Consider the following 114,464-nt stretch of genomic DNA (forward strand, 5'->3'; position numbering starts at 1 on the left):
GCGGAAATGATCGAGCCGGGCGAGCGCGAGGTCGGCGCCGTCCTTGGGCAGGGGCTTTTGCGCCGCCCCGGGCTTGAGGATTTCGCCCAAGCGGAGCCCCGCCGCGCGACCGAACACGACGAGGTCGATCAGGCTGTTCGATCCCAGGCGGTTGGCGCCGTGGACCGAGACGCACGCCGCCTCGCCGACCGCAAACAGGCCGGGGACGACATGGTCGGGATCGCCATCCTTCAGGGTGACGACTTCGCCATGATAATTGGTCGGGATTCCGCCCATGTTATAATGCACGGTCGGGGTCACCGGGATCGGCTGGCGCGTCAGGTCGACGCCAGCGAAAATCTTCGCGGTCTCGGTGATTCCGGGCAGGCGCTCGGCGAGGATCTTGGGATCGATATGGTCGAGGTGGAGGTAGATATGATCCTTATGATCACCCACCCCGCGGCCTTCGCGGATCTCCATCGCCATCGATCGTGACACGACGTCGCGGCTGGCGAGATCCTTGGCCGATGGGGCATAGCGCTCCATGAACCGCTCGCCCTCGGAATTGGTGATGTAGCCACCCTCCCCGCGCGCGCCCTCGGTGATCAACACGCCCGCACCGTAGATTCCGGTCGGGTGGAACTGGACGAACTCCATATCCTGCAGCGGCAGCCCGGCGCGGAGCACCATCGCATTGCCGTCGCCGGTGCAGGTGTGCGCGCTGGTGGCGGAGAAATAGGTCCGCCCGTAGCCGCCGGTGGCGAGTACCACCGATTGCGCGGTGAAGCGGTGACTCGAGCCATCGTCGAGGTTCATCGCGACGAGGCCGCGGCAGACCCCGTCCTCCATGATCAGGTCGAGCGCGAAATATTCGATGAAGAAGTCGGCGTCATACTTCAGGCTCTGCTGATACAATGTGTGGAGCATCGCATGGCCGGTGCGATCGGCGGCGGCGCAGGTGCGCTGCGCCGGCGGGCCTTCGCCCATGTCCTGGGTCATCCCGCCAAACGCGCGCTGGTAGATCTTGCCTTCATCGGTGCGGCTGAACGGCAGACCGGCATGTTCGAGCTCGTACACTGCAGCGGGCGCTTCGCGGCACAGATATTCGATCGCGTCCTGGTCGCCGAGCCAGTCGCTGCCCTTGACCGTGTCGAACATATGCCAGGTCCAGTGATCGGGCCCCATATTGCCGAGGCTGGCGGCGATCCCGCCCTGCGCCGCCACCGTATGGCTGCGGGTGGGAAACACCTTGGTGATGCAGGCGGTCTTAAGCCCCTTTTCCGCCGCGCCCATCGTCGCGCGGAGGCCGGCGCCACCGGCACCGACGACAACGACATCATACACATGGTCGATAATCTTGTAGGCGGTCATTTACGCGGCTCCGAAAGCGATCTTGGCAAGACTGAAGAGAGCGAGCGACCCGCCGCCGACACCGGCGAAGGTCAAGATGCCGTGAAGCAGCGCGCGACTACTTTCGTCATGGACATAATCGTCAACCACGGTTTTGAGGCCATCGACCGCGTGGATGAAAAACGTGACCACCAGCAATGCCATCGGCACTGCGCCGCTCGCGCCTTGCAGCCATTCGACCAAGGTCGCCCGGTCGAGCGACGGCAATAGCAGCAGCGACACGATCAGCCACAGCCCAAGCAGCAACGATGCCGCGCTGGTCAGCTGCACGCGCAGCCAATGTTCGCCGCCATGCTGCGCCGATCCGGTGCCGCGCACCTGCCCCAGTGGGGTCGAACTAGTGCCGCCGCTCATGCCCAAATCCCCAATGCGATGGCCCAGGTGAGGGCGGTGAGGAACGCCGATCCGGCGATGGTCAGCCAGGCGAACAAGCCGTTGACCCGCGCCTCGAACCCGACGCCGCTGTCGAGCACGAGATGGCGGATGCCCGACAGCAAATGCTGCCAGAACGCCCAGGTCAGGCCGACCAGGACAATCAGCCCGACCGGGCTGGTCGCGAGCGCAGTGAACTTGGCATAAGCGGTCGCGCTGATCGAAATCGCCCATAGCCACCAGGTCAGCAGCGCCAGCCCGGCCACCGACAGTGCGCCGCCGGTCAGCCGGTGAAGGATCGAGACGAGCATCCCCGGCCCCCATTTCCAGATCGTCAGATGCGGCGACAGCGGCCGGTCGGGATTGCGGGTCATGGGGCCTCATTGCGAAGGGAGTATGATCGTCTCCGCCCCCCTAGGCAGCATCGGGCGATCTCGCAAGTCGAACACAGGGACTAACCGGCTCTTAACCATTGCCGGGGCATAGCCAGTTCAAGGCAATTGTTAAGCGAATGGGAATAGCAAGAATGGCTAATGTGGTCGGCGCAGGTTCAGGCAGCGAATATGATCTGTCACGGGGCCTCGCGCTCTATGATCCCGAAGGCGATCTGGCGTCTCGAGCGCAAGACTTGTGGACCCGGCTCGAGCCCGAATCGATCGACATGGCGCGTGAGTTCTGGCGACGTTACGCCCGCTCGCCCGAGCTCAGCGTGCCATTCGACCATGGCCAGCTGGACGAATTCTCGGCCAAGCTGCGCCTCTACATCGAGATGAAGTTTGCGCGCATCGATCATCCCGAATGGGCCCGCAAGACGCGAACCTATGTCGAGCGCTCGTTCGCGGCGGGCCTGACATTGTCGACCCTGCTCGCCGGACTGTCGGCCGAAACCGAGGCCGCCTTTGTCATCCTTCGCCGCCAGGTGACCGACGAAGCCGAACTGGTGCGCTTTGCCCGCACCTTGTCCGAAGTCCAGTCGGTCGAAGTCGATTGCTTCATCCATCATGCCATCGCTCTGGCCCGGGGCGAGGGCGAAAAAGTCCACTCGCGCCGCGCCAATGATTTCAACGGCAAGGTGCTCGGGCTGGTCCAGAATTGCACCCAGGAAAGCGACGGCCTGCGCTCGCAGGCGTCCGCCACCAGCGCCTCGGCGCGCGGGATGCTGGGCAAGACCAGCGAAGTTGCCGCCGCCGCCGAACAATCCGCCACCGCGATGCGCGAAGCCGCGCAGACCGCCGCGGGCCTGATCCGCGCGATCGAGGATGCCCGGTCCGAAGTCGAGGTTGCAGCCGGTGTCGCAACCCGTGCCGGTGGCCAGGCCGAACAAGCGGTCAAGGTCAGCAAGGCCTTGTCAGGCCATGTCGAGGCGATCGAATCGATTCTCGGGCTGATCCGCGACATTGCCGGGCAAACCAATCTCCTCGCGCTCAACGCCACCATCGAGGCCGCGCGCGCCGGCGATGCCGGGCGCGGGTTCGCGGTCGTTGCGCAGGAAGTCAAAAGCCTTGCCAGCCAGACTGCTCGCGCGACCGACGACATCACCGCCAAGATAACCGCTATCCAGCAGGCGACCCGCCAGACGGTCGAAAGCAATGCGTCGATCCAGACCACGGTCGAGGAAGTCCAGTCGAGCGCCGACCGCATCCGCCAGGCGATGGAATTGCAGGCCCAGACGGTGACGATGATCACCGCCGCGGTCGACGAAACCGCGCTTGCCGCCGATTCGATGAGCTCGACCATCGCCGCGATCCGCACCGACACCGAAAATGTCGCCAAGGACATCGATAATGTCGAGCAGGGCTTCGACCGCTTCTCGACCCAGATTGAGGCATTCCGCGCCACCACCAGCGCGTTCGTTTCGACCTTCGCGGCCTGAGCCTCTTTGCCCCCGCTGGCCGAACGGCTAGGCGGGAGTGATGAACATCCTCCTTACTGGCGCGAGCCGCGGAATCGGCGAGGCGACGCTTGCTGCTCTTGAACAGGCGGGCCACCGCGTGGTCGGCCAATCAACCGCCGGAAGCGACACCTTGCTCGCGGCCGATTTCACTGACCCCGACGCCCCGCGCCGCCTGTGGGAACAAGCCTTCGAGCGACTCGACGGGCGAGTCGACGTGCTAATCAACAATGCTGGGATATTTGAAGGCATCGCCGACAATGCCGGTGACGAGGAGTGGCATGCGGCGTGGGCCAAGACCCTGACCGTCAATTTGCAAGCCAGCGCCGATCTGTGCCGCCACGCGATCGCGCACTTCCGTTCATCAGACACACCAGGCGGGCGGATCGTCAATGTCGCCAGCCGTGCCGCCTATCGCGGCGATTCGCCGATGCACTGGCATTATGCGGCGTCGAAGGCGGGCATGATCGCAATGACCAAGAGCATCGCCAGGGGATATGCGGCTGAGCGGATTTACACCTATGCGGTGTGCCCCGGCTTCACCGCAACCGGGATGGTCGAGGACTATATCGCCAGCCGCGGCGGCGACAAATTGCTCGCCGACATTCCGCTCGGCCGCCCCGCCAGCCCGCAAGAAATCGCCGAGACCGTCCGCTGGCTCGCCACCGACGCCCCGCCATCGGCAACCGGCGCGGTGATCGACGTCAACGGGGCCAGCTATGTTCGTTGAGCTTGCCTTCGCGATGCAAAGCATCTCGATCCCGCTTGGCCGGACGCCGCGCCATAACGAGCCAGACCGCGCGCCGATTGCCCAGGCCGGCCCCGCCTGGTCGGCCGCCTGCGGGACGTCGACTGACTGGAACCAGCCCGCGCCGCCGGTGCGGATCCATGCCAACACCTATCTCGTCGGCACCTGCGGCATCTCATCGATCCTGATCACCGGCAGCAAGGGTCATGTGCTGATCGACGGTGGCACCGAGCAGGGCGCCGACCTGATCGCCGAGAACATTGCAGCGCTTGGCCTGCGGGTGAAAGACATCCGCTTCATCCTGATCAGCCACGAGCATAACGACCATGTCGGGGGCGTGGCGCGATTGCAGCAATTGTCCGGCGCGACCGTCGTGGCGTCGGCGGCAGCCAAGGCAATACTCGAAAGCGGCCAGCCCTCGCGCGACGACCCGCAATATGGCTCGACGAAGAGTTTTCCACCGGTGCGGGTCGAGCGCGTCGTCGCCAACGGCCAGGCGCTCCTGCTTGGCGACCTCTATCTCACGCCGATGGCCACGCCGGGCCACACGCCAGGTGCAACCAGCTGGCGGTGGGAAGCATGCGCCGGCGCAGTGTGCCGGACCATCGTCTATGCCGACAGCCTGACCCCGATCAGCAGCGACAATTACCGTTTCTCGGCGCACCCGGCCTATCTCGCCGCCTATCGCACCAGTTTGGCGAGGATCGGCGCAAGCCGCTGCGAAATATTGCTGACCCCTCACCCGTCGGCAAGCAAGATGAAGGAGCGGATGGCGGGTGAAGTGGCGCTGTTCGACGAGCGGGGATGTAAGGTTTATGCCGCAAGGCTCGGCACCATGCTCGACGAGCGCCTCGCCAAGGAGGTTCCGCAATGAGCTGGCGGGTCACGCTTCACTGCACCCGTGCCGAGGCGGAAGCGGTGCCCGATAGCGACCATTTGTTCCAGTTCAGCGATTCGCCGCCAGTGCTGGTCGCCGACGAGCCCGATCCCCACGCCCCCGACGATTGGCGAATTCACGCTTATTTCGCCGACCAGCCGACAACGCAGGAACTGGTGCTGCTCGGGCGGATGACGGCCAACGCCCAGCCCGAGGTCGAACATCTCGGCGAAGATGATTGGGTGACGATGAGCCAGGCCGGGCTCGATCCGATTCGCGCCGGGCGGTTCTTCGTCCACACCCCGAGCCATTTGCCCGACGACCACGCGATCAATTTTGAAATCGACGCCGGGCTGGCGTTCGGCACCGGCCAGCATGATACGACCGCCGGCTGCCTCGCCGCGCTCGACCGGCTAGAAGTCGCGGGGAGGAGCTTCACCAACATCGCCGACATTGGCACCGGCACCGGACTGCTCGCCTTCGCAGCGCTGGCATTGTGGCCGCAAGCGAAAGCGATCGCGACCGATATCGACCCGATCGCGATCGACGTCACCGCCGACAATGCACGGATCAATCAGGTCGCGATCGGCCACGCTGCGGGCGAGATATTGCTCGCCGTCGCCGACGGAATGAGCCACGAAATGCTGGTCGCGCGTGCGCCGTTCGACCTGCTGATCGCCAATATCCTTGCCGGGCCATTGGTCGAGCTTGCCCCTTCGTTCGCCGAAGCGGTCACACCCGGCGCCATGGTCGTTCTGGCCGGGTTGCTCGATAGCCAGGCCGATGCGGTGGTCGCGGCCTATGAAGCCGAAGGAATGACCGTCATCGAGCGCAATCCCGGCGAATGGTGCGTGCTGATGATGCAGGCCTCGTCATAAACCGGATCGCCGTGCAGCGCATCGTGGAACCGCCCCACGGCAAGCGCGTTCGTTACGCAACAAAAACCAAAACCAACAGGGAGTGACCACATGTCCGACAATAATGACCCCGTCGTCGAACGGACCACGATCGTCGAAACCGGCAATGGTGGCGGCGGCGGCGGAATCCTCGCGGTGGTCCTGCTGATCATCGTTATCCTCGTCCTGCTGTTCGTGTTCCGTGACCAGCTCGGCTTCGGCGGCAGCAGCAAGACTGACATTAACATTCCCGACAAGATTGAAGTCAACGTCAATTAAGCGCGTGGCGGGCGGGTGCTCCGGCCCCCGCCCGCAGCCGTTTGAAATCTGCGCCGCACCGTCGTAACGGTGCGCGGATGAGCCACCCATTTGACCTCCAGCGGATCCACCACACCGCTTATCGCTGCAAGGACGCCAAGGCGACCGTCGACTGGTATCAGACCATGCTCGGCATGCACTACACCAACGCCTTTGCCGAAGATCATGTGCCGTCGACCGGTGCCTATGATCCTTACATGCACGTCTTTCTCGATTGCGGCGGCGGCAATTTCATCGCGTTCTTCGAATTGCCCAACCAGCCCGAGATGGCACGCGACCCCAATACCCCCGAATGGGTCCAGCACATCGCGTTCGAAGTTGCCGATCTCGACACGTTGCTGGCGGCGAAAGCGCATCTCGAGGCGCACGGCGTCGACGTGCTCGGGCCGACATATCACGGCATTTTCCGCTCAATCTATTTCTTCGACCCCAGCGGTCATCGTTTGGAACTCGCCTGCAACATTGGCACACCTGATCAATATGCCGAGCTTGAGCGGGTTGCCCCGCTGATGCTCGCCGAGTGGAACCAAACCAAGAAAGCCCCGCAGCACGCGCAGTGGCTCCACGTCGATCCGGGATCGCTCGCCGAATGAAACTCGCATCGTTGAAATCGGGCCGCGACGGGCGGCTGGTCGTGGTGTCGGACGACCTCGCTTATTATGCCGATGCGGGGCACATCGTCGCCACACTTCAGGGCGCCCTCGATGATTGGGAGCGGCACGAGTCGGCATTGCGCAACCTCGCCACCGACCTTGAGCATGGCACCATCCCGCGCGAGCGGTTCCACGAACGGGAGGCGGCGGCGCCATTGCCGCGCGCCTATCAGTGGGCTGACGGCTCGGCCTATGTGAACCACGTCGCGCTTGTGCGGCAGGCACGCGGCGCGGAAATGCCCGAGACATTCTGGCACGATCCACTGATGTATCAGGGTGGATCGGACGGATTTCTGGGGCCGCGCGATAATATCCCGCTGGCCGACGAGGCGTGGGGCTGCGACCTCGAAGCGGAAGTGGTGGTCGTAACCGGCGATGTTCCGCAGGGTGTGTCGGCGGCCGATGCGCTGAACTATATTCGGCTGGTCGGACTGACCAACGACGTCAGTCTGCGCAACCTCATTCCCGGCGAGCTGGCCAAGGGATTTGGTTTCTTCCACTCCAAGCCGGCGTCGAGCTTCTCGCCAGTGCTTGTTACCCCCGATGGACTCGGGAGCCGTTGGGCAGGCGGCAAGCTACGCGGTGCGCTTGAGGTCGAATTGAACGGCCAGCCGTTCGGCCGCGCCGATGCGGGCGAGGACATGACGTTCGACTTCGGCACGTTGATCGCGCACGCTGCCAAGAGCCGCAGCCTTGGCGCGGGGACAATCATCGGCTCAGGCACGGTGTCCAACCGCGACATCGACGGCGGGCCCGGCAAACCGGTCGCGGCGGGCGGGCTCGGGTACAGCTGCATCGCCGAAGTACGCATGGTCGAAACGATCCTGGACGGCGCGCCGGCGACTGGGTTCCTCAAGGCGGGCGACCGCGTTGCGATCACTATGCGCGACGACAAACATCACCCGATTTTCGGCACCATCGACCAGCAGGTCGTCGCCGCTTAAAGCAGCCCCCGGCTATCGCCCATTAACCGCGTCAGGCCATGCAACGCGGCGAGATTGGGTGCGGCGACCCCGACCCTTGCCGCAATTTCCAGCGGCGCAGCGAGTAAGGCGTCGAGCTCGATCGGGCGACCCAACTCGACATCTTGTAGCATCGACGTCTTGAACGCCCCCAGGGTCGCAGTGATCATCAGCCGATCCTCGCCGCTCTCGCTGATCGGACAGCCGATCGCCGCACCAATCTGAGCCGCCTCAGCCATGCAGCGCAGCATGAAGTCGCGCGTTTCGCCATTGGCGAGGATCCGGTCGGCGGTGGCCAGCGTCAGCGCCGAGATGGGGTTGGCGGTCATATTGCCCCATAATTTGTACCAGATGGCGCGGCGGATATCGGGCACCGCTTCCCCCGCCAGTCCAGCCTCACGGAATAGATCGCCAAGCGCGGATGCCCGCTCGCTCATCACACCGCTAGGCTCGCCGACCAACACGGAGTCGAGCATCGCCACCTCGATCCGCGCCGGGTTCGGGCGGCGGCAAGCGGCATGGACGACGCAGCCGATCACTTGGTCAATCGGCAAGTCCGCCGCGATCGCCCCGGTCGGGTCGACACTGATCAATGGCGCGCCATCGACGTACCACCACGGCACGCCGTTCATCATCGGCACGATCAATGTTTCCGCCCCGATCAATGGCCTTGCCGCCTGCGCCGCGTCTGCCAGTCCAGGTCCTTTGACCGCGATGATCAAGATGTCTTGCGGCCCTAGCGATGCGGCGTCGGTCGCAATATCGGGATGCGCGACCTGTTCCTTGCCGCGCTCGACGACGGTAATGCCGCCTGCAAGCGCCGTTGCGGTCGGGTGTCGCGCCAGCACCGAAACTTCATGGCCCGCAAGGGCAAGCCGCGCCGCGACCCACCCGCCAATCGCCCCGGCGCCAAGGATCGTGAGCTTCATTCGACTGCTGGCCATTGGTCGCTTTGGGCCAGTGCGGCGCGAATATCCACGCCATCAGCATCCAGCGCGGCGGGCGACCGCGAGACTGCGCTTGGCGTCCGGTCGAACCGCGGGGCGGGCATTGGCTGGAGTGACCCGTCGCGGACCGCCAACAACTCGCGCTCGCGATTGGCGGGATGATCGGCCGCTTCGTCGAGCGTCAGCACGGCGGTGACGCAGGCATCGAGCTGATCGAATATTGCCACCCAATCATTGCGATTGCGCGTGGCGATCAAGGCGGCGATTTGCGCAATTCGCTCGGGCCACAGGCTGCGATCGAACTGCCGATCGAAATCGCCCGGCGACAGGCCGAGCCCGGTAATAAACGCCGCATGGAATTGCGGCTCGATCGCCCCGACCGCGAGATAGCCACCGTCGGCGGTTTCGTAGCAGCGGTAAAAATAGGCCGCACCGTCGAGCAGGTTCTCCGATCGTTGGTCCTGCCAGAACCCCATCTTGCGCCAGCCATGTACTTGCGCGGTGAGCAAGGCAGCCCCGTCGATCATTGCCGCATCGACCACTTGGCCCCGCCCGCTCGACTGGCGTTCGACCAACGCGGCGAGAATTCCGGCCACGACAAAGGTTGCACCGCCGCCAAAATCGGCCACGAAATTGATCGGCGGGACGGGCGGCGAACTGGCATCGCCGATCAGCCCGAGCGCGCCCGATTGGGCCATGTAATTAATGTCGTGGCCGACCGTTTGCGACAGTGCGCCCGACTGGCCCCAACCGGTCATTCGCGCGTAAACCAGCGCTGGATTGACGGCCTGCAATACATCGGGGCCAAAGCCGAGCCGCTCCATCACGCCGGGTCGGAATCCTTCGAGCACGACATCGGCCGCCGCGCACAGTCGCATCGCGATTTCGACCGAGGCGGGATCCTTGAGGTCGAGCGCGATCGAGCGGCGCGAGCGATTAAGGATGTCGAGCGTCGGCGACCCGGCCGACACCGTGGGGCCGCCGGGACGATCGATGCGGATGAGATCGGCGCCCATATCGGCTAGCATCATCGCCGCGAACGGAACCGGTCCGATGCCAGCGAATTCGACGATCCTGATCGTGCTGAGCGGCCCCGACCGCATGATGATATCCCCCGTTCGGTGTCAGTCACCCAGCCATATCAGCTGCAAGAAATAATGCATTGTTTCCGGGTATCGTCCGCTTGCCTGACGACCACTTCGCTGACCATCGGCGTACAAAAGCACCTTGGTGAGAAAATCACCTGATCGAGATGTTGTCATCCAAATCACGGATAAATAGCTATAATTTCAATATTTCATGCTCGCCCGCGCCTATTGTGCAGCGCAACAATTTATGGTCATTTTATCCCGTCGAGACAAGCCGCCCGACACGAGGCGCTTCTGAGACAGGGGGAGGGTTCACCGCACATACGGGGAACTTTCAATGGGCTTAAAACGACATTTCGCGATCATCGCCATTTTTGCCTCAGCCGCACTGGCGCGCCCGGCATCGGCTGCCGACCTCGGGTCAGGGTTCAGCGTCACCGGGGGCGCAACCTTGATTACCGATTACCGCTTCCGCGGCATTTCTCAGACCAACAAGCGCTTCGCCGTGCAGGGAACCGTATCGCTCAATCACGCATCCGGTTTTTACGGGACCGTTTGGGCATCAGCGATCGATGATTATGTCGCTTACGGCTCCGACGCGGAGTTCGACTTGGTCGGCGGTTATCGCAAGACGTTCGGCGCGACGACGGTCGATGTCGGCGTGCTTTATTATTACTATCCCGGATCAGGCGGCGCCAATTCCGATTTCGTCGAACCCTATGCGTCGATCGCGCAAGTCATTGGCCCCGTCACCGCCAAGCTGACCGCCAATTATGCGCCCCGGCAAAAGACATTATCGGTCGGCTCTGGCAAGGAAGACAGCCTGTATCTGGCGGGCGATTTGTCAGCTTCCATCCCCAAGACTCCGATCGGCCTCACCGCACATCTTGGGCATAGCTACGGCCCAAGCTACCTGACGATCGGCAAGGGCTATACCGACTGGAGCATCGGCGCGACCGCGACGGTCAAGCAAATCGTCTTCGGCATGTCCTATGTCGACACCAACAAATCCCTGTTCAGCCCATCCGGTCGCAACATCAGCAACGGCGGCGTCGTCGCATCCGTCGGCGTTACATTTTGACTGGCAGGGGAGTGTTGGAATGAAACTCGTCATCGCGATCATCAAACCGTTCAAGCTCGACGAGGTGCGAGAGGCACTGTCGACGATCGACGTCCAGGGCATGACGGTGTCCGAGGTCAAGGGCTTTGGCCGCCAGAAAGGTCATTCGGAAATCTATCGCGGAGCCGAATATGCGGTCAGTTTCGTGCCCAAGCTAAAGCTCGAGATTGCGGTCAGCCACGATTTGGTTGAGCGCGTCGTCGAAACCATTGAGGCCCGCGCCAGAACCGGCACCATCGGCGACGGCAAAGTCTTCGTCATCGACCTTGAACAAGCACTTCGGATCCGCACGGGGGACGCCAATGACTCAGCGCTTTGACATGGATTGCGGAAAACTCATCTGGATCGGCCGACTGGCGGTAATTGCCGCGGTCGGTCTGTGCGCCGCCCCCGCCTGGGCGCAGGACGCGGCTGCCGCTGCACCGCCGGTGCCCGACAAAGGCGACACCGCCTGGATGCTGACCTCTGCAGCGCTGGTGCTGATGATGTCGGTTCCGGGGCTCGCCTTATTCTACGGCGGGCTGGTGCGATCGAAGAACATGCTGTCGGTGCTGATGCAGGTGTTCATGATCGTTGCGGTCGCGGCCATCATCTGGGTCGGTTGGGGCTACAGCCTGGCGTTTACCGGGGGCAGTCCGTACGTCGGCGGCCTGTCGAAAGCATTTTTGTCCGGGGTCACGACCAGCTCGTTGGCGGCGACGTTCTCGAACGGCGTCTACATCCACGAATATACCTTCATCGCGTTCCAGATGACCTTCGTCTGCATCACCCCGGCGCTGATCGTCGGCGCCTTTGCCGAGCGGATACGCTTTCTGCCGCTGATGTTGTTCATCATCCTGTGGCTGACGATCGTCTATTTCCCGGTCGCGCATATGGTCTGGTATTGGGCTGGCCCCGATTTCCTGCCCAACCAGCCGGGCGACTTCGGCTTGCTCTATGGTTGGGGAACGCTCGATTTCGCGGGCGGTACCGTGGTCCATATCAATGCCGGCATTGCCGGGCTGATCGGCTGCCTCGTGATCGGCAAGCGCATCGGCTACAAGTCTGAGCCGTTGCCACCGCATTCGCTGGTGATGACGATGATCGGCGCATCCCTGCTGTGGGTCGGCTGGTTCGGGTTCAACGCCGGGTCCAACCTCGAAGCCAATGGCGTGACCGCACTCGCCTTCATGAACACCTTTGTCGCAACGGCGGCAGCGGCGGTGGCGTGGGCAATGATCGAGCAGATCGTGCACAAGCGGGCGTCGATGCTTGGCGCGGTCACTGGCGCGGTGGTCGGGCTGGTCGCGATTACCCCTGCATCGGGGTTTGCGGCACCGGGGACGTCGATGGTCCTCGGCGCGGTCGCGTCCTGCGTCTGCTACCTGTTCGTGACCAAGGTCAAGAATCGCTTCGGCTATGACGACACGCTCGACGTGTTCGGGGTGCATTGCGTCGGCGGGATCGTCGGCGCGCTCGGCACCGCGATTGTCGCCGCGCCATCGCTCGGCGGCCAGGGCTGGTTCGATTACACCGTCAATCCGGCGGTTCCGGGCGCCTATGACATGGCCGGACAACTGCTCACGCAGGCCAAGGCGGTCGGGGTGACCCTGCTATGGTCGGGCGGCGTGTCGGCCTTGCTGTTCGTGGCGATCGACAAGTTGATCGGGCTTCGGCCGAGCGCCGATGTCGAGCGCGAAGGCCTCGACATCAACGAACATGGCGAACGCGCCTATACGTTGTGACGCGTGCGGCGGGCTGGCCTAACGGTCAGCCCGCTTGCAAATCAGGCGATGGCCATCAGATGCTGGTGGACTGCGGCGGCGCAGTCGCGGCCCTCGCGGATCGCCCACACCACCAGCGACTGCCCGCGCCGCATGTCGCCACAAGCATAGATTTCGGGGCGGCTGGTGGCATAGGATCGCATATCGATCGAGACGTTCGCCTGGGCGAGGATGCCATCCGCCGGGACGCCGACGAATCCCATGGCTAGCAACACCAGGTCGGCGGGGATCGATCGCATCTTGCCATCCTGCTCACAGGTCAGCGACGTCACCCGGCCAAGCTCGCCCTCCGCGCACAGGGTCTTGGCCGAGAAAAGCCGCTCGACACCCTCTTCCTGCGACGTCGATGTCCGCAGCCGCAGCGGCCAATGCGGCCATGTCAGTGACTTATTCTCCGCCAGCGGTGGCTCGGGCATGATTTCCAATTGGGTCACCGATGCCGCGCCCTGGCGATGCGCGGTGCCAATGCAATCCGATCCCGTGTCACCGCCGCCGATCACGACGACATGCTTGCCCATAGCATCGATCGGCTCGACATCCACCGCCAGTCCCGCAATGCGCCGGTTTTGCTGGGTCAGATAATCCATCGCGAAGTAAATATTGCCCGCCTCGCGCCCGGGCACGTCAAGATCGCGCGGCCATTCCGCCCCGCCGGCGAGCACCATCACGTCATAATCGTCGAGTATGCGGTCGACTGTTACGTTGACCCCAATCTCCATCCCGGTGCGGAAGATTACGCCTTCCGCCTCCATCTGGACGACCCGCCGGTCGACCAGGGCGCGGTCCATCTTGAAGTCGGGGATGCCGTAGCGCAGCAGCCCGCCAATCCGGTCGGCTTTCTCGAACACTGTCGGCGCATGGCCCATCCGCGCCAGTTGCTGTGCGCAGGCCAGCCCCGCCGGGCCCGATCCGACCACCGCGATCCGTCGCCCGGTGCCGCGCCGCGCGACCTTGGGCACGATCCATCCCTCGTCCCAGCCGCGATCAACGATGGCGCATTCGATCGTCTTGATCGTCACCGGCTCGTCGGTCAGCGCCAGCGTGCACGCCTCCTCGCACGGGGCGGGACAGACGCGGCCGGTGAATTCCGGAAAATTGTTGGTGCGGTGCAGTCGCTCGCACGCCGCTTGCCACTGCGCGTCGCTGACCAGTGCATTCCAGTCGGGGATCAAATTTCCAACCGGGCACGCCGAATGGCAGAATGGCACCCCGCAATCCATGCAGCGCGTGGCCTGCTGCGCGACGTCGGGCGCGGGCATCGGCTGGATATATTCGTCCCAGTCGGCGACCCGCTCGGCGACCGGGCGCGCGCTTCGGTCGTGGCGCGGGATGGTCAGGAAGCCGGTCGGGTCGGTCATGCCGCAAGCCCTCGCTCGGGTGCCGCTGCACGATCGAGCGCGGCGCGATATTCGTTGGGCATGACGAGCACGAACTCGCTTAGCGACTGGTCCCAATCGGCGAGCAAGGCAGCCGCCCGCCTGCTCCCCGTCAGCGTCGCATGGCGCTCCACCAGCCCGCGCAATTGTGCCGCATCCTCAACCGCGCCGATGCTCACCGACGAATGGTTGCACTTGCCCGCGAACAGCCCCTCCGGATCATGTATAAGCGCCACCCCGCCCGACATTCCGGCGGCGAAATTGCGCCCGACCTTGCCCAGCACGACTACCGTCCCGCCGGTCATATACTCGCAGCCGTGATCGCCGATCCCCTCGACCACCGCGGTCGCGCCCGAATTGCGGACGGCGAAGCGCTCGCCCGCTTGTCCGGCGAAAAACGCCTCGCCGCTGGTCGCGCCATATAGGCAGGTGTTGCCGACGATGATGTTGGTGGCAGCCTCGCGCGGGCAGTCGGCGGGGGGTCGGACAATAATCCGCCCGCCGCACATTCCCTTGCCGACATAATCATTGGCGTCGCCGACGACATCGAGGGTGATCCCGCCGATCAGGAACGCGCCGAGGCTCTGCCCCGCTGATCCGGTCAGGCAGACGTCCAGGCTCCGGTCGGGCAGGCGTTCGCGCTCCATCCGCCGCACCAATTCGCCCGATACCCCGGCCCCGACCGAACGGTCGTCGTTGCCGACGCCAAGCTCGATCCGCGCGGGGAGCGGCCCGCCCAGCGCATCGATCAGCGCCGCGTCAATCCGCATCGACGACGCCTCGCCCGGTTGCTCCGACCCCGATCCGGCGAAACGCTCCGGCCGGTGGAGCAGGCGCGACAGGTCGATCCCGCCCGCCTTCCAATGTCCCTCGGTCGCAGCCGAGGCGCTGAGCAGATCGGCGCGCCCGACCGCCTCGCCAAGCGTCCGGAGCCCGAGCGACGCGAGCAACTCTCGCACTTCCTCGGCGACGAAGAACAGATAATTGATCACGTGCTCGGGCGTCCCCGTGAACCGCCCGCGCAGCACCGGGTCCTGCGTCGCAATCCCCACCGGGCAGGTGTTGAGGTGGCATTTGCGCATCATGATGCACCCCGCGACGATCAGCGGTGCGGTGGCAAAACCAAACTCGTCGGCGCCGAGCAGCGCCGCAATCATCACGTCGCGTCCGGTGCGCAATCCGCCGTCGGCTTGGACCGTCATCCGGTCGCGCAGGCCGTTGAGCAGCAAGGTCTGCTGGACCTCGGCCAGGCCAATCTCCCACGGCAGCCCGGCGTGGGTCAGCGACGTCAGCGGCGACGCCCCGGTGCCGCCTTCATAGCCCGAGATGGTGAGGTGATTGGCACGGCACTTAGCGACCCCCGCGGCGATCGTCCCGACCCCGACCGCCGACACCAGTTTGACCGAGATCCGCGCCGCCGGATTGACCCCGCGTAAATCGTGAATCAGCTGCGCGAGGTCCTCGATCGAGTAAATGTCATGGTGCGGCGGCGGCGAGATTAGCCCGACGCCGGGGGTCGAATGGCGCACCGCCGCGATTGCCGCGTCGACCTTGTGCCCCGGCAATTGCCCGCCTTCGCCCGGCTTGGCCCCTTGCGCCATCTTGATCTGGATCTCGTCGGCATTGACCAGATAATCGGTGGTCACGCCGAACCGTCCGGAGGCGACCTGCTTGATCGCCGATCGCTCGCTGTCGCCATTGGCAAGCGGGGTGAAGCGCGCCTGCTCCTCGCCGCCTTCGCCAGTGTTCGACCGCCCGCCGATGCGGTTCATCGCCTTGGCCAATGTGGTATGCGCCTCGCGGCTGATCGACCCGAAGCTCATCGCCCCGGTTGAAAAGCGCCGCACGATCGACGCTGCATCCTCGACCTCGTCGATCGGCACTGGCGGCCCCGCGTGGCCCAGGTCCAACAGCGAGCGGATGGCCAGTAGGCGCTGGTTGGTCGCGTCAATCTCGGCGGCGAAGGCGCGATATTTGTCGGGGTTCGATCCGCGCACCGAATGCTGCAAATTGGCGATGCTGGTCAGCGTCCAGCCATGTTCCTCGCCGCCCTCGCGAAGCGCGTACATCCCGCCCAAGTCGAGCCGGTCGGCGGCGCAGGCGGCATCGTGCCGCCGCATGCATTCCTCCGCCAGTTCGGCAATTCCCAGCCCGCCAAGCACCGCGTGCGTGCCGGTGAAAAAGCGGTCGATCAGCGGATCGGCGAGCCCGATGGCGTCGAAAATCTGCGCCCCGCAATAGGATTGGAAGGTCGAGATGCCCATCTTCGACATCACCTTGAGCATGCCCTTGCCAAGCGCCTTGACGAACCGCGCCTCGCCCGCGCCGCCGGGGTCGGCGAGCGCGATCGTATCGAGCGCAAGCCACGGGTTGATCGCCTCCGCGCCATAGCCGGCGAGCACGCACATGTGGTGCACTTCGCGTGCCTCGCCGGTCTCGACTACCAGCCCGGCCTGCATCCGCAGCCCTTGGCGGATCAATTGGTGGTGGATCGCCCCGGTTGCCAGCGCAGCGGGGATCGGCACCCGCTCGGGCGATGCCGCGCGGTCGGAAATGATGATCAGGTTGGAATCGGCCAGCACCGCCTCGGTCGCTTCCCAGCACAGACGCTGAAGCGCGGCCTCAAACCCTTCCCTGCCCCCCGAGCGCGCGAAGGTCGCGTCGAGCGTGACCGTGCTGAACGCCCCGTCGAGGCTATCGTGGATCGACCGGATCTTTTCGAGATCGGCATTGCCGAGGATCGGCTGTGACACTTCTAGCCGTTTGTGAGTCCCCGCATCAGCTCCCAGCAGATTGGGGCGCGGGCCGATCATCGACACCAATGACATCACCAGGGATTCACGGATCGGGTCGATCGGCGGGTTGGTCACTTGGGCGAAATTCTGCTTGAAATAATCGTACAGCAATCGCGGCCGCCGCGACAATATGGCGAGCGGCGTATCGGTCCCCATCGACCCGACCGGATCCTCGCCCCCGCGCGCCATCGGTCCGAGGAAGAATTTGAGATCTTCGTCGGTGAAACCGAACAATCGTTGGGCTTCGGCGAGCTCGGTCGGGGTCGGCACTTTGACCGGATTGGCACCGTCGGGCAATTTGTCGAGCGTGAACTGCGTATCGCGCAGCCAGTCACCATACGGCTCGGCCTCGGCCAGCGTCGCCTTGACCTCGTCATCCTCGATCAGGCGGCCCTGCTCAAGATCGATCAGCAGCATCCGACCCGGCTCAAGCCGGCATTTGCGAACGATCCGGCTATCCTCGATCGGCAGCACCCCGCACTCCGACGCCATGATGATCCGCCCGTCGTCGGTGATGACATAGCGCGCGGGCCGCAGCCCGTTGCGATCGAGCGTCGCACCAATCTGGCGCCCGTCGGTGAACGCCACGGCGGCCGGCCCGTCCCATGGCTCCATCAATGCGGCATGATATTCGTAGAACGCGCGCCGCTTGGGCTCCATCGCGACATCGCCGGCCCACGCCTCGGGGATGAGCATCATCATCGCATGCGCCAGCGATCGCCCGCCCGCGACGAGTAATTCCAGCGCATTGTCGAGGCACGCCGTATCCGATTGATGCTCGGGAATGATTGGCCACATCTTGTCGAGGTCGGCGCCGATCAGCGGCGATTCGAGCGTCCGCCGTCGCGCATTCATCCAGTTGACGTTGCCACGCAGCGTGTTGATCTCGCCATTATGCGCCAGCAGCCGATAGGGGTGAGCCAGCCGCCATGACGGGAACGTGTTGGTCGAGAACCGCTGGTGGACCAGGATCAGCGCGGTGTGCGTCAGCGGGTCTAACAGGTCAGCATAGAATTCGCCCAGCTGGGCCGGCTGCAACATGCCTTTATAGACCAATGTCCGGCTCGACATGGAGGCGATGTAAAATTCGCCCAGCCCCGGCAGCTTGTGGTCTGCTGCAAGCACCGTGAGTGGATTGAGCGTCTGCTTGCGAATGGTCAGCAACTTGCGTTCGAACGTCGCCTGGTCGGACGCCTTGTCACCGCGGCCGATGATGGCGTGGGACAGGGTCGGGATCGATTCGCGCGCCCGCTCGCCGAGAATGTCGGGATTGATCGGCACCTCGCGCCAGCCGAGCAGTTTCTGCTCCTCGAGCAGGACGAACCGCTCGAACCGCGCCTTGGCGAAATCGCGCGCTGCCGGATCGCGCGGCAGGAAGCAGGTTGCCACCGCATAGTCACCAGCCGGGGGCAAAGCGACGTCGTTGGCGACGCTCCATGCGCGGAACAGTGCGTCGGGAATCTGGATAAGGCAGCCCGAACCGTCGCCAATCTCGGGATCTGCCGCAACGCCGCCACGATGCGCCATGCTTGCCAAGACATGCAGCCCATCGGCAATCAGTTCGTGCGTCCGCTTGCCCTTGATATTGGCGACGAAGCCCATCCCGCAGCTGTCACGCTCATGGCGCGGGTCATACAGCCCCTGACCGTGCGGAAGGTCACTCATGGCAGCCGACTTGGCCAGTCGGCGCAACGGCCCACCATGCCATTGCCGCGGCCAGCACCAATCGCCCACTGAAATCAGTGCGGCGAAGTGCCGATCGCGGCTCGTGACCCATTTGCACCTAGCTCCATGCTGCAGCGCAACATCTTCCGCGAGTTTGGCCTGTGTCAAGCCGGACTAGGCAGGACACCAACGTAACGCCGTGAAATATTCACGGCGAACGCTCGCGACGTGGAGCGGTCGTCCCAAGCTGAGCCTTTATTTGCGCCGAATCGGGCATATGGTGCCGCCTACAGGACTCGAACCTGTGACCCCCGCATTACGAATGCGATGCTCTACCAGCTGAGCTAAGGCGGCCCGCGATGGGCGAAAAAGCCCCTATCAGCGAGGTTGGCGCTGGGCAAGCGCTGCGCACATCACGCCGTTTGAATGAACATGCTTAAGACTTTCTTCAGCGCTCGGTGGCAGATTAGCATTGATTTGGACCAATCAGGGCCGTGGCATGGACAGTTATTCCGAGCATCCGAGCGAATATGACGTGTCATCGGCCGTGGCCGTGACGGCCGGCGATGACGTGACGGAGGCGATCGGTGCCGACGAGCGCCGGATGCATGTTCGCGCTTACAATTATTGGGTGTCACTGCTCGACGGGCGCGATTATCCGTCGATCGAGGACCTCGATCCCGGCAGCGTCGTCGATTTCGCGCCACACAGCGTACTGCTCGACTTTACCGCCGGGCGCGACGACCCGGCAACGCCCTATGTCGGTGCCGCGATCCGCGCTGAATGCGGCCTTCCGGCAGACATGAAGGATATCGGCCAGGTCCCGAGTCGCTCTTTGCTGTCGCGCCTGACCGACCATTATCTGCAGATTATCGCCAATCGCGCGCCGATCGGGTTCGAAGCCGAATTCGTCAATCAGCGCGGCCAGTCGATCTGCTATCGCGGAATATTGATGCCGTTCAGCTCGGACGGTGACACGATCGACTTCATTTACGGGGTGATCAACTGGAAGGATGCCGGCGACAGTGTTGCTGCCGATGCGCCGATCACTGCGGCCCTCGCACCGGTCGAGGCCGAGCGTCAGCCAGTCGCCGCCCCCGGTGAGCCTCCGGCCCATTTGACGTGGGAAGACGGTCCGCTAGCCGACCCGATCATCGCCCCGGAACCGATCATGTCGGCCGAGCCGCTCATCGCCGCCGAGCCACTCGACCTGGTCGAACCCATTCCCACGCCCGATGCCGAGGCCGGTCTCGCCGATCATCTGTCTGCTGCGCGCGAAAGTGCGGAAGTGTGCAAGGACGCCGATGGCCGAAGCCGCGTTGCGCTCTATCGCGCGCTGGCAATGGCCTATGATTTCTCGGTCGCCGCCAAGCGGGTGCCGGGCGAATATGCCGACATCCTCGACGATGCAGGGGTCAAGGCCCAGGCCCGCGCCCCCATGACCCCGGTGGTCAAGCTCGTGTTCGGCGCAGACTATGACAAGGCCCGACTGACCGAGTTCGCCGCTGCGCTAAGCTATGCCGAGCGGCGCAAGGTCGACTTTGGCGGGTTCATGCCATTTCTCGACAATCAGGCCGGTGGATTGAAGGCCCTGGTCGCAGCCGAGCGCGCCGAACGTCGCCCGGCGGACAAACCCGACGACAAGGGCGAAACCGCCCGCGCGGCGCTCCGCGAGACGCTCCCGGTCAACCTCGGTCGGCTTCCCGCGAACCAGGAATTCACTCTCGTGATCCTTCGCCGAAGCCCCGAAGGTGTTCACCAGACGGTGGCGGTGATCGACGATCCGGCGATGCTCGAACGCGCCATTCGCCGCACCGCGCCCTGAACTTCGCCGTTCGCGCGCCTTGTCGCGGGCGACGGCTGGGGTCTATAGCCCGCGCCCAATGACCCTTAGCGAGACGGTTGAACCCATGGCGGCCTCCCCGGACGCGGACGATCGCATCGTCGGCCTGTTGCGCAACGCGCTCAATTCCAATGCCCTACCGGGCGAACTCGACGGCTTTTCCGACGCCGAACAAGATGAAGCGGCGGCATTCGTCGCGGGCGTCGCGGCCAGGCGCAAGCCGGGCGACGTCGCGATCCAGCTTACCTCGAGCGGGGGCGAGGCCGGGCACCGCCGGATGCATCTTGCAGTCGTCAATGACGACATGCCGTTCCTGGTCGATTCGATCGCCAGTGCGATTGGCGCGCGCGGGATTGCGATCCATCGCCTGCTCCACCCGATCGTCAAGGCGAGCCGCGATTCGAAAGGCAATTTGACTGCGCTTGGCGAAGGCGACCTGGAATCGATCATCTACATGGATCTCGACCGGGCCGACGCCCGGACCCGATCCGCGTTGCGGGCCGAATTGACGCAGGTGCTGGCCGACGTCCGCGCCGCCGTCGCCGACTGGAAGTCGATGCAGCAACGCATGCGCAACGACGCCGAAACGCTTGGCGATGCCGAGGGCGCGGACTTGTTGCGCTGGTTCGCCGATGGAGCGATGACCCTGCTCGGCTTTGAAGTCGAGCGCCCCGGCGGCGAAGGAACCGACGGGCTAGGCCTGTTCCGCTTTCCGGGCGAGCCGACCGATGAGGGCGGTTGTGAAGAGGCCATTCGTTATTTCGAGAATGGTGGCCAAGTGCCGTTGATGGCCAAGGCTGATCGCAAGTCGTCGATCCACCGCCGGGTCCCGCTCGATTTGGTCGCGGTGCCGATCCGGGAGAATGGCAAGATCACTGCAGTCGGGGTTCATGTCGGGCTGTGGACCAGCGAGGCATTGTCCGCCCCGGTCGAGCAGATTCCGTTGCTTCGGCGGATCCTCAAGGACCTCGACGCAAGCTATGGCTACACCCCGCGCAGCCACAGCGGCAAGGCGCTCCGCCACGCGCTGTCGGCGCTGCCGCACGATCTGATCCTCAATCTCGACCAGGACAGCGTCCGCAAGCTGGTGCTCGCGGCGATGACGCTGGCCGACCGACCGCAGCCGATCATGGTGCTCGTCCGTTCGATCCTGCGCGGGCATTTGTTCGCCTTCGTGTGGTTGCCGCGCGAGGAATTGTCGACCGTCCGCCGGCTGGCGATTGGCGAAATGATCAGTGAGGCGGCCGATGGTCCGCAAAAAGCCTGGTCGGTCGATCTTGGCGACGGCGACCTTGCCTTGCTGCGCTACACCTTCTCGATCGACGCCGCGCGCGACACGCCCGATTCCGCGGCGCTCAATCGCAAATTGTACGACATGGTGCGCGGCTATTTACCCTCGGTTGAGGAACGCCTTGCCGATAGCGTCGGGTCGACCCAGGCGCGCCGCCTAGTGCTGACCTATGGCGATGCTTTTCCTGACTCGTTTCGGTCGCGCTATCCGGCCGACGATGCGGCGGCGGATATTCTTCAGCTGGACTCGTTGGCGGACGAACACCAGCGGTCGATCCGCCTTTATCGCCTGCCGGGTGATCCGCCCGAGCAATTGCGGCTCAAGCTCTACAAGCGCGGCGCGCTGGTGCCGCTGTCCGACGTCGTCCCGGTGCTGGAGAATTTCGGCTTTACGGTGATGAAGGAAACCCCGACCCGACTCGACGACGTCGGTTCCAATATTTACGAATTTGCATTGGTCATGGCCGACGGATCGCCCGCATCGCGGCTCGACGATCGGGCAGCGATGATCGAGGAAGCAATTGCCTCGGTGCTGCTCGGTGCGGCGGAAAATGACGCTTTCAACCAATTGATCATCAGCGCCGGTTTGACCCCGCGTGCTGTGATCTGGCTTCGCGCCTGGTTCCGCTACACGCGCCAGGTCGGGGTGGCTTACTCGCTGATCACCGTCGTCGATGCGCTCGGGCGAGCCCCGGCTGCGACCCGCGCGCTGGTGGGATTGTTCCTCGCGCTCCACGATCCGGCGCTAAAGGCCAAACGCGACGACGAGGCCAAGCGGTTCGCGGCCGCATTCGACGATGCACTCAAGAACGTCGGCAGCATCGACGACGACCGCATCCTGCGCCTGATGCGATCGGTGGTCGGCGCAACCCTTCGCACCAACGCCTTCGCCCCGGCAGCCGCCGAAGCGATCGCCTTCAAGATCGATTCCCGGCAAGTCCCCGGCCTGCCTGCGCCAATTCCGTATCGCGAAATCTGGGTCTATTCCCCGCGCGTCGAGGGCATTCACCTGCGCGGCGGGCCGATCGCGCGCGGCGGGCTTCGCTGGTCCGACCGACGCGATGATTTCCGCACCGAAATTCTCGGGTTGATGAAAGCTCAACTGGTCAAGAATGCGGTCATCGTCCCGACCGGCGCCAAAGGCGGCTTCTATCCCAAGCACCTCCCCAGCCCAGCACTCGACCGTGAGGCGTGGCTGGCCGAGGGCACCGAAAGCTACCGCATCTTCATCCGCGCGTTGCTGTCGGTCACCGACAATATTGTCGACGACAAGATCACCCATCCCGACAAGGTCGTGATCCATGACGGCACCGACCCCTATTTCGTGGTCGCCGCCGACAAGGGCACCGCAACCTTTAGTGACGTTGCCAACGGAATCGCGTTGAGCCGCAATTTTTGGCTCGGCGATGCGTTCGCCAGCGGCGGCTCCAATGGCTACGATCACAAGGCGATGGGGATTACCGCCAAGGGCGCATGGATTTCGGTCCAGCGCCACTTTCTCGAACAGGGCATCGACGTCCAGACCGACCCGATCAAGGTGGCCGGCTGCGGCGACATGTCGGGCGACGTGTTCGGTAATGGCATGCTATTGTCGAAGAAACTGAAGTTGATCGCAGCATTCGATCATCGCCACATCTTCATCGATCCCGATCCCGATCCGGCGAAAAGCTGGAAGGAACGCAACCGCATGTTTGCGCTGCCGCGCTCGAGCTGGGACGATTATGACCGCAAGGCGCTGTCCAAAGGCGCGATGATCGTCCCGCGGTCGCAAAAGTCGATCAAGTTGACCAAGGAAGCGCAGGCCGCGCTCGGCATCGACTTGCTCGAAATCGACCCGACCAGCTTGATCACCGCGATCCTCAAAAGCCCGGTCAACTTGATCTGGTTCGGCGGCATCGGCACTTACGTCAAAGCCTCGACCCAGCCGCACAGCGACGTTGGCGATCCTGCTAATGACGTGCTGCGCGTCAACGCCAACGAGATCAAGGCCAAGGCAATCGGCGAAGGCGCCAACCTCGCCATCACTCAGGCTGCGCGGATCGAATTTTCGCAGAATGGCGGGCGGATCAATACCGACTTCATCGACAATTCGGCCGGAGTCGACTGCTCGGATAATGAGGTCAACATCAAAATCCCGCTCAACCGCGAAATGCGCGAAGGGCGACTGACCGAGGCCAAGCGCAACAGCCTGTTGGTCAGCATGACCGATGAAGTGTCCGAACTGGTGCTTGAGGATAACCGGCTGCAGAGCCTGGCATTGTCGATTGCTGAGCGCGGCGGGGTCAAGGCGCTGCCCGAGCATGTCCGGGCGATCGAACTGCTCGAGGCTTCGGGCCGGCTTGACCGCCGGGTCGAGGGGCTTGGGACGAGCGACGTCCTGCTTCGCCGGACGCTTGACCATCGCGGGCTGACCCGGCCCGAACTTGCAGTAGTGCTGTCGATGACCAAATTGTCGCTTCAGGCGGCGATCGAGCAATTGAAGCTGGCCGATGACACCATGCTCGAGCCGCAATTGTTCGCGGCGTTTCCGCGGCCGATGCAAAAGGCGCATGCGGCGGCGATCCGTACCCATCGCTTGCGCCACGAAATTGTCGCCACCAAGGTCGCCAATCGGATCGTCAACCGCCTCGGCCCAAGCATTCCGCTCAGCCTTACCGAGGAGGAAGGCGCCTCGCTCGGCCAGGTCGCGACCGCGTTTCTCGCCGCCGAGCACCTCCTCGACCTGCCCAAATTGTGGCAGCGGATCGAGCGCGCCAGCGTTACCGAAACCGTCCGCATCGAGTTGTTCCAGGTCGCCGCCAAGTCGGTGCGTAGCCACGTCTCGGACATTCTTCGTTCGACCGGCGCCGAAGGCAGCGTCAGCGATCTGGTCAACATGCTTGCGCCCGCCGCGCGACAGATTTCGGCCGCCGCAACCAAGCTGATCCGTTCGGAGGTTCGCAATGAGGCTGACGCCCGGCGCGAGCATCTGGTCGAACTTGGCGCCGACGATGCGATCGTCGACGGCTTGGTCCGGGTATTCGAGTTGGACGGGGTGTTCGGCCTCGCCGCGCTCGCCGCCAAGCGTCAGCTCGATGCGCCGGCGCTGACCAAGGCTTACACCCGCCTCGGCGAGGCATTGAGCCTCGACTGGGCGCAGCAGCAGGTCGCGCGGTTCGAGCCATCCGATCAGTGGGAGCGGCTTCTGGTCGCCGGGTTGGAGCGCGATTTCGAGCAGCTTCGGCTCGAGTTTCTAGCCCGCGGTCGTGATGGCGATCCGGCAGGGACCACCGAGCGTTGGATTGAGCGGCACGCGCCGCGGATCGACCAATTCCGCAAGCTGATTGCCCAAGCCAAGGTCGCCGGCGCAGTGACCGGCCCAATGCTTGCCCAGATCGCCAACCAGGCCAGAATTCTTCTCGCCCGATGACTATCCTGCTCGCTCGATGAGGCCGATGCGGGTCGCGTTGATGGTGCCCGACCCGGCCTATGCCGACCCATATGCGTGGACCTATGATGTCGAGGCGGCGATCCTGACCAAGGTCGGGATCGCTGTTCAGCCCCTGCCGTGGACCATGACCGGCAAGCTACCCGATGTCGACCTGGTCATGCCGCTCGTCGCGTGGGGCTATAATCTCGACTATACGCGCTGGCTCGCCTTGCTCCAGCGCGCCGAAGTCGAGCGTTGGCCGCTGATGAATCCGCCATCCTTGCTGCGCTGGAACGGCGACAAGGCCTATCTCAAGGAGCTTGGGGCAAAGGGCATCCCCACCGTTCCAACGGTGGACGTCGATCACCTGAGCGCTGCGTCCCTGTCCGCCGCCTCGGCCAAGTTCGGCCAGTTGGAGCTGGTCATCAAGCCACCAATTTCGGGCGGCGCGCATGGCACCTACCGGATCAAGGTCGGAGATCCGATTCCCGGCGATGTCGCGGGCAAGCGAATGATGATCCAGCCGTTCCAGCCGGGCATTGCAGCGGGCGAATATTCGATCATCCTGTTCGGCGGCAAATTCAGCCATGCGGTGATCAAGACCCCAGTGCCGGGCGACTTTCGAGTCCAGCCGCATCTCGGCGGGATTGATCGCTACGCCGTTCCGCCGCACGGGGCGCTCGAGCTTGCCCAGGCCGCGCTGGCCGCTGCACCGGCCGAGGCGCTTTACGCCCGGGTCGACATGATTGCCGGGCCCAATGGCGCGCTTAAGATCATGGAGCTGGAGTTGATCGAACCGGCCTTGTTCCTGCACCATGCCCCCGACAAGGGCGCCGCCTTCGCTTCAGCCGTCCGCACCGCCGCCGCACGCAAATAATCATTGGGGGATCGCCCAAGATACGATTTTTTGGGGGTAGCGACGGACTCTACACGCTCCTAGCTTGGCCAATCACGAGACGGACGCGAGCATTCCTATGTCGGCAAACTATCAATCACTGACCGAAAAGGAGAAGCAGACGCTGCGTCTGATTGTGCGCGGGCATGACGCGAAATCCTTGGCTCGGCACCTTGGCCTGTCGATCCACACCGTCAACGAACGGCTGCGTGACGCGCGCCGCAAGCTCGAGGTTCCAAGCAGTCGTGCGGCCGCGCGGCTATTGCTGGATACCGAAAAAGAAGCCCCCCAAAATCTAGCGGACAAGCAAATCGGGGAAGACTCGGCCGTCATCGATCGGGAACAAGATCCGGCACCGGCCATCGGTCCGTTGCGATCGCAACGCTCGCTGGCCACAATTGCAGGAGTTATGATCATGTCTATTCTTGTTGGCGCGTTCGCCTTGTCATTGCTGGTCGACGGGGCGGCACCATCGGCACCGATCAATGCACCCCAATCCAGCGAAGCGATTGCCGCGACCACTTCGATCGAATCCGATGCTGTCCGATCGGCGCGCGAGTGGTTGGAGCTTGGCGATCAGGGGCGCTGGAAAGACGGCTGGCTCGCCACCGGATCATCATTCAGGCAATTGAATACGGTCGAGCTCTGGTCGGAAGTTGCCGTAAAAGTGCGCGTGCCGCTGGGCGGAGTCATTTCCCGCACCGCGCTCAGCCAAGAAAGCGTCCCCGCACCGCCGGCCGGCGTGGAAGTCGTCAAATTCCGGACCAATTTTGCGAACAAGGCCAACGTGATCGAAACCGTCAGCATGGCCCGCGAAGGCGCGGCCTGGAGAGTGGTCGGGATTTACGTCGACTAATCGCCGCGAGCGAACAGCCACTGGCGGATCGCGGAGGTGAGATTGGGCGGCGGGGATGAATCCAGCCGCTCAACATCAATTGTCGCAATCAGTGCATTGAGCGGAAGCTCGCGCGCCGTCGCTTCAGCTTCGAGCGCCGCCCAGAAAGCGGGCTCCAGGCTGATCGACGTTTCATGCCCGGCGATCGTCACCGACCGTTTTGTTGGCAGGCCATAGCGCATGAGATTACCGAAGCCCGGGCACAGCCCGCAAGGCCGACAGGCCGCCCGAGCTTATGCGAGGAAGCCAAGCCGGCGAAGGCCGGCGCCCGGCGTTTGAGGGGCTCAACGAAAACCCATCAATACATATGCTGCCCGCCGTTGATCGACAGCGTCGATCCGGTGACGAACCCGGCATCCTCGCCGACCAGAAACGCCACGCCGCGGGCGATCTCGCTGGCCTTGCCGAGGCGGTTGACCGGGATTTTGGCGATGATCTTGCCGAGCACATCGGGCGGCACGGCGGCGACCATGTCGGTATCGATATAACCGGGAGCGATCGCGTTGACGGTGACATTGTTGCGCGCGCCTTCCTGCGCCAGCGCCTTGGTGAAACCGTGAATGCCCGACTTGGCGGCGGCATAATTGACCTGGCCATATTGCCCCGCCTGGCCGTTGATCGAGCCGATATTGACGATCCGCCCATAACCGCGCGACTGCATCCCTTCGAACACCGCCTTGGCCATGTTGAAGCAGCCGCCGAGATTGGTGTCGATCACGTCCTGCCACTTGGCATGGTCCATCCGCTTCATCGTCGTGTCGCGGGTGATGCCGGCATTGTTGACCAGCACGTCGACCGGCCCAAGGTCGCCCTCGATTGCCGCAATCCCGTCGATGCAGGCCTGGTGATCGGCAACGTCGAACTTATACGCCTTGATTCCGGTGCGGTCGGCGAACTCCTTCGCCCTTTCCTCATTGCCGGCGTAGGTCGCAGCGACCTGCATCCCCATGTCCTTCAACGCGATGCTGATTGCTTCGCCGATGCCGCGCGTTCCGCCGGTCACCACTGCCACTCGTGCCATCACTCTCTCCCGTTTTTTCTTTGAGAGTTAGGCTGACAGCCACCATCCGGCAAGTTCGCGCCGAATCAGGCTTTCGAGCATCGCCATCCCTTCGTCGCTGTCGTTGAGGCAATCGAGCCGCGCAAAGTGCGTTCCGCCCGCTGCGATGAAATCTTCCTGCCCGCGAATCCCCAATTCCTCGATCGTCTCAAGGCAGTCGGCGGAGAAGCCCGGCGCGGCAATCGCGACCTTGGTCACGCCCTGGCCCGGATAGGCGTTGAGGGTCACATCGGTCGGCGGCTCGAGCCATTTGGCCTTGCCGAATCGCGACTGAAAGGCGACGTCAACCGGGGTGCCCATCGCCTCGCCGAGCAACCGCGCGGTTTTCTGGCAATGGCAATGATAGGGATCGCCCATCTTGAGCGTCCGCTGCGGCATGCCGTGGAAGCTCAGCAGCAATCGCTCGGGGACGAAATCGAGGGCCGCAATTTGCCGTTCGAGATCAGTCTTGAGCGCGGCGATGTAGGCGGCATCATCATGGTATGGCGGCAATGTCCGCAGTGCCGGCTGCCAGCGCATCGCGGCGAGCGTGGCGAACGCAGCATCATTGGCAGTGGCGGTCGTGGCCGCGCAATATTGCGGATAAAGCGGCGCCAGCAGGATCCGATCGCAGCCCTTGGCCTTCATCGCCCCGAGCGTCACCGCAATCCCCGGATTGCCATAGCGCATTGCATAATCGACCAGCACGGTGTCGCCGAGCCGCGCCTGCAATGCTTTGGCCTGCCGCTTGGTGATTGCGGCGAGCGGCGACCCGTCTTCACTCCACACTTGCGCATAAGCGTGCGCGCTCTTTTTCGGGCGCGTATTGAGGATGATGCCGTACAGGATCGGCTTCCACGCCCATGACGGAATTTCGACCACGCGCTTGTCGCTCAGAAACTCCGCCAGATAGCGCCGCACCGACCCGACATCGGGCGCGTCGGGGGTGCCGAGATTGATCAAAAGCACGCCAATCTTCGGCGCAATAATGGGCGGATGGTCGGGCGGTGGCTGCATCACGCCGCCATGGGGTTGAACGGCAAATCGCGCAAGCGTCGTCCGGTACCCGATGCCAGTGCATTGGCGACTGCCGCAGCCAGCACGACATGGCCAAGCCCGCTGACCCCGCCCGGCGCGGCCGTGCTCGGCGCGAGTTCGACGATGATCGTCGGCACCCGGCCGACCCAAGTTATCCCCGCCGAGCGAAGCGGACGGGCGACCGGCATTCCCGCCACAAATTCGGGCGCATCGGCCGTCGCCAGTGACAGCGCCTCGATCAGCGACCCTTCGACCTGTTGCTTGACCAGCCCCGGGTTGATCGCCCGCCCGCAATCGACCACCGCCACCAATCGTTCGACCGCGACTCGCTGGTCGGGCCCGATCCCGGCCTCCGCGAGCAACGCGATGTGCGACCCGAACGCCGACACCGCCGCCAGCCCCAGCCGGCTGCCCGGTGCGCCTCCGTCCCACCGCCCGAGCGTTGCCACCGCCTCAAGCACTTTCGCCAGCCGCACATTGCCGCCGAGCAGGCCCATCCGGAACGAGAATGGCTCCGCGCCCAATCGGCGCGCCATTTCATCGATGAAGCTTTCGTTGGCGAACCCGGTCAGCGCCTCGCTCCCGCCGCGCATGTAGCTGGTAGCGATCGGCAAATCCGCAGCCAGGGACTCGATCCGCATTGACGGCACTGCATAAGCCGGGGTCGCCCCGGGAAGTTTGGTCCCGCTCGCGGTCACGAACCGTCCACCCCACGCCGCCAAGCCGCCCGCAGGCGAGGGCAACGCCGTCATCCGCGCCAGCATCGGCGAGCGCACCCGGTCATGATTGCGCCCGACCTTGGCGGAGATAGTCAGTTGCACCGGCCGCCCAACCCGCCGCGCAAATTCGACCGCGATCGGGATGGCGTCGACCGCCATGCCGCGCCCCGACGGATCGCCGATCGGCATCGGGTAGAGCGTGACCTCCCCCGCGCTGACTCCGCCGACTCTTGCAGCAGCAGCGAGCGCTGCGTCATAATCCTGCACCGGCGCCCACAGTTCGAGCTTGCCGCTTATTATCCGCGCCGTCGCCGACAGCGGCTCCAGCGAGCGATGCTCCGCCGCTGATATTCGATAGGTCGCCGCCAATGCCCGAGCAGTTCCGACCGTCGCTTCATAATCGCCCCGCGCAAACAGCGATGTGCGCTCGCCGCTGTCGAGTGCCGATCCAAGCGCATCCATGATCGCCATGTCATTGGCATCGGCCTTGCCCGTGAATTGTGCCCCAGCGGCAACCAGCCCGCGCTCCGCCGCCCACCACGTCTCGCCAAGCGCGGCCAGCCAGCCATCGCCGACAAGCAATTTCCTTACCCCGCGCGATTGCTCCCCGCTGTTTCGGGAATAGCCCGTCAGCCGCCCCCCTGGCGGCGCAATCCGCACTGCGGCAAACAGCATATCCGGTAACCGCACATCCGATGCAAAGCGTAGCGACCCGTCCAACTTGGCCGGCAGGTCGAGCCGCGCCAGCGATTGGCCCGAAAGCTGCCCGCTCCCCTCCTTGCGCAACATTGGCACGCCCGGCTCAAACCCCGCCGCCGCCTCGGCCAATTGCCCGAATGCCAGCCGATTGGCCCCCTGCATGACGAACCCGTCGGTCGCCTGACACAGTGCCGGATCGACCTCCCAATGGTCCGCCGCCGCGCGGATCAGCAGGTCGCGCGCAACCGCCCCCGCCTCGCGCAGAGGCTGTTCAAACGCCCGGATCGAGGTCGCGCCGGCCGTCTTCCGGCGCTTGAGCAACGAATTGGCATAGACTGCACCCATTGGTGCCGGCTCGACCGCGACTTGCTCCCACGCCGCGCCCAATTCGTCAGCCGCGACTTGCGCTAGCCCGGTCCAGATGCCCTGCCCGGTCTCGGCCTGCGGCACCGCCACCGTCACCCGCCCATCGGGTGCAATCTTGAGATAATGACCGAACACGCGCTCGCCCTTGGCGGCGGTCAAGGCACTGCCGATCTTGCGCGGCCAGGCAGCGAAGGCGACGATCAGGCCGACCCCGACGCCGCCCGAAATCAGCAAAGTGCGACGGTCGATCGGCTTCAATGGGCGTATTTCTGCTTCAACATCACCCGGTCGATCTTGCCGGTGCCGAGCCGTGGTAGCGGCTCATGGGCAAAGACGATTTTGCCAGGAATCTTGTACGCCGCCATCTTACCCTCGAGGAATGTGCGCAGCCCATCCTCGTCGAGCTTGCTGTCCTCGGTCCGATACAGGATCGCCAAGGGGATTTCGCCCAATCGTTCGTCGGGCATGGCGAGCACCGCCGCCTCGGCAATATCGGGACAGGCATAAAGCGCGGCCTCGACCTCGGCCGCAGAAATATTCTCGCCGCCGCGGATGATGATGTCCTTCTTGCGGTCGACGATGAACAGATAGCCGTCATCGTCGAGATAACCAATGTCGCCAGTCTTGAGAAAATGGTCAGCGGTGAAGGTCGCCGCGGTTGCCGCCGGATTATTCCAATAGCCCTTGATGTTGGCGGCGGTTCGAATGCCGATCTCGCCGAGCTCATTGGCGGGCAAATGCACCTCGCCGTCACCAAGGATCGCAATCTCGACGAACGGCGCGGTCGCCCGCCCGGTCGAGGCCGGCTTGTCGGCATAATTCTTCCAGAAATTGCCGCACCCGACGGCATTGGTTTCGGTCAGCCCATAGCCGAGCGCGGGCTGCGCGCCGGTGAAGCTTTTCTGCAACCGCTCGACATGGCTGGTCGGTCGCGCCGCGCCGCCCGCAGCGATGTCAGTCAGCGACGACAGATCATGTTGCGCACGATCGGGATGGTTCATCAGTTCGAGGCTCATCGTCGGCACCCCGACGAAATAGGTCACCTTCTCCGCCTCGATCAGCCGCAGCGCTTCGCCCGCGTCCCACTTTGGCATCAGCACCATCGCGCGCCCGATGACAAAGCTGGTCAACAACACCGGCACTTCGCCGGTGACGTGGAACAAAGGCACGTTGACCAGGGTCTTGGGCGTGTTGGGCGGCGGGGTGCCGCGCTTGGTCAGAATGCCGAGCAAGGTCATCAAATGGGTCGCATAGGTGTAGATCGCCGTCGTCACTGCGCGGTGGGTCGACAGCGCGCCTTTGGCCGCGCCGGTCGATCCCGAGGTAAACAGGATGGTCGCATCATCGTCCGGTGAAACGGCTGGAAGTACGGTCGCCACATCCTTGCCGAACAGCGCTGCCAACGCCTCTCCGGCGTGATGCTCGATCGCGATTGTCACCAGTTCCCAATCGCCCTTGACCCCGGCGATCCGGAGCGCGCGGGGTCCATCGGCCAGGATCAGCCTGGGCGATGTCAGTTCGAGCGCATGCGCCAATTCCTCGCTCTGCCACCAGCCATTGACCAAGGTCGCAATCGCCCCGGCCTTCAGCGCCGCCATGTAGGTGATGATCCAGCTCGGGCAGTTGCGCATCGCGATTGCCACCCGGTCGCCCTTGACGATCCCGCGTTCGACCAGACCTCGCGCCACCGCGTCCGACAGCCGCTGAAGGTCGGCGAAGTTCAGTCGCTCGTCGTCGGCAATCACCGCGTCGGCAGCGCCGTTGAGGGCGCAGAAGGCGGCGAAGAAACTCGGCAGCGTCGCCGGAAAGTTGCCCGCGATCGCCTGGCCATGTGCATCGCGATCGATCACCACGCGCCCGCCCGGGCCGATGACCGCAGCCAAAGTGGCGTCGAATTCGCGGTCGAGCTCGCTTTGCATCGCTTCTCCTTTGCCTTCCGGTGCGCGCACCTTATGAGGCGTCACCGCAGTGGGGAAGAGTTATGAGTGCCGCAATCGCCGCTAATGATATCGGGATCAATTATTACGACCTGCATGTGTCGCCTGTCGCGCTGTCGCTGGGCATCTTCGATTTGCGCTGGTACAGCCTTGGCTACCTCGCCGGGATTTTCATTGGCTATTGGTATCTGCTCAAGCTGATCAAGCAACCCGGCGCACCGCTCGCCCGCCGTCATGCCGACGATTTGGTCTTCTATTCCTCGCTCGGGATCATCCTCGGCGGCCGGCTCGGCTACGTATTGTTCTACAACCTTGGCTATTATCTCCAGAATCCGCTCTCGATCCTCAAATTATGGGACGGCGGGATGAGCTTTCACGGCGGGGTGATCGGCGTCACCATCGGCATAATCTACCTTGCCCGCAAGGAGGGGCTCAACTGGCTGCGCGTTCACGATTATGTCGCCTGTTGCACCCCGATCGGGCTCGGGCTGGTGCGGATTGCCAATTTTATCAACGGTGAATTGTGGGGCGCACCGACCACGGTGCCGTGGGCGGTCCGCTTCCCGCTGGTGATGGGCCAGCCATTGCTCGGCCCGCCGCGCCACCCGACCCAATTATATGAAGCGATCCTAGAGGGCGTCGTCCTGTTCGCGATCCTCGCCTTCATGTTTTGGAAGACCCGCGCCCGCTACGATCCGGGCAAGCTGGTTGGCGCGTTCATCCTGTTCTACGGCCTGTTCCGCTTCGGCATCGAGTTCATCCGCGAGCCCGATTCGCAACTCGTCGGCTTTGCCCAGGCAACCGGGCTGCACATGGGACAATGGCTGTCGTTGCCGATGATCATCGGCGGGATTTACCTGATGGCGACCGCTGCGAGGCGCCGCGTCAGGGTCGAACCGATCGCCGGGACGGAGAGCGTGGCCTGAGCTTCGGCGACGACCTCAAGCAGCGAATCCGCGACCGCGGGCCGATCAGTGTCGAGGCCTATATGGCCGCCTGCAACGCGCATTATTACGCCACCCGCGACCCCCTCGGGGCCGACGGCGATTTCACCACCGCGCCCGAAATCCACCAGATGTTCGGTGAGATGGTCGGCGCCTGTCTCGCCGACTGCTGGCATCGCGCTGGCCGCGGCGACGCGATTTACGCCGAGCTCGGCCCGGGGCGCGGTACACTCACTGCCGACGCGCTGCGGGTCATCGGCAATATTGAGACGCATCTCGTCGAAACCAGCCCCGCTCTGCGCGCCGCCCAGCAATCGCGCCTGCCCAACGCCATTTTCCACGACTCGATCGCCCAACTCCCCCCGCGCCCCCTGCTGCTCGTTGCCAACGAATTCCTCGACGCGCTCCCCGTCCGCCAGTGGATCGGCGACGAACAACGGCTGGTTGGCCTTTCAGGCGATGACCTCGCCTTCACCGCCAACGGCATGATCGTCGAAACCTCCCCGGCCCGAGACGCCGCAGTACGCGCCATCGCCGCCCACCTTGCCCACCACGGCGGCGTCGCCCTGATCATCGATTATGGCCACGCCACCAGCGCCCCGGGCGACACGCTGCAGGCGGTCAACGCGCACCTTTTCGCCGATCCGCTCGCCAATCCTGGCGAGCAGGACCTCACCGCGCATGTCGATTTCGAGGCGCTCGCCGACTCGGCGCAGGCGGATGGAGCGGCGGTTACCTCGATTGCCAACCAAGGCGCTTTCCTGACCAAGCTCGGCATCGTCCAGCGAGCGGAAAGCCTGTCGCGCGCCAACCCCGACCGCGCCGATGAGGTCGCTTCGGCGCTGACCCGCTTGACCGACCCCGCCGCGATGGGCGATCTGTTCAAGGTGATCGCGATCCACTCCACCGATTGGCCGACGCCCGCAGGCTTCGAATGACGATCGCGCTTCGCCCCGCGACCAAGGCCGACGCCCCGACGCTCGCCGCACTCGGCGCACGCACGTTCAGCGACACCTTCGGTCATCTCTACGATCCTGACGATCTCGACCTGTTCCTCAAGACCCATGCGGAGGAGCATTGGGCGGCTGAATTATGCGATCCCGAATTTGCCGTGCTGCTGGTCGAGGCCAAAGGCGAGGCGGTCGGTTACGCCAAGGTCGGCCCGCCGCATTTGCCGTTCGAGCCGCGCGGCACGGCGGTCGAGCTTCGCCAATTCTATCTCGTCAAGGACTGGCAGGGCCACGGCCTCGCCGACGAAATGATGCGCTGGGTGTTGGGCGAGGCGGAAGGCCGCAACGGCGACGATCTCTATCTCTCGGTATTCGTCGACAACCATCGCGCGCGCAAATTTTATGAGCGCTGGGGGTTTATCGCCGAAGGTCGCTATGCCTTCATGGTTGGCAATCACGCCGACGAGGACATCGTCATGCGCCGCCCGCTGTGAGCGGGGTTGAGGTGATCCGCGCTGCCGCCCTGGGTGATCTTCCCCACGGTTTTCTCGGACGATCGGGCGGTGTTTCGACCGGTATATTGTCGGGCCTCAACACTGGTTGGGGAAGCGGCGATGACCGCGAGGCGATTATTGAAAACCGCCGCCGCGCGGTCGCCGCAGTCCTCCCCGGTGCGCGGCTGGTCACCGTCCAACAGGTGCACTCCGCCGAGGTGGTCGAAGCCGGCGACTGGCCCGTCGATGACCGCCCCCACGCCGACGCCTTGGTCAGCGACCGCCCCGGCACCTTGCTCGGAATCCTCACCGCCGACTGCGCCCCGATCCTGCTCGCCGACCGCGACGCTGGAGTCATCGGCGCGGCCCATGCCGGCTGGCGCGGTGCGGTCGCCGGAGTGGCCGCCAACACCGTCGCCGCGATGGAACAGCTTGGCGCAAAGCGGGGCCGAATCGTCGCCGCAGTCGGACCGTGCATCGCGCGGACGAATTACGAAGTCGATCATGACTTTGCACAGCGGCTTGGCGACGAGAACCAGCACTTCTTCACCGGCGGCCCCACCGGCAAGCCGCATTTCGACTTGGAGAGCTTCGTTGTCGCCAGCCTCGCGTCCGCTGGCATCGCCCGCATCGAAGCGCTCAGCCAGGATACCTATGCCCAACCCGAGCGTTTCTTCAGCTTCCGCCGCGCCACCCATGCGCAAGAGCCCGATTATGGCCGCCAGCTGAGCGTCATCGGGCTAGCGACCGAAGGTTGAAATTGGTCCGATCGAGGGCTAATTGGCCGCTCGACGGTGAGTTGGCGGAGATGCATCCTGCGGAGGTTAGGATGTTAGTGCCCCGGCTTCCTCGTCCATTGGTTCCCGCCTCCCTGGGGACACTGGACCCGAGGACCCGACCATGACCGACAACCATTCGCGCAAACCCAAGGACGCCGAGACCCATATCGGCAATCACAAGCTCGATCCGTCAACGATGATGATGGGCCACGGCTATGATCCTGCGCTGTCCGAGGGCTCGTTGAAACCGCCGATCTTCCTCACTTCGACCTTCGTGTTCGAGCGCGCGGCCGACGGGAAGCATTTCTTCGAAGGCATCACCGGCAAACGCCCAGGCGGCACCGACGGATTGGTCTATTCGCGCTTCAACAATCCCAACCAGCAGATCCTCGAGGAACGTTTCAAGCTGTGGGAAGGCTCTGAGGAATGCCTGACCTTCTCCTCCGGCATGACCGCGATCACCACCTTGTTCCTGGCCTTCGTCCGCCCCGGCGACGTGATCGTCCATTCGGGCCCGCTCTACGCCGCGACCGAGTCGATCATCGCCAAGATTTTGAGCCAGTTCGGCATCAAATATGTCGACTTCCCCGCTGGCGCGACGCGCGAGGAAATCGACGCTGCGCTCGCCACCGCCAAGACAATGGGCCGCGTATCTTTGATCTATCTCGAGAGCCCCGCCAACCCGACCAACGCCTTGGTCGATGTCGAAGCCGTGGTCGCCGCGCGTAAAGCCGCGTTTGCCAATGAACTTCCCCCGATCGCGATCGACAACACCTTCCTCGGGCCGCTGTGGGCCAGGCCGCAAGACCAGGGCGCCGATATTTCGGTCTACAGCCTGACCAAATATGCCGGCGGGCACAGCGATCTCGTCGCTGGCGGGCTGACCGGCTCCAAGGCCCTGCTCGACAAGGTTCGTGCGATTCGCAACACGATGGGCGGGATCATCGACAGCAACACCGCGTGGATGCTGATGCGTAGCCTCGAGACGCTCGAACTGCGCATGTCGCGCGCCGGCGAAAATGCCGTCAAGGTGTGCGAATTCTTCAAGGATCATCCCAAGGTCGAGACGGTCGGCTACCTCGGCTTTCTCGAAGCCGGGTCGCGCCAGAAGGACATTTACGACCGCCATTGCCTCGGCGCCGGATCGACCTTCTCGCTCTATTTGAAGGGCGGCGAACGCGAGGCCTTCGCCTTCCTCGATGCATTGAAGATCGCCAAGCTCGCGGTCAGCCTCGGCGGCACCGAGACGCTCGCCAGCGCCCCTGCAGCAATGACCCACATTTCGGTCCCCGAGGAACGCCGCGCCGCGCTCGGCATCAGCGACAATCTGGTCCGCATTTCGATCGGGGTGGAGAAGGCCGAGGACCTCATCGCCGACTTCGATCACGCGCTGAACGCGATCTGATCGTACTCCTCCCCTCCCTGCTTCAGGGAGGGGCCGGGGGTGGGTACGAGTAAAGCGAGCACTTCTTTCAAATTGAAGAAGGTGAAAAGAAACCCACCCCTCAATCCCCTCCCTAAAGAAGGGAGGGGAGACTGAGCTATCCCCAACCCTCGACCCGCAAACGACGCATAGCACCGCCGCGCTGGTTCAGCCCTGATGTCCGTTATGGGTGGAAAGCGGACGCTAGGCCAACGCCCTTAAGGGGCGGAAAATCGACGTCAGCATTAGCTTTCCAGCCGAAATCGCTGTAGCCAGATGCACTCTCTCGTAGCGTCACTGACTATCACGGTCAGGTAAAACGAAAGGCACGCAAACATGAAACGCCTTCCTGCATGCGTCGCTCTGCCCGCTCTGCTTTTAGCTACTCCGCTTTTTGCGCAACGAGAGGCAGCTATCAACACGGTTGGCGCGAAACCTGAAGCCGCGTCGAATGTGGATGCCACTGCCACACAAGTTCCGAAGGCGGGAAATCCGGTTAACCCGACTAGCAGCCAAGCTTCCAAGGCACGGCGAGTCATAACCGAATGGGCTGCGCCGACCGGTAAGAACTTGAAAGAGTCGCCGTCTCCTCAACCGCCACCGCCACCTAAGAAGTAATATCGGCGTTGGCAGCGGTATGCGGCTGACCCTGATTTAAGCGCTAATGTCCGCAATGGGTCGAAAGCGGACACTCCGCTTACCCCCAATCCTCAACCGTCCCCTCGCGCGCCAGCCAGCGTCGGCCATCCGCAATTTTTCGGGGCCGTCGCGATTTAGCCCTTCGCGCCGAGCAGAGTCCGCTTCAGCTTGGCGAAGCGCCGCCGCAGCCGCTCGTGCCCCTGCATCTCGATCCCGCTCAGATAATTGAGCTGGAGCGAGTGGCGGGGGCCGACCATCGATTTGTGCCCGTGCCAGCAATTGTCGGTCACCTTGAACAGCAACATCGTGCCCATTGAGGACGGCACTTCGGCGAAATAATCGTCGAGATCGTTCGATGAGTTGAGCAATCGGAGCGGTACCTTCTCCTCGCCTTCGGGCGGGTTGAGGTAGAGCAGGATGGTCAGCGTCTTGGCCGGGGTGTCGGTGTGGATCACCCCGTCCTGCCTGCGCATCATCCCGCGATAAGTGTGGAAGATCGTCAGGCCGGTGAGGTCGATTTCGAACTTCTGCTCCATCAGCGCGCGGAAGCGGTCGGATTCCAGCTCGGCGATCAGCGCATCGAGCTCGGGCGAGCGGTCAATCTCGTTGAACCGCAAGCTGCCATGCTCGGTGACGTGCGGCAGCGCCCCGGCCAGCGCCTTCGCGGCCTCGGGCAGGATGCTGTCCTTGATGATCGCGTGCGGATAGGGCGCCTGAGTCACTGGCGCGGCGGCGATGTGATCAAAATCCAGCGCTTCGTCAATCGTGGTCATGGCGCGATCATACCATCGGCGGCGCGTGATTCCAGTCCTCGATCGGCCACCCGCGTTCCGCCGCCAGTCGCGCCAGCCGGGCGTGCGGATTGACCGCCACCGCCTCATCGGCCCATTCGAACACTGGCGCATCGCTGGCATGGTCGGAGTAAAAACGCACTTTGCCGGGCTTGATCGTTTCGCGCTTGAGCCATGCTTCGATCATCCGCAATTTCTCCGGCCCGTAACAATTCTGCCCGTCGATCTTGGCGTGGACCCGCTCGTCGATCCCGAGGATCGTGTCGGTGCCGATCGTGTCGTCGAACCCCAACGCCTCGGCGATTCCCCGCGCGTAGAAGCGGTAGCTCGCGGTGGCCATCACCACGCGGCGCCCTTCGGCCTTGTCGCGTGCAATCGCCGCCCGGGCGCCGGGACGGATGTTGTTGCGCAGCGTCGCTTGGGCGAAGGATTCAACCAATGGCCCGAGCGCCTCGGGGTGAATCACGCGCCCCAGCAGCAGCCGGTGATTGATCTCCTTCAGCCGCCCGCGGTCAATCACCTTGGCGACGTACAGCAGCATCGATGCCGCTACCAATGGCACCGCCAGCAGCCGCCACGGCGCTCGCTTCGCCGCGCAATGCAGCAAGAACGGGGTGTAGGTCGCATGCCGCGTGACTGTCCGGTCCATGTCGTAAATCGCCAGATCGGTCATGCTTTCCCCGCGACGATCAATTCGACCAATGCCAGGTCGGCCGGTTTGTCGACATCGACCGCCGCCAGCGGATCGCTGAGACGGATCGCGCGGATCGACAGCCCCAGTTTCTGTCCGATCTTGCGCACCACTTTGTCGAGCGTCCAGATCCGCGCCAGCCCCATCACCCCGGGCATGCCGAGCCTCGCCAGCAATTTCCAGCCCTTCTTGCGGTCCTGCTCGATCTCCCGCCACAGCCGCACCGCGCGCGCCGCCTTGGGCGATCCCAGGGCGAACAGATTGGCGCCCGACACCTGTTCACCGCGAAACCCGATCCAGGTCCGCCTGGTCTGGGGCAATCGCGCCATTAGCGCGGCGCGTTCGACCAGCCCGATTGCCAGGTCCGCGCCCTGTGCCCGCGTGCAAAAATCATCGATCATCGCGCTGGTCAGCAATGCATGGTCGGCGGTTATCACCAGCAATGGCCAGCGGGTCGCGGGGTCGGCGATGATCGCCTCGATCGTCGCCGCGATCGTCGCCCCCGATGGCTCGACCGTCAGCCGGGCATCGGCGGGCAGCACCGGCACCAGCACCGCCCCGTCCTGTGCCAGCACCCGTACCGACCCGATCAGCACATTGCCAAGCAACGCCCGTACCGGCCGAACGATCATCGGCTCGCCGGCCACCGGAATCAGCGCTTTGGCCGCGACCCCATGCGCGGCGGCAAACGGATCGCCCCCCGGCCGCGACCCGGCGAGCAGCAGGGCAGTCCAGCGCATCATCTTGGCCACCGCTTCACGCCAGCCAGCTGACCAGCTTGCGGCCGCGCTCGAACCGGGCGTTGGCCTGCGCCAGTCGCACCGCGTGGAAAATCAGCGAGATCATGGTCCACAAGGCGACCAGCTCCAGCCCCATGTCGGGTCGCCGGAAGACCAGGCTGACGAGCAGGATGATCATGTTCGGGTTGCGCCGCGCGGTGACCAGGCGGAAGCGGCTGTCGACCGGCCGCCAGACATGGATGTGCATGCCATATTTGCGCATGAAGATGCCTTCGATCACGCGCTGGACGACATAGCCGCCGACAATCGCGAGCACGATCAGCACCTGGTACACAGGCTCGAACGGGTCATCCCAATAGGCCAGGCCGGCGGCCCATGCCCACCACCAGAAGGGCGGATGGACGAGGTCGATGCCATGGTCGAAAATATTGCCCCACCACGACGATTGGCCGGTGCATCGGGCGAGCTTTCCGTCGACCGTGTCGAGCACCATGAAGCCGAAGCCCGCCACCATGCCCAGCCAATAATTGCCCTGCAGGAACAGGAAGAAGGTCGCGACGCACAAGATCGCGCCGATCAATGTCACCTGATTGGGGGACATCCCGATCCGCGCCGCCCAGCGGGTCAGATGGAAGGCCAGTCCGCGCCACAGGTATAGGGTCAGCGCGTCAGTCACGCCCTTGTAGCTGGCGTCATAAGCGGCGCGTTCGACCGGTTCGGGATTGGCGGCATTCAATCGCAGCACGAACGGGCGTTCGCGCTTGCGCAATTCGTGATTGGTCAGTTCGGCGGTCGCCGCATCGAGCCGCTCAAGCCCATCGCCGGTCCAGGCACTGCCATTCGCCATCGCCGCAAGCAACGGCGCCGGATCCATCCCGGCGGGGACATGGCCAAGCACCGCGCGGTCGCCCTTGATCAATACTGCGCCGGGGCGCTTGACGATCGACGCCAGCCACGCCGGGTCCCACGCAAAGTCCAAATCGGCCAGCACCAGCGCCTGCCCGGCGGGCGGGGCAGCGGCACAATCGAGCTTGGCCTTCGCCGCCAGCCGCCCCGCGCGCGTCGCCGCATCCAGCCCGAACACCAAAGCCGGATTACTGCCGACGGACACGAACGTCGGCAATTTCTCGGGCGCCGCTGCGGGCTCGGGGATTGCGATCTGCTTCATGTCCTGCGTCCTATAGGGCACAAAGTTCGGCAAGAAAGAGGCCGAATGCGCCATTCCCAGAGGACCGCCCTTGCCGCTGGAGATGATTTCGCGCAGTCTTGGCGGCAATGGCCAGTCAATCCCTCTCCGGTAAAGGCGATGATAACGCCGATCATTGCTATTCGTGCGTCGGCACGCTGACGATTTCGCGCGCCGCCACGACCGAGCGTGAAATTGCCGCCATGGCCGACGGCATGACGATCGACCTGTCGGGCATTTCCAAAATGGATACCGTCGGCGCGTGGCTGGTGTATCGCGCGGTGCGCGACCGCGGTGCAAAGGTCATCGGCGAAAGCAAGGCTGTGCGCGGCCTGCTCGAGCAGGTGGCAGAGGCCGATCGACCGGTGCGGGTAATCCCCGACAAGCGCGGCGGGATGGGCGGCGGAATCGAGGAGCTTGGTGCCTGGGTGGCCGAAACCGGCCGCATGCTGCTCGGCCTGCTCGGCTTCTTCGGTGCGGTGCTGATCGGCTTTTTCAACGTCGCCAAGCGGCCGCGTCGGTTCCGCCTCAACGCGGTCGTCCAACGGTTCGACGTCGTCGGCGTCCGCGCGCTCGGGATTATCGGGCTGATGACTTTCCTGATCGGCATCGTCATCGGCCAGCAGGGCGCGGTCCAGCTCGAAGCGTTCGGCGCCGAAGTCTATACCATCAACCTGATCGGCCGCCTCAGCGTCCGCGAGCTTGCCACATTAATGACCGCGATCATGGTCGCCGGACGCTCCGGATCCGCCTTTGCCGCCCAGATCGGGACGATGAAGCTGACCGAGGAAATCGATGCGATGCGGACCATCGGGGTGTCGCCGATCGAGGCTTTGGTCATCCCGCGGATGATGGCGGCGATCATCATGATGCCGTTGCTCAGTTTCTTCGCGATGATCATGTCGATGCTTGGCGGCGGCGTGTTCTGCTGGATTTACCTCGGCATTCCGCCCGCCATCTTCATCCAGCGGATCCAGGAAGTGGTGCCGATCACCGATTTGTTCGTCGGGCTGATCAAGGCCCCGGTGTTCGGTTTCATCATTGCGCTGGCCGGTTGCTTCCAGGGAATGCTGGTCGAATCCAATGCCGAGGAAGTCGGACTTCGCACCACCAATGCGGTGGTCCAGTCGATCTTCATGGTGATCGTGCTCGACGCAGTGTTTGCGGTGTTCTTCTCGTCGGTGGGCTGGTCATGAGTGCCGCCATCTCACCCGTCCTGCCCGATGGCGAGACCCCGGTGATCGAGATTCGCGGGCTCGACAATCATTTCGGCGAGCAGGTCATCCACCACAATCTCGATCTCGACGTTCGCCGCGGGGAAATCCTCGGCGTGGTCGGTGGCTCGGGCACCGGCAAATCGGTGCTGATGCGCTCGATCATCGGGCTCCAGACTCCCTCCCGGGGCACCATCGAGGTGCTCGGCGAGAATATGATCGGGCGCGAGGAGGATGAGGCCAAGAACATCCGCCGCCGCTGGGGAATATTGTTCCAGAACGGCGCTTTATTCTCGACCCTGACCGTTGCCGAAAATGTCGAAGTGCCGCTGCGCGAATATTTCCGTTTCTCGAAAAAGTTGATGGACGAAATCGCCAGTTACAAGATTGCGATGTCGGGGCTGCCCGCCGACGCCGGCCCCAAATATCCGTCCGAACTGTCGGGCGGGATGATCAAGCGTGCCGGCCTCGCCCGCGCACTCGCGCTCGATCCCGAACTATTGTTCCTCGATGAGCCGACCGCCGGGCTCGACCCGATCGCGGCGCAGAATTTCGATGAATTGATCGTCGGGCTGCGCGCCAAGCTCGATCTGACGGTGTTCCTCATCACCCATGACCTCGACACGCTCTATGCGATCTGCGACCGGGTGGCGGTGCTGGCCGATCAGAAGGTCGTTGCGGTCGGGACGATTGAACAATTGCTGGCTTTGGACCATCCTTGGATTCAAGAATATTTTAACGGCCCGCGCGGACGCGCGGCCAAAGCGGCGTAAAAGGGGGCGATAGGCAAAGTCATGGAGACAAGGTCGAACCATATCCTGGTCGGCAGCGTCGTATTGGCGCTGCTCGCGGCCCTGGGCTTATTCACGGTCTGGCTGGCCGGCCTGTCGAACGTCCAGAAGCAATGTTTCGACATTTATTTCCAGCAAGGCGTCGGCGGACTCAACAAGGGGACCAACGTCAGTTTCTCAGGTGTTCCCGTCGGTCAAATTACCAAGATCAGCCTGCTTCCCGATCGCCCCGAATTCGTTTGGGTGCGGATCGAGGTCAATGACGACACGCCGGTGCTTCAGGGCACGTCGGCGCAGATCAAGACCGTCGGCTTCACCGCCCCGCCCGAAATCCAGCTCGACGGCGCGGTTCGCGGTGCCAAGAAGCTCGCCCAGGTCGGCCCGCAGGGCTGCCCCGTTATTCCCACCACCTCGGGCGGGCTCGGCGCCTTGCTCAACAGCGCGCCGGAACTGATGGCGCGGATCCAGAAATTGACCGAGCGACTGACCGAGTTGGTCAGCGACCGCAACCAGAACGCGATTTCCGACATCCTCGAAAATGTCGACAAGACCACCCAGGTACTTGCCGAGCGCGCGCCCGACCTGGCCGACGCCATTGCCGACGCGCGGATCGCGGCACGCAATGCCGGTCTTGCCGCGCAGAATGTCGCTCGCCTGGCGGACAGCACGACCCGCCTGGTCAACGAACAGGGTCGCCCGGCGGCGGAAGATTTGCGCAAGACCATCGCCTCGGCCCAGCGCGCGACGGATAATCTCGACGCGCTGATCACCGACGCAAGGCCCGGGATTCAGAACCTCACCAAGTCGACCCTGCCCGAGGCCAACCGGCTGGTGCGCGACCTGCGCGACCTCACCAGCAGCCTTGGCCAGTTCAGCGACCGCTTGAACAATGACGGCGCGCTCGGCGTGCTCGGCCCCGAAAAACTCCCCGATTACAAGCCTGGAAAGACGAAATGATGCGCCACCACCGCCTGATCCTCGTCGCTCTGAGCGCGCTGTCGCTCGCCTCCTGCATGGGCAAGAAGATCCCGCCGACCTTGCTCACCCTGACCAGCGAGGCCCCCGCCCCGGCCACGATCAGCCGCATCGCCGCGCCCGGCGAAGCAATCACGATCGACGTCCCGGTAATCCCCAAGGAATTATCCTCGACCCGCGTCCCCGCGCTCGTCGGCCCGACCGCAGTGGCCTATATCAAGGACCTGCAGTGGGTCGATGCGCCCGATAAATTGTTCCAAGATTTGCTTCAGGAAACCACGCTTCGCACCACCAACCGCGTGGTCCTCGACCCGCGTCAGGCGAGCCTTGATCCGGGCCTCAAGCTGTCGGGCAATCTGACCCGCTTCGGCTATGACACCGCCGAAGGCGTGGTCATCGTCCGCTACGACGGGGCGCTTGCCACCGCCGGCGGCACCCGGGTCGAAACCCGTCGCTTCGAAGCCAAGATCCCCGCCGACGGCACCGCGCGAACGGTCGGCCCCGCTCTCAACCAGGCCGCCAACCAGGTCGCCAACGAAGTGGCGCAGTGGATCGGGCGGTAGGGCTCGCCTGCTAGACCAGGCTCTTCGACGCCTGCTCGAACACATCCTTGCTCAGCCCCGGCGTTGCCACGATCCGCTCCAGCTCGGCGCGCATCAGGGCCGCGCGGCCCGGTTCGAACCGCCGCCAGCGGCCCAATGGCGGGACCAGCCGCGCCGCGACTTGCGGATTGATTCCATCGGCCCTGATGATCAGCTCGCCGAGCAGGCGATAGCCGCGCCCCGAGCCAGCATGGAACACCCACTGATTGCCCGCGAAACTCCCCGCCAGCGCGCGCAGCCGGTTGGGGTTCTTCATCGTGAAATCCCCATGCCCGAGCAACGCCTCGACGGTGTCGATCGTGTCGCTGCGCGGTGCGCCCGCCTGCAGCGCGAACCATTTGTCGATCACCAGCCCGTCGCCACGATAGCGGTCGTAGAAATCCGCCAGCGCCGCCGTCCGCTCTGGCCCATCGAGCATCGTCAGCACGGCCAATGCGCCCTGCCGGTCGGTCATATTGTCGGCCCCATCATATTGCGCCTTGGCCAGCGCCGCACCGCGCAGCGGATCGCCCGCCGCGATCAGCGCCAGCGCCACGCCCTTGAGCCGCCGCACCCCCTTGGCCGCGCTCGACAAGTCGCTTCCCGCCGCGCCCGCCGCCTGCGCCGGTGCAAGCGCATCGGCCAGCGCCGCGCCGACCGCCGCGCGCAAGGCCTCGCGGCTCATATGGATCGCATCGGGATCGACCGAGTCCATCCGGTCGCCGATCAACGCTTCGGACGGCATCACCAACGCCTCGCCCTTGAACGCCGGGTCGAGTGCGTCCGACAGCAATGTCCCACGCATCGCCGCAATCACCGGCGCCTGATCGACCGGCTCGCCCGACGCGCCCGCGATCAGCACGCCGAACATCATCTCCTGCAGCGCCTCGTAGCGCGCGAACGGATCGCCATCGCTCGCCGCCAGCTTTGCAAGCTCGCCCGGCTGCCGCTCGACCGCGACATTGACCGGGGCCGAGAAACCGCGGTTGATCGACAGCAACGGCGCTTCGTCGACTCCGTCGAACAGCACCGCCTGCGTCGCTTCCTCCAACATGATCACGCGCTCGGCGCCGATTTCGCTTCCGCTGTCGGCGCCGATCAAGGCGGTGCGCAGCGGGATCGGCATGACTTTCTTGTCGGGCTGCCCCGGGGTCGGCGCGACGCTTTGCGCCAGATGCAAGGTCGCGGTCCGTGCCGCCGCATCATGCACCAGCCGTGCTTCGACCTTGGGCGTCCCGGCCTGCTCGTACCAAATCTTGAACCGCGTCAGATCGACCCCGCTGGCATCCGCCATCGCGGCCACGAAATCGTCACAGGTCGCCGCCTCGCCATCGTGGCGCGCGAAGTACAAGTCCGCCCCGGCACGAAACGCCTCGGCGCCCAGGATCGTCCGCATCATGCGGATCACTTCGGCACCCTTGTTGTAGATTGTCGCGGTGTAGAAATTAGTGATCTCGAGATAGGAATCGGGCCGCACCGGATGCGCCAGCGGGCCTGAATCCTCGGGAAATTGCACCGCGCGCAGCAGCCGCACGTCGTCGATTCTTTTGACCGCCGCAGAGCCGATATCGGCCGAGAAGCTCTGGTCGCGGAACACCGTGAAGCCTTCCTTCAGGCTCAGCTGGAACCAGTCGCGGCAGGTCACCCGATTGCCCGACCAATTGTGGAAATATTCATGCGCGACGACCCCTGCGATGGCGTCGAAATCGGCGTCGGTCGCGGTGTCCTGGTCGGCCAGCACGAACCGCGAGTTGAAGACGTTAAGCCCCTTATTCTCCATCGCGCCGAAGTTGAAATCGTCGACCGCGACGATGTTGAACAAGTCGAGGTCATATTCGCGCCCATAGGTCGCCTCGTCCCACGCCATCGCCTGCTTCAGGCTGGTCATTGCATGGGCGGTCTTGGGCAAGTCCTTTTCGCGGACCCAGATCGCCAGATCGACCGTTCGGCCGCCCGAGGTCATGAAGGTCGAGCGGTTGGCCGCGAGGTCGCCCGCCACCATCGCAAACAAATAACTTGGCTTGGGGAACGGATCTTCCCATTCGGCCCAGTGACTCCCGTCCGGGCCGTCGCCCGATGCGACCAGATTGCCATTGGCCAGCAACACGGGGAAATGCGCCTTGTCAGCCCGCATCGTGACTCGATAGGTCGACAATATGTCAGGCCGGTCGGGGTGATAGGGGATCCGCCGAAAGCCCTCGCTCTCGCACTGGGTGCATAAAATGCCGCCCGATGCATAAAGCCCCATCAATTTGCTGTTCGCTGCGGGGTTGATCACCACCTCGGTCTCGACCTGTGCGGTCGCGCCCGATAGCTCGATCACTAGCATCTTGCCATCGATCGACCAGCGCGCGTCGCCGCCATTGGCCCGCACCGCAACCGGCTCCAGCCCGTCACCCGCCAGCCTGAGCGGCCGATCATGCGTTCCATTGCGCTCGATACTCAGTACCGCGCGCGCCCGCGTCGCCTCGGGATCGAGCGAAACATCGAGCACAACCTCGCGCACCCAATAATCGGGCGGCTGATAGTCCTTGCGGAGGATGGTGACATGGTCCGGGCTTGCCGGGGCTTCGGGGTTCAATCGTGCGTCCATCATCGTCCGCTACGGCCAGCCGCCGTTCGACGCAACGCTGCCGCCATCGACCAACGGCGGTGCGTTGCACTTGCGCCATAAATGCCACGCCCTAGGTTGCGTGCGGGGACAGGGGAGCAATCACATGAGCATCATTTCGATCGTCCAGGCCGCAGTAGCGGCGGCACCGCCATTCGACGCCGAGGCCGCGACCCGCGCGTATCTCGCCACCCTGAACGGCGCCGCGCGGGCCAAGTCCGATGCCTATTTCGAAGGCGGCTATTGGCTCCCGATCTGGGGGGCGCTGATTTCGATCCTGTCCTACTGGGTCATGCTTCGCTTCGGCTGGTCCGCGGCGTGGAGCGCGTGGTCGCAGAAAGTGGTCAAATGGCGCTGGCTCCAGCCGGCGCTTTACTCGCTGCCGTTCGGCCTCATCGGCGGGCTGATGACCCTGCCGTGGGGGATCTACACCGGCTTCATCCGCGAACATCAATATGGCATGTCCAACCAGAGCGCGGGCGAATGGGCCAAGGAATTGGCGATCATGACCGGCGTCGGCGTGGTGCTGAGCGCGATATTCTTCGTTGTGATTTTCGCCGTGATCCGCAAAAGCCCGACCCGCTGGTGGCTGTGGGCTTCGGTCGCGATCGGCGCGTTGCTGTCGGTGATGATCCTGATCGCGCCAATCTTCATCGAGCCGTTGCTCAATAAATATACCCCGATGGCCGACAGTCCGACGCGCACCGAAATCCTGCGCATTGCCAAGGCCCAACAAATCCCGACCAACGACGTCTATGTCGTCGACGCGTCGAAACAGACCAAGCGGATTTCGGCCAATGTCTCGGGACTCGGGCCGACGATCCGCATCGCGCTTAACGACAATCTGCTCAATCGCTCGAACATCCACGGGATCAAGGCGGTGATGGGTCATGAAATGGGCCATTACAAGCTGTACCATATCCAGAAATTGCTTTTTTATCTGACCCTTATGTCCTTGGCATTGTTTGCTATTCTCTATCGTGCCGTCCCCCGCATCCTGGCTCGCCACGGCAATCGCTGGGGTGTCCGGGAAGTGTCGGATCCGGCCTCGGCGCCATTGCTGTTCGCGTTGATTGCGATCCTCTCGGTCCCCGGCGGGATCCTGTTCAACTCAATCATCCGCCACCATGAAAGCGAAGCTGACGCCTTCGGTCTCGAAGCCGCGCGTGAGCCCGATGGATTCGCCATGACCGCGATGCAATTGAGCGAATATCGCAAGATCGAACCGTCGGCAGTCGAGGAATTCCTGTTCTTCGATCATCCCTCGGGCCGCACCCGGGTGGCGATGGCGATGGCCTGGAAGGCGAAGCATCTGGCCGAGCTTACCGCCGATCAGCAGGCGGCGATGGTGATGACGACCCCGCCGCCACCTGCGCCCGCGCCCGCGCTAGCGAAATAAGCCTCAGGCGGCGTCGGGGGCGGCGATCTTGCTCCCCCGGCTGCCGCTCAGCGCGACCAGCATCCCGCCGAGCGCGAGCAAGCCGCCCGCCCCGGCCAGCAGGCTCCACTGATAATTCTCGAAGATAGTCGACAGCCCCATCGCGATCACCGGCACCAGCACGCTCGAATAAGCCGCGCGCCCCGGCCCGATCTTGCGCACCACCGGCAAATACAGGCTGAACGCCAACACCGTCGCCGCCAGCGCGAGATAGGTCAGCCCAGCCCAATAGGCCGGGCTGGTATCGATCGTCGGTGCCCCGGCGATGGCCAGCGCGAACAACGCATCGGCCACGGCCCCGATTCCCATTGCCCAAGCCAGCAGCGCCAACAGCGGATATCGCTTCACCGAATCGCGCGCCTGATAGACGTTCGCCCACGACGCCCCGAGCATCCCGAACAGGGTCAGCCCGAGCCCGGTCAGCACTTCGCCCGACGTGGCGCTGCTCGACTGCAATTCGTGGAGGAACAGCAGGCCGATCCCGGCGACCGCGATCACGCCCCCGATCGCAAACCGCCCGCTCGGTCGCTGCCCCAGCAGCGCCCAGCCGAGCAGGCTGTTGGGGACGATCAGGATCGCGAATACGGTCGCGACGATGCCCGACGTGATGTAGCGCTCGGCGACATAGACGCAGTTGAAGTTGATGCAGAACTGGCTGACCCCCAGGATCGTCGCCGCGATCAGCATTGGCGGGTTGGGCCGCAGCGACTGGCCCTTCCACTGCGCCACCGCCGCCATCGCGATTGCAGCGATCGCAAAGCGATAGGTCACCGACCATTGCGGCGCGACGGTGCCGATCTGGCCGCGGATCACCAGCCAGGTCGATCCCCAGATAAGGGTGAAGATGATGAACGGGACGATGATCGACCGGTCGATCCGCGCCTCGTGCGGCTTACTCAAAGCGCCCCAATCGCGACGGCCAATTTTGCCACCGCATCCATGTCCTGGTCCCAACTGGTCACCAGCCGAACCTCGCCCGGCGCCCAGTCATAGAAGTCGAAACCCTGCGCGCGCACTGCGGCGGCCTCGGCCGGGGTCATCCGAACGAACAATTCATTGGCTTCGACCGGATGGACCAGCCGCGTTCCCGCCGCCTCCGCCAACACCTGCGCCGCCGCATTGGCGCTCCGCGCATTGTCGAGCCACACATTGCCATCGAGCATCGCCAGCAATTGCGCCGCCAGATAGCGCCCCTTGGACAGCAGATGCCCCGATCGTTTGCGCAGCACCTTGGCCTTGTCCGCCAGCGCAGTGTCGAAGAAAATCAATGCTTCGGCATTCATCCCGCCATTCTTGACGAAACCGAAGCTCAGCACATCGACCCCAGCGCGCCACGTCAGGTCGGCCGGGCTCGCGCCGGTCGACACCACCGCATTGGCGAACCGGGCCCCGTCGAGATGAAAGCCGAGCCCGCGCGCCTTGGCGAAATCGCCCAGCGCCGCGGTTTCCTCCGCCGAATAGGTCAGTCCATATTCGGTCGCATTGGTGATTGACAGCGCGGCGGGCTGGATCTGGTGGACGTCGGGCCGGATCCGCGCGCAGGCGCCTTCCGCGACCGCCGGCGAAACTTTCGCCCCCGGCCCGTCGAGCAGCATCAGCTTGGCCCCGCCATTATACATCGCCGGGGCCCCGGCCTCGTCATTTTCGATATGCGCGTCGCGGTGGCACAGGATCGCGCCGGTTGGCGGGCACATCATGGCCAGCCCGATGCTATTGGCCGCGGTCCCGGTGGTCACCCACAGCGCCTCGACCTCGCGTTCGAACACCTGCCCGAACGCCGCATTGAGCCGCGCGCTCCACTGGTCGCCATCATAAGCGCTATCGAGCCGGTTGGCGGCAGCGATCGCCTCGATCACCGCTGGGCAGGCGGCGGCGGCATTGTCGGAGAAAAAGCGGTTCACGCGCTGCGAATGACGCGCGCACCGCTTGCGGTCAACTCGCCCGACAAAAAGGGGCCCCGGCGCGTTTCCGCGCCAAGGCCCCGTTTACGCAATTAACTGGAAGCTTACAGTTCGTTCGACACATTGTTGAACGTGGTACCCAGCTTGGTACCAATGCTCTTCATTGCGGCGATAGCAGCAACTGCGATCAGGGCGGCAATCAGGCCATATTCAATGGCCGTCGCACCCTTCGAGTTGTTCATCAGCTTGATAAGTTTGCGCATGGTCTGTTCCCTTGATTCGACCGGAGCAAACTGCACCCAAAAGGTTAACAAACTCTTCCCGGGAATCAGGAAATCGCAGATTTTTGCGGGGTAGTCGTTTCGCCCTCGACATCGGTCAGCCCGCCGGGCCGCCGATATCGGAAGAAAATGGTGCTGTCGGTGAGGATTGAACTCACGACCTCAGCCTTACCAAGGATGCGCTCTACCACTGAGCTACGACAGCATGTCGGATGGGACGCGCGCCTATGGCCGGTGCGCCGCTCGACTGTCAACCCGCTTGGCCCTAAGCTTGCGCGGCAATGTCCAAGGCCAACCACCAACGCGAAGACCGCCTCGCCGCCGCGCTGCGCGACAATCTCAAGCGCCGCAAGGCCCAGGCGCGCGACAGCGAACCGCCCAAGCCCCCGCTAAAGACCGATTAGAGCGCGGCGCAGGCCGCCTCGAGCCAGCTAAGCTCGTCACTATCCAGCTGCGGCCTGATCTTCGCCAACACATCGCGGTGATAGGAGTCGACCCACGCAATCTCCTTGGCCGACAGCATCTCCTTGACGATCAGCCGCCGCTCGATCGGCGCGAAAGTGAGCGTTTCGAACCCGAGCATCGCTTTCTCCGCGCCAGCGACCTGTTTCACGATCACAAGCACCAGATTCTCGATCCGGATGCCATATTCGCCAGTCTTGTAATAACCCGGCTCGTTGCTGAGGATCATCCCCGCCTGGAGCGGCTCGTCGCCCCCCGACTGGCTCGATCCCGCCGGGGAAATCCGTTGCGGCCCTTCGTGGACCGACAGGAAGGCGCCGACCCCGTGGCCGGTACCATGGGCATAATCGACCCCTGCATCCCACAAGGCGCGGCGCGCGAAACTGTCGAGCTGCGAGCCGCGCGTGCCCTTGGGGAACAGCGCCGTCGCGATCCCGATGTGCCCCTGCAGCACCCGCGTGAAGCGGTCGCGCATTTCGTCGGTCGGCTCGCCGATCGCCAGCGTCCGCGTGATGTCGGTCGTGCCATCCTCATATTGCCCGCCCGAATCGACCAGGTAGAGCGAGTTCATTGTAATCGCCCGATTGGTCTCCGCCGACGCCTTATAATGAACAATCGCGCCGTTCGGCCCCGATCCCGAAATGGTGTCGAACGACAGATCCTTGAGCATCCCGCCCGCGGCGCGGATCGCCTGCAATTTGTCCGATGCAATCAGTTCGTCGAGCTTGCCCGACGGCGCTTCGGCCTCGACCCATTTCAGGAACCGAACGATCGCCGCCCCGTCGCGCGCCTGCGCCGCCCGGTGCCCCGATATCTCGGCCTGATTCTTAATCGCCTTGGGCAGCACCGCAGGATCGCGCACCCGCCAAATTACCGCGCCCGCTTCGTCGAGCGCCTGGCCGATCGCCGCCACCGACCGCTCGGGGTCGACCGCGACGCGCTTGCCCTCGAGCCCCTGCAAATAACCTTCGAACGCCGTCCGTTCGTGCAGCCGCACGCCATTGCCGAGATGCGCCTTGACCTCGTCGCCAACCTTGTCGGGATCGACGAACAATTCCGCCGTCCCGTCGCGATTGACGATCGCATAGGCTAACGCCACCGGGGTGTGACTGACGTCCGCGCCGCGCAGATTGAATGTCCACGCAATCGAATCGAGCGCCGCAAGCACCGCTGCATCGGCTCCATTTTCGGACAGCCAGTCGGCCATTTGCTGGCGCTTGTCGGCCGATGATTGCCCCGCCAGCTCATCGCGCTGGACCATCAGCCGTGCTTTCGACGGGGCCGGCCGGTCGGCCCACACCCGGTCGATCGGATTGGTCCCCACCGCGACCAGCTCCGCCCCCTTGGCGGCAAGCTGCTCCTTGGCCTGCTTGACCCAGTCGGTGGTGTGCAACCACGGATCATAGCCGATCCGCGCGCCCTGCGGCGCATGCTCGCGGAGCCATTCGGCGGCGCTGGTCTCGGGCACCGACTGGTAACTCCACTCTGACTCACTGACCTGGCTGCGCACCTGCAATGTGTAGCGCCCGTCGGTAAAAATCGCCGCTTGCTCGGGCAGCACCACCGCCGATCCGGCCGATCCCTTGAAGCCGGTCAGCCACTCGAGCCGCTGGGCATAGCTGCCGACATATTCGCTCATATGCTCGTCGGTCAGCGGCACCACGAACCCGTCGAGCCGGTCGCGCTTCAACTGATCACGAAGCGCGGCGAGACGGTCGGCGTAACTAGACATGGACAAGCACCATTTTCGATGGATGGATGATCTAAACCTTCCTTAGCGCCGTTTTGCGCTGGACGCGACCGGTCACCCTCTGCTTGTCTGCCAGACCATGAGAATCATTCCGCTTGCCGCAGCCCTGACGGCCCCCATTTTCGCTTTGTCCGCAGCCCTCGCTGCCCCGACTGCCAGCCAGAAAGCACCCATGACCAAGACCAGCGCCCTGCCCGCGCCGCCCCGCGCCGAACAACGCCCATCCAGTTTCGAACGCCACGGCATCCGGGTCGAAGATCCGTACGCCTGGCTGCGCGACAAGGGCTATCCGACCGTCGATGACAAGGATGTCCTCGATTATCTCAAGTCTGAAAACGCCTATTTTGAGACGGCGATGAAGCCGCACGCCGCGCTGACCGAGACGATATTCCAGGAGATGAAAGGTCGCGTGAAGGAAGATGATGCGTCGGTTCCGCTTAAGGACGGCGACTGGCTCTACTGGAGTGCGTTCAAACCGGGCACTCAATATCGCGACTGGTATCGCCGACCTGTCGCGGGCGGCGGAGAAACCCTGATCTACAGCGAGAACACCGAGGCTGCGGGCAAGGAATATTATCGGCTCGGCGCATTTGCCGTCAGCCCCGACGGCAAGCGGCTGGCACGACTGGTCGACGATGACGGATCGGAACGCTTCAAGCTGGTGGTGCGCGATCTCGCTACCGGCAAGGATATGGAGACGGTAACCAAGGTGGGCATCGGCAATCCGGTGTGGACCAAGGACAGCAAGGGGCTGGTGTTCACTGAGGTCAACGACCAGTGGCGCAGCTATCGCGCCCGATACCATCGCATCGGCAACGAACCGGCCAAGGCCGTGACCATCTTTGAAGAGAAGGATGACATCGCCTTCTCGGTCGGAGTCGACCGGACCACCGACAATAGCTTGATCGTCATTTCGACCGGCAATAACAGCTCGAACGAGGTGCGGATCGTTGCCGCCGACCATCCGACCGCTCCGCTCAAGCTGATCCGCGCGCGCAAGCCCGACATCCAGTATGAGGTCGATGCCGCCCACGGCAAATTGTGGCTGCTGACCAACGACAAGCACGTCAATTTCCGCATCGCGTCGGCCGATCCGGCCAAGCCGGGCAGGTGGCACGATGTCGTCGCCGGGTCCGACCGCGTCTATTTGCGCGGAATCACGGCGCACCGTGACCATTTGCTGATCACCAGTCGGGTCGATGGCCTCGATCAACTGGTGCTGCGCGACTATGCCAGCGGCACGGAAGAGCGCGTCCCGTTTACCGAGGCGAGCTATAATGCGGGTTTTTCGGGCAACCCCGAATATGCCCCCGCCTCCTACCGTATCGCTTATTCGTCGATGGTCACGCCCGGAACCGTGTTCGACTATCATCCCGCAGACGATCGCCTAGAAACCCGCAAGGTGCAGGAAATTCCTTCAGGCTATGACCCGACCAAATATGTCACCGAGCGCTTGATGATCAGCGCCCGCGACGGTGCCAAGGTGCCGGTATCGGTGGTCCGTCTGAAAGACATGAAGAAGGACGGGTCGGGCAAATTGTTCGTCTATGGCTATGGCGCCTATGGCTATGCCATCCCGCCCAGTTTCTCAACCAGCCGACTGAGCCTGGTCGATCGAGGATTCGCCTTTGCCATTGCCCACATCCGTGGCGGCGACGACCTCGGCTACCAATGGTTCCTCGACGGCAAGCTCAAAAAGCGGACCAATACCTTCAACGATTTCGTCGATGTCACCAAGGGGCTGATCGCCGAGGGCTATGCCAAACCCGGGCGGGTCGCTGCGCAGGGCGGTTCGGCCGGCGGCGAATTGATGGGCGCGGTGGTCAACCAGGCACCCGAATTGTTCGGCGCGGTCGTCGCCGACGTGCCATTCGTCGATGTCCTCAACACGATGCTCGACGACACGTTGCCGCTGACGCCGGGCGAATGGACCGAATGGGGCAACCCGATCAAAGATCCCGAAGCGTTCAAGCTGCTGCGCAGCTACAGCCCGTACGACAATCTCGAGGCCAAGCCCTATCCGGCGATGTTGATCAACGGCGGGCTCAACGATCCGCGCGTGACCTATTGGGAGCCGGCCAAATGGGCAGCGCGGCTCCGCGCGACCAAGACCGATGACAATCTGCTGCTGCTCAAGATCAACATGGGCGCGGGACATGGCGGCAAATCAGGCCGCTGGACCGCGCTTCACGAGGTGGCGGAAGCCTATACCTTCGTGGTGACGCAAATCGGGGAGTGACCGACCGCCCGATCTTCACCCGCTCCGTGACCGCGCGGCCCGAGCAAATCGATGAGCTTGGCCATGTCAATAATGCGGTGTGGGTGCGGTGGATTCAGGAGGTTGCGCTGGCGCATTGGTATAGCGTCGCCACCCCCGAGCATCAGGACGCCTACTTCTGGGTCGTTGTCCGCCACGAGATCGATTATCTCCGCCCCGCATTTGACGGCGAGACATTGACCGGCCGCACCTGGGTCGGCGAGGCACCCAAAGGCGCGCGGTTCGACCGGCACATGGAATTCGTCGGCACGGACGGCAAGGTCAGGGTTCGCGCGGTGACTCAATGGGCGATCATCGACAAGGCCGCCGGACGCCCGATCCGCGTCCCGCCCGACGTGGTGGCGCCGTTCATGGAGTCGCGCTAAGCTTCGTTCATGGCGCGACCCCTGCTCCACGATTATTTCCGCTCCTCGGCCGCGTACCGGGTGCGGATCCTGCTCAACTTGAAGGGCATCGAATATGACCGCCATTCGGTCAATCTGGCCGAGGGCGCGCAAAAAGACCCGGCCTATCGCGCGCTCAACCCGCAAGGCTTCGTGCCGATGCTCGAGATTGACGGTCTCAAGCTCACCCAGAGCCTGTCGATCGCAGTCTATCTCGACCAGACCCGCCCTGATCCCTTGCTGATGCCGCGCGATCCCGCCGATGGCGCGCACGTCCGCTCACTGGCGCTGACCGTGGCGTGCGACATCCACCCGCTAAACAACCTTCGCGTGCTGAAATATCTCTCGGGCACGCTCGATGCGACGCAGGATCAGTCCGACGCCTGGTATGGGCATTGGGTGACCGAGGGACTGGCCGCGCTGGAAGCCCTCGCTGCGCCGCGCGCGGGTGCCTTCCTGTTCGGCGACTCGCCCACACTGGCCGACGTGATGCTTGTCCCCCAGCTTTACAACGCGCGCCGCTTCGCGGTGCCGATCGCGCCTTTCCCGTCGCTCCGACGCGCCGACGAATCGGCCAGCGCGCTGCCCGCATTCGCCGCCGCCCACCCCGACATGATCGCCCAGCAGGACATGGTGAAATGAACCGAGCCGAATCGATGAACCGCGGGATCACCGGCGTCGCGCCGATCACCGAGGTCGTTATCCCGTCGATAAAGGAGCATGTCAGCGCGGAGGAATGGGCGATCCGCGTCGATCTCGCCGCCGCGTACCGCTTGGTCGCGCATTTTGGCTGGGACGACCTTATCTTCACCCATCTCTCGGCCCGAATCCCCGGGCCGGAGCATCATTTCCTGCTCAACCCGTACCAATTGATGTTCGAGGAAGTGACCGCCTCGTCGCTGGTCAAGGTCGATGTCCACGGCAATCCGGTCAATCCAACCCCGTTCATCACCAACCCCGCCGGCTTCACCATCCATAGCGCCGTCCACATGGCGCGCGAGGATGCGCACGCGGTGATGCATCTCCACACCCCGCATGGTCAGGCGGTCGCGGCGCATGAAGATGGCCTGCTGCCGATCACCCAGACCGCAATGCTGGTCCGCGGCGATCTCGCTTTCCACGATTATGAAGGCGTCGCGACCGAGCTTGAGGAGCGCGAGCGAATCGTCGCCGACCTCGGCACCAAGAACGCGATGCTGCTCCGCAACCACGGCACGCTCGCGGTCGGCGGCAATGTCGGCGAATGCTTCATTAAGCTCTATTTCCTCGAGCGCGCGTGCCAGGCGCAGATCATGGCGCTGTCCGCCGGCGACAAGCTCAACCACCCGCCACAGGGCACACCCGAGCTCGCCGCCGAGCAAGGCGGGGTCGGCCTCAAGGTCGCCGCCAACCTGCTCGCGTGGCCGGCCCTGCTCCGCAAAGCCTATCGCCTCGACCCGAATTTCGCGACCTGATCTCGAAACTGTCACGCCAAGCGCTTATGTAGGCGGCGGGCGGGGGATGATCACGGAGCATCCCGATGAAAGTTTTGATGATTTTGACGAGCCACGACCAGCTTGGCGACACCGGCAAGAAGACCGGTTTTTGGCTCGAGGAATTTGCAGCGCCTTATTATGTCCTCAAGGACGCCGGCGCCGATATCACGCTTGCCAGCCCCAAGGGCGGCCAGCCCCCGCTCGATCCGAAGAGCGATGCACCCGACGCGCAGACCGAGGCGACCAAGCGCTTCAAGGCCGATTCTGCGGCGCAGCGCTATCTCGCCTCGACCGAAATCCTGTCGACCATCGATGCCAGCCAGTTTGACGGCGTATTCTTCCCCGGTGGCCATGGCCCGTTGTGGGATCTCGCCAAGGATGCCGACGCCAAGGCGATCATCGAATCGACCCTTGCCGCCAACCGCCCGGTCGCACTCGTCTGCCATGCACCCGCCATCCTCACCAATGCCGCCGCGCCCGATGGCCAGCCATTGGTCAAGGGCCGCAAGGTCACCGGCTTTACCAATGCCGAGGAGGACGCCGTCGGGCTGACCGACATCGTCCCGTTCCTACTCGAAGACGCGTTGAAGGCGCAGGGCGCGCATTTCTCCGAAGGCGGCGCGTTCAAGTCGCACGTCGTCACCGACGGCCTGCTCATTACCGGCCAGAGTCCGCCGTCGAGCGAAGCCACCGCCGAGGCATTGCTCGAAGCGTTGGTCAAGGAACCGGCGATCTGATGAGGATGTGATTTCGTCTGTTTTGAGCTGTCCAACGACAGCCCAAAACAGACGATGGTCGGGGAGAGAGGATTCGAACCTCCGGCCCCTGCCTCCCGAAGACAGTGCTCTACCAGGCTGAGCTACTCCCCGACCGGGACCGGACCGTTTGGGTCCGATGCAGGAGCGCGGGCTTCCTAGCGGGGGGTTGGAGGTTAGGCAATACGCCTAGTGCCCCAGCACCTTCAGCCAATCATGGTGCCGGACGAATTTCTCGCGCGGTGAATCGGGCCGGGCGGCCGCCACCTCCGCCGCCTCGATCGTCCGCCAGTCGTCGAAACTGGTCGACCGCACCCCGCGCGTGGTCAGCAACGCATCGAGCGCATCGCCCCCCGCCTTGCCCCCATCCGATCCCGGAGGCATCGCACCCTCGACCTGTTCGGCCACTTCATAGCCATCGGGCCGGTTGGTGCCGATTGTCCCCGACGGCCCGCGCCGCGCCCAGCCGACGCAGTATAGCCCGTCGTCGATTTGCCCGTGATCGTTACGATATTTGCCACCATCCTCGTCATAGGGGACGCCGACAATGTGCGGCGATGAATAACCGATGCAGCTCACCACCAAATCGGCCGGGATCGCATAGGTCTCGCCGGTCCCTACGGCGCGCGCGCCATCGAGCTGCGTTCGCTCGACCAGTACCCGCTCGACGCGCTCGTCACCCTCAATGCCGAGCGGCTTGGCGAAGAAATCGAATGCCAATGTCTTCGGCTTGGTTCCATCGGGCGGGCCTCCCGCGAACGCGCGCAGATGCGCCACCGACTTGCGCATCCCGGGATCCAACGCCTCATCCTCGACCAGCGGCGGAAAATCGTCCGGGTCGACCGCCGGCACGGCCTCGGCCAAATGCCCGAGCTCGCCCAATTCCTTGGGGGTCATCGCAATCTGATGCGGCCCACGCCGCCCGAGGAAGGTGATCGATTTGACCCCCGATTCGTCGAGCGCATCGATTGCATGGCCGACGATGTCCGACCCGGCGAATTCGGCGCGCGTCTTCGACAATATCCGCGCCACGTCGAGCGCGACATTGCCATTGCCGATGATCACCGCATTCGCCCCGTCGAGCTTGGGCGCGAGGTCGGCAAAATCGGGATGGCCATTGTACCAGCCGACAAACGCCGCCGATCCGACCACGTTCGCCAAATCCTCCCCGGGGATCCCGAGCGGTCGGTCATGCGGCGCGCCCGTCGCCAAAATCACCGCATCATACAGCCCGCGCAATTCCTCGACGCTGACCGCCTCGCCAACCGCGACATTGCCGACAAACCGCACCTGGGGGTCGTCGGCAACCTTGTCGTAGCGCTTGCTGACCGCCTTGATCGACTGGTGATCGGGCGCGACCCCGAAGCGGATCAGGCCATAGGGCACCGGCAATTTGTCGATGATGTCGATCCGCGCGGCATCGCCAAACGCCTTGGCCAAGGCTTCGGCGGTGTAAAATCCCGCCGGCCCCGACCCGATAATCGCGAAATGACGCATGCCCGACTCCCCGCTGTTGTGGGGGAGACTAGTGCCTGATCGTTGGAGGCGAAAGCGCCCTTGCGCGTTTGCCGAATGCGTGAATCAGGCGCTCATCAGGACTCGCGCTTGTCCTCAAGCAGCAAGTCGTCGCCTTTGCGCTTGAGGAATGCTTCGATCGGGCCCGCGAACAAAGCGAGCATCCCGGGCAAGTCGATCTTGCAATGGACGACCTTCTCCTCGACCCCGATCTGGGCTTTGACTTCCTGACCCATCGCCAGCACGTTGAGGTGCAGCACATCGCCTTCCCACCGCGAATCGACCTGCGCTGCCCCGCCCGGGATATGCCCGGCCAGGCTGTCGATATTGCCGGCAATCCGGCGGCGGGCTTCGTTGCGGCCAAGCTTGTGCGGCAAATCGACGTGGATCGGGCGTTGCATCGCGCCAAGATGCGGGCTGCCCGGTTGCTTTTCAATCCCGCGCGCGTTCTGATGACGCATGAGACGCCTGTTCCTGTTCTTGGCATTGTTGTTCGCGGCCATGCCAGCGGCGGCGCAATATGCGCCGTTCAATCCGGTTGCCGACTACGTTACCCCCGGTCAGGACGAACCGGGCTATCGTTATTGGGTCGGCGCCGCGCCGTATCGCCCCTTATATGTTCGGGCGTTCAACGATTACCTCGTTAACAACGGCGTCGGTGGGGTCGCACCAACCTGGCAATTGCTGCGCACGGCGAGCGACTGGCAGAAATGCGGCCACCAGCCGTTCGAGGTCCCGCCGACTTTCGCCTGGCCCAACATCGTTGCCGCGTTGCGCTTCGTCGGCGCGTTCATCGAGCCGGTGGTCGGCCAGGTCGAGCCGGTGTCGGTCTATCGCAACCCCGCGCTCAACGTTTGTGCCGGTGGTGCCAAGACCAGCACCCACCTCACCGCCGGGGCGATTGACATGGTCCCGCTGCGACCGATCACGCGTGACGCATTGATGCTCGCCTTGTGCCGGATCCAGCTGGACAAGGGGTCGTGGAACAACATCGGGCTAGGTTTCTACAAGGGTTTGCGGTTCCACATCGACAGCAAGAAGGCCCGCGAGTGGGGCACCGCAGGGCCGCGCGGCGGTTATGGTTGTCCGGCGGTGCTGACCGAAAATGGAATCCCTTATCGTGCGCCGATCCAGATCGCGCCGCCAATCCTGGTGCAGCCAGCTGCGACGCTCGATCCGCTTGCGCCCCGACGGTGATGCGAAACCCTTGTGTTGTCCGCCTAACACACCACATCGTCCGATATCAGAAGGGGTGATTGATGGACTTCGACAAACTCACCGACCGCGCGCGCGGGTTCCTGCAGGCGGCGCAGACGATTGCGGTGCGCGAGCATCACCAGCGTGTGACCCCCGCCCATTATGCCAAGGCATTGCTCGATGACGAGCAAGGCATGGCGGTCGGGCTGATCAACGCCTCGGGCGGCGACGGGGCTTTGGCGCGGCGCCAGGTCGACGCTTTGGTCACCAAGGAACCCGCTGTGACCGGCAGCGGTGCCAATTCCGCTCCCGGGGTCGACGGCGACCTGCTGCGAGTGCTCGACAGTGCGCAACAGATCGCGACCAAGGCGGGCGACAGCTATGTCACCGTCGAACGAATCTTGCTCGCCTTTGTGCTGGCCAAGGGTACGGGCGTCGGCGACGCGCTCGCCAAGGCTGGTCTCACCCCGCAAAATCTCAACGCCGCGATCGACAAGTTGCGCGGCGGGCGGAGCGCCGACACCCAAGGATCCGAGGATCGCTACGACGCGCTCAAGAAATATTCGCGCGACCTCACCCAGGCGGCGCGCGACGGCAAGCTCGATCCGGTGATCGGCCGCGACGAGGAAATCCGCCGCACGATCCAGGTGCTCGCCCGCCGGACCAAGAATAATCCGGTGCTGATCGGCGAGCCCGGAGTCGGCAAGACCGCCATCGCCGAAGGGCTCGCGCTACGGATCGCCAATGGCGACGTCCCCGACGGCTTGAAGGACCGCAAGTTGATGAGCCTCGACATGGGCGCGCTCATTGCCGGGACCAAATTTCGGGGCGAGTTCGAGGAACGACTGAAAGGCGTGATCGACGAGGTCAAGCAGTCGGCCGGGGACACCATATTGTTCATCGACGAAATGCACATGATCGTCGGCGCGGGAAAATCCGAAGGTTCGATGGATGCCGGCAATCTGCTCAAGCCGGCCTTGTCGCGCGGCGAGCTTCACGTCATCGGCGCGACCACGCTCGACGAATATCGCAAGCATATCGAAAAAGACGCCGCGCTCGAACGTCGGTTCCAGCCGGTCATGATCGGCGAACCGACCGTCCCCGACACCATCTCGATCCTGCGCGGGCTGAAGGAGAAATATGAGCTTCACCACGGGGTGCGGATTACCGATGCCGCCTTGGTCGCCGCGGCCACGCTGTCCAATCGCTATATCGCCGACCGCTTCCTGCCCGACAAGGCGATCGACCTGATGGACGAAGCCGCCAGCCGCTTGCGAATGGAAGTGGAATCCAAGCCCGAGGAAATCGAGAATCTCGACCGGCGGATCATCCAGTTGAAGATCGAGCGCGAGGCGCTGAAGAAGGAAAAGGATAACGCGTCAAAGGACCGCCTCGTCACGCTCGAAGGCGAACTCGCCAATCTCGAACAATCCTCGTCCGAGCTGACCGCGCGATGGCAGGCCGAAAAGGAAAAGATCAGCGCCGAGGCCGAACTCAAGACCCAGCTCGACGCCGCCCGGATCGAACTCGACCAGGCCCAGCGCGGCGGCGATCTCGGCAAGGCGGGGGAGATCCAATATGGCCGCATCCCCGAGCTCGAAAAGAAACTGGCCGACGCCGCGGTCGCGTCCAAGGGCGCGATGCTGCGCGAGGAAGTGACCGATCAGGACATCGCCGCGGTGGTCAGTCGCTGGACCGGCGTTCCCGTCGAACGCATGCTCGAGGGCGAACGCGAGAAATTGCTGGCGATGGAACAGACCATCGGTGCGCGGGTCATCGGGCAGGAGCAAGCGGTCAAGGCCGTCAGCGCCGCCGTCCGCCGCGCCCGGGCGGGCCTTCAGGATCCCGGCCGCCCGCTCGGCAGCTTCCTGTTCCTCGGCCCGACCGGGGTCGGCAAGACCGAGCTGACCAAGGCACTGGCCGGTTTCCTGTTCGACGACGACAGCGCGATGGTCCGCATCGATATGTCCGAATATATGGAAAAGCACAGCGTCAGCCGCCTGATCGGCGCGCCGCCCGGCTATGTCGGTTATGATGAAGGCGGCGTGTTGACCGAAGCCGTCCGCCGCCGCCCTTATCAGGTGGTGTTGTTCGACGAGGTCGAAAAAGCCAATCCCGACGTGTTCAACATATTGCTCCAGGTACTCGACGATGGCCGGCTGACCGATGGCCAGGGCCGAACGGTCGATTTTGCCAATACAATCATCATCTTAACCTCGAATCTCGGAAGCCAATTCCTCGCCTCGTTGGGGGAAAATGAGGAGGTTTCAGCAGTCGAAAGCCAGGTGATGGACGTGGTGCGCGGCCATTTTCGCCCTGAATTCCTCAATCGTCTCGACGAGATCATCCTGTTCCACCGCCTGTCGGCCAGCCACATGGCACCGATCGTCGATATCCAGGTTGCCCGGCTCCAGCGCCTGCTCGACGACCGCAAGATCACCCTCGACCTGACCGATGCGGCGCGGCTGTGGCTCGGCCGTGTCGGCTATGATCCGGTCTACGGCGCCCGTCCGTTGAAGCGCGCGGTGCAGAAATATCTGCAGGATCCGCTGGCCGACGCGATCCTCGCCGGCAAGGTTCATGACGCTTCGACCGTCAAGGTCGACGAGGGTGATGGGGCGCTCACCCTGAGCCCCGGCTGAGCAAGTCTTTGACGAGCCTTGAACAAGCGGGCATTGTCTTGGCGACAACGATTTTCGAGAGGTAGATCATGGCGCTCCATTCCAAGCTTAACCTGGGCCTCGCACTCGCCGGGCTGGCGATTGCGTCGCCCTCCTTCGCCAAGACCCAGCCGCTGTCCGCTGCGCCGCCGCCGAAGATTTTCAGCGACGTGATCCAGTGCCGTGCGATCGCCGATGCGGCCCAGCGCCTGGCCTGCTTCGACCAGAATGTCGGCGCGCTCGCCGCTGCCCAGCAGAACCGCGATTTATTCGTCGCCGACAAGGACGCCATGCGCGAGGCGCGTCGCGGGCTGTTCGGCTTCAGCCTGCCCAAGATGCGGATCTTCGCCGATGACGACATGGAAAAGGCCGTCGACCAGATCGAAACCACCATCACCGCTGCCGTCCCGGGGCAACGCGGCTACATCTTCACGCTCAAGGATGGCGCGCGCTGGGCGCAGACCGATGGCGCATATATGGATCGCCCCAAGGCCGGGTCGCCGATCAAGATCAAGCGCGCCGCGCTCGGTAGCTTTTTCGGCACCATAGGCAGCCAGCCCGGATTCCGTATCGAACGCCTCGGCAATTGATCGCGGGGGCGTAGCAAGCGGGCTGCAACCATGCTGAATGCCGCTGCGCTCCAATCACAATTGATCCGTGCTCAGTCGCTCCAGCAGGGCGGCCGCGTGGCCGATGCCTGGGCTGCGATTGCGCCGCTGCGCAAAGCGATCGACCAGCATGGCCAGGCGCTCCGGCTGTACGCGTTGATTGCCAGTGCCGTCGGCGAAGTCGATTCGGCCGTGGACGCGCTGCGCCGGATCCTGACGATCGAGCGCGATCCGCCCGAGATTATCGGCGCGCTGGCCGACATGCTTGGCAAGGCCGGGCGCCACGATCAGGCGCTGGTCCAATGGTCGCGGCTGGCGGCGCTCCAGCCGGGCGCGGCCGATGCGCATCTCAACCGCGCCATTGCCGCGGCCGACGCCGGCAAGTTGCACCTCGCGATCGAGGCGGCGGACACCGGGCTCACGCATTTCCCCGGCCACGCGCGATTGCTTGCGGTGCGCGCGATGGCGCTCAAGAATGACGGGCAGCTCGACCAATCGCTGGCCGCATTTGCCGAAGCCGTCGCCGCCGATCCGACCCGCGCGCTGACCCGTCACAACCACGCAGTCGCACTGCGAGCATCATATAGATTTGACGAGGCGTGCGCGGCATTTGCGGAGGCAAAGAGGCTCGGGATGAGCGGTGCTGGGTTGCACGCCAATTGGGCCGCAGCGGCGCTTGAGGCGGGGCGGGTCGACGAGGCCGCCGAGCTGTATCGCCGCGCCATCGCTGCCGATCCCGCGCACACCGAGTCGAAGGTCGGCCTGACCCGGCTGCAGGTCGAATATCGCGGCGGGGACGACGCTTTCGTCCATTATGAACAGATTGCCCAGGCCAGCGGTCGGCTGATCGACTGGATCGAATATGCCAACATGCTTCAGCTCCACCGGCGCAACGCCGAGGCGGCCGAGGTCGCGGCACGCGCCATCGCCAAATTCGGCGAGGATCCGCTGCTGGTCGCGATCCAGGCCACCGCGACCGGGATCGAGGGCGATGCCGGTACCGCGCTGGCCCGGCTCGAACGCGCCTTCGCCGGGCGCAGCGACGCGCCTCTGTCGTCGATGGCGATGCTTGCACTGCGCGCCGGGGATGCGGTCCGCGCCGCCGCGATTGCGGAGGAGCAGACCCGCCTTAACCCCGATGACCAGGCGGCATGGGCCAATTTGTCGATCGCGTGGCGGCTGGCCGGTGATCCGCGCGAAGACTGGCTGTGCGATTATGCGCGGCTGGTGATGGTGGTCGAGGTGCCGTCCCCGGACGGCGCGCTGTCGCCGGGCGACTTTGCGGCCGAGGTCGCGGCGGTGCTCGATCCACTGCACCAATCCCAGTCCGAGCCCGGCGACCAATCGCTCCGCCACGGCACCCAGACCAGCGGCGCTCTATTTGCGCGTCCCGATCCCGCGATCCAGCGCTTCCGGGCGGCGATCGTGGCGGCGGCGACGCTTGCGATTGACGGCTTGCCCGCCGACTCGACCCATCCATTCCTTCGGCGATTGTCGCCGCAACTCGATTTCGCCGGCAGCTGGTCGGTCCGGCTCAGCCCCGGCGGGCACCATGTCGCACACATGCACAGCCAGGGATGGATGAGTTCGGCTTATTACGCGCGACTGCCGCAGGACGATCGGCAAAAATGGGCCGACCAGCAGGGCTGGATCCAGTTCGGTGTCCCGCCGGCGATGTTCGACCTCGATCTGGCACCGCGCCGGGTGGTTGAGCCGGCAGCGGGGCGGCTGGTGCTGTTCCCGTCCTATTTGTGGCACGGCACCCTGCCGTTCGATCAGGGCGACCGCCTGACCGCCGCGTTCGATTTCGTCCCCCGCTAAGGGCCATTCCCGCACGAACATCTGTCTGAAGAGGCCGTCGTCCCGCTGCGCGCGGCTTGCTGGCCCTGTTGCCCCCAAAGAAAAGCGGCGGGGGATTGCTCCCCCGCCGCCTTCATTCGGTCGATCAGATGAAGATTAGAGCTTCACCCGGCCCGAGATCGTCAGCGTACGGCCGAGGATGATCGGGTTGAAGTAGGACACGTCCGTACCACCTTCAGCGAAGAAGCCGGCGACCGTCTTCTCTGCCTTCTGGTTGAACAAATTCTGGACGATACCCGTCAGCTCGAAGTTGCTGCCAATCTTCTTGCGCAGCGACAGATCGAAGTAGCTGAGCCCCTTCAACTTCGGAGCGCAATTGTCGCCCGGGTTGCAGAAGGCAATGTCTTCGACATCCGACTGCCAGTTCCAACGCACCTGCGCCGTGAACGAGCTGCTGTCATACGCCACCGTCAAGGTCGACTTCCATTCCGGGATCGTCCCGCCGATGCCACCACCGCTGGTGCCACCGAAGTCCGTGCCGTTGAAGTCATACTTGTCGAGCCAGGACAGCAGTTCCTGGACCCGGAAGCGACCCGGAAGGCCGAGGCCGAGATCCGAGAAGGGCACTGCGAAGTTGATCCCAACATCGACACCCGACGTCTTGAGCGTGCCCTGGTTGGCGATCGACGTATCGATCCCCGAAACCTGTGCAGTCACCGGGTCACGGCGAATGCGCAAGCAAGCATCCGAGTTCGGATCCAGGCTGTTGGCGCAAGCATTGAGATAGAAGCCCGAACCAAGCGTGGTGACGAGATCTTCGATCTTGATGTTGTAGTAATCGATCGTTGCCGAGAAACGGCCAATCCCGAGGTTCGGGGTCAGCACCGCACCAACCGTATAGGTCTTGGCGGTTTCTTCCGACAGGCCCGGGTTACCGAATGCGAAAGCCTGAACCTGCGCATTGCTCTCGTCGAAGCCGGTGAAGTTGTACCCGGCTGGGCCGCCAGCCTGGACAACCTGTGCCTGGCAAAGTGCCAGCAGGCCCGGCGACAATACCGGTGCACCCGGAGGATCGGCGCAGAAGTCGACATAGGACGGGAAGCCCTGATCGCCATTCTGGAACAGTTCAACAATCGACGGCGCACGGGCCGCCTTGTTGTAGATACCGCGGAACTTCAACCAATCGACCGGCGACCATTGCGCGCCGAGCTTGTAGTTGAACAGGCTGCCAACCGACGAGTAATCGGAGTAGCGAGCGCCTGCTTCGATCGACAGCTCATGGAAGAACGGCTTGTCGGCCAGGATCGGAACCCGGACTTCGCCATAGACTTCCTTGGTGTTGACCTTGCCCTTCTGGTTCTGCGTGGCGTTGAACCCGATGATGTTGCCCGTACGCTGGGCATCGTCAACGATGATCTCACCACGATCGGTCCGCGCTTCGACACCGACGGCAATGCCGACCGGGCCGGCCGGAAGATCGACCAGGTTACCGGTGATGTTGCCGGCGACACGGGCCTGGTCGAACGACCGCGTTTCCTTGGTGTCGAGGCCGACGAAGGCAACCATCGACGGGGTCAGCGTGTCCGGTCCGAAGATGTCGAGCGGAACGCAACCGGGGAGAACGCCCGGGCCGTTGACCACGCCAGCCGAGTTTTGGCAGCCGCGCAGGCCCTGGTTGACCGCAGCACGGTTGATGTTGTTCTTCAACGTCGCAACCGCGTCGGTCCGACCGTAGCTGCCGGTGACATCCCAGTTGAAGCCGTGCGCCAGCGGGCCCGACAGGGTGCCGCGCAGCGTGGCCGTCTTCGAGTCATAGATGCCGATACGCGGTCCGGTCTCGCTGAAGCGACGATCGAAGTTGAACGGTGCGGTCGGGTTGGGACGCGATGCCAAGGCAGCCGCGAGATCCGCAGGGATCAGCGGGCTGTTGAACGGCACCACCAGACCGGTCGAGCCACCAGCCGGGGTCGGCGCAAGGTTAACTTCCTGCGACGAGTCGGTGTAGTTGGCGATGACCTTGAGGCGGATCGAATCGTTGATATCGTAACGCGCCGTGGTGGCCAGGTTGAGCCGGTTGTACGGCGTCACCAGATAGTTGAGCGGGTTGAAGTTGAACCGGCTCGAGCCCGTCGAACGATCGGCAAAGGCGCACAGGCCGCTGACGAAACGCGGGGTCAGTTGACCAAAGTCGTTGAACGACAGGTTGCCGCCGTTGACCGCTGCAACCGGGGGAGTCGCCGGGTTACAATCGGTGTTGACGTTGGTGAACCGCGGCGCGGTCGCCGGGTTGGTCGACAAGCCCGTAAACGCGTTCTGCGGGTTGTTGACGACGAAACCCCAAGGCGGGGTAGCCGAACCACCCGAAGCGACCAGCACGGTCGAACCCGGAACGGTCGGGGTGAGGTGATCCGCAACGAAATATTGGCTCGTGGCATAATCGTAATAGATGACGCCGGCATTGCGGGTCACGTCACGGTCGCCCTGGCCGATCGGCTCGCGAGTGTAATAGCTCGCGAAGAAGGTCATGTTGCCACGATCGTCGCCGAAGTTGCCGCCCAGGAGGCCCTGGATGTTGAACGCACCGCCATCACCATGATCGGTGATGCTGTACTGCGACGTCACTTCCAGACCCTCGTAATTGTCCTTGAGGATGAAGTTGACGACGCCGGCCATGGCGTCCGAACCGTACACTGCCGAGGCACCGCCGGTGACGACGTCAACGCGCTCGATGAGGCCGGCCGGGATGGTGCCGATGTCGACCACGCCGGTGGTCGAGGACGCAGGAACGCGCTCACCATCGACGAGGATCAGCGTGCGCTGTGGCCCGAGACCGCGAAGATCGATGGTCGAAAAGTCTTCGCCGCCCTGGTTGTTCGACGTGCGGGTGTTGCCCGGAATAACCTGCGGAAGCTCGTTGAGCAGGGTCTCGACGGTAACCGTTCCGGTCAGGTCGAACTGCTCTGCGCTAACCGTCGTGACGGGGCTCGGGCCTTCGAGATCGGGACGCGCGATGCGCGATCCGGTGATGACGATGGCGTCGTCGTCGTCGGCCTTAGCAACCGGATCGGCTGCTGCTGGCTGCTGACTGGCCGACGGCTGGGTTTCGCTCGAAGGCGGCGTAGTGCCGTCCGGCGCGGTCTGGGCGGCTGCCGGAGCAGCGGCGAAGACGCCTGCGCCAAGGAGCGCGAGAGCCTGCCGTCCGGCAGTCGCACGCAAATTGGTTTTCCTCATTATAATCTCCCGAATCGGGGCGTCATTTTCGGCGACGCCTCTGGTTCGCGGGCGCAATCCACCCCACGTGGAAGTCGTTTAGCTTCAAAAGGTGGGTTGCTGTCCAGCACCGAACGGGGTCGATGGCGCTTTTGTTAACGCACTGTGACAGCGCTGCCACAGTGGAAATACAGCGTGATCCGGCGGCTCAACGCCCGCTGGCGGCGCGGCGTTCGGCGGCCAGGCGTTCGGCGGCAAGGCTGGCGGCGGCATCACCATAGGCTTCCTGCCGATCGACGCTCCAATAGCGCAGTTCGTCGAGCGGGATTTCGGCCTGGGTCACGGCGCAGTGCACGAAGTCGCCCGCGCTGAGCAAGCGGAAGGTGCCCGCCAGATAGTGAATCCGGGCCTCGCGCCCCCTGCCCATCAACATGGCCGTCCCATCAGCATGTCATCGCTTCCTTCACTCGTCGAACAACCCTGGTTGCGGGGCCGAACCCGGCGTCCTCGGCTTGGCCGGTCGATACGATCTTGGCGCTCCTTGCTCAACCCGCGCGCCATCGACAATGGCATCGACCGAGCCGTCGGCGAATCGCAGCGACAGCGCCGCCGCCTCGCGCGCGTCGCGCGCGTGAAGCAAGGTCTTGCCATGGCGGTCGGTGACCCGGACGAAGCCGCGCTCGAGCGGGCGCTCGGGGTGGGCGGCAACCAGCAGGCGGCCGAGCGCTTCGAGCTTGTCCTTGGCGAAGGCGATCCGTTGCTCGACCAATGGCGCGCGCAATCGCGGGGCGACCGCACCATAATCGGCGCGGGCATGCGCGGCGCGGGCGCTCAACGCACGGGGCAAGCGCGCGGCCACATCACCGAGCTTCGCCGCAATGGGTTCAAACAACAGGTTGGCGGCGGGCCAGCGATGCGCCGTCGCCTCGAGCCGTTCGCCCGCGCGCGCCGCTTGTTGGGTCAGGATGCCCCGCATCCGCAGCCCGCGATCGCGCAGCAGCGCCGCGAGCTCGGCCAGTACCGGCACCGCCATCTCCGCTGCAGCGGTCGGGGTCGGGGCGCGGCGGTCGGCGGCGAAGTCGATCAAGGTCGTGTCAGTCTCATGCCCGACCGCGCTGATCAAAGGGATTGGCGATTCGGCCGCAGCGCGGACCACGATCTCCTCGTTGAAGGCCCACAGATCCTCGATCGACCCGCCGCCACGCGCGACGATGATCAGGTCGGGCGGACTAGCCATCGCGCCGAACCCGCGAATCGCCGCCGCCACCTTGGCCGCCGCGCCCTCGCCCTGCACCGGCACCGGCCACACCAGCACATGGGTCGGGCAGCGGTCGGCGAGGCGGTGCAGGATGTCGCGGATCACCGCCCCGGTCGGCGAGGTGACGATGCCGATGGTCTTGGGCAGGAACGGCAGCCGCCGCTTCTTCACCTCGTCGAACAGCCCTTCAGCGGCTAGGCTCCGCCTGCGCTTGTCGAGCAGCGCCATCAGCGCGCCCTCCCCGGCCAATTCGAGCCGGTCGACCACCAACTGATATTTGGATCGCCCGGGATAGGTCGTTAGCTTGCCCGAGGCGATCACTTCGGCCCCGTCCTCAGGCGCGAATTGCAGCCGCGCCGCCTGCCCGCGCCACAGCACCGCGTCGATGCACGCGCCCTCGTCCTTCAAGGTGAAGTAACAATGGCCCGATCCGTGGCGCTTCCACCCCGAAATTTCGCCGCGCACGCGGACATGGCCGAACGCATCCTCGACCGTCCGCTTCAATGCGCCGGATAATTCGGTGACCGAGAATGGCGGCGAATTGTCGCCAGCCGCATCCTTGGCTAACAGACTTGGCTTGGCTAACAGGCCGGATGCGTCATCATCTTTCGGGCCGGGGTCGGAAACGCTCATGAATATCCTGCTGCTCGGGTCGGGGGGCCGCGAAGATGCGCTCGCGTGGCGGCTGAATCAATCACCAAGCTGCGACCGGCTGATCGCCGCGCCGGGCAATCCGGGGATCGAGCGCTGGGCCGAGTGCCATGCGCTCGACCCGTGCGATCCCGCCGCCTTGGTTGCGCTGGCCAAAGCGCACGCCATCGACCTGATCGTCGTCGGCCCCGAAGCCCCGCTCGTCGCCGGGGTGGCCGACGCTGCGCGCGCCGCCGGGATTGCCACCTTCGGCCCGTCCGCCGCCGCCGCGATGCTCGAAGGATCGAAGGGCTTCACCAAGGATTTGTGCGCCCGCGCGGGCATCCCCACCGCCGCGTACGTCCGGGTCAAGACCGCAGCCGCCGCGCTGGCCGCGCTTGATGATTTCTCCGTCCCGGTGGTGATCAAGGCCGACGGCCTCGCTGCGGGCAAGGGCGTGACGGTGGCCATGACCCGCGCCGAGGCCGAAGCCGCGATCTGCGCGGCGGGCGACGGGCCAATGGTGATCGAGGCGTTTCTCGAGGGGGAAGAAGCCAGCCTGTTCGCCTTGGTCGACGGCACCCGCTGCGTCGTGCTTGCCAGTGCGCAGGATCACAAGCGCGTCGGCGAGGGCGATACCGGCCCCAACACCGGCGGCATGGGTGCTTACTCTCCTGCGCCGGTGCTGACCCCTGCGCTCGAAGCACAGGCAATGCGCGAGATTGTCGAACCGACCGCCCGCGCGATGGCCAAGGCCGGCACGCCCTTCTCCGGAATATTGTTTGCCGGACTGATGCTCACGTCCGACGGCCCCAGCCTGATCGAATATAATGTCCGCTTCGGCGATCCCGAATGCGAGGCGATCATGCCGCGTATTGAGGGCGATTTCGCGGATCTGCTCCACGCCGTCGCCACCGGTGCCGATTTCGCCGCGCCGTCGCTGTCGCCAAAGCACAGCATGACGGTGATCGTCGCTGCCAGCGGTTACCCAGGCACGCCGCGCAAAGGCGGCACCATCGCCGCGCTCGACACGGCCGCGACCGACGGAACCATCATCTTCCACGCCGGTACGGCCCGCGATGGCGACCGGCTGGTCGCCAGCGGCGGCCGGGTCCTCGCCGTCACCGCGCTGGGTGAGAATTTGCGCGATGCCGCAACCCGCGCTTATCGTGCCGTCGATGCGATCGACTTCGCCGACGGCTTTCACCGCCGCGATATCGGCTGGCGCGAACTGGAACGACAAGGATGAGAAGCAGCATTGCCCTGGGAATCGGGATTGCCGCGACCCTCGCCGCAGCGACCTTCTGGCATGGGCCCGGCGGTGCTGCGGAACGCTTCGCCACCACGGCGGAACGAACGATGCGGATCACGCTCGATCATTTTGAGATGAATGCGGTCAAGGCGCGGCTGGTTCGCGGACCGCTGACCCGGCAGCTCCGTTTTTATGGCCCGGCTGACGATTTCCAGCGCGGCGAAATTGCGCGCATCGGGCTGGAGGTTCCAGGCGTGTCCTCGACCGTCTGGACCGACCGTCCTGCTCCCCGGCCTGTCCCGCTGATTGCCGAAGTCATGGCCATGGCGCTGGCCAGCTTTGCGATTGGTGCCATTCTCGCCTACATCGCCGCGCTCCGCCGCCGCGCTCGGGATGCGATCTACGAATGATGACGATCATCCACTTTTATTGGCCAATGCTGGTCGTGGCGCTGCTGATCGGCATCATCAGTGGGGTGCTGGCGTTCCGACGGCGCGGACCGATCCCGGGGAAAGATTGATGGACGTCCTGATCGCCAACTGGCCGATTGCCTTGGTTGCGGCGCTGGTCGCGCTTGCGCTGCTTTATTTCCTGCTTCGCCCTCGGCAGCGCGTGTCCTTGACCGATAGCACGCCGGTGCGGCCGCACATGGTTGCGGGAAAGTCGGCCGAGGGGCGCAATCTTGCCGATGAAGCCGCGGCGGCAGCGGCCGATGTAGCCGGTTCGATTCTGTCAGCGCGGGTCCACGACAAGCTTCCCGGCGCATCGGGGCCGCCTGACGATCTGGTGCAATTGAAGGGCATTGGTCCCAAGCTCGCCGCCTTGCTCAATCAGCATGGCATTATGCGGTTCGAACAGATTGCCTCGCTCAGCCCGGCGCAGGTCGACAATCTCGACGACATGCTGGGGGCGTTTCGCGGCCGTCTGGCCCGCGACCATGTCGTGGACCAGGCAGATTATCTCGCGCGCGGGGATATCGACGGGTTCGAGCAGCGCTATGGCAAGCTCTAGCCCGGACTGTCCCGACCTTACTTACGACCCGATCAGGACCAGGGTGCCGACCTTGGTCACAGTGAACAATTTGGCGGCGAACTTGGCCGGCAGGCGGACGCAACCGTGCGAGGCCGGCCGACCCGGGAGCATCCCGGCGTGGAGCGCGATCCCGTAATTGTCGAGACGCTGCATGTGCGGCATCGGCGCATTGTCATATTTGACCGAGCGATGCATCGGCTTCTTCTCGAGGATCGGGAAGTAACCGGTCGGCGTGTCCTTGCCCGGCTTGCCGCTGGAAATGGTGGTCACTGCGGCCAGTCGATCGCCGCGGTACAGATAGGCCATCTGGTTCGAAAGGCTGACGATCACGCGCGGATCGCCAGTGCCGACTTCATCATCCCACAGATAGTGGCCGGGCATCAGCCTGTCGACGCCGAACGTCGCGACCATATCAGCATGCGCGGCGTCAGCGGCGTCGGTTGCCTCGGCCGTGGCTTCGGGGGTTTCGACCCACGCCAAGGCGGGGGTGGCGATGGTCGACAGTGCAAGCGATCCCGTGACCGCAAGCGCAAGCGCTAGCTTCCTCATATCATTCGCTTTCATTCAATTTCGTCAGTTGAAAGCGTAATGCCGGAGGAAAATCAAAGTTCCAGTTAGTTGCGGATTGCTACTGGCTAGCGACCACCCGCTGCGCGCGACCCGCTTGATCCCGACACCACAAAAAGGCCCGCCGGATTGCTCCAGCGGGCCAATTTATCTGTGCTTCCGTCAAACCGGCCAGGCCGGTCGTCCGTCAGCCGTCACGCTTTGAGGTGCCCCGCAAAATCTCTTCTGCGGGGGATCCCTTAGCCGCGTTCCGGCTCAGGCGGCGGCGGCGGCGGCGGCGGCGGCGGCGGGCACGCGTCGGTCGCCAGGATCACCGAACCGTCCGGGCACGTCTGCGTCGCCGGAGGTGGCGGCGGAGGCGGCGGGGGCGGCGGGGGCGGAGGCGGCGGCGGAGCCGGGGTGTAGAAGTTGTACACCAGGCTCAGCAGCAGGCTGTGCGTGCGCACGCGGCCCGAGAATTCACCACCGTCGCCATCGTTGTAGCGAAGGCCGCTGGCGTTGAAGTAGCGATACTTCAGGCCGAGATCGATGTTCGGCGAAAGCGACTTGCGGATGCCGGCAAGGATCTGCCACGCGATCGCGCCATCGCTGCCGCTGAACCCAGCGGTGAACTGACGGCTGACGATCGGCACGTCGACGTTGTACTTGACCTTGGCGTAACCGAGACCGGCGCCGATGAAACCGCTCCACCCGTCTTCGTCACCGAAGTCGAACAGGACGTTGCCCATCAGCGAGTAGATGCTCAGCTTGCCATTGGCGTCGTACGGCTGGGTCGGATTGGTCGAAAAGACATAATCCGTGTCGAGCTGGACCTCGTCCACCGACGCGCGCTTGTAGCCGAATTCGGCCTCGGCGCGGACCAGACCGAAGTCATAGCCGGCGATCAGGTCGACATCGAAGCCGAGATTATGATCGATCGTGACGGCGTCGCGGACTTCCTGCGCGCCATCCTGGTAGGTAAAATCAAAATTGGAATCTTCGACGAGCATGACGCCGCCTTCGATTCCAACGTACGTCGACTTGTCGCGGGCCATGGCCGGCGAGGTCAGCGCAGCGGCTGCCACGGCGGCGAGCAAATAATTACGCATGCGGGACTCCCCTCTTTTGCATCCAATTGATGCGGATCCAGTGCTTCCTATAACGCAAAGTTGCGCGTCTGGAACGGCCTTGGGCATTTTCAAAGGCAAACGTTGCAAGTCGGCCACACTATGCGCGGCTGCGGCCTCGCGCGTCGACTAACCGCCGATTTCCGCCGGTTCTTCACGCCGCTTGCGCCGTGGCCTGGTGGCAATCAACTTGTCGATCTTGCGCCCGTCCATATCAACCACCTCGAACGACCAGTGATCGTGGGAAAAACGCTCGCCGGTTTCGGGGATATGCTTGAGCACCGACAGCGCGAATCCCGCAACCGTCGAGAAGTCGCGATCGTCCGGTATGACCATGCCGAGCCGGTCGGTCAGCATGTCGGCGCTGGCCGACCCGGAGATCAGCCAGCTGCCGTCCTCGCGCTCGACGCACGGCGGATCCTCATCATAATCGAGGTCGCTTGCAAAGGCGCCGGCCAGCGCGGCGATGATCGATCCCGGAGTCACAATCCCGTCGAGGTGACCATATTCGTCATGCACCAGCGCCAACGGCACATCGGCCGAGCGGAGCACCGCGAGCGCATCCATCGCGTCCATCAAATCTGGGACCACCGGCGCGCTTTTGAGGATCCGCTTGAGATCGAGATCGTGGCCAGCGAGCAGTTCCATCAGCAAATCACGCGCCGACACCACCCCGACGATATCGTCGACCGAACCGCGCGCCACCGGTAGCCGACTATGCGGGGTCGCCGCGAGCGCCGCATGAATTTCGTCGCGGCCGCAGCTGACATCGATCCAGTCGATCTCGGTCCGCGGGGTCATCACTTCGCGCACCGGCCGATCAGCCAGCCGGACAATGCCCGAGATGATCGCGCGCTCATTTTCCTCGATCACCCCCGAAATATGCGCTTCGGCAACCACCAAGTGCAATTCCTCGGCAGTCACCACATTCTGCGTTTCGCGTTGCAGACCGAGCGCCTTGAAGATGCCCGCGCTGGTCCGGTCGAGCAGCCACACGAACGGCGCGGTCGCCTTCGACAGCCACAACATCGGCCGCGCCATGATCGCCGCGATCGGCTCGGGCTTCCTGAGCGCGAATTGCTTGGGCACCAACTCGCCGATCACTAGGCTGGCGTAGGTGGTCAGTACAATCACCAGGAAAAAGCCGGCCGTCTCCGCCGTTTGCGGGTCGATCCCCACCAACGCCAGCCGCTGTCCCACCGGCACACCCAGTCGAGCACCAGAAAATGCACCGGCCAGGATTCCAATCAAGGTGATCCCGATCTGGACGGTCGACAGGAAGCGGCCCGGGTCCGACGCCAGCTCCAACGCGCATTTGGCGCCATTGCTGCCGCTCTTGGCCATCGCCTTCAATCGCGCCTCGCGCGCGGAGACGATCGCCAGCTCGCTCATCGACAGCACGCCGTTGATCGCGATCAGCGCGAGGATCAGGATCAGGTCTAGCCAGGGGAATGGGAGCAGGGGCTGGTTCATTGCGTCACCGTCGCCCTAGCCGCTGCGTACCGCCGACGACAAGGCTCCGTCATGGTCGGCGAGTCGCAAAGAACGCCTTGAGCTGGCCCGCCGCTTCAGCCTCGCCAATCCCTGAAAACACCTCCGGCCGATGGTGGCAGGTCGGCTGGCCGAAGATCCGCGGGCCGTGGAGCACCGCGCCACCCTTGGGATCCTCGGCCGCAAAGGTGAGCGTCGCGATTCGCGCCAGCCCGATCGCTGCCGCGCACATCGCGCATGGCTCCAATGTCACCCACAATGCGCAACCATCGAGTCGCGACGTCCCCAGCGCTGCCGCCGCGCCGCGAATCGCGACCATCTCGGCATGCGCTGTCGGATCGTTCGACCCGCGCATCATGTTGCGCGCCTCGGCCACGATCCGCCCGTTCATGGTGACCGTTGCTCCAACCGGCACTTCGCCCGCCGCCGCCGCCTCTGCCGCAAGCGCAAGCGCGCGCCGCATTGGCTCGGGCAGCGGGAAGCCGCTCAAGACGTTACTGGGCTGGAGCAGGCGCTGGTGCCGGAGCCGGCGCAACCTGGTTGGCCCCCGGGTTGCGGACTTCGATCGTCGGCACCGGCACCGAGACATTGGCGCTGCGCGTTCCGACCGCGACCGTCCCGGTCTGGACTTCGAATTTCGGGGCCTGACCGCCGGTCGCGGTGATTCCGTTGCCGGTCACTTCGATGCCGGGCGCTTGCGCCGGACTGGTCTGCATGAAGCTGAGCAGGTTGAGCTTGATTGCGACGATTACCGCCAGCACCGCGACGATCAGGATTAGGAAAATCTTGCGCATTCACTTGCCCTCCAAACAGGTTGGCACCGGCCTAGCGGTTGACGAAGGCCGAGTGCAAGGGTATCGGGCCACGCTTTCCGGACGCAATTTCGTTCGTTCAACTCAGGATAGTCATTATGTCGCGCGTTTGCGAGCTGACCGGCAAGGGCCGGCTGGTGGGAAACAATGTTTCCCACGCCAATAACAAGACCAAGAAGACGTTCCTGCCGAATCTGCAGAACGTGACCTTGTTGTCCGATTCGCTCGAGCGCAGCGTCAAGCTCAAGGTCTCGACCCACGGGCTTCGTTCGGTCGAACATGTCGGCGGTCTCGATAATTGGCTGGCCAAGACCAACGACGCGAAATTGAGCCTGCGCGTTCGCCGCCTGAAGCGCGAGATTTCGAAGAAGGCACAGCCTGCGGCGGCCTGACATTATTGGCGGGGCTGATCGCCTCGCCAATCGAGCGCCACAAGTAACGTCGGCACGCGTCGGCGAAAATCATTGTCGGTCATCACCCATAGTCTGATCCCCCCGCCGGTCAGCGGCTCGGCGGCAATCGCCTCGGCATTGTCGAGCCGCCCAAGTGCGAGATTGGCGAGCGGCTTGAGAGTCGGCTGATCGAGCAACACCAGCCGCGACGAGAATCCCGTCGGGCTGAAATTTCGTGCCACCACCACGACCCGCGCATCGGGCATGAGCACGGCATCCGACCATCGGCCGAATGGATTGTCCAAGGCGATTCGCCTGACCCCGTCTGCACCGATCCGCACCATCTCGTCGCCATTTTCGGGAAACAGCAGCAAGCCATGGCGGTCCGACACCGCGCCTTCCGCGCCCTTGTTCGCCAGCCAGCCCAGCGGCTTCAAGTTCACTTTCTGGATCACCCGTTGGAAATCGCGATCGAACAGCCAGGCCGCATGGCGATTCTCGAACCCGACCCACCAGCCGCGCCCGTCATGATCGAGCGCCAGCGCTTCACTGTCGCGCCCGGCCTTGAAGAAATTCGGCCCCGGCCCCTCGGGCAGGTCGCGAAACTCCGCCATTCCCCTTGCCGCCACCGGCTTGGGCAATCGGACCATCACCCCCGAATCAGTCAGCGCGAGCAGCGCGCCGCGATCGACCGCCAGCGCCGACACCCCGCCCATTCGCGGATCGGCCGATGTCACGTGCCACGCCCCGGCGACGGTCAGCGGCGCAAAGCCCGCGGTGTCGAGCGCAACCGCTTCGAACCGCACCGCCGCAACACCATCGGCGCCCGGCGCGCGATCGGGCAATCCCGCCAACCAGCGATGGGCGCCGAGCACCATCAGGGCCACGATCAACCCGTTGAAAAGGCTCGATTTGATGAATGAATGCTGCAAGGCTCGTTCAGCCTTCCGACGCCGTTACTGATGCATAAGTCATTGCATTGGCGGGGTTTATCCCCCTTTTCCTCGCCACCGATGTTGGCCATGAGCCAATCAGTACCCTCGCGTCGCGTAACGAGGGGGGCCCGGAGCGAGTAATTGCTCCGGGCCCAATTTTCTTCCCCACTACAGTCATCGCCGCTCGAACAGGCCGGCAAGCTGCTCGATCAGCGCGCCGCCCAATTGTTCGGCATCCATGATCGTTACCGCGCGGCTGTAATAGCGAGTCACGTCGTGGCCGATGCCGATGGCCGACAGTTCGACGTTCGATCGCCCCTCGATCCACCCGATCACTTGCCGCAAATGCTTTTCGAGATAGCTTCCGCCATTGGCCGACGCGGTCGAATCGTCGACCGGCGCGCCATCGCTGATGACCATCAGAATTCGCCGTTCCTCGGGCCGCGCGAGCAACCGCCGGTGCGCCCACAGCAATGCCTCGCCGTCGATATTCTCCTTGAGTAACCCCTCGCGCATCATCAGCCCGAGGCTCTTGCGCGCGTGGCGGTATGGCTCGTCGGCGCGCTTGTAGATGATGTGGCGAAGGTCGTTGAGCCGGCCCGGGGTCGCCGGCCGCCCTTCGGCCAACCACGCTTCGCGGCTCTGCCCGCCCTTCCACGCCCGCGTCGTGAAACCGAGGATCTCAGTCGTCACCCCGCACCGCTCCAGAGTCCGCGCAAGAATATCGCCGCACATCGCCGCAATCGAAATCGGCCGCCCGCGCATCGACCCGCTATTGTCGATCAGCAACGTCACCACCGTGTCGCGAAACTCGGTCTCGCGCTCATTCTTGTACGACAGGCTGTGGCTGGGGGAGACGATCACCCGCGCCAGCCGCGCCGCATCGAGCAAGCCTTCTTCCTGGTCGAAGTCCCAGCTGCGCGCCTGCTGCGCCATCAGCCGCCGCTGCAACCGGTTGGCAAGCCGCGTGACGACGCCAGACAGGCTCGCCATCTGCTGGTCGAGATAGGCGCGCAGTCGGATCAATTCCTCTTCGTCGCAAAGCTCGGCGGCGGGAAGCACTTCGTCGAACCGGGTCGTGAACGGCGCATAATCGCCGGTCGGCTCATCCAGCCAGTTGCGCCGCGCGGGGCCAGCCCGCGCCTGCTCGCCATCATCGTCGCCGCTCGACTGGTCGCTATCCTCGCCCTCCAGATCCTGGTCGGCCTGGTCGTCGGCCTGGTCATCGCGATCGGCCTGTTCGGAGCGCATCTCCATTTCGCCGCCCTCGGGACCGCCATCTTGCTGCTGGTCGTCGCCGTCGTCGGGGCCGTCATCCTCGCCCTGATCCTCGTCGCCCGCATCCTCCGGCTCCTCCGCCAGCGGCTCGGCCTCAGAATCGAGCTCGAGATCCTCGAGCAACCGCCGCGCCATCTCGGCAAAGGCGCGCTGGTCGTCGATCGTCAGCGCCAGTGCGTCCAATTCCTGGCCGGCCTTCTCCTCGATCCAGTCGGCGACCAGTTTCAGCCCCGGCTCGGCCGCGCTTGGCGGAGCTGCCCCGGTCAGCCGTTGCCGCGCGATCAACCCGACCGCGGTCGCCAGCGGCACTTCCTCCGCGGTCCGCGCCCGGCCGATCGCGTCGGACCGCACTCGCGCCTCGACATGCCGCTCCAGATTCGCGCGCACCCCGGCCATGGTCCGCGATCCCAGCGCCTCGACCCGCGCCGTCTCCAACGCGTCGAACACCGCGCGCGCCGCCGAATCGACCGGCGCGACCGACTGGTTGAGCGCCATGTCGTGAAATCGCAGCCTGAGCGCCGCCGAATCCGCCGCCCCGCGCGCTTCGGCGACCAGCTGCGGCTCAAGCCCCGGCCCGGGCGATACGACACGCGCGACCTTGCCCGGCGCACCCCCGCTGTCGCTCGCAAATTGCACGTCGGCCTCTGCGTCACGCGCAATCGCGCGCGATGCGCTGGCCAAAGCGCTGCGGAATCGGTCGAGGGTGGATGCGGCCATGATTGTGCTTTCGATGTGCCGCCGCGCCCCCGTCAGGTCAACGCCGCAGCGCGCTTAAACTTTTTGCTAAGCATGGCGGGGCTAAGACAGGCGGGTGAACAAGGGGTGGAACTGATGTTCGGCGGAAGTGGCTTCTCAATGTTGGCGATCCCGCTGGCGATTGGCGCGATCATGACCGCGCTTCGCTTCTGGATGTTCTATGCCGGGACAAGCGCGATCCGCGGCGCCCGAATGAGCCGGATTGCCGAATCGGACGGCCACTTGTCGTTCGACGAACGAATCGCCGAGCGCATGCGCGAGCTGGACCGCGAGACCAAAGCCGCGAACCCGGCCCCTGCGCCGTTCGCATCGCCGCCGACTTCAGGCCCAACCGGCTCCACCAGGGGCTTCGGCCGCCGCCAGATCTAGACGCGCTTGGCCAGACTCTCGGGTAGGTCCACACCGAACACGCGCTGGTAATATTCGGCGATGATCGGCCGTTCGCTCTCGTCGCATTTGTTGAGGAACGACACCCGGAAGGCATAACCGACATCGCCGAAGATCAGGGCGTTCTGCGCCCAGCTGATCACCGTGCGCGGGCTCATCACGGTCGAAATGTCGCCATTGATGAAGCCTTGGCGCGACAGATCGGCGACCTTGACCATCTGGTCGACCTGCGCCTTGCCGCCGACATTGTCATATTCGCCCGACTTGGCGAGAACGATCTGCGCCTCGGTCGCGGCGGGGAGGTAATTCAACGTCGCGACGATGTTCCAGCGATCCATCTGGCCCTGGTTGATCGCCTGCGTGCCATGATACAAACCAGTGGTATCGCCCAGCCCGACCGTGTTGGTGGTCGCGAACAGGCGGAACCACGGGTTGGGTCGGATCACGCGATTCTGGTCGAGCAGGGTCAGCTTGCCCTCGGTTTCGAGCACCCGCTGGATGACGAACATCACGTCGGGCCGCCCGGCATCATATTCGTCGAACACCAGTGCCACCGGATGCTGCAATGCCCACGGCAGCAGGCCTTCGCGGAATTCGGTGACCTGCTGGCCATCCTTCAAAACGATCGCGTCGCGCCCGACCAGGTCGATCCGGCTGATATGCGCATCGAGGTTGATGCGGACGGTGGGCCAATTCAATCGCGCCGCAACTTGCTCGATATGGGTCGACTTGCCGGTGCCGTGATAGCCCTGGATCATCACCCGCCGGTTGCGCGCGAAGCCGGCGCAGATCGCGAGCGTGGTGTCGGGGTCGAACACATAGGCCGGGTCGAGATCAGGCACGCGCTCGTCGGCCTCGCTGAACGCGGGCACTTCCATGTCGCTGTCGATCCCGAAGGCGTCGCGGGCCTTCACCATCTTGTCAGGGACGGCGAGGATGGTGTCTTCGCGGCTGTCGAGGGTCACGTTGGGGATATTGGTCATGGGGCTGCCTTAAGCACTTCGCCCGACCGCCTCAACTCCCGACCTTCGGCGGAAGCACGAACAGATTGACGAATTTCTCTGCCACCGCGCGATCGCCACTGATTCCGAGCATGTCGAGCGGTGCGCCCCCGTAAACGACAGCGGCGAGCGCGGTCGGCGGGGCGGAAATGATTGCATCGCACTGCTCGACCGGCCCCTGGGCGATCTTGATCCGTCCCTTGCGGACGCGCGCGACATAGCGGTCCTTCCCGAACACGAACCCGATCCTGGCGTCGACTTTGCGCGCGCGCTTCTCGTCGATCATCGTCCGGAACGACAGCAGGATCGACACCCCGCTCAGCGGCAAGGTCGGATCATGGAGCGGCGATCGCGCCGCCCACCGCCCTAGCGCCTGGATCACCGGCTCGGCCTCCAGCCCCCACTCGGTCGCTTCATAAACTTGTGCGTTGGCCGGCGGCGGCAGCATCCGTCGGCGCACCAGCCCGCGCTCCTCCAGCTCGGCCAGCCGCTGGGTCAGCACGTTCGCGCTCAACCCCGGCAGGTCGGCGCGCAACTGCGAGAACCGCCGTGGCCCGAGCAGCAATTCGCGCAACACCAGCAGCGCCCAGCGTTCGCCGATCAGCTCCAGCCCATGCGCCGTCCCGCAAGAATCATCGTAACGTCTTTTCTCTGTAGTAGTTAAGTTATCTAACCTCATAGTTGCATTATATGACTTTCATCGGCTAATGACAAGCTCGTTCGAGTCGCGAAAGGAGCAATCTCATGGCCTATATCGACGGATTCCTGATCCCCGTTCCGAACGACAAGAAAGAGGACTACCTGGCCCAGGCGCGCGCTTCCGCTCCGATCTTTACCGATCTGGGCGCGACCCGGATCGTCGAAACTTGGGGCGATGACGTCAAGCCGGGCAAAGTTACCGACTTCTTCCGCGCCGTCGCCGCCGAGGAGGGCGAGAATGTGGTTTTCTCATGGATCGAATATCCCGACAAAGCGACCCGCGACGATGCCAACAAACGCATGATAGAAGACCCGCGCTTCGAAGCGCTTGGCGACATGCCGTTCGACGGCAAAAGAATGATCTTCTCCGGCTTCGTGCCGATCTTCGACAGCCAAGGAGAATTGGCATGAGCTATATCGATGGAATCATCCTTCCGCTCCGCGACGAGCATCTCGACGAATATACGGTGGGCGCCGAGAAATTCGCGCGCAAGGCGAAGGAGCAAGGCGCGCTCGGCTCGTTCGAGGCGATCGGCGATGGGCTCAAGCATGGCAAGGTCACCGATTTCTACAAATCGGTCCAGGCCGAGGACGGCGAGAATGTCGTCTTTTCCTTCGTCCTGTGGCCCGACAAGGCGACTCGCGACGCCGGCTGGGAAAAGCTCATGGCCGACCCCGAAATGCAGCCCGACCAGATGCCGATGCCGTTCGACGGCAAGCGCATGTTCTGGGGCGGGTTCAAGCCGTTCGTGAATTCAATCCAGCTCGGCAATGCGGAGAAGAAAGATGCCTAACCCGGAGGGCAGCTTCATCTGGTACGAACTGATGACCCCCGATCCCGACTCGTCGAAGGCGTTTTACGACGCGGTCGTCGGGTGGACCATCGAGGCTCAATCGTCCGCCCCCGGCGGCGCGATCGATTATCGCATGATCACGCGCGCCGATGGCGGCAATGTCGGCGGCATCCTCAAGCTCGATCAGGCGATGCAGGATCATGGCGCGCGGCCGATGTGGCTCGGCTATCTTTACGCCGAAGATGTCGATGCTCGCGTCGCGGCGATTGGAGCCGACGGGGGAAAGGTGCTGATGCCACCACACGATGCGCCGGGCATCGGCCGATTCGCGATGGTAACCGATCCTGTCGGTGTGCCCTTTTATCTGATGAATCCGACCCCGCCCGAGGGCCGCGAAGATGCCGCCAGTGACGTCTTTTCGGTCGACCAGCCGCAGCATATCCGCTGGAACGAACTTTCAACCACCGATCCCGACGGCATGATCGACTTCTACACCCGCCACTTCGGTTGGAATCAGGAAGGCGAAATGGACATGGGTCCATTGGGCAAATATTGTTTCCTCCAGCATGCCGGCGTTGGCATCGGGGCGGTCATGCCGAAGATGCCGCAGCAGCCGATCAGCGCCTGGACCTAGTACATCGGCGTCGAGGACATCGATCGCGCATTAGCCGCCGCCAGGGCTGGTGGCGGCCAGGTGACGGTCGATCCAATGGAAATCCCCGGCGGCGAATTCTCGGCCAACGGCATCGACCCGCAAGGCGCTGCCTTCGGTCTCGTGGGCCCGCGCAAATCTTAGCAGGAGACAAAAAATGAGCGGCAAACTGACCACTGTCCTGTGGTTCGATCGTGGGCAAGCGCGCAAGGCGGCGGAATTCTACGCCGCCACCTTCCCCGACAGCCACGTCGGACCCGCGATGACCGCGCCGGGCGACTATCCCAGCGGGCAGAAAGGCGATGAATTGCTGGTTGAATTCACCGTCCTCGGCCGCGCTTTCGCCGGCCTCAACGGCGGCCCTAACTTCACGCCCAATGAGGCGGTCAGCTTGATGGTCGTGACCGACGACCAAGCCGAAACCGACCGATACTGGAATGCGATCATCGGCCATGGCGGCGCGGCCAGCGAGTGCGGCTGGTGCAAAGATCGCTGGGGCTTTTCGTGGCAGATCACCCCGCGCGTCTTGCTGGAGGGTAATGCCAATGCCGACCCGGCCGTCGCCAGGCGCGTGTTCGCGGCGATGATGACGATGCAGAAAATTGATGTTGCGACGATTGAAGCGGCCATCGCCGGGCAGACCACCGATGCGTAAAATCATCGCCGCCGCCTTCGTTTCGCTCGACGGTGTGATGCAGGCCCCCGGCGGTCCGACCGAGGATCCGCAGGGCGGATTCGACCAGGGCGGCTGGATGTTCAAAATCTGGGACGAAGGGATCGAGCCAACGCTCGGATCGCTCTTTTCCGGTGACTATGATCTCCTGCTGGGACGGCGAACCTATGACATTTTCGCGGCTTATTGGCCCTATGCAGAAGGCGACAATGCGCCAATGGGTGAAGCCTTCGACCGCGCCAATAAATATGTCCTGACGCGCGGCGCACAGCCGCTCGAATGGCAGAACAGCCATCGCCTCGCCGGGGTCGAAGACGTGACTGCGATCAAGGCGGGCGAGGGCCAACGGATCGTCATCCAGGGGTCGTCCACCATCTACCCGACACTGCTCGCCGCAGGCCTGATCGACGAGCTCACCCTGATGACTTTTCCAGTCACGCTCGGTCGCGGCAAACGATTGTTCGGGGAGGGGACTACGGCCGACATGCTCGAGATGACCGACCATCGAGTCACTGCGAAGGGCACCATCATCGCCACTTACCGGCCTGGCGGAAAGCTGCCACCCTACCCCGCCGAAGCGCCGATCCCGGTCACCAGCGAGCGCGAAATCGCCCGCCAGCAGCGCATCGCAGAGGGCAGATGGTAATGCTTTCCCTCTACGCTCACCCGTTCAGCAGCTATTGCTGGAAAGTCCTCATCCCGCTCTACGCCGACGGCACGCCGTTCGATTACCAGAATGTCGACCCGGCTTTTCCGGGTGTGATGGACGCGCTCAACCGGCTGTGGCCGATTGGGAAATTCCCGTTGCTGGTCGACGATGGCGAAGTGATCGCCGAAACCACGTCGATCATTGAGCATCTGCAGGCCTGTCATCCCGGCCCAAACCGCTGGATCCCGGTTGGTGCAGAAGGCCGCCGTGTGCGCTTCCTCGACCGTTTCTTCGATCAATATGTGATGAACGCCGCGCAGCCATCGGTCACCCATGCGATGCGCCCCGAAGGCCGGGGCGACGCGTACGGCGCCGAGCAGGGCATCAAGCTGCTGCGCACCGCTTATGACTGGCTCGACGCCAATCTGCCCGACAGTTTATGGGCCGCAGGCGACACCTTCACCCTCGCCGACTGCGCCGCTGCCCCGTCCTTATTCTACGCCGACTGGGTCGAGGCCATCGGCCCGTCCCGCCCGCGCCTCGCTTCCTATCGCGCCCGCCTCCTGGCCCACCCTGAAATCGCGCGAGTAGTCGACGAGGCCCGCCCCTATCGCGCTTACTTCCCGCTCGGCGCGCCCGATCGCGATTGACGTTGTCATGTAACTTTGTATCATAAGCATTCCTGTCCGGGAGAAGCCACATGCGTTTGATCGTCCTTCCAGCCGCCGCCCTCCTTGCCGCCTGCGCGCCATCCGTACCCGATCCGCGCGGGGTCGATCATGACGAGACTTTGCTCACCGTCAGCGCGACCGGCCGATCCGAGACCCGTCCTGACGAGGCGAGCGTCACGGTTGGGGTCAATTCGCAAGGCGCAACTGCGGCCGAAGCAAGCAGCCTCAACAACGCCAAGATGGCCAAGGTCGCCGCCGCGCTCGCTCGCTTCGGGGTCAAGCCCGACGATATGCAGACCAGCAATCTCTCGCTCGGGCGGGTCGATTACGGCAAGGAGCGTGGCCGCTTCAACGCCAGCAACAATGTCGTCATTCGGCTGCGCGACATGGGCAAGGTCGGCGAAGCGGTTGCGGCTACGACCGATGCCGGCGCCAATCTGGTTTCGGGTCCGAGCCTGCGCGTTACCGACGCCGAGAAAGCCAGCCTGTCGGCTTATGGCGCCGCCTACAAAGCCGCCCGCGTTCGCGCCGAAGCTTATGCGGCGGCGGCGGGGATGAAGATCAGCCGCGTGCTCGCCATCCGTGACGGCGGGCAATCGGGGGGAGAGCCACAGCCGATGGTCCAGACGATGGATTCCGAAATGGCCGCGCCCATGCCCGTATCCTCGCCGCCCCCGCCGTTCAATCCGGGGGTCAATTCAAGCACCGTCGCCGTCCGGGTTGATTTCGCGCTGTCCAATTAAGCAGCGAAGGCGCGGCTGCCCTTGAGCAACTGATAGGCCTCGATCGCCTTGCCCAGCTTGGCCTCAAACCCGCGGTCGCCGCCGTTGCGGTCGGGGTGGTAACGCCGCACCAGTTCCGAATAACGCCGCCGCAGCGCCATTCGGTCGGCGTCGTCCTTTAAGCCGAGCACGCCCAGCGCGCTGCGTTCGGCGGCGGTGAAACGGTCGGGACGAGCGCGTTCCACCCCCGGCCGGAACCGCGCCGAAATTGCGTCCAGTGGATCGGCAAAGTCATTCCACGCCGGGCCCGGATTGCCGCCCGCCGTCGCGAATGCGCGCGTCTGGCGTTCCCACCCGGCGATCGGCGATTGCGCGGCCTCGATCTGGTCGGCGCTCATCCCGGCGAAATAATTGTAGCGCGCATTGTGGGCGCGGACATGATCGAGGCACAGATACAGATAATCCCCCGGCCCGTCGAAGTCGCCCGGGCTCAGCGGCGCTCGAAATTCGCCCGCCTCGTCGCAGCCCGGCACCGCGCAATGCGCCGCCGCTCCCTCGATCCGCCCATGCCATTTGCTCGCCTTGCTGCTCATTCCCTTCTATATAATCCAAATGACCAGCATCGCCACCGCCCCGGAGTCGGCCAACGCGCCCGTCGCCACCCAGATCAAGCAACGGCTCGTCGCTGCTTTGGCCCCGACCCGGCTCGATCTCGACGATCAGAGCGCATCGCATGTTGGCCATGCCGGCCATGATGGCCGCGGCGAAAGCCATTTCGCACTGACCATCGAAAGTGCGAGCTTCGCCGGAATGAACCGCGTCCAGCGCCAGCGCGCGGTTTATGCCGCGCTCGGCGATTTGATGGTCGAACGCGTCCACGCCCTTACCATCAGGGCAATCGCGCCGGGCGAATGAACCACCGATTATGCTGTCCTTCAGCCAATCAGCGATGGCATGGGGGATCAAGCCGAGTCGGGCGTTGCGCGATCCGTGTCCGACGAACAGATCGCCACGCGAAAACACCGCCGTCACTGCGAACATTGGGACCATTCGCCTTGCTCATCATCACCCCCGTCACCCACGATCTTGGCGATTTCAAGGTCCGCCGCGCGCTCCCGGCGAAAGCGCGAACAATGGTCGGGCCATTCATCTTCGTCGACCAGTTCGGCCCGGCGCGGCTCCCTGCGGGCCAGGGAATGGACGTCCGCCCGCACCCGCATATCAACCTTTCCACTGTCACCTATCTGTTCGACGGCGCGATCCAGCATCGTGACAGCCTGGGCTCGGATCAGGTCATCCGCCCCGGCGCGATCAATTTGATGACCGCGGGTACCGGGATCGTTCATTCCGAGCGCTCCCCCGCCGCCGAACGCGCCGACGGACCGTCCTTTAACGGCATGCAGACCTGGCTCGCCTTGCCCGACGACAAGGAGGAAATCGCTCCGGCGTTCGAACATGTCGGCCCCGACGCCTTACCGATCATCGAGGGCGACGGGGTGACCGCACGGGTGTTGATGGGCAGCTTGTGGGGCCAGACCTCTGCCGTCACCCAGCACAGCCCGACCATCTACGCTGACATCATCCTCGCCGCCGGCGCCAGCCTGCCGATCGACGCCGAAACTGATGAGCGCGCGGTGATGCTGACTGAAGGTGCGGCCAGCCTCGACGGCACCCCGCTCGAGCTGTTCAGTCTGTACATCCTTGCTCCGGGCGAAGCGCTCACGCTCAAGGCAGACTGCCCCGCGCGCGCCATGCTGCTCGGCGGCGCGGCCTTTGCCACCCCGCGCCACGTCTGGTGGAACTTCGTTTCGTCTTCGCGCGAACGAATAGTCCAGGCATCCGACGACTGGACCGCCCGCCGCTTCCCGGTTGTGCCGGGCGACGAGGAGGAATGGATCCCGATCCCCGCTGTCCCCAAGACGGTGAGCTATCCATGATCGAGCAACGGCGCGTCGCGCTCTCAACCGGGATCGTGATGAACGTCGCGACCGCCGGCCCGGCCGATGCGCCGCCGGTGATCTTCGTCCACGGCTTCCCCGAATCGCACCGCACCTGGCGCGACCTCGTGCCATTGCTCGACGACAAGCTACGGCTGATCATGCCCGACCTGCGCGGCTTCGGCGCAACCGATAAGCCGCAGGACGTCGCCGATTATTCAACCGAAATCCTGGTCGCCGATTTGTTCGCTTTGGCCGATGCGATGAATATCGACCGCTTCGCTTTGGTCGGTCACGATTGGGGCGGGGCGATTGCGTGGGCCGCGGCAATCGGTGGCAATTCCCGGATCGAACGGCTGGCGATCATCAACTCGCCGCATCCCGCCATCTTCCAGCGCAGCCTGATCGACCATTCCGAGCAACGCGCTGCCTCGCAATATATGAACGCCTTCCGCACCCCCGGTATGGAGCAAGGCATCGCCCGGATGGGGCTCGACACGTTCTTCGACAAAAGCTTCACCAAACATGTCGATCTGGCATCCATCCCGGCGGAAGAACGCGCGTCCTACATTGCCGATTGGGGCCAGCCCGGCGCGCTCACCGCGATGCTCAATTGGTATCGGGCGAGCCGGATCGCCGTCCCCGCGCCGGGCGAGCAAGTCGCTATGCCCGACTGGGTCGATCACGTCCCCAGGATCCACGTCCCGGTCCGGGTCATCTGGGGGCTCGACGACGCCGCCCTGCTCCCGGTCCAGCTCGAAGGCATCGGCGAAGTCGGCGACGACGTCAGCGTCTTCCCGCTCGCGGACGTCGGTCATTTCGCGCCGTGGCAGGCCCCCGATCAGGTTGCCGCCGACTTGCGCCCCTTCCTGATGCCCGCCTGAGCGGCTAGAGGCGCGGACATGGCCCGATCACTCTCCCGTTCCGCCGCCCGCCTTGCCGCGGTTCAGGCGCTGTACCAGATGGAAATGGAAGCCACCCCGCTGGCCAAATTGCTCCACGAATTCCACCAGCACCGGCTCGGCGCAACGATCGAGGATGCGACCTATGCCGATGCCGAGCAGGACTTTTTCGACGATGTCGTCAGCGGCACCGATGCTCGGCGCAACGAGATTGACGGACTGATCACCGACCGCCTGGCCGAGGGCTGGAGTCTCAATCGCCTCGACCGCCCGATGCGCGCAATCCTGCGCGCCGGGACCTACGAATTGATCGCGCGTCCCGATGTCCCCGCTGCCAGCGTCATTTCGGAATATATCGACGTCGCCCATGCCTTTTTCGACAAGCGCGAGACCGGATTCGTCAACGGCCTGCTCGACGCCATCGCCAAGTCGGCGCGTAGCTGAGGCGCGATGAACGAGCGCGAGGCGATCGACCGGCTCCGGCGGATTGCTACCAGCGACGCGGCGCGCGGCCTTCTCGACGATACCGCCTTGCTCGACGGGTTGGTAATCACCCACGACAGCATCGCGGAAGGCGTTCACTACCTCCCCACCGACCCCCCCGAGTCGGTCGGCTGGAAGCTCGCCGCGGTCAATGCCAGTGACCTCGCCGCCAAGGGAGCCGAGCCGGTCGCGGCGCTGCTTTCGCTAGCCCTCACCGGCGACGATGAGTGGGAAAAGCGCTTCCTCGACGGGCTAGAGGACGCGCTCGACACATTCGGGCTCAAGCTGATCGGCGGAGACACCATCGCCTTGCCCCAAGGCGCACCGCGCGTGCTCGGCCTGACTGCCATCGGCCGGGCTGGACCGCGCACCCCGTCCCGCTCCGGCGGGCAGCAAGGCGACCGGCTGTGGCTGGTCGGAACGCTCGGCGACAGCGCTGCAGGCCTCGCTGTATTGCTCGACAATCCCGCCGCCAGCGGCCCCTTGGTTGAAGCCTATCGCCGCCCGCAGCCATTGCTTGCCGCTGGTCACATCCTCGCCCAGCACGCTACGGCGATGATGGACGTGTCCGACGGCCTGCTGATCGACGCCAGCCGCCTCGCCGAGGCAAGCAAGCTCGCTGCCACCTTCGACCTTTCCACCCTGCCGCTGAGCGAAGCCTTCATCGCCGATCGGGGCGACGACCGCGCCGCCCGACTGTTCGCTGCGACCGGCGGCGACGATTACGCCTTGCTGCTAAGTCTCGCCGAAACGGTCGATCCGTTCACGCTTCCTTTACCATCCGGGACCAGAGTGACGGCCATCGGACGGCTCGTCCGCGGATCGGGGATTTCCCTTGCCGACCGCGGCGAGCCGGTGCCGTTACCGGAGCGCCTAGGCCATGAACATTGTCCTATATTATAGCCGCCAGTGGATCGTCGCCTTGCTCGGGCTGGCGTCGGGCATGGCGACCGCACTGCTGCTCCGTTAAGACCAAGCTGGACAGGCGCTTTTCCACCCCGTAAACCTCCGCCGTCTTCGGGTGGAAGGGCCGCTGCAAGCGCCGCCAAGCTCCGGGTTTCACAGGGGAAGTTCACCAATGAATTTGGTTCTTATCGCGATCGCCTGCGGCGTCGTCGCACTGCTATATGGCATTCTCACCAGCCAGCAGGTGCTTCGTGCATCGGCCGGCAACGCCCGCATGATGGAGGTCGCAGCCGCGATCCAGGAAGGCGCGTCGGCCTATCTCAAGCGCCAATATATGACGATCACCATCGTCGGCGTCGTGGTAGCGGCCATCGTCTATTTCTTCCTCGGCGGCCTGTCCGCCTCGGGCTTCCTGCTCGGTGCGATCCTGTCGGGGGCGACCGGCTTCGTCGGCATGAACATCTCCGTCCGGGCCAATGTCCGCACCGCACAGGCCGCATCGGAAGGGCTCCAGCAGGGCCTGACCATGGCCTTCCGCGCCGGTGCCATCACCGGCATGCTGGTCGCCGGGCTGGCGTTGCTGGCAATTGCCGGCTTCTTTTATTATCTCGTAGCCATCGCCGGCAACGCGCCTAGCGATCGCATCGTCGTCGACGCACTTGTCGCACTTGCCTTCGGTGCGTCGCTGATCTCGATCTTCGCCCGTCTCGGTGGCGGCATCTTCACCAAGGCCGCCGACGTCGGTGCCGATCTGGTCGGCAAGGTCGAGGCTGGAATCCCCGAGGATGACCCTCGCAACCCCGCCGTCATTGCCGATAACGTTGGCGATAACGTCGGCGATTGCGCCGGCATGGCGGCCGATCTGTTCGAAACTTATGTCGTCACCGTCGGTGCGACGATGGTCCTCACCGCCTTGCTGGTGAAGGGCATGGACGCGACCGGCTTTCTCAACCTGATGAGCCTTCCGCTCCTGATCGGCGGAGTCTGCGTCCTGACTTCGATCCTCGGCACTTACTTCGTTCGCCTTGGCGGCGGCACCAACATCATGGGTGCGATGTACAAGGGCTTCGGGATCACCGCCGTCACCTCGGCGATCGCGATCTTCTTCGCCACCCGATATGCACTTGGCGATCTCAATGCGACGATCACGGCGGGCGGAACCACCTTCACCGGCATGGCGCTGTACTATTGCATGCTGCTCGGCCTGGTAATCACCGGGCTGATCATCTGGATCACCGAATATTATACCGGCACCAACTATCGCCCGGTCCGCTCGATTGCCAAGGCGTCCGAGACTGGCCACGGCACCAACGTCATCCAAGGCCTGGCAATCAGCCTGGAATCGACCGCTCTGCCGACGTTGGTCATCTGCGCCGGGATCATCATCGCTTATTCGCTCGCCGGGTTGATGGGGATCGCGTTCGCAGCGACCGCCATGCTCGCGCTGGCCGGGATGGTGGTTGCGCTCGACGCTTATGGTCCGGTTACCGACAATGCCGGCGGGATCGCCGAAATGGCGGGCCTGCCCGACGACGTTCGTCGCAAGACCGATGCGCTCGACGCGGTTGGCAACACCACCAAGGCGGTAACCAAGGGCTATGCGATCGGATCGGCCGGTCTCGCCGCGCTGGTCCTGTTCGCTGCCTACACCACCGACTTGAAGGAATTCTTCCCCGCGCTGGACGTCGATTTCAGCCTCGAGAATCCTTACGTCATCGTCGGTCTCCTGCTCGGCGCATTGCTGCCCTATCTGTTTGGCGCCATGGGCATGACCGCCGTCGGCCGCGCGGCGGGCGACGTGGTCAAGGATGTTCGCGAGCAATTCGCCAGTAACAAGGGCATTATGGATGGCACGTCGAAGCCTGACTATGCCCGTACCGTCGATCTGGTGACCAAGGCGGCGATCAAGGAAATGATTATTCCGTCGCTGCTTCCAGTGCTCGCCCCGATCGCGGTGTACTTCGTGATCACCGCAGTTGCCGGCCAGGCGCAGGGCTTCGCGGCCCTCGGCGCACTCCTGCTCGGCGTGATCGTCGGCGGGCTGTTTGTCGCCATCTCGATGACTTCGGGTGGCGGCGCGTGGGACAATGCCAAGAAATATATCGAAGACGGCAACCATGGCGGCAAGGGCAGCGAAGCCCACAAGGCCGCGGTCACCGGCGATACCGTTGGTGATCCGTACAAGGACACCGCTGGTCCGGCGGTCAATCCGATGATCAAGATCACCAACATCGTCGCGTTGCTGTTGCTCGCGGCGTTAGCGGCCAACGCCGCCGGCTGAACATCGCGTCAGCGCTAAAGACTGGCCCCGCCGAGCATGTTTCGGCGGGGCTTTTCTTTGTGCCCACTTAAGATATCTTCCACCGCGCTCGGCACTCGCTGGTAATGGGGACAGTTATGCGTTGGATTGGCTTGGCGGGCTGCGCCGCACTCACATGGGCCTTGCCTTCGGTCGCCGCGCCGGTTGCCGATCGGATTTCGATCGAACAATTCGCAGCTTTGCCGTTCATCGATTCGCCGCGCTTGTCACCCGATGGCACCAAGGTCGCTGCCAAAGTTGCGATCAACGGCAAGCAGATGTTGGTGATCAACGATTTGTTTGGCAAATCTGCCCCCCGAATACTCCCGCCCGGGACCATCGACGTCAATTGGTGGCGGTGGGTCAATGACGATTGGCTGGTGATCGGCATTGGCGACCAGGACAAGATTTACGACGAAGAAGTTTATGTCACCCGCCTTGCCGGGGTGAAGGCCGACATGACCAAGATCATCCCGCTCGGCTGGACCAAGACCGGGCTCGACGCTGACGACGTGCTGTGGATTGCGCGCGACGGATCGACCAAGATCCTGACCTCCAAGTCGACGGGCTACTTCGTCATCGAAGATTATTTGCCGAGTGTTTGGGAGGCCGATGTCGCGACCGGCGAGATGAAGCGCATCCTGAAGTCACAGGCCGATGTCGTCGAATGGGATGCCGACGGTGATGGCAACATCCGGATGGGCTATCTGGCGTTGAGCAACGACCGGCTGGGCGTGCTGTATCGCCGCGATGGAAGCAGCAAGTTCGAAAAGGTGATCCTCAAGCGAGCCAAGGATCAGTCGGTCCCGATCCCGCAGGTCTATCGCCGCGATGGGACCGCGATCGCCATCGCCGACGACGGCGGGCGCAATGAAGTCTATGAGCTCAACCTGCCATCGTTCACCTTGGGCAAAAAACTGTTCGGCGATCCAAAATATGATGTCGAGGATGTGATCTCCAACGCGCCCAACGATAATCTCGACGGAGTCGTGGTGGTCGATCGCACGGTGCGCGTCGACTGGCTCAACCCCGAATTGAAAGCAGTGCAGGCCGATCTCGACAAGTCGGTTGGCGTCGGTAACGGCCGGATCGTCAGCCTTAGCCGTGATCGCAAGAAGATGCTGGTCGAAGTCGGTGATCCGTCACAGGCCGGGTCGATCTATTTCTGGGACACCGGCAGCGCTCGGATGGACCGCATTGGCTATAACCAGCCGGCGCTGAAATCGCGCAAGCTCTCGCCAGTGAAGACGATTGCCTACACCGCGCGCGACGGCACGCCGATCGAGGCGGTACTGACCCTGCCGCGCAATCGGGCCGCGACCAACCTGCCGCTCATCGTCATGCCCCACGGCGGCCCCGCGGCACGCGACATGGAGGCATTCGACTGGTGGACCCAATATCTTGCTGAACAAGGCTATGCTGTCATCCAGCCCAATTATCGCGGCTCGTCCGGCTATGGCGTCGCCTTTCAAAAGCTTGGTGAGGGTGAGTGGGGCCTCAAGATGCAGGATGATCTGCTCGACGCAATCGCATATGCGGCCAAGCAAGGGATCGCCGATCCCAAGCGGGTGTGCATCATCGGCGCTTCTTATGGTGGCTATGCCGCGATGCGCGGTGCCCAGCGCGACTCAGCTTATTATAAATGCGCAATCTCCTATGCCGGCGTCTCCGATTTGTCGGCGATGAAGCGCTACGATACGCAATTCCTGCTCGGCAAATATGCCAAAACCTATTGGAAGAAGCAGGCACGGGATTTCACCAACGTGTCGCCGCGGTTCCATCCCGAGGAATTCGGTGCGCCGATCCTCATCGCCCACGGGGTCGAGGACAAGCGGGTACCAATCAAACAATCGCGCTGGATGGTCGACGCCCTCAAGAAAGCCGGCAAACCCCACCAATATCTTGAGCAGAAAGAAGGCGACCACCATTTCAGCCGTGCCGAGGATCGCCTCGAATTTCTCAAGGCGACAAAGGCGTTTCTCGACAAGTATAACCCCAGTTAGTCTGGGGGGCGCTCAACCGTCGGAGAATGACCATGCCAAACGCGATTCAGGTCAATCAAACCGGCGGCCCGGACGTCCTTCGCTGGGTACCGGTCGACGTCGCCGATCCCGGTCCCGGCCAGGTCCGCCTTCGCCACCACGCGGTTGGCCTCAACTACATCGACGTTTACCACCGCACCGGCCTTTATCCGCAGCCGCTGCCGTTCATTCCGGGCGTCGAGGGCGCTGGCGTGGTTGAGGCAATTGGCGATGGCGTGACCAATGTCGCGGTGGGCGACCGAGTCGCTTATGCCGGGCCAATCGGGAGTTATGCTGAGCTACGGCTGATCGACGCAGTGCAGCTCGTCACCCTCCCCGCCGCAATCGATTTCGATACCGCTGCCGGGATGATGCTTCAGGGGCTGACGGTCGACATGCTGATCAACCGCGTGCGGCCCCTCAGCAGCGGCGAGACGATCCTGGTCCACGCGGCGGCCGGCGGGGTCGGGCTGATCCTGTGCCAATGGGCCAAGGCGATCGGCGCAACGGTCATCGGCACGGTGTCGAGCGATGCCAAGGCAGAACTCGCCCGCGCCCACGGTTGCGACCATCCGATCGTCACCAGCCGGGACGATTTCGTCACCGAGGTGCTGCGCATCACCGACGGCAGGAAACTGCCGGTGGTCTATGACTCGGTCGGCAAGGACAGCTTCGTCCGTTCGCTCGATTGCTTGGCGCGGCGCGGCATGCTGGTCAGTTTCGGCCAGGCGTCGGGGCCGGTGACCGACTTCCAGCCGGGGTTGCTTGCGCAGAAGGGGTCGCTCTACCTAACTCGTCCGACGCTTTACGATTACATCGCCACCCGCCCCGAACTCGAAGCCTCGAGCGCGGCGCTGTTCGCGATGGTCAGCGCCGGCAAGGTCAGTATCGAAATCGGCCAACGGTTCGCGCTGGCCGACGCCGCATCAGCGCACCGCGCACTGGAGGCCCGCCAGACCGTTGGATCGACCGTCCTGACGGTTTGACCACCCGCCTTCCCTTTCGGCGCGTTCGCGGCTATGCGTCCGCGCCAATTCGTACGTACAGATGTTAAGGATTTGAATGGCCAAGGAAGAACTTCTCGAGATGCGCGGCAAGATTGCCGAGCTGCTGCCCAACGCGATGTTCCGCGTTACGCTGGAGAATGGCCATGAAGTGCTCGGTCACACCGCGGGCAAGATGCGCAAGAACCGCATCCGCGTCCTGACCGGTGACGAAGTGCTGGTCGAGCTCACGCCCTATGACCTCACCAAGGGCCGCATCACCTATCGCTTCATGCCCGGGCGCGGAGGCCCAGGCATTCCCGCCTGATGCGACTGATCCTCGCGTCGGCGAGCCCGCGTCGGCTCGACCTGCTGGCCCGCATCGGGGTCACCCCCGACGCCGTCCACCCTGCCGACATCGACGAACGTATTCCGACCGGTGAACTGCCGCGGGTCCATGCCGAGCGCCTGGCGCTGGAGAAAGCCGCTGCCGTCGCCGCCAGCTTCCCGGACGATCTGGTCCTCGCTGCCGATACGGTCGTCGCGGTTGGCCGCCGGATCCTGCCCAAGGTCGAAGATGAAGCAACGCTGCGCAAATGCATGGCGTTGCTGTCGGGCCGCCGCCATCGTGTGATGACCGGGGTTGCGTTGGCGCTTCCCGGTAGCGCAATCCGCACCCGGCTGGTCGAGACGATGATCGCGATCAAGCGCCTGTCCCCTGATGAAATCGACTTTTACGCCGCGCATGGCGAATGGCGCGGCAAGGCCGGCGGCTATGCGTTGCAGGGCTATGGCGAAGTTTATGTCCGGCATCTCGCAGGCAGCTATTCCAACGTCGTCGGTCTGCCGCTGGCCGAGACCCGCCATTTGCTCAAGTCGGCGGGCTTTAAGATTGCCTGAATGGCTGATCGAACGCGGGATCGGCGAAACCCGCGCGATCCTGGTCGACGGTGGCACGATTGTCGAAGCGCGGGTGATGCTCGCGGGTCAAATCGCGGCGGGCTTGATCCTCAAGGCCAAGCTCAAGACTGTCGGGCGCAACGCCATCGCACTGGCTGACGGCATTGAATTTCTGCTCCCAAAGGGTGCGCCCGGCGTGACCCAGGGCGCGGCGCTTACGATCGAGGTTGCTCGCGAGGCGATCGGCATCGAAGGGTGGAAGCGCCCGCTTGCCCGGGTCAGCGATGCGCCCGCTGCCATATTCACGTTTTCGGGTCGACCCCTCGCCGTGACCGACAATGCCTTCGACGATGCCGGTTGGCCCGACCTGATCGAGGAAGCGCGCAGTGGGATCGTCGGCTTTCGCGGCGGTGCGCTGCGCGTCGCGGTGACCCCCGCGATGACATTGATCGATGTCGACGGCTCGTCTCCACCAGGCGAGCTAGCAATTGCTGGTGCTACCGCATCGGCCAAGGCCATCCGCCGCCATGGGATCGGCGGATCGATCGGCATCGACCTGCCGACCGACGGCGGCAAGGCAGCCCGCCACGCGGCGGCCGAAGCGATCGACCTTGCCCTGCCCCAGCCGTTCGAACGAACAGCGGTCAACGGCTTCGGCTTTGTCCAGATCGTCCGCCCGCGGCGTCACGCCAGCCTGTTCGAGCTGGCGCTCAATCGCCCGGCCTTTGAAGCCCGCGCACTACTCCGCTCTGCCGCGCGCCAAATGGGAAAGATTGAGCTTGTCGCTCATCCCGCCGTCCTCGCGGCGATGCTGCCCGACTGGACTGACCAGCTGGCGCGCCAAATCGGTGGCGCAGTGGCCTTGCGTAGCGACCCAAGCCTCGGCATTGCTGGCGGCCATGCCGTCCGCCGCTAAGCCCTGCCCGATGTGCGGCAAACCCCCGCACAACGATGTCGACGCCCCCTTCTGCAGCCGCGGCTGCAAAGATCGCGACCTGCTGAAATGGCTCGGCGGTGGATATGCGATCCCCGGCCCGCCAGCGGATACCGACGGGCTGGACAGCGACGAGAGCGCCAGCTAGAGCGCGCCTCGCTTGACAGGACACTCCGTCCAATTGGTGCGCCCGGGTAGCTCAGTGGTAGAGCAGACGACTGAAAATCGTCGTGTCGGTGGTTCGACTCCGCCCCTGGGCACCATTTTCCGCTCTCTTGCAGGATGAATGGCTCCGGCACATTTGCCCGTTGCTCGGCGTGAGGTTGGGTGAGCATCCGTTCCCTTTGTGCGAGCCAGCCAGCCGACGCTGCGGTCCCGCTCATCGACGGCCCTTTTCCTTGACAATCCGTCACTTAAACCGCAATCGCGCTGGCCTGCCGTGGGAACCCATGAACACCATATGCGCGACTCCCCGGACTCCCTGAAATTGGCTGGAATAATGCTTCCAAAGCCACTGGCCGATGCATTTCGCAGTTGCCGACCGCATTTCATGGCCACAGCGGGGTTCAGCCTGCTGGTCAACCTGCTGTTCCTCGCGCCGTCGCTTTACATGCTTCAGGTTTATGACCGGGTCGTCGCTACAGGTGGCAAGACGACCTTGCTGTTCATCACGCTCGCGCTGGCGATTGCCTTGCTGACGCTCGCCGCACTCGACGCGATCCGATCGCGGTTGATGGTCCGCGCCAGCGTCCGGCTTGAAAACCAGCTTGCGCCGTTGATCCTCAATCGGATGATGTCGGTCGGCGGGGCGGCCAACGGGCAGGCGATGCGCGATCTCGACACGGTTCGTCAGACGATCGCCAGCCCGATTGCCAACGCCATCTTCGATGCACCCTTCGCGCCGATCTTCATCATCGTCGCCTTCCTGCTGCATTTCTGGATCGGGATGCTGGCAATTGGCTCGATCGCGCTGCTGCTGCTGGTTGCCTGGCGCAACCAGTTGGCGACCCGCAAAAGCATGGAAGACGCAACCTTGTCGCTGGCGCAGTCGCACGCTTCGCAGCAAGCGGCCTCGCTGCAGGCGCAGACCGTGCGTGCCTTGGGCATGACCGGCGCGATGGTGTCACGGCAGATCGCGCTGCGATCGGACGGACTCGGCAAATTGGTCGACTCGCAGTTCATGGGCAGCCGGTTCGCGGCGGGAAGCCGGTTCCTGCGCATGTTCGTTCAATCCGCCGCGCTGGGGCTTGGAGCATTGCTCGCGATCGCGGGCTATATTTCTGCTGGCGCGATCATCGCCGCATCGATCCTGCTCGGGCGCGCGCTTCAGCCGGTCGAGGTGTTGATTGGCGGCTGGTCGACGATGAGTTCGGCGCGGGTCGCACTGGCCCGGCTGGCGGATGTCCTGTCGACCGACGACGATGCGATGCGAATCCGGACGTCGCTGCCCAAGCCCGAAGGACAGCTCAGGGTCGAGGGCGTCGCCGTCCGCCGGCCCGATGGAATGGCAATCCTAGCAGGGATCAGTTTCGCCGCGTCGCCCGGGGAAATCACCGGCATCATTGGTCCCAGCGGCTCGGGCAAGTCGACGCTGGCCAAAGTCATCGCCGGCGCGATCGTCCCGGAAATCGGGACGGTCCGGATCGACGGCGCCCAGCGGCAGGACTGGTTGACCGACGAACTTGGCCATCATTTCGGCTATCTGCCGCAGGAACCCAGCCTGTTGGAAGGCAGCATCAAGGACAATGTCTCGCGCTTCGCTCGCTGGTCGGCTGGTCCGCCCGAGGACATCGATGTCAAGGCCGTTGCCGCCGCGAAGCTCGCCGGCGTGCACGACCTGATCCTGCAATTGCCGCAGGGTTATGACACAAAATTGGGTCCCGGCGGCGCCGGGCTGTCGGCTGGCCAGTCGCAGCGGATTGCATTGGCCCGCGCTTTTTACGGCGACCCGGCGATCCTGGTGCTCGACGAGCCCAACGCCTTCCTCGATGCCGAAGGCGAGGCGGCGTTGATCGCGGCCATGAAGAGGGCGCGTGATCGCAAAGCGACGCTGCTGATCGTCGCGCATCGCCGGTCAGTGCTGGCCATTGCCGATCATCTGCTGGTGCTTGAGGCCGGGCGACCGACGATGTTCGGGCCATCGAAGGAAATCGTTGCCCGGCTGTCCGCCCCGCGCCAGCAGGGGCAGGCATCATGAGCATGGTCCCGTCGCTGTGGCGCGAAAAGCCGACCAACGAATTGGCGGCGGCCGACGATCCCCGACGCGACATCCGGGCTGGCGCATTAATCGGTTTCTTCTTCTTCGTGATCCTGCTCGGTTGGGCCGCATTGGCGCCGCTCGACGCAGGCGTGTTCGCGCCCGGCACCATTGCCGTCTCGGGCAACCGTCAGGCGGTCCAGAGCCGCGAAGCCGGGATCGTCGGTTCGATCAATGTCCGCGAAGGGCAGACGGTCAAGGCCGGCGAAGTGTTGCTCGAGCTTGCCGCGCCGGACCTGATTGCGACCGAGCGGGCGCTAACCAGCGAATATTTCAACCTAGTGGCGCAGCGCGCGCGCTTGCTGTCCGAACGCAACGGACAGGGCAGCTTTCCGGTGCCTGCGGAACTCACCAACCTGTCGGATGCCGACCGGCCCATCGCGCAACAGGCGTTGCAACTGCAACGCGCGCAATTGCAGGCCCGGTCGGGGTCGCTGTCGGCGCAATCATCGGTGCTTGGCCAGCGATCGCGCCAGCTGGCCGAACAGCAGACCGGCTATGCCCAGCAGCGCGTGTCGGTGCGCGAGCAGCAGCGGATCACGCAGGACGAGCTGAGCGGGCTTCGCGAGTTGGAGAAAAAGGGCTTCGCGTCGATCAACCGCGTGCGAGCACTCGAACGTGCGCTTGAGGAATTGCGCGGACGCGAGGCGGCGCTGACTGCCGAAATGGCGCGGGCGGGTGAAGGCATGGGCGAATCGAGCATGCAGTCGCTGAGCCTGCGCAAGACCAATCTCGAACAAGCTGCGACCGAGCTTCGCGATACCCAGACCCGCCTGTCGGATATTCTTCCCAGACTAGTGACTGCGCGGCAGCAATTGCAGAATAGCCGTCTTCGCGCGCCTGCGTCGGGGCAAGTCGTCGGGCTCGCCGTGTTCACGGTCGGCGGGGTGGTTGCGCCAGGCCAGACGCTGATGGATATCGTCCCCGACACCCGCAAGCTGGTGATTCAGGCGCAGGTCAATCCGGGCGACGCCGACGATGTCTATCAGGGGCAGAAAGCCGAGGTCCGCTTCCTGAGCGTTCACGACAAGACGCTACCGATGCTACAGGGGACTGTGAAAACCATCTCTGCCGACCGGCTCACGAACGAAAAAGCCGGCACCTCTTACTATGTCGCGGAAATCGAAGTGGCGCCGGCCGAGCTCGACAAGGTCAGGGCAGTGCTTGGACGCGGGCAGCTTCGCCCCGGCCTGCCGGTCGAAGCCGTATTATCGGCCCGCAAGCGCACAGCGCTACAATATATTCTTGAGCCGCTGACGACCAACTTCTGGCGATCGCTGCGCGAGCAATAAACCGGCGACTTAGCCTCGCTCGGGCTCTGGCGGCGGCGGGGGCGGAGGTGGTGGCGGCGGGCACATATCACTTGCTATGATCACCGATCCATCCGGACTGGTCTGCGTCGCCGGCGGCGGCGGCGGAGGAGGGAGCGGCGGCGGGGGCGGCGGCGCCGCGACTCGCGCCCCGAAATTGTAGGCCAAAGTGGCGAGCAAGCTGTGCGACCGGATGTCGGTCCGGCCATCAAAGCCGACGCCGAACAAGTCGCCCTTGACGTTACTGACATTGAAATAGCGATACTTCAGGCCAGCATCGAGCGAGTCGCTGACCGGCACTCGAAGGCCGGCAATCAACTGCCACGCAAATCCGGTATCCTTGAGATGATATTTGGCCGTGCCGAGTTGGTCGATGGTCGTGCTCACACGAGCGATTCCGGCACCGGCGCCGGCATAGAAACCGACACCGTCATTGCCGCCCACATCGAATAAAGCGTTGACCATTCCTGACAGGATACTGGTCCGGCCGTCGGCATCAATCTGCGCCCCTGGAGAGACCGGCTGGTCGCCTCCACCCGGGAACGGGCCTGGCGCATTGTTATCGATGTCATATTCATTGTGCCTGGCGCGCTTGTAGCCAAGCTCGCCTTCAAGTCGGAACATGCCAAGGTCATAGCCAAGGACAAGGTCGGCGTCGTAACCGAGGTTGTGATCGACATCGAGCCACGGGGTCCAGTCGCCGCCGGAAAAACGTCGGTCAACTTCCGAATCCTGAACTTTGATAGCGCCGGCTTCGGCCCCGACATACCAATTGCCATCGCGAGCAGAGGCGGGTGCGGCAATGACAATGATCGCTGCTGCGGAAAGCCAGTAATTTTTCACATGAACCCCTATTGTTCCAGATTGGGCACGCGCATCACCCACTTCCGAAAGCGACATTGGGCCGATCGGTTCCCGGGTTTAGTCGATTGTTGACTGACCGTTTCGCGGCGGCCACATGTTTCTCGGGTTCGGCCACTGACGCCGAAAGGTTGAATCCGATGACGTCGCTCGATTAATTCTCGAGAAGTTCGTCCTGCAACGCATAAAGCACGACGCCGAAGCTATTCTGCTCGTGGACCCGAAGGTGGAAGCGGTAACCCAGCTTCCAATCGTCGATCAGCTCGGCGATTTCGTGGAGATGCCCTGGCGTATGATAGGCCGAAACCAATAGGTTGGGTCGCTGCTCGCGGATCAGCTGCTCCATGCCCTTGAGGGTGTCGATCTCCGCGCCCTCGACGTCGAGCTTGACGAGGTTGATCGGCTCGCCGTGGAGCACGTCGTCGATCGCGACGCACTGGATGGTGACATCGCCACTGTCACTCAAGTGACTGGCCATCGAACTGCCGCTCGAAAATTTGAGTTGGGTGGTCGACGACCATGTCCCGAGCGGGAGGCAGAGCGCCGTGTCGACCGGGAAGCTGCGGCTGGCGAGGATGGCGAAGTTGGCGAGGTCGGGCTCGAACGCGACCAGGCTGGCGATAGCATAATTTGCGGTCAGCAATTTGTGGATCGCAACCCCGGTGAACGCGCCGCAATCGATCAGTCGAAGTGGCTCGGCAAAGCGCGGCAGGTCGGCCGGGGTATATTCGTCGTCGAGGCTCGGGATCGGGCAATCGGCGATCACCCCGCCGCGACGATAGCGGAGCAAGGCATCGAACAATTCGCGGCTCTTGGGATCGGCGAGGAGCGACCTGGCGCGGGCGAGGTTCGCACTGCGAGCATCATATGAAAATGACGGGTCGAGCCAGTAGCCATTGTTGGACTTGGGCTGGTCGATGAACTCAGCGAGGCGGATCGGGGTGAGGATGTCGGCAGCGCCGGCGGCGGTCAGGTCGGCGTTGAGCTGGTGCAAATCGACGTAATGATTATGTAAGGAGATCAACACCTTAGCGCCGGTCACATCCGCTTCGCCAAGCGCGCGCACGGGGATATCGCGATACATTTGCCCGGCCTTGCCGCGATCGAGGATAAGGTCGATTGCCACCCCCGCATCGAGCAATTCATCGACGATCAGGCGGCCGGTCGATCCGAGCCCATAAACGACCAGATTCACAACGCCGGCTCCGGCGACCGGCGCCACGGCAGCGGCGATTGCCAGCCGTTCGCACGCGCATCGGCCCACACGTCGCGGATGGTGACGAGCGACAGGCTGAACAGCATCAGATGAACCAGTACTGGGCGCAGGAACGCACCGACCCCGACAAAATATTCCGCAATCACATTGCCTCCGGACAAATAAGAATCGCGCACCACAGGAGGCACTTTCTCGATCGGAATGTCCAATGCAATGCACAAGGTATAGGCCAGCAGGATCGCCACCGGCCGCCCGACCCCGCGCCAATTCTCCATGAACACGAAGAAAATCAGCAGCATCTGGGTATAACCGCCGACTTCCGAATTGATCACTGCAATGCCCATACTGAGCAAGATCAGCCGGTGCATCGGCACCACGTTCGGACGCCACCATGCCGCGGCCGCGGCAACGACAATCGACAGTGTGACACTGATTATGAACCAGTGGACGACGAAGGCGATGGTTTCGAGCGTGCGCGATCCGAGCGCGGTCAGGATCGGGAAATTGACGTCCCCCGTGGCCAGCATTTCAACCGGCTTCAAGGAGCTTGGATACCATAAGTCGAGCAGGCTCGCGGCTTTGTAGCCGCCGGCATACGCAGTAATGTTGGCGTAAAGCTCTCTCGGCGTGCCTTCGCCATAGAGGGCGTAGGTAATCAGATAGATCACCACAGTGGCGAGCAATGCGCCTTCGAACCACCGCCAGCGCCGCTTGAGCAATTGGGCGAACAAGGTGCCGATCAGATAAACTTTGAAGTTGACCGCAAGCCCGGCAAAAATCCAGCGCAGCCGCGCCGAGCGGAGCAACGGACCGTAAGCGAGAATCAGGCAGGTAAAGCAGAACAGCAAAACGTTGCCACGTTCGAGCGCATAGGTCATCGACAGGCCGGCGCATAAGGCAAAGGCTCGCGGGATCGCGGTTTGCCGATCGAGCTTCCAGAAGCTCATCCCGATCAGCACGGCGTCGATCAGGTAGAAAGCGAACAGCGAGGTAACCCCATAGACGTCGCAGGCGCGCGCTTCCTCGCTGGCGTTGAAGACGTAGCATGGCCCCCACGACAGCAGCTTGAGCACAACGAACGACAAAGGCGGGTAAATCGTCTGGAACGCGTCATAGGCCCCGCCTTGGTGCGCGAAGGTCGCGGGCGCGAAAAAGTCCATGAAGGTGCCGCTGGGCTCGTAAAAATAGGGCGCCGGCAGATAGCCGTTAAACCATGCGAATATGATCGAATAAGCCAGCCCAATTGCCACCGGGACGGTGAGCGAGCGCTCGAGCCAGATACTCCATCCGCGGTCCGACGGTGGCATCGTTCAAGCCTGTTCGCGGGGCTTGAACACCCAATGCTTGAGGATGAAATAATTGATCAGCGAGACGATCCCGACCGCGATGAACCCGGCGAGATAGGGCGACGCGACGAACCGCGACACCGCCCACAAGGCGCCCAGACCGAGCAGATAATTGACCGCGTAGGACGCCACGAAGCGCGACTTGGAGACATTGGCATCGTGGAAGGCGTGGCGGCTGTAGGTGACATAATTGAACGCCATACCGAGCAGATGCGCGACAATCTGCGCCACATACATGTTGAGCCCAAGCGCGACGAACAAGGCATAAAGGCCATAGCCGAATACCGTGTTGACGATGCCCGCCTGATAATAGCGCCACAGGCGTTCGATCGAGCCCATCGGCCTGGCTGGCGTCACCATCATCCGTCCGTCGGGAAGTTGACCCGCTCGCGCTCGACCACCAGCGGCGTGCCGCGAGTCCGGTCCGAAATCATCCGAACCTGAACCCCGAGCAGGCCAAGGAACAGGAACAGCAAGCCGAACTGAAATTCGAGCAGGGTCGCAAACAGCCACATGCGCGGATTGGCCCCGACGATGATCGAATAGAGTGCGCCGAGCATCGTCACCAGCGTCGCGGAAAAGACGAAGAAGCTGACGTAGAGCGGCACCCGCAGCAGGCCCTTCGACGACCCCGCAAAGGCCGACAAGGCAAAATCGAGCAAGGCGAGGAAGCCGTTCTTCGACTGGCCCGCGGCGCGCGGCGGGCGCTTGAACGGGATCGTTTCGATCTTGTAGCCGGTTTCCACCAGCAAGCCGCGAAAGAACGGCTCGGGCTCATTGAGCGCGGCGATGGTTTGGACAACTTTGCGGTCATACAGGCCAAAGCCGGTGGCATTGGGAATGATCGGATAATCACCGAACTTGCGCTGCAGCCCGTAGGACAAACGGCGGATTCCGGCGAACACGGGCGAGACCTTTTTGGTTTGGCTGGTGGCTAGCACGATCTCCGCCCCGGCGCGCCAGCGCTTCACGAACTCCGGGATCATTTCGGGCGGATCCTGGAAATCGGCGACGATCCCGATCACCGCGCGACCGGTGGCTTCGAGCACCGCATGGGTCGGCGAGCGCAATTGGCCAAAGTTGCGGGTGTTGGCGATCAACTTGATCCGCGGATTCTGGGCGCACAGCCCGCGGATGATGTCGACCGTTCGGTCGGTCGAGCCATTGTCGATGAAGATGATGTCATAATCTTTGCTGACCAGGTCCATCTGCGCCACCACCGCCGCCGCGATGGCCGCCGCATTATCCTCCTCATTGTAACAGGGGATGACGACCGACAGCTCGGGCCGCGATTGGGCGGGGTCAGGCATAGGTTTCGCGGATGACGGCGCGATTGCCGACCGGCGGGCGAAGCTCGTAAAATTCGATCGCGAGCAGGATCAGCAGCAACGCCAGGGCCATGGCTAGCGCCGGATAATTAAGCTGGCGCGAAGTATCGATGAACGGTGGTTCGAGCACGCGGATATTGGCGGTCGAGGTCATCGCATCGATCGCCGTGCCTTCGAGCAGACGCGCATAGGTGTCGTAAAGCGATTGGGAGATGTTGAGCTCGCGCTGGAGCTTGCGGAACTGGGTCGAGCTGGCAACCGCGCGGCCGACGCTTTGCGAGCGTTCGGGCGAGGTCCCCATCGCCGCGCCCAACTGGCCCCGGAGAGTCGCGAGTTCGGCCTGGATCTGACGAACCTTGAGATTGTCGTCGGAATAGAATTGGCGCGAGGCGGCCAGGTTCAATTCGGTCCGCCGGATCGCCTGTTGCAGCATATTGACCCGATCGGACGCGGTCGTGGCCTCGACCGTCGGATCGGGGGTCCGGGTGCTCAGCCGAAGCGTGTCGAACGCGCCTTGTGCCCGCGCCAGCCGATCAGACGATTCCGACACCAATCTGGTCAGCACTTCACGCTTATATTTGGTCTGATCCTGGCTTACCACGGCAAGCTGCTGGCGGGCTGCACTTTCGTAGGCGGTGACAATCTGCTTGGCGAAATCGGCATCGCCAAGCAGGACCTGAATCTGGATGATACCACCGCGCAAGGCCCGGATATCGACGTGACGCTTGAGCCAGCGATGCGTTTCGGCGCGGCTGGTCGAACCGATCTTATCATCGAGCTTCAATTGCTGGGCGACGCGATCACGAACCGGTACGCTCGATGCAATCTTGAGCGCGATCTCGATCGCTGCCTGATTGCCGAACACGCTGTTGAGCGCACCAAGCTGGACCTGCGTCGGGTTGAAGCCGAGCGTGGTCGGATCGCTTGGCGTCAGGGTTACCGCCGCGCGATATCGTTCGGGGAAAAAGCCGAGGAAGAGGAAGATCGCGACCAGCACGGCAAAGGTCAGCCGGCGCGTCAGCGGGCGGTTGAGCCACTGCAACCGGGCGACGGTGCCGGTCACGGTCCGTGGCGCCCTCATTTGACCACCGATCCGATCGCTGCTGCGCCGACGCCCGCCTGGAATAAGACCGCGCTGATATCGCGCAACTTGGCCCAGAAGCTGGACGATTGGGTCTTGACCGGAACGAACACCACGTCCCCCGGCAGCACCGCAGCATTGAGCGCACCGCGCGACCTGGGCAGGACCTCACCATTGGCGCGGACCACGAAAATCCCCCGACGATCCGCCGCGCGGAGCGGCCCCCCCGACTTGTCGAGATAATTTCTGACCCGCAACGGGCGCGCATATTCATCGATCAGGAACGAGGCAGGGCGGTACACCGCGCCGAATACGCCGACCGTCGACGCGCGGACCGGGACGTTGATCGAATCATTATTCTCCAGCAGCACCGTGGCCGGAAGTGCAGTGGCGCCCGGCGCGATCTGCATCACCACGCGGCCATCGGGCTCGGCGATGCGGAGCCGGTCGAGCACCGCGCGCGCGCCGCTCAGTTCGGCTTCGCGCTGCGCCGCCGGGATGCTCTGGTCGGCGGTCAGCGGGGCCGAGGCAAGCGTCAGCTCGAGCTGCTTGATCGCCTCGAGGAAACCCTCGCGCTGCTGCACCTTGACCGATTGCCGCGTGAGCTTCGTGCCGAACGCATAGGCGCGCGGGGTGAGGCCGCCGGCGAGGTCCATGACCTGGCTCATCGGGGTGTTGGGGGCGACATAATAATTGCCCGGGCGGTTCACTTCGCCCTCGACCCGGACCAGCACCGATTGCCGGTCGACCGGCTGGATCAGCGAGCCGCTCGACAGGATCTGGACGATATCGCCGCCCATCGCATCGGCGCTGGCGAGTGCTTCACGGCGGATTTCCTGCGGGCCGATGCGGTCGGTCCGCGCGGTGCGATAGAGGATCACGCGGCTCGAATCGCCGAGATCGTTGGTACCGCCCGCGAGCGCCAGCACAGTGTCAAGCGTCTCGCCCGGCTTGGTCTCGTAAATCGCTTCTTCATTGACCGACCCGATCACCGCGACTTGCGGCCCGGTCGGCGGGATGAACAACACGTCTTCATTCTGCAGCACCGCATCGCCAACCCGGTTGCCGCCGCGGACCAATTGATAAATGTCGAAGTCGGCGACTTCGGCACCGCGCCGGTAAAGCTTGATCGAGCGGAAGCTGCCGCCGCTCGACGGGCCACCAGCCTGGAACACGGCGTTGGCCATGGTCGACAGGCTGCTGACGGTGAACGCGCCGGGATGATTGGCGAAACCGGTGACGTAGACGCGGATGCCGCGCAGCCGACGGATCCCGACATTGACGGTGAACCCGCGATACTGCCGGCCGATCGCCGCTGACACGCGGTCCTGCAAATCGCCATAGCGGATCCCGGCCAGCTGGACCCCGCCCACCTTGGGCAGGAAAATCCGGCCATTGGTGTCAATCTCGCGCTCGACGCCGCCCTCGATCGAACCGGCCATCGCGATCGACACCACATCGCCGACGTTGAGAATGTAATCGGGCGGGACGGTCGCGGTCGCGGGTGTGGCGAAATCACGCTGCGAGGGGAGCAAAAGATTAGTGCCGAACCGCGGCAGCTTGCGGCCGATCACGCGCTCGACATAGCGTTCGAACTCGTTCGGCTTGGGCGGCAGCTTGAGGCCGATCTCGCCGCGATCGGGATCGCGCCGGGCGCTAAGCAACTGCTCGTTGAGCAGCAGCTGACGCTCGGTGTCGACCACCGAATCCGCGCGGATGGTGAGGTCGGACTGCGGATCGGTGGTGCCCAATGCGCCCTGGTTGGGAACGACCTGAACCTGGCGCTGATCGACGGCATTGGGGGAGACTGGCGATCCTTGCGGGACGTAGCGCGGATCGACCGGCATAACCTGGCCGCTGGCACCGCCCGCCGATAACAAAGCGGCAGCGCCGAACAGCAATTTGACCAACGACTTGCTCACCGCACCCTCATCCTTCCACTCACTCGCGCAAACACGCTTCAACGCACTGGATCGTCCGTCCGGGGAGTCACCGGCAGTCGGGCTAACATGACTGTTTCGCCGTGGCCATATGGCGCGACTATGGCCGCGCCCCCGAATGGTTGAGAAATTCAGCAGTTTCAATGACCTGTCGCGCAAATGGCACAGGGTCGATAGCTTTGGACGCGAGCAAATCGCGATAGACGGCGGCATCGCCGGCATAATGATCGGAAATAGTGGGATCGAGCGTCGGGCGCGTGATCGCCACCGGGCCGAGTAAATCGGCGATCGCCTGGGCAATATCCAGCATTTCCAACGGGTCGCCGCCGCTGTCGAAGCTGGTCACTCCGGTCGCTTTGTCGAGCAACAAGGCTATGACCAGCGACATCAATTCGCGGATCGCAACATAGCCTCGGACGACGCGGTGCGGCGCATTGATTGCAATCGGACGGCCTGCGAGTGCGTCGAGGATGAAGGCAGCGAGCGCGTAGCTGCCGTGCTTGTTGATGTGCGGGCCGGAGATGTTGAACAGCCGAGCGATGACGGCGCGCTTGTGGTGGCGGTCCGCCCAGTCGGCGAAGCGCGCTTCCTGATCACCCTTAAGCGCGCCGTAGAGCCGCATCGCCGGGGATGCCGCCGGGTCATCGGCGCGAGCCGCCGCGCCCGACGAGGCGATGAAGATGGCGTCGGCACCGGTGGCCGGGAGCGCGTCGAGCAGGATTTGGTCGAGGGCCTCGTTGGCGGCGCGATAGGCTTGCTCGTCCATATCCTCGGCGCGATCTTTGGTCAGGAAGGCGAGATGGAGGACGATGGTCGGTGCTGTTTCGAGTTGCGCGATATCCGCCATGGGACGCTGCTCGACCGGGGTGCCGTCGATCAGGACCAGCGTTCGATGGCGCGATCCGAAGCACACCACGCGCCCGGCAAGCTGGTCACCCAACGCGGCGTGAAACAACTCCAGCGTCGCCAGGCCGAGCCAGCCGCCCGCACCGGTGATCACGATCCGCGAGTGATTGGCGAGCAACGCCTGCGCCACATGGGGGGTGAGGGCGTAGGTCATTGGAGCGCGAAGTCGACGACTTCGGCGAACGTGTCGAAGCTTTGGTCATCACTAGCAAAGCCGGGCTCGGCATAGCCGTAGGTTACGAAGGCAAAGGGGATGTCCGACAAAGCAGCGGTATCCTGATCGACCTTGCTATCGCCGACGTAAAGACTGGCAGTGAGGGGAATATTACCCGGTTTACCCGCACTTCCCAGCACCATCGCGAAATGGTCGAGCCGCAAATCCGCGACGGTTTTTTCGCATAAAATTTGCGGTTTGTTCGAGCAGATTGCCATCGTTCGACCCGCATCCTGGAGCCGATCCAGCCCATCGCGGACGCCGGGATACAGGCAGTCCGGGGTCGGCAAGGAGAGATACAATTCGCGGAACTGGGCGAGGTTTTCGTGCAAATTGTCGTCGCCTAGCAACGCCGAAACCAATTGTTCGCCACCCTGGGTGAGATAGTGGCGCGCATCGGACGGTTTGATCTCGCGTCCCGCCACCTCGGACAGGATCGCGGCGATGTGGGTCACGCTGTCGACCAGCGTGCCGTCGAGATCGAAGATGATATCGACGGCGGCGGTCATCACTCGGGGACGCTGAGCGCCCGGGCCAGCTCGTCGCGCGGCAGAAAGGGCGCGAGATCTTCCATCGGCGCGGTGACCATCGAGCCGTCTTCGAGCCGACGCGAGGAGACCTTGGGCGCGAAATTCTGTTGCTTGTCGACCATGATTTCGCACAGCGCGGCGCCGGGCGCGTTCAAGGTTTCGGCAATCGCGCGAGCCATGTCGTCATGGTCCGTGACGCGGGTGTAGGACAGGCCGAACGCGGCCGCGATCTTTTCGAATTCGGGGAAAGTGATCCCCGAGTCGGGGCCGCAACCGACCGAAAAGCCGTCAAAATAGGCCTGCTGCGACTGGCGGATCGAGTGATAGCCGCTGTTATTGTAGAGGAAGATCTTGGCCGGGATGCGCTGGCCGACGATGGTCTGAAATTCCTGGATGTTCTGCATGATGCTGCCGTCGCCAGCGAGGCAGATGATGCGCGAAGAACCGGGCGGCATGGCGTGCCACGCGCCGATCGTGGCGGGAAGGTCATAGCCCATCGAGGCCGCACCCGAATTGGAAAAGAGCCGCTGGCCGCGCTTGAGCTTCGCGGTCTGGACGGTGCACACCGCAGCGGTCGCGTCGGCCATGACGACCACTTCATCCTCGGCCAGCGCATCGAACAAGGCATCGACAAAGCAATAGGGGTTCACCACGCCCTTGGTGTCCCAATATTCGGGGAGCAAGGCGGGATATTGGTGGCGGCGTTCCTGGCCCCAGGCGAGGTAGACGCTGTGGGCTGGCGCGGGTTGGTAACCGTCCATTTCGTCGAGCATGATCGCCAGGAAATCGGCGAGATCGGCATGGATGGGAAGATCGATCGACAGGGTCGGCTTGTTTAGCTCGGCGGCGTCGACATCGACCATCACCTTGACCGCATCGGGCGCGAAGGCGGCGAAATTATAACTGATCTGGCGGACGTTGAGGCGGCAACCGAGCACCAATAGCAAATCCGACTTCTGGACCGCGAAATTGCCCGCGCGGTCGCCGACCGTGCCGGGGCGACCGACGTAGAGCGGATGATCGTCGGGCACCACGTCCTGCGCATTCCACGCCGGGGTGATGGCGATGCCAAGCTTGTCGGCGACGCGCAGGAAAAGGTCATGCGCTTGGGCAATGCGTACCCCGGTGCCGGGCATCAGCACCGGGCGCTTCGCCCTGGCGAGCAAGGCGAGGACTTCGCGCGCGGCGGCGCGGAGATCGTCGCCGTAAAGCGTGCCCATTTCGGACGCAATTCCGTGGTCATGACCATCGACCGCGGGATCGAAGCAGCGAAGTTCGTCCGGGTCGATCATCGCCGACTGTACGTCGATCGGGATATCGAGCCAAACAGGGCCGGGACGACCACTGACCGCCAGCCACAATGCCTTTTCAAGCAAGAAGCGGATGTCTGCCGGGTCGGAGACCAACGCCGCGAACTTGGTGATCGGGGTGACCATCGCGACAATGTCGGCTTCCTGGTCGCCCAATTGGCGCAGCTTGACCGGGGCATTGGCGCGCAACGTCTCGCGCTTCACCTGCCCCGACAGAACGATCATCGCGATCGAATCGGTATAAGCGCCGTGCACCCCGTTGAGCGCGTTGATCCCGCCCGGGCCGGTGGTGACATTGAGCGCGGCGAGCCGGCCCGACAGGCGGGTGTAACTTTCCGCCGCCATCGCCAGCGCTTGTTCGTGGTGGCAGCAGATGTAGCGCAGGCCCGGCGCGCGGCCGAGCGCATCGTTGAGATGCATCGCCCCGCCGCCGGTGAGCATGAACACTTCGGTAATGCCATGATCGACGAGGCGCGCGGCGACATAGTCTGACAAGCGGATGGTCATCGAAAGTCCTGGGCAAGCGCGCCGAAGCGTCTGTTTAGATGCCGACTGCCTTGCTTGCCGGACCGACGTCGGTCAATCCGCGATCGCGAATTAGCGCGACTAGATCGCGGTTGGCATGGATCGGCGCGTCGATCACTTCGACCCCGATGGCGCCATGGGCGCGGATCGCCGCATTCATCCGCTCGCCGCCGTTAAATTCGCGGGTCGAGATCTGGCCCTTGAGCAAGGGTACCGAGAAATAGACGTCGTCGCGGGTGAGGATGTCGCCCGGCGCGAGGTCACGCCTGGCGTAAACGCCGCGCACCAACGCATCGAGATAGCGGCGCTCGCCTTCGGGAACCACGCGGCGCGCGGCCGAGCCGCCGCCGCACATCTCACGCGCCTTGTTGAACGCGCGGAACCAGATGTCGGCCTGTTCCGGCCGGGTGCAGTAAGAGCTGACCGGGACGCCATCATGATCGATGTCGATGTGACGTTCGTAGGTGCGCGCTCCCTTGGCGTAGGCGATCAGCATCGAATCATGCCAGTCGCGATGTTCGTGGGTCGACAGGCCGATGGTGATGTTAGGGTAACGCGCTTTCAGAAAGTCGATCTGGTTGAGTTCGAGATCGACATCTTCCGACGGATAGAGCGAAACGCAATGATTGAGCGCGAACGGGATGTCGCGGCTGGTGAAGAAGGCCACCAGACGGTCGAGATGGTCGAGATCGGCACCGCCCGACGACGCGATCACCGGCAAGCCGGTCGATGCCATCTTTTCGAGCAAGGTCTTGTCGCGGATATCCGAGCTTGCGACTTTGAGAATATCCACTCCGAATTCGACGCATTTGTCGACCGACACTTCGTCGAACGGGGTGACCATCGTCACCATGCCGGCGTCGCGGACCGATTCGACCAAGTGGCGAAGCTCGTCCCACTGCAAATGGGTGTCGATGGTCTTTTTGATGTAGCGAATGTCTTCGCGATCGCGGAAATCGCGGTGAACGAACGAATCGACATCGCGGAACTGCAGCTTGATTGCGGC

The 114,464-nt window shown here is 63.9% G+C and carries 107 protein-coding genes and 4 tRNA genes (1 of these 111 running past the window's edge); 61 read left to right on the forward strand and 50 right to left on the reverse strand.

Annotated features, from left to right (window positions below):
* The 3 genes from sdhA to sdhC all read right to left on the reverse strand — a co-directional run.
* Positions 1–1,350, reverse strand: a 1,350-nt coding sequence (gene sdhA / locus RMN73_RS06840; protein ID WP_309602575.1) for a succinate dehydrogenase flavoprotein subunit, incomplete at its 3' end; no start/stop codon positions are given.
* Complete coding sequence (sdhD, locus tag RMN73_RS06845) at positions 1,351–1,743, reverse strand: succinate dehydrogenase, hydrophobic membrane anchor protein (RefSeq protein WP_309602576.1); 393 nt, start codon at positions 1,741–1,743, stop codon at positions 1,351–1,353. It abuts the gene before it with no gap.
* A complete protein-coding gene (sdhC, locus tag RMN73_RS06850; protein ID WP_309602577.1) occupies positions 1,740–2,135 on the reverse strand; it encodes a succinate dehydrogenase, cytochrome b556 subunit in 396 nt (131 codons plus the stop codon). The genes sdhD and sdhC overlap by 4 nt, the downstream gene beginning before the upstream one ends.
* A gap of 152 nt (positions 2,136–2,287) precedes the next feature.
* Between sdhC and RMN73_RS06855 the strand changes: the two genes are divergently transcribed.
* From RMN73_RS06855 to RMN73_RS06885, 7 genes are all read left to right on the forward strand, one after another.
* Entirely contained in the window at positions 2,288–3,634 is a 1,347-nt protein-coding gene (locus tag RMN73_RS06855) for a methyl-accepting chemotaxis protein (protein WP_309602578.1), read from the forward strand.
* 40 nt (positions 3,635–3,674) lie between these two features.
* The gene (locus RMN73_RS06860; RefSeq protein WP_309602579.1) at positions 3,675–4,382 is read left to right on the forward strand and encodes an SDR family oxidoreductase; all 708 of its coding nucleotides are present in this window, start codon (positions 3,675–3,677) and stop codon (positions 4,380–4,382) included.
* Positions 4,372–5,274 carry a subclass B3 metallo-beta-lactamase gene (gene bla / locus RMN73_RS06865; protein ID WP_309602580.1) on the forward strand — a complete coding sequence of 301 codons (903 nt, stop codon included), beginning with the start codon at positions 4,372–4,374 and terminating at the stop codon, positions 5,272–5,274. Before RMN73_RS06860 ends, bla begins: the two co-directional genes overlap by 11 nt.
* A complete protein-coding gene (locus RMN73_RS06870; RefSeq protein ID WP_309602581.1) occupies positions 5,271–6,155 on the forward strand; it encodes a 50S ribosomal protein L11 methyltransferase in 885 nt (294 codons plus the stop codon). The genes bla and RMN73_RS06870 overlap by 4 nt, the downstream gene beginning before the upstream one ends.
* A gap of 90 nt (positions 6,156–6,245) precedes the next feature.
* Positions 6,246–6,452 carry a hypothetical protein gene (locus tag RMN73_RS06875; protein ID WP_309602582.1) on the forward strand — a complete coding sequence of 69 codons (207 nt, stop codon included), beginning with the start codon at positions 6,246–6,248 and terminating at the stop codon, positions 6,450–6,452.
* 77 nt (positions 6,453–6,529) lie between these two features.
* Positions 6,530–7,084, forward strand: coding sequence for a VOC family protein (locus RMN73_RS06880; protein ID WP_309602583.1), 555 nt, complete (start codon positions 6,530–6,532; stop codon positions 7,082–7,084).
* Complete coding sequence (locus RMN73_RS06885; RefSeq protein ID WP_309602584.1) at positions 7,081–8,088, forward strand: fumarylacetoacetate hydrolase family protein; 1,008 nt, start codon at positions 7,081–7,083, stop codon at positions 8,086–8,088. The genes RMN73_RS06880 and RMN73_RS06885 overlap by 4 nt, the downstream gene beginning before the upstream one ends.
* On the opposite strand, the gene RMN73_RS06890 is transcribed toward RMN73_RS06885, so the two are convergent.
* Positions 8,085–9,035, reverse strand: coding sequence for a 2-dehydropantoate 2-reductase (locus tag RMN73_RS06890; RefSeq protein WP_309602585.1), 951 nt, complete (start codon positions 9,033–9,035; stop codon positions 8,085–8,087). The two genes, RMN73_RS06885 and RMN73_RS06890, sit on opposite strands and share 4 nt — an antisense overlap.
* A complete protein-coding gene (locus RMN73_RS06895; RefSeq protein WP_309602586.1) occupies positions 9,032–10,156 on the reverse strand; it encodes a CaiB/BaiF CoA-transferase family protein in 1,125 nt (374 codons plus the stop codon). The genes RMN73_RS06890 and RMN73_RS06895 overlap by 4 nt, the downstream gene beginning before the upstream one ends.
* 322 nt (positions 10,157–10,478) lie before the next feature.
* Here RMN73_RS06895 and RMN73_RS06900 point away from each other — a divergent pair, with 322 nt between their 5' ends.
* Genes RMN73_RS06900 through RMN73_RS06910 form a run of 3 tightly spaced genes read left to right on the forward strand, consistent with a single transcriptional unit; the run spans position 10,479 to position 12,985 of the window.
* Positions 10,479–11,222 carry a TorF family putative porin gene (locus RMN73_RS06900; RefSeq protein WP_309602587.1) on the forward strand — a complete coding sequence of 248 codons (744 nt, stop codon included), beginning with the start codon at positions 10,479–10,481 and terminating at the stop codon, positions 11,220–11,222.
* Positions 11,223–11,241: 19 nt separating this feature from the next.
* Positions 11,242–11,580: a P-II family nitrogen regulator gene (locus RMN73_RS06905; RefSeq protein ID WP_309602588.1), complete on the forward strand. Its 339-nt coding sequence runs from the start codon at positions 11,242–11,244 to the stop codon at positions 11,578–11,580.
* On the forward strand, positions 11,564–12,985 hold the full coding sequence (locus RMN73_RS06910) for an ammonium transporter (protein WP_309602589.1): 1,422 nt from the start codon (positions 11,564–11,566) through the stop codon (positions 12,983–12,985). The genes RMN73_RS06905 and RMN73_RS06910 overlap by 17 nt, the downstream gene beginning before the upstream one ends.
* Before the next feature lie 41 nt (positions 12,986–13,026).
* Here RMN73_RS06910 and RMN73_RS06915 read toward each other — a convergent pair whose 3' ends face one another.
* The 3 genes from RMN73_RS06915 to RMN73_RS06925 form a co-directional block, all read right to left on the reverse strand.
* The gene (locus RMN73_RS06915) at positions 13,027–14,382 is read right to left on the reverse strand and encodes a glutamate synthase subunit beta (RefSeq protein ID WP_309602590.1); all 1,356 of its coding nucleotides are present in this window, start codon (positions 14,380–14,382) and stop codon (positions 13,027–13,029) included.
* Positions 14,379–18,860: a glutamate synthase large subunit gene (gene gltB / locus RMN73_RS06920; RefSeq protein WP_309602591.1), complete on the reverse strand. Its 4,482-nt coding sequence runs from the start codon at positions 18,858–18,860 to the stop codon at positions 14,379–14,381. Before gltB ends, RMN73_RS06915 begins: the two co-directional genes overlap by 4 nt.
* Positions 18,861–19,138: 278 nt before the next feature.
* Positions 19,139–19,214: transfer RNA gene (locus RMN73_RS06925), tRNA-Thr, on the reverse strand.
* 145 nt (positions 19,215–19,359) lie between these two features.
* On the opposite strand from RMN73_RS06925, the gene RMN73_RS06930 reads away from it, so the two are divergent.
* The 4 genes from RMN73_RS06930 to RMN73_RS06945 all read left to right on the forward strand — a co-directional run bounded on the left by RMN73_RS06930 (position 19,360) and on the right by RMN73_RS06945 (position 27,153).
* Entirely contained in the window at positions 19,360–20,685 is a 1,326-nt protein-coding gene (locus RMN73_RS06930; RefSeq protein WP_309602592.1) for a hypothetical protein, read from the forward strand.
* Between the two features lie 85 nt (positions 20,686–20,770).
* The gene (locus tag RMN73_RS06935; protein ID WP_309602593.1) at positions 20,771–25,402 is read left to right on the forward strand and encodes an NAD-glutamate dehydrogenase domain-containing protein; all 4,632 of its coding nucleotides are present in this window, start codon (positions 20,771–20,773) and stop codon (positions 25,400–25,402) included.
* 25 nt (positions 25,403–25,427) lie between these two features.
* On the forward strand, positions 25,428–26,279 hold the full coding sequence (locus RMN73_RS06940) for a hypothetical protein (RefSeq protein ID WP_309602594.1): 852 nt from the start codon (positions 25,428–25,430) through the stop codon (positions 26,277–26,279).
* 64 nt (positions 26,280–26,343) lie between these two features.
* Positions 26,344–27,153: a DUF4019 domain-containing protein gene (locus RMN73_RS06945; protein WP_309602595.1), complete on the forward strand. Its 810-nt coding sequence runs from the start codon at positions 26,344–26,346 to the stop codon at positions 27,151–27,153.
* On the opposite strand, the gene RMN73_RS06950 is transcribed toward RMN73_RS06945, so the two are convergent.
* The 5 genes from RMN73_RS06950 to RMN73_RS06970 all read right to left on the reverse strand — a co-directional run bounded on the left by RMN73_RS06950 (position 27,150) and on the right by RMN73_RS06970 (position 32,972).
* Entirely contained in the window at positions 27,150–27,374 is a 225-nt protein-coding gene (locus RMN73_RS06950) for a ribbon-helix-helix domain-containing protein (RefSeq protein WP_309602596.1), read from the reverse strand. The two genes, RMN73_RS06945 and RMN73_RS06950, sit on opposite strands and share 4 nt — an antisense overlap.
* A gap of 116 nt (positions 27,375–27,490) precedes the next feature.
* On the reverse strand, positions 27,491–28,213 hold the full coding sequence (gene phbB / locus RMN73_RS06955) for an acetoacetyl-CoA reductase (protein ID WP_309602597.1): 723 nt from the start codon (positions 28,211–28,213) through the stop codon (positions 27,491–27,493).
* A 27-nt stretch (positions 28,214–28,240) separates the two neighbouring features.
* Positions 28,241–29,248 (reverse strand): ferrochelatase, encoded by a 1,008-nt coding sequence (gene hemH / locus RMN73_RS06960; protein ID WP_309602682.1) that lies wholly within the window; start codon positions 29,246–29,248, stop codon positions 28,241–28,243.
* On the reverse strand, positions 29,248–31,311 hold the full coding sequence (locus RMN73_RS06965) for a molybdopterin cofactor-binding domain-containing protein (protein WP_309602598.1): 2,064 nt from the start codon (positions 31,309–31,311) through the stop codon (positions 29,248–29,250). Before RMN73_RS06965 ends, hemH begins: the two co-directional genes overlap by 1 nt.
* Complete coding sequence (locus RMN73_RS06970; RefSeq protein ID WP_309602599.1) at positions 31,308–32,972, reverse strand: class I adenylate-forming enzyme family protein; 1,665 nt, start codon at positions 32,970–32,972, stop codon at positions 31,308–31,310. Before RMN73_RS06970 ends, RMN73_RS06965 begins: the two co-directional genes overlap by 4 nt.
* 62 nt (positions 32,973–33,034) lie before the next feature.
* On the opposite strand from RMN73_RS06970, the gene lgt reads away from it, so the two are divergent.
* The 5 genes from lgt to RMN73_RS06995 all read left to right on the forward strand — a co-directional run bounded on the left by lgt (position 33,035) and on the right by RMN73_RS06995 (position 37,562).
* Positions 33,035–33,916, forward strand: coding sequence for a prolipoprotein diacylglyceryl transferase (lgt, locus tag RMN73_RS06975; RefSeq protein ID WP_309602600.1), 882 nt, complete (start codon positions 33,035–33,037; stop codon positions 33,914–33,916).
* Entirely contained in the window at positions 33,811–34,872 is a 1,062-nt protein-coding gene (locus RMN73_RS06980; protein ID WP_309602601.1) for an SAM-dependent methyltransferase, read from the forward strand. The genes lgt and RMN73_RS06980 overlap by 106 nt, the downstream gene beginning before the upstream one ends.
* Positions 34,869–35,378, forward strand: a complete 510-nt coding sequence (locus RMN73_RS06985) for a GNAT family N-acetyltransferase (protein ID WP_309602602.1) — start codon at positions 34,869–34,871, stop codon at positions 35,376–35,378. Before RMN73_RS06980 ends, RMN73_RS06985 begins: the two co-directional genes overlap by 4 nt.
* Entirely contained in the window at positions 35,375–36,136 is a 762-nt protein-coding gene (gene pgeF / locus RMN73_RS06990) for a peptidoglycan editing factor PgeF (RefSeq protein WP_309602603.1), read from the forward strand. Before RMN73_RS06985 ends, pgeF begins: the two co-directional genes overlap by 4 nt.
* A 142-nt stretch (positions 36,137–36,278) precedes the next feature.
* A complete protein-coding gene (locus RMN73_RS06995; RefSeq protein ID WP_309602604.1) occupies positions 36,279–37,562 on the forward strand; it encodes a cystathionine gamma-synthase family protein in 1,284 nt (427 codons plus the stop codon).
* Between the two features lie 791 nt (positions 37,563–38,353).
* Here RMN73_RS06995 and RMN73_RS07000 read toward each other — a convergent pair.
* Genes RMN73_RS07000 through RMN73_RS07015 form a run of 4 tightly spaced genes read right to left on the reverse strand, consistent with a single transcriptional unit; the run spans position 38,354 to position 41,609 of the window.
* On the reverse strand, positions 38,354–38,992 hold the full coding sequence (locus RMN73_RS07000) for a 2OG-Fe(II) oxygenase (protein WP_309602605.1): 639 nt from the start codon (positions 38,990–38,992) through the stop codon (positions 38,354–38,356).
* Positions 38,993–38,999: 7 nt separating this feature from the next.
* The gene (locus RMN73_RS07005; RefSeq protein WP_309602606.1) at positions 39,000–39,683 is read right to left on the reverse strand and encodes an HAD-IB family hydrolase; all 684 of its coding nucleotides are present in this window, start codon (positions 39,681–39,683) and stop codon (positions 39,000–39,002) included.
* Positions 39,680–40,444 carry an NTP transferase domain-containing protein gene (locus tag RMN73_RS07010; RefSeq protein ID WP_309602683.1) on the reverse strand — a complete coding sequence of 255 codons (765 nt, stop codon included), beginning with the start codon at positions 40,442–40,444 and terminating at the stop codon, positions 39,680–39,682. Before RMN73_RS07010 ends, RMN73_RS07005 begins: the two co-directional genes overlap by 4 nt.
* 13 nt (positions 40,445–40,457) lie before the next feature.
* Positions 40,458–41,609 (reverse strand): CDP-alcohol phosphatidyltransferase family protein, encoded by a 1,152-nt coding sequence (locus RMN73_RS07015; protein WP_309602607.1) that lies wholly within the window; start codon positions 41,607–41,609, stop codon positions 40,458–40,460.
* Between the two features lie 107 nt (positions 41,610–41,716).
* Here RMN73_RS07015 and RMN73_RS07020 point away from each other — a divergent pair, with 107 nt between their 5' ends.
* Genes RMN73_RS07020 through RMN73_RS07035 form a run of 4 tightly spaced genes read left to right on the forward strand, consistent with a single transcriptional unit; the run spans position 41,717 to position 45,170 of the window.
* Positions 41,717–42,823: an ABC transporter permease gene (locus tag RMN73_RS07020; RefSeq protein WP_309602608.1), complete on the forward strand. Its 1,107-nt coding sequence runs from the start codon at positions 41,717–41,719 to the stop codon at positions 42,821–42,823.
* The gene (locus RMN73_RS07025; RefSeq protein WP_309602609.1) at positions 42,820–43,614 is read left to right on the forward strand and encodes an ABC transporter ATP-binding protein; all 795 of its coding nucleotides are present in this window, start codon (positions 42,820–42,822) and stop codon (positions 43,612–43,614) included. The genes RMN73_RS07020 and RMN73_RS07025 overlap by 4 nt, the downstream gene beginning before the upstream one ends.
* 21 nt (positions 43,615–43,635) lie before the next feature.
* Complete coding sequence (locus RMN73_RS07030) at positions 43,636–44,589, forward strand: MlaD family protein (RefSeq protein WP_309602610.1); 954 nt, start codon at positions 43,636–43,638, stop codon at positions 44,587–44,589.
* Entirely contained in the window at positions 44,586–45,170 is a 585-nt protein-coding gene (locus tag RMN73_RS07035) for an ABC-type transport auxiliary lipoprotein family protein (RefSeq protein ID WP_309602611.1), read from the forward strand. The genes RMN73_RS07030 and RMN73_RS07035 overlap by 4 nt, the downstream gene beginning before the upstream one ends.
* Positions 45,171–45,180: 10 nt before the next feature.
* On the opposite strand, the gene pepN is transcribed toward RMN73_RS07035, so the two are convergent.
* On the reverse strand, positions 45,181–47,784 hold the full coding sequence (gene pepN / locus RMN73_RS07040; protein ID WP_309602612.1) for an aminopeptidase N: 2,604 nt from the start codon (positions 47,782–47,784) through the stop codon (positions 45,181–45,183).
* Positions 47,785–47,905: 121 nt separating this feature from the next.
* On the opposite strand from pepN, the gene RMN73_RS07045 reads away from it, so the two are divergent.
* Positions 47,906–49,198: a M48 family metallopeptidase gene (locus tag RMN73_RS07045; protein ID WP_309602613.1), complete on the forward strand. Its 1,293-nt coding sequence runs from the start codon at positions 47,906–47,908 to the stop codon at positions 49,196–49,198.
* Between the two features lie 3 nt (positions 49,199–49,201).
* Here RMN73_RS07045 and RMN73_RS07050 read toward each other — a convergent pair whose 3' ends face one another.
* The 4 genes from RMN73_RS07050 to RMN73_RS07065 form a co-directional block, all read right to left on the reverse strand.
* Positions 49,202–50,137 carry an EamA family transporter gene (locus tag RMN73_RS07050; RefSeq protein WP_309602614.1) on the reverse strand — a complete coding sequence of 312 codons (936 nt, stop codon included), beginning with the start codon at positions 50,135–50,137 and terminating at the stop codon, positions 49,202–49,204.
* Positions 50,134–51,138 (reverse strand): beta-eliminating lyase-related protein, encoded by a 1,005-nt coding sequence (locus tag RMN73_RS07055; RefSeq protein ID WP_309602615.1) that lies wholly within the window; start codon positions 51,136–51,138, stop codon positions 50,134–50,136. Before RMN73_RS07055 ends, RMN73_RS07050 begins: the two co-directional genes overlap by 4 nt.
* Positions 51,139–51,242: 104 nt before the next feature.
* Complete coding sequence (locus tag RMN73_RS07060) at positions 51,243–51,401, reverse strand: Flp family type IVb pilin (protein WP_309602616.1); 159 nt, start codon at positions 51,399–51,401, stop codon at positions 51,243–51,245.
* Positions 51,402–51,549: 148 nt separating this feature from the next.
* Positions 51,550–51,624: transfer RNA gene (locus RMN73_RS07065), tRNA-Thr, on the reverse strand.
* A 76-nt stretch (positions 51,625–51,700) separates the two neighbouring features.
* On the opposite strand from RMN73_RS07065, the gene RMN73_RS07070 reads away from it, so the two are divergent.
* Entirely contained in the window at positions 51,701–51,823 is a 123-nt protein-coding gene (locus RMN73_RS07070) for a hypothetical protein (protein WP_309602617.1), read from the forward strand.
* On the opposite strand, the gene RMN73_RS07075 is transcribed toward RMN73_RS07070, so the two are convergent.
* Complete coding sequence (locus RMN73_RS07075; RefSeq protein ID WP_309602618.1) at positions 51,820–53,613, reverse strand: aminopeptidase P family protein; 1,794 nt, start codon at positions 53,611–53,613, stop codon at positions 51,820–51,822. The two genes, RMN73_RS07070 and RMN73_RS07075, sit on opposite strands and share 4 nt — an antisense overlap.
* A gap of 190 nt (positions 53,614–53,803) precedes the next feature.
* Here RMN73_RS07075 and RMN73_RS07080 point away from each other — a divergent pair, with 190 nt between their 5' ends.
* From RMN73_RS07080 to RMN73_RS07100, 5 genes are all read left to right on the forward strand, one after another.
* On the forward strand, positions 53,804–55,870 hold the full coding sequence (locus RMN73_RS07080; RefSeq protein ID WP_309602684.1) for a S9 family peptidase: 2,067 nt from the start codon (positions 53,804–53,806) through the stop codon (positions 55,868–55,870).
* Positions 55,867–56,274, forward strand: a complete 408-nt coding sequence (locus RMN73_RS07085) for an acyl-CoA thioesterase (RefSeq protein ID WP_309602619.1) — start codon at positions 55,867–55,869, stop codon at positions 56,272–56,274. The genes RMN73_RS07080 and RMN73_RS07085 overlap by 4 nt, the downstream gene beginning before the upstream one ends.
* A gap of 9 nt (positions 56,275–56,283) precedes the next feature.
* Positions 56,284–56,934, forward strand: a complete 651-nt coding sequence (gene maiA / locus RMN73_RS07090) for a maleylacetoacetate isomerase (RefSeq protein ID WP_309602620.1) — start codon at positions 56,284–56,286, stop codon at positions 56,932–56,934.
* Positions 56,931–57,746: a class II aldolase/adducin family protein gene (locus RMN73_RS07095; protein ID WP_309602621.1), complete on the forward strand. Its 816-nt coding sequence runs from the start codon at positions 56,931–56,933 to the stop codon at positions 57,744–57,746. Before maiA ends, RMN73_RS07095 begins: the two co-directional genes overlap by 4 nt.
* Positions 57,747–57,811: 65 nt before the next feature.
* Positions 57,812–58,504, forward strand: a complete 693-nt coding sequence (locus RMN73_RS07100; RefSeq protein ID WP_309602622.1) for a type 1 glutamine amidotransferase domain-containing protein — start codon at positions 57,812–57,814, stop codon at positions 58,502–58,504.
* A gap of 55 nt (positions 58,505–58,559) precedes the next feature.
* Here the strand turns inward: RMN73_RS07100 and RMN73_RS07105 are convergent.
* The 3 genes from RMN73_RS07105 to RMN73_RS07115 form a co-directional block, all read right to left on the reverse strand.
* A tRNA-Pro gene (locus RMN73_RS07105) sits at positions 58,560–58,636 on the reverse strand.
* A 75-nt stretch (positions 58,637–58,711) separates the two neighbouring features.
* Positions 58,712–60,019, reverse strand: coding sequence for an FAD-dependent oxidoreductase (locus tag RMN73_RS07110; RefSeq protein WP_309602623.1), 1,308 nt, complete (start codon positions 60,017–60,019; stop codon positions 58,712–58,714).
* 95 nt (positions 60,020–60,114) lie between these two features.
* Complete coding sequence (locus RMN73_RS07115) at positions 60,115–60,498, reverse strand: polyhydroxyalkanoic acid system family protein (RefSeq protein ID WP_309602624.1); 384 nt, start codon at positions 60,496–60,498, stop codon at positions 60,115–60,117.
* Between RMN73_RS07115 and RMN73_RS07120 the strand changes: the two genes are divergently transcribed.
* The 4 genes from RMN73_RS07120 to RMN73_RS07135 all read left to right on the forward strand — a co-directional run bounded on the left by RMN73_RS07120 (position 60,497) and on the right by RMN73_RS07135 (position 66,323).
* Entirely contained in the window at positions 60,497–61,234 is a 738-nt protein-coding gene (locus RMN73_RS07120; protein ID WP_309602625.1) for a hypothetical protein, read from the forward strand. The two genes, RMN73_RS07115 and RMN73_RS07120, sit on opposite strands and share 2 nt — an antisense overlap.
* Positions 61,235–61,296: 62 nt before the next feature.
* Positions 61,297–63,876: an ATP-dependent chaperone ClpB gene (gene clpB / locus RMN73_RS07125; protein WP_309602626.1), complete on the forward strand. Its 2,580-nt coding sequence runs from the start codon at positions 61,297–61,299 to the stop codon at positions 63,874–63,876.
* 68 nt (positions 63,877–63,944) lie between these two features.
* A complete protein-coding gene (locus RMN73_RS07130) occupies positions 63,945–64,484 on the forward strand; it encodes a hypothetical protein (protein WP_309602627.1) in 540 nt (179 codons plus the stop codon).
* 30 nt (positions 64,485–64,514) lie between these two features.
* Complete coding sequence (locus RMN73_RS07135) at positions 64,515–66,323, forward strand: putative 2OG-Fe(II) oxygenase (protein WP_309602628.1); 1,809 nt, start codon at positions 64,515–64,517, stop codon at positions 66,321–66,323.
* A gap of 135 nt (positions 66,324–66,458) precedes the next feature.
* On the opposite strand, the gene RMN73_RS07140 is transcribed toward RMN73_RS07135, so the two are convergent.
* The 3 genes from RMN73_RS07140 to xseA form a co-directional block, all read right to left on the reverse strand.
* The gene (locus tag RMN73_RS07140; RefSeq protein ID WP_309602629.1) at positions 66,459–69,533 is read right to left on the reverse strand and encodes a TonB-dependent receptor domain-containing protein; all 3,075 of its coding nucleotides are present in this window, start codon (positions 69,531–69,533) and stop codon (positions 66,459–66,461) included.
* A 187-nt stretch (positions 69,534–69,720) separates the two neighbouring features.
* Complete coding sequence (locus RMN73_RS07145; RefSeq protein ID WP_309602630.1) at positions 69,721–69,945, reverse strand: DUF2093 domain-containing protein; 225 nt, start codon at positions 69,943–69,945, stop codon at positions 69,721–69,723.
* 30 nt (positions 69,946–69,975) lie between these two features.
* Positions 69,976–71,403 carry an exodeoxyribonuclease VII large subunit gene (gene xseA, locus RMN73_RS07150; protein ID WP_309602631.1) on the reverse strand — a complete coding sequence of 476 codons (1,428 nt, stop codon included), beginning with the start codon at positions 71,401–71,403 and terminating at the stop codon, positions 69,976–69,978.
* Between xseA and purD the strand changes: the two genes are divergently transcribed.
* The 3 genes from purD (at position 71,402) to RMN73_RS07165 (ending at position 73,663) form a co-directional block, all read left to right on the forward strand.
* A complete protein-coding gene (purD, locus tag RMN73_RS07155; protein ID WP_309602632.1) occupies positions 71,402–72,649 on the forward strand; it encodes a phosphoribosylamine--glycine ligase in 1,248 nt (415 codons plus the stop codon). The genes xseA and purD overlap by 2 nt on opposite strands.
* Positions 72,646–73,062 carry a hypothetical protein gene (locus tag RMN73_RS07160; RefSeq protein ID WP_309602633.1) on the forward strand — a complete coding sequence of 139 codons (417 nt, stop codon included), beginning with the start codon at positions 72,646–72,648 and terminating at the stop codon, positions 73,060–73,062. The genes purD and RMN73_RS07160 overlap by 4 nt, the downstream gene beginning before the upstream one ends.
* Before the next feature lie 109 nt (positions 73,063–73,171).
* Positions 73,172–73,663: a hypothetical protein gene (locus RMN73_RS07165; RefSeq protein WP_309602634.1), complete on the forward strand. Its 492-nt coding sequence runs from the start codon at positions 73,172–73,174 to the stop codon at positions 73,661–73,663.
* 21 nt (positions 73,664–73,684) lie between these two features.
* Here RMN73_RS07165 and RMN73_RS07170 read toward each other — a convergent pair whose 3' ends face one another.
* The 5 genes from RMN73_RS07170 to RMN73_RS07190 all read right to left on the reverse strand — a co-directional run bounded on the left by RMN73_RS07170 (position 73,685) and on the right by RMN73_RS07190 (position 77,642).
* On the reverse strand, positions 73,685–74,233 hold the full coding sequence (locus tag RMN73_RS07170; RefSeq protein ID WP_309602635.1) for a L,D-transpeptidase family protein: 549 nt from the start codon (positions 74,231–74,233) through the stop codon (positions 73,685–73,687).
* 257 nt (positions 74,234–74,490) lie between these two features.
* Positions 74,491–75,339, reverse strand: a complete 849-nt coding sequence (locus tag RMN73_RS07175; RefSeq protein WP_309602636.1) for an outer membrane beta-barrel protein — start codon at positions 75,337–75,339, stop codon at positions 74,491–74,493.
* Positions 75,340–75,486: 147 nt separating this feature from the next.
* Positions 75,487–76,830: a hemolysin family protein gene (locus RMN73_RS07180; protein ID WP_309602637.1), complete on the reverse strand. Its 1,344-nt coding sequence runs from the start codon at positions 76,828–76,830 to the stop codon at positions 75,487–75,489.
* Positions 76,831–76,879: 49 nt separating this feature from the next.
* A complete protein-coding gene (locus RMN73_RS07185) occupies positions 76,880–77,311 on the reverse strand; it encodes a nucleoside deaminase (RefSeq protein WP_309602638.1) in 432 nt (143 codons plus the stop codon).
* Between the two features lie 31 nt (positions 77,312–77,342).
* Positions 77,343–77,642, reverse strand: a complete 300-nt coding sequence (locus RMN73_RS07190; RefSeq protein ID WP_309602639.1) for a hypothetical protein — start codon at positions 77,640–77,642, stop codon at positions 77,343–77,345.
* 116 nt (positions 77,643–77,758) lie between these two features.
* Here RMN73_RS07190 and rpmB point away from each other — a divergent pair, with 116 nt between their 5' ends.
* Complete coding sequence (gene rpmB / locus RMN73_RS07195; RefSeq protein WP_309602640.1) at positions 77,759–78,052, forward strand: 50S ribosomal protein L28; 294 nt, start codon at positions 77,759–77,761, stop codon at positions 78,050–78,052.
* A gap of 2 nt (positions 78,053–78,054) precedes the next feature.
* Here the strand turns inward: rpmB and RMN73_RS07200 are convergent, their stop codons facing one another.
* Both RMN73_RS07200 and cobT read right to left on the reverse strand, forming a co-directional pair.
* Entirely contained in the window at positions 78,055–78,939 is an 885-nt protein-coding gene (locus RMN73_RS07200; RefSeq protein WP_309602685.1) for an esterase-like activity of phytase family protein, read from the reverse strand.
* A 222-nt stretch (positions 78,940–79,161) separates the two neighbouring features.
* A complete protein-coding gene (gene cobT / locus RMN73_RS07205) occupies positions 79,162–80,982 on the reverse strand; it encodes a cobaltochelatase subunit CobT (RefSeq protein ID WP_309602641.1) in 1,821 nt (606 codons plus the stop codon).
* Between the two features lie 114 nt (positions 80,983–81,096).
* Here cobT and RMN73_RS07210 point away from each other — a divergent pair, with 114 nt between their 5' ends.
* Complete coding sequence (locus RMN73_RS07210; RefSeq protein WP_309602642.1) at positions 81,097–81,390, forward strand: hypothetical protein; 294 nt, start codon at positions 81,097–81,099, stop codon at positions 81,388–81,390.
* On the opposite strand, the gene cobS is transcribed toward RMN73_RS07210, so the two are convergent.
* Together cobS and RMN73_RS07220 are read right to left on the reverse strand one after the other, a co-directional pair.
* Positions 81,387–82,391 (reverse strand): cobaltochelatase subunit CobS, encoded by a 1,005-nt coding sequence (gene cobS, locus RMN73_RS07215; protein WP_309602643.1) that lies wholly within the window; start codon positions 82,389–82,391, stop codon positions 81,387–81,389. The genes RMN73_RS07210 and cobS overlap by 4 nt on opposite strands.
* Positions 82,392–82,422: 31 nt before the next feature.
* Positions 82,423–83,088 (reverse strand): winged helix-turn-helix transcriptional regulator, encoded by a 666-nt coding sequence (locus RMN73_RS07220; protein ID WP_309602644.1) that lies wholly within the window; start codon positions 83,086–83,088, stop codon positions 82,423–82,425.
* Positions 83,089–83,153: 65 nt separating this feature from the next.
* Here RMN73_RS07220 and RMN73_RS07225 point away from each other — a divergent pair, with 65 nt between their 5' ends.
* From RMN73_RS07225 to RMN73_RS07255, 7 genes are all read left to right on the forward strand, one after another.
* Positions 83,154–83,519 carry a DUF1428 domain-containing protein gene (locus RMN73_RS07225; RefSeq protein WP_309602645.1) on the forward strand — a complete coding sequence of 122 codons (366 nt, stop codon included), beginning with the start codon at positions 83,154–83,156 and terminating at the stop codon, positions 83,517–83,519.
* The gene (locus tag RMN73_RS07230; RefSeq protein WP_309602646.1) at positions 83,516–83,902 is read left to right on the forward strand and encodes a DUF1428 domain-containing protein; all 387 of its coding nucleotides are present in this window, start codon (positions 83,516–83,518) and stop codon (positions 83,900–83,902) included. Before RMN73_RS07225 ends, RMN73_RS07230 begins: the two co-directional genes overlap by 4 nt.
* Positions 83,895–84,536, forward strand: coding sequence for a VOC family protein (locus tag RMN73_RS07235; RefSeq protein WP_309602647.1), 642 nt, complete (start codon positions 83,895–83,897; stop codon positions 84,534–84,536). The genes RMN73_RS07230 and RMN73_RS07235 overlap by 8 nt, the downstream gene beginning before the upstream one ends.
* Positions 84,537–84,711: 175 nt before the next feature.
* Positions 84,712–85,209 (forward strand): VOC family protein, encoded by a 498-nt coding sequence (locus RMN73_RS07240; protein WP_309602648.1) that lies wholly within the window; start codon positions 84,712–84,714, stop codon positions 85,207–85,209.
* A complete protein-coding gene (locus tag RMN73_RS07245) occupies positions 85,202–85,873 on the forward strand; it encodes a dihydrofolate reductase family protein (protein WP_309602649.1) in 672 nt (223 codons plus the stop codon). Before RMN73_RS07240 ends, RMN73_RS07245 begins: the two co-directional genes overlap by 8 nt.
* Complete coding sequence (locus RMN73_RS07250; protein WP_309602650.1) at positions 85,873–86,526, forward strand: glutathione S-transferase family protein; 654 nt, start codon at positions 85,873–85,875, stop codon at positions 86,524–86,526. Before RMN73_RS07245 ends, RMN73_RS07250 begins: the two co-directional genes overlap by 1 nt.
* 50 nt (positions 86,527–86,576) lie before the next feature.
* Positions 86,577–87,290, forward strand: a complete 714-nt coding sequence (locus RMN73_RS07255; protein WP_309602651.1) for an SIMPL domain-containing protein — start codon at positions 86,577–86,579, stop codon at positions 87,288–87,290.
* On the opposite strand, the gene RMN73_RS07260 is transcribed toward RMN73_RS07255, so the two are convergent.
* The gene (locus RMN73_RS07260; protein WP_309602652.1) at positions 87,287–87,862 is read right to left on the reverse strand and encodes a J domain-containing protein; all 576 of its coding nucleotides are present in this window, start codon (positions 87,860–87,862) and stop codon (positions 87,287–87,289) included. The two genes, RMN73_RS07255 and RMN73_RS07260, sit on opposite strands and share 4 nt — an antisense overlap.
* 19 nt (positions 87,863–87,881) lie before the next feature.
* Here RMN73_RS07260 and RMN73_RS07265 point away from each other — a divergent pair, with 19 nt between their 5' ends.
* The 15 genes from RMN73_RS07265 (at position 87,882) to RMN73_RS07335 (ending at position 102,183) form a co-directional block, all read left to right on the forward strand.
* Positions 87,882–88,184, forward strand: a complete 303-nt coding sequence (locus RMN73_RS07265) for a BolA family protein (RefSeq protein WP_309602653.1) — start codon at positions 87,882–87,884, stop codon at positions 88,182–88,184.
* 125 nt (positions 88,185–88,309) lie between these two features.
* Complete coding sequence (locus RMN73_RS07270) at positions 88,310–89,206, forward strand: pirin family protein (RefSeq protein ID WP_309602654.1); 897 nt, start codon at positions 88,310–88,312, stop codon at positions 89,204–89,206.
* Positions 89,203–90,090 carry an alpha/beta fold hydrolase gene (locus tag RMN73_RS07275; RefSeq protein ID WP_309602655.1) on the forward strand — a complete coding sequence of 296 codons (888 nt, stop codon included), beginning with the start codon at positions 89,203–89,205 and terminating at the stop codon, positions 90,088–90,090. The genes RMN73_RS07270 and RMN73_RS07275 overlap by 4 nt, the downstream gene beginning before the upstream one ends.
* 18 nt (positions 90,091–90,108) lie before the next feature.
* Positions 90,109–90,552 carry a transcription antitermination factor NusB gene (nusB, locus tag RMN73_RS07280; RefSeq protein WP_309602656.1) on the forward strand — a complete coding sequence of 148 codons (444 nt, stop codon included), beginning with the start codon at positions 90,109–90,111 and terminating at the stop codon, positions 90,550–90,552.
* 6 nt (positions 90,553–90,558) lie between these two features.
* Positions 90,559–91,494 (forward strand): thiamine-phosphate kinase, encoded by a 936-nt coding sequence (gene thiL / locus RMN73_RS07285; RefSeq protein ID WP_309602657.1) that lies wholly within the window; start codon positions 90,559–90,561, stop codon positions 91,492–91,494.
* A gap of 175 nt (positions 91,495–91,669) precedes the next feature.
* Entirely contained in the window at positions 91,670–93,778 is a 2,109-nt protein-coding gene (locus tag RMN73_RS07290; protein ID WP_309602658.1) for a sodium-translocating pyrophosphatase, read from the forward strand.
* A 116-nt stretch (positions 93,779–93,894) separates the two neighbouring features.
* Positions 93,895–95,799, forward strand: a complete 1,905-nt coding sequence (locus tag RMN73_RS07295) for a S9 family peptidase (RefSeq protein WP_309602659.1) — start codon at positions 93,895–93,897, stop codon at positions 95,797–95,799.
* A 32-nt stretch (positions 95,800–95,831) separates the two neighbouring features.
* A complete protein-coding gene (locus RMN73_RS07300; RefSeq protein WP_309602660.1) occupies positions 95,832–96,803 on the forward strand; it encodes a quinone oxidoreductase in 972 nt (323 codons plus the stop codon).
* Positions 96,804–96,879: 76 nt separating this feature from the next.
* Entirely contained in the window at positions 96,880–97,128 is a 249-nt protein-coding gene (infA, locus tag RMN73_RS07305) for a translation initiation factor IF-1 (RefSeq protein ID WP_309602661.1), read from the forward strand.
* Entirely contained in the window at positions 97,128–97,700 is a 573-nt protein-coding gene (locus tag RMN73_RS07310) for a Maf family nucleotide pyrophosphatase (RefSeq protein ID WP_309602662.1), read from the forward strand. The genes infA and RMN73_RS07310 overlap by 1 nt, the downstream gene beginning before the upstream one ends.
* Entirely contained in the window at positions 97,693–98,616 is a 924-nt protein-coding gene (locus tag RMN73_RS07315; protein WP_309602663.1) for a ribonuclease, read from the forward strand. Before RMN73_RS07310 ends, RMN73_RS07315 begins: the two co-directional genes overlap by 8 nt.
* A 10-nt stretch (positions 98,617–98,626) precedes the next feature.
* Positions 98,627–98,782, forward strand: a complete 156-nt coding sequence (locus RMN73_RS07320) for a DNA gyrase inhibitor YacG (RefSeq protein ID WP_405051548.1) — start codon at positions 98,627–98,629, stop codon at positions 98,780–98,782.
* A gap of 40 nt (positions 98,783–98,822) precedes the next feature.
* Positions 98,823–98,897 (forward strand) — tRNA-Phe (locus RMN73_RS07325).
* A 236-nt stretch (positions 98,898–99,133) separates the two neighbouring features.
* Positions 99,134–100,831 (forward strand): type I secretion system permease/ATPase, encoded by a 1,698-nt coding sequence (locus tag RMN73_RS07330; RefSeq protein WP_309602665.1) that lies wholly within the window; start codon positions 99,134–99,136, stop codon positions 100,829–100,831.
* A complete protein-coding gene (locus tag RMN73_RS07335) occupies positions 100,828–102,183 on the forward strand; it encodes an HlyD family type I secretion periplasmic adaptor subunit (RefSeq protein WP_309602666.1) in 1,356 nt (451 codons plus the stop codon). Before RMN73_RS07330 ends, RMN73_RS07335 begins: the two co-directional genes overlap by 4 nt.
* A 9-nt stretch (positions 102,184–102,192) precedes the next feature.
* Here the strand turns inward: RMN73_RS07335 and RMN73_RS07340 are convergent, their stop codons facing one another.
* From RMN73_RS07340 to RMN73_RS07390, 11 genes are all read right to left on the reverse strand, one after another.
* Positions 102,193–103,044, reverse strand: coding sequence for an outer membrane beta-barrel protein (locus RMN73_RS07340; protein WP_309602667.1), 852 nt, complete (start codon positions 103,042–103,044; stop codon positions 102,193–102,195).
* Between the two features lie 172 nt (positions 103,045–103,216).
* The gene (locus tag RMN73_RS07345) at positions 103,217–104,257 is read right to left on the reverse strand and encodes an FkbM family methyltransferase (RefSeq protein ID WP_309602668.1); all 1,041 of its coding nucleotides are present in this window, start codon (positions 104,255–104,257) and stop codon (positions 103,217–103,219) included.
* The gene (locus RMN73_RS07350) at positions 104,254–105,585 is read right to left on the reverse strand and encodes a hypothetical protein (protein ID WP_309602669.1); all 1,332 of its coding nucleotides are present in this window, start codon (positions 105,583–105,585) and stop codon (positions 104,254–104,256) included. The genes RMN73_RS07345 and RMN73_RS07350 overlap by 4 nt, the downstream gene beginning before the upstream one ends.
* Positions 105,586–105,588: 3 nt before the next feature.
* Positions 105,589–105,984, reverse strand: a complete 396-nt coding sequence (locus tag RMN73_RS07355) for a GtrA family protein (RefSeq protein ID WP_309602670.1) — start codon at positions 105,982–105,984, stop codon at positions 105,589–105,591.
* Positions 105,984–106,934, reverse strand: coding sequence for a glycosyltransferase family 2 protein (locus RMN73_RS07360; RefSeq protein ID WP_309602671.1), 951 nt, complete (start codon positions 106,932–106,934; stop codon positions 105,984–105,986). The genes RMN73_RS07355 and RMN73_RS07360 overlap by 1 nt, the downstream gene beginning before the upstream one ends.
* Positions 106,927–108,015 (reverse strand): hypothetical protein, encoded by a 1,089-nt coding sequence (locus RMN73_RS07365; RefSeq protein ID WP_309602672.1) that lies wholly within the window; start codon positions 108,013–108,015, stop codon positions 106,927–106,929. Before RMN73_RS07365 ends, RMN73_RS07360 begins: the two co-directional genes overlap by 8 nt.
* A gap of 14 nt (positions 108,016–108,029) precedes the next feature.
* Complete coding sequence (locus RMN73_RS07370; RefSeq protein ID WP_309602673.1) at positions 108,030–109,955, reverse strand: SLBB domain-containing protein; 1,926 nt, start codon at positions 109,953–109,955, stop codon at positions 108,030–108,032.
* Between the two features lie 118 nt (positions 109,956–110,073).
* Positions 110,074–111,033 carry an NAD(P)-dependent oxidoreductase gene (locus tag RMN73_RS07375; protein WP_309602674.1) on the reverse strand — a complete coding sequence of 320 codons (960 nt, stop codon included), beginning with the start codon at positions 111,031–111,033 and terminating at the stop codon, positions 110,074–110,076.
* On the reverse strand, positions 111,030–111,602 hold the full coding sequence (locus tag RMN73_RS07380; RefSeq protein WP_309602675.1) for an HAD hydrolase-like protein: 573 nt from the start codon (positions 111,600–111,602) through the stop codon (positions 111,030–111,032). The genes RMN73_RS07375 and RMN73_RS07380 overlap by 4 nt, the downstream gene beginning before the upstream one ends.
* Positions 111,602–113,440: a thiamine pyrophosphate-binding protein gene (locus tag RMN73_RS07385; RefSeq protein WP_309602676.1), complete on the reverse strand. Its 1,839-nt coding sequence runs from the start codon at positions 113,438–113,440 to the stop codon at positions 111,602–111,604. The genes RMN73_RS07380 and RMN73_RS07385 overlap by 1 nt, the downstream gene beginning before the upstream one ends.
* A 34-nt stretch (positions 113,441–113,474) precedes the next feature.
* Positions 113,475–114,464, reverse strand: partial view of an N-acetylneuraminate synthase family protein gene (locus tag RMN73_RS07390; RefSeq protein ID WP_309602677.1) — the 3' portion only. The gene runs 126 nt beyond the window's last position; the window shows 990 of its 1,116 coding nt (coding positions 127–1,116); its start codon lies beyond the right edge, outside the window; it ends in the stop codon at positions 113,475–113,477.

The organism is Sphingomonas sp. (genome assembly GCF_031372575.1).
Classification (GTDB): Bacteria; Pseudomonadota; Alphaproteobacteria; order Sphingomonadales; family Sphingomonadaceae; genus Sphingomicrobium.

Bases quoted from the DNA above. Each gene is read 5' to 3' on its own strand.
- sdhD (WP_309602576.1), bottom strand. From the start codon at position 1,743: ATGAGCGGCGGCACTAGTTCGACCCCACTGGGGCAGGTGCGCGGCACC.
- sdhC (WP_309602577.1), bottom strand. From the start codon at position 2,135: ATGACCCGCAATCCCGACCGGCCGCTGTCGCCGCATCTGACGATCTGG.
- RMN73_RS06855 (WP_309602578.1), top strand. From the start codon at position 2,288: ATGGCTAATGTGGTCGGCGCAGGTTCAGGCAGCGAATATGATCTGTCA.
- RMN73_RS06860 (WP_309602579.1), top strand. From the start codon at position 3,675: ATGAACATCCTCCTTACTGGCGCGAGCCGCGGAATCGGCGAGGCGACG.
- bla (WP_309602580.1), top strand. From the start codon at position 4,372: ATGTTCGTTGAGCTTGCCTTCGCGATGCAAAGCATCTCGATCCCGCTT.
- RMN73_RS06870 (WP_309602581.1), top strand. From the start codon at position 5,271: ATGAGCTGGCGGGTCACGCTTCACTGCACCCGTGCCGAGGCGGAAGCG.
- RMN73_RS06875 (WP_309602582.1), top strand. From the start codon at position 6,246: ATGTCCGACAATAATGACCCCGTCGTCGAACGGACCACGATCGTCGAA.
- RMN73_RS06880 (WP_309602583.1), top strand. From the start codon at position 6,530: ATGAGCCACCCATTTGACCTCCAGCGGATCCACCACACCGCTTATCGC.
- RMN73_RS06885 (WP_309602584.1), top strand. From the start codon at position 7,081: ATGAAACTCGCATCGTTGAAATCGGGCCGCGACGGGCGGCTGGTCGTG.
- RMN73_RS06890 (WP_309602585.1), bottom strand. From the start codon at position 9,035: ATGAAGCTCACGATCCTTGGCGCCGGGGCGATTGGCGGGTGGGTCGCG.
- RMN73_RS06895 (WP_309602586.1), bottom strand. From the start codon at position 10,156: ATGCGGTCGGGGCCGCTCAGCACGATCAGGATCGTCGAATTCGCTGGC.
- RMN73_RS06900 (WP_309602587.1), top strand. From the start codon at position 10,479: ATGGGCTTAAAACGACATTTCGCGATCATCGCCATTTTTGCCTCAGCC.
- RMN73_RS06905 (WP_309602588.1), top strand. From the start codon at position 11,242: ATGAAACTCGTCATCGCGATCATCAAACCGTTCAAGCTCGACGAGGTG.
- RMN73_RS06910 (WP_309602589.1), top strand. From the start codon at position 11,564: ATGACTCAGCGCTTTGACATGGATTGCGGAAAACTCATCTGGATCGGC.
- RMN73_RS06915 (WP_309602590.1), bottom strand. From the start codon at position 14,382: ATGACCGACCCGACCGGCTTCCTGACCATCCCGCGCCACGACCGAAGC.
- gltB (WP_309602591.1), bottom strand. From the start codon at position 18,860: ATGAGTGACCTTCCGCACGGTCAGGGGCTGTATGACCCGCGCCATGAG.
- RMN73_RS06930 (WP_309602592.1), top strand. From the start codon at position 19,360: ATGGACAGTTATTCCGAGCATCCGAGCGAATATGACGTGTCATCGGCC.
- RMN73_RS06935 (WP_309602593.1), top strand. From the start codon at position 20,771: ATGGCGGCCTCCCCGGACGCGGACGATCGCATCGTCGGCCTGTTGCGC.
- RMN73_RS06940 (WP_309602594.1), top strand. From the start codon at position 25,428: ATGCGGGTCGCGTTGATGGTGCCCGACCCGGCCTATGCCGACCCATAT.
- RMN73_RS06950 (WP_309602596.1), bottom strand. From the start codon at position 27,374: ATGCGCTATGGCCTGCCAACAAAACGGTCGGTGACGATCGCCGGGCAT.
- phbB (WP_309602597.1), bottom strand. From the start codon at position 28,213: ATGGCACGAGTGGCAGTGGTGACCGGCGGAACGCGCGGCATCGGCGAA.
- hemH (WP_309602682.1), bottom strand. From the start codon at position 29,248: ATGCAGCCACCGCCCGACCATCCGCCCATTATTGCGCCGAAGATTGGC.
- RMN73_RS06970 (WP_309602599.1), bottom strand. From the start codon at position 32,972: ATGCAAAGCGAGCTCGACCGCGAATTCGACGCCACTTTGGCTGCGGTC.
- lgt (WP_309602600.1), top strand. From the start codon at position 33,035: ATGAGTGCCGCAATCGCCGCTAATGATATCGGGATCAATTATTACGAC.
- RMN73_RS06980 (WP_309602601.1), top strand. From the start codon at position 33,811: ATGGCTGTCGTTGCCGATGATCATCGGCGGGATTTACCTGATGGCGAC.
- RMN73_RS06985 (WP_309602602.1), top strand. From the start codon at position 34,869: ATGACGATCGCGCTTCGCCCCGCGACCAAGGCCGACGCCCCGACGCTC.
- RMN73_RS06995 (WP_309602604.1), top strand. From the start codon at position 36,279: ATGACCGACAACCATTCGCGCAAACCCAAGGACGCCGAGACCCATATC.
- RMN73_RS07000 (WP_309602605.1), bottom strand. From the start codon at position 38,992: ATGACCACGATTGACGAAGCGCTGGATTTTGATCACATCGCCGCCGCG.
- RMN73_RS07005 (WP_309602606.1), bottom strand. From the start codon at position 39,683: ATGACCGATCTGGCGATTTACGACATGGACCGGACAGTCACGCGGCAT.
- RMN73_RS07010 (WP_309602683.1), bottom strand. From the start codon at position 40,444: ATGATGCGCTGGACTGCCCTGCTGCTCGCCGGGTCGCGGCCGGGGGGC.
- RMN73_RS07015 (WP_309602607.1), bottom strand. From the start codon at position 41,609: ATGAAGCAGATCGCAATCCCCGAGCCCGCAGCGGCGCCCGAGAAATTG.
- RMN73_RS07020 (WP_309602608.1), top strand. From the start codon at position 41,717: ATGGCCAGTCAATCCCTCTCCGGTAAAGGCGATGATAACGCCGATCAT.
- RMN73_RS07025 (WP_309602609.1), top strand. From the start codon at position 42,820: ATGAGTGCCGCCATCTCACCCGTCCTGCCCGATGGCGAGACCCCGGTG.
- RMN73_RS07030 (WP_309602610.1), top strand. From the start codon at position 43,636: ATGGAGACAAGGTCGAACCATATCCTGGTCGGCAGCGTCGTATTGGCG.
- RMN73_RS07035 (WP_309602611.1), top strand. From the start codon at position 44,586: ATGATGCGCCACCACCGCCTGATCCTCGTCGCTCTGAGCGCGCTGTCG.
- pepN (WP_309602612.1), bottom strand. From the start codon at position 47,784: ATGATGGACGCACGATTGAACCCCGAAGCCCCGGCAAGCCCGGACCAT.
- RMN73_RS07045 (WP_309602613.1), top strand. From the start codon at position 47,906: ATGAGCATCATTTCGATCGTCCAGGCCGCAGTAGCGGCGGCACCGCCA.
- RMN73_RS07060 (WP_309602616.1), bottom strand. From the start codon at position 51,401: ATGCGCAAACTTATCAAGCTGATGAACAACTCGAAGGGTGCGACGGCC.
- RMN73_RS07070 (WP_309602617.1), top strand. From the start codon at position 51,701: ATGTCCAAGGCCAACCACCAACGCGAAGACCGCCTCGCCGCCGCGCTG.
- RMN73_RS07075 (WP_309602618.1), bottom strand. From the start codon at position 53,613: ATGTCTAGTTACGCCGACCGTCTCGCCGCGCTTCGTGATCAGTTGAAG.
- RMN73_RS07080 (WP_309602684.1), top strand. From the start codon at position 53,804: ATGACCAAGACCAGCGCCCTGCCCGCGCCGCCCCGCGCCGAACAACGC.
- maiA (WP_309602620.1), top strand. From the start codon at position 56,284: ATGGCGCGACCCCTGCTCCACGATTATTTCCGCTCCTCGGCCGCGTAC.
- RMN73_RS07095 (WP_309602621.1), top strand. From the start codon at position 56,931: ATGAACCGAGCCGAATCGATGAACCGCGGGATCACCGGCGTCGCGCCG.
- RMN73_RS07100 (WP_309602622.1), top strand. From the start codon at position 57,812: ATGAAAGTTTTGATGATTTTGACGAGCCACGACCAGCTTGGCGACACC.
- RMN73_RS07110 (WP_309602623.1), bottom strand. From the start codon at position 60,019: ATGCGTCATTTCGCGATTATCGGGTCGGGGCCGGCGGGATTTTACACC.
- RMN73_RS07120 (WP_309602625.1), top strand. From the start codon at position 60,497: ATGAGACGCCTGTTCCTGTTCTTGGCATTGTTGTTCGCGGCCATGCCA.
- RMN73_RS07115 (WP_309602624.1), bottom strand. From the start codon at position 60,498: ATGCGTCATCAGAACGCGCGCGGGATTGAAAAGCAACCGGGCAGCCCG.
- clpB (WP_309602626.1), top strand. From the start codon at position 61,297: ATGGACTTCGACAAACTCACCGACCGCGCGCGCGGGTTCCTGCAGGCG.
- RMN73_RS07130 (WP_309602627.1), top strand. From the start codon at position 63,945: ATGGCGCTCCATTCCAAGCTTAACCTGGGCCTCGCACTCGCCGGGCTG.
- RMN73_RS07135 (WP_309602628.1), top strand. From the start codon at position 64,515: ATGCTGAATGCCGCTGCGCTCCAATCACAATTGATCCGTGCTCAGTCG.
- RMN73_RS07140 (WP_309602629.1), bottom strand. From the start codon at position 69,533: ATGAGGAAAACCAATTTGCGTGCGACTGCCGGACGGCAGGCTCTCGCG.
- RMN73_RS07145 (WP_309602630.1), bottom strand. From the start codon at position 69,945: ATGTTGATGGGCAGGGGGCGCGAGGCCCGGATTCACTATCTGGCGGGC.
- purD (WP_309602632.1), top strand. From the start codon at position 71,402: ATGAATATCCTGCTGCTCGGGTCGGGGGGCCGCGAAGATGCGCTCGCG.
- xseA (WP_309602631.1), bottom strand. From the start codon at position 71,403: ATGAGCGTTTCCGACCCCGGCCCGAAAGATGATGACGCATCCGGCCTG.
- RMN73_RS07160 (WP_309602633.1), top strand. From the start codon at position 72,646: ATGAGAAGCAGCATTGCCCTGGGAATCGGGATTGCCGCGACCCTCGCC.
- RMN73_RS07165 (WP_309602634.1), top strand. From the start codon at position 73,172: ATGGACGTCCTGATCGCCAACTGGCCGATTGCCTTGGTTGCGGCGCTG.
- RMN73_RS07170 (WP_309602635.1), bottom strand. From the start codon at position 74,233: ATGAGGAAGCTAGCGCTTGCGCTTGCGGTCACGGGATCGCTTGCACTG.
- RMN73_RS07175 (WP_309602636.1), bottom strand. From the start codon at position 75,339: ATGCGTAATTATTTGCTCGCCGCCGTGGCAGCCGCTGCGCTGACCTCG.
- RMN73_RS07180 (WP_309602637.1), bottom strand. From the start codon at position 76,830: ATGAACCAGCCCCTGCTCCCATTCCCCTGGCTAGACCTGATCCTGATC.
- RMN73_RS07185 (WP_309602638.1), bottom strand. From the start codon at position 77,311: ATGCGGCGCGCGCTTGCGCTTGCGGCAGAGGCGGCGGCGGCGGGCGAA.
- RMN73_RS07190 (WP_309602639.1), bottom strand. From the start codon at position 77,642: ATGCGCAAGATTTTCCTAATCCTGATCGTCGCGGTGCTGGCGGTAATC.
- rpmB (WP_309602640.1), top strand. From the start codon at position 77,759: ATGTCGCGCGTTTGCGAGCTGACCGGCAAGGGCCGGCTGGTGGGAAAC.
- cobT (WP_309602641.1), bottom strand. From the start codon at position 80,982: ATGGCCGCATCCACCCTCGACCGATTCCGCAGCGCTTTGGCCAGCGCA.
- RMN73_RS07210 (WP_309602642.1), top strand. From the start codon at position 81,097: ATGTTCGGCGGAAGTGGCTTCTCAATGTTGGCGATCCCGCTGGCGATT.
- cobS (WP_309602643.1), bottom strand. From the start codon at position 82,391: ATGACCAATATCCCCAACGTGACCCTCGACAGCCGCGAAGACACCATC.
- RMN73_RS07220 (WP_309602644.1), bottom strand. From the start codon at position 83,088: ATGAGGTTAGATAACTTAACTACTACAGAGAAAAGACGTTACGATGAT.
- RMN73_RS07225 (WP_309602645.1), top strand. From the start codon at position 83,154: ATGGCCTATATCGACGGATTCCTGATCCCCGTTCCGAACGACAAGAAA.
- RMN73_RS07230 (WP_309602646.1), top strand. From the start codon at position 83,516: ATGAGCTATATCGATGGAATCATCCTTCCGCTCCGCGACGAGCATCTC.
- RMN73_RS07235 (WP_309602647.1), top strand. From the start codon at position 83,895: ATGCCTAACCCGGAGGGCAGCTTCATCTGGTACGAACTGATGACCCCC.
- RMN73_RS07240 (WP_309602648.1), top strand. From the start codon at position 84,712: ATGAGCGGCAAACTGACCACTGTCCTGTGGTTCGATCGTGGGCAAGCG.
- RMN73_RS07245 (WP_309602649.1), top strand. From the start codon at position 85,202: ATGCGTAAAATCATCGCCGCCGCCTTCGTTTCGCTCGACGGTGTGATG.
- RMN73_RS07250 (WP_309602650.1), top strand. From the start codon at position 85,873: ATGCTTTCCCTCTACGCTCACCCGTTCAGCAGCTATTGCTGGAAAGTC.
- RMN73_RS07255 (WP_309602651.1), top strand. From the start codon at position 86,577: ATGCGTTTGATCGTCCTTCCAGCCGCCGCCCTCCTTGCCGCCTGCGCG.
- RMN73_RS07260 (WP_309602652.1), bottom strand. From the start codon at position 87,862: ATGAGCAGCAAGGCGAGCAAATGGCATGGGCGGATCGAGGGAGCGGCG.
- RMN73_RS07265 (WP_309602653.1), top strand. From the start codon at position 87,882: ATGACCAGCATCGCCACCGCCCCGGAGTCGGCCAACGCGCCCGTCGCC.
- RMN73_RS07275 (WP_309602655.1), top strand. From the start codon at position 89,203: ATGATCGAGCAACGGCGCGTCGCGCTCTCAACCGGGATCGTGATGAAC.
- nusB (WP_309602656.1), top strand. From the start codon at position 90,109: ATGGCCCGATCACTCTCCCGTTCCGCCGCCCGCCTTGCCGCGGTTCAG.
- thiL (WP_309602657.1), top strand. From the start codon at position 90,559: ATGAACGAGCGCGAGGCGATCGACCGGCTCCGGCGGATTGCTACCAGC.
- RMN73_RS07290 (WP_309602658.1), top strand. From the start codon at position 91,670: ATGAATTTGGTTCTTATCGCGATCGCCTGCGGCGTCGTCGCACTGCTA.
- RMN73_RS07295 (WP_309602659.1), top strand. From the start codon at position 93,895: ATGCGTTGGATTGGCTTGGCGGGCTGCGCCGCACTCACATGGGCCTTG.
- RMN73_RS07300 (WP_309602660.1), top strand. From the start codon at position 95,832: ATGCCAAACGCGATTCAGGTCAATCAAACCGGCGGCCCGGACGTCCTT.
- infA (WP_309602661.1), top strand. From the start codon at position 96,880: ATGGCCAAGGAAGAACTTCTCGAGATGCGCGGCAAGATTGCCGAGCTG.
- RMN73_RS07310 (WP_309602662.1), top strand. From the start codon at position 97,128: ATGCGACTGATCCTCGCGTCGGCGAGCCCGCGTCGGCTCGACCTGCTG.
- RMN73_RS07320 (WP_405051548.1), top strand. From the start codon at position 98,627: ATGTGCGGCAAACCCCCGCACAACGATGTCGACGCCCCCTTCTGCAGC.
- RMN73_RS07330 (WP_309602665.1), top strand. From the start codon at position 99,134: ATGCTTCCAAAGCCACTGGCCGATGCATTTCGCAGTTGCCGACCGCAT.
- RMN73_RS07335 (WP_309602666.1), top strand. From the start codon at position 100,828: ATGAGCATGGTCCCGTCGCTGTGGCGCGAAAAGCCGACCAACGAATTG.
- RMN73_RS07350 (WP_309602669.1), bottom strand. From the start codon at position 105,585: ATGCCACCGTCGGACCGCGGATGGAGTATCTGGCTCGAGCGCTCGCTC.
- RMN73_RS07355 (WP_309602670.1), bottom strand. From the start codon at position 105,984: ATGGTGACGCCAGCCAGGCCGATGGGCTCGATCGAACGCCTGTGGCGC.
- RMN73_RS07360 (WP_309602671.1), bottom strand. From the start codon at position 106,934: ATGCCTGACCCCGCCCAATCGCGGCCCGAGCTGTCGGTCGTCATCCCC.
- RMN73_RS07375 (WP_309602674.1), bottom strand. From the start codon at position 111,033: ATGACCTACGCCCTCACCCCCCATGTGGCGCAGGCGTTGCTCGCCAAT.
- RMN73_RS07380 (WP_309602675.1), bottom strand. From the start codon at position 111,602: ATGACCGCCGCCGTCGATATCATCTTCGATCTCGACGGCACGCTGGTC.
- RMN73_RS07385 (WP_309602676.1), bottom strand. From the start codon at position 113,440: ATGACCATCCGCTTGTCAGACTATGTCGCCGCGCGCCTCGTCGATCAT.